The 100,192-nt window shown below is 67.1% G+C and carries 85 protein-coding genes and 2 pseudogenes; 34 read left to right on the plus strand and 53 right to left on the minus strand.

Annotated features, from left to right (window positions below; all coding sequences use genetic code 11):
- Positions 1-53 precede the first annotated feature (53 nt).
- Positions 54-596: pseudogene (locus tag G3T14_RS12150) on the minus strand (C4-dicarboxylate ABC transporter); the annotation flags it as partial.
- A gap of 918 nt (positions 597-1,514) precedes the next feature.
- Between G3T14_RS12150 and G3T14_RS12155 the strand changes: the two are divergent.
- Positions 1,515-3,146, plus strand: coding sequence for an ABC transporter substrate-binding protein (locus G3T14_RS12155; RefSeq protein ID WP_163642817.1), 1,632 nt, complete (start codon positions 1,515-1,517; stop codon positions 3,144-3,146).
- A gap of 132 nt (positions 3,147-3,278) precedes the next feature.
- Here G3T14_RS12155 and G3T14_RS12160 read toward each other — a convergent pair whose 3' ends face one another.
- Genes G3T14_RS12160 through G3T14_RS12200 form a run of 9 tightly spaced genes read right to left on the minus strand, consistent with a single transcriptional unit; the run spans position 3,279 to position 15,872 of the window.
- A complete protein-coding gene (locus tag G3T14_RS12160) occupies positions 3,279-4,610 on the minus strand; it encodes a nucleotide sugar dehydrogenase (protein WP_204262819.1) in 1,332 nt (443 codons plus the stop codon).
- A gap of 13 nt (positions 4,611-4,623) precedes the next feature.
- Positions 4,624-5,775 carry an ABC transporter permease gene (locus G3T14_RS12165; RefSeq protein WP_163642819.1) on the minus strand — a complete coding sequence of 384 codons (1,152 nt, stop codon included), beginning with the start codon at positions 5,773-5,775 and terminating at the stop codon, positions 4,624-4,626.
- Entirely contained in the window at positions 5,775-6,791 is a 1,017-nt protein-coding gene (locus tag G3T14_RS12170; protein WP_163642820.1) for an ABC transporter permease, read from the minus strand. The genes G3T14_RS12165 and G3T14_RS12170 overlap by 1 nt, the downstream gene beginning before the upstream one ends.
- A complete protein-coding gene (locus G3T14_RS12175) occupies positions 6,788-8,665 on the minus strand; it encodes an ABC transporter substrate-binding protein (RefSeq protein ID WP_163642821.1) in 1,878 nt (625 codons plus the stop codon). Before G3T14_RS12175 ends, G3T14_RS12170 begins: the two co-directional genes overlap by 4 nt.
- Positions 8,662-9,546, minus strand: a complete 885-nt coding sequence (locus tag G3T14_RS12180; RefSeq protein WP_163642822.1) for a hypothetical protein — start codon at positions 9,544-9,546, stop codon at positions 8,662-8,664. The genes G3T14_RS12175 and G3T14_RS12180 overlap by 4 nt, the downstream gene beginning before the upstream one ends.
- Entirely contained in the window at positions 9,543-11,393 is a 1,851-nt protein-coding gene (locus G3T14_RS12185) for an ABC transporter ATP-binding protein (protein ID WP_163642823.1), read from the minus strand. Before G3T14_RS12185 ends, G3T14_RS12180 begins: the two co-directional genes overlap by 4 nt.
- On the minus strand, positions 11,390-13,345 hold the full coding sequence (locus G3T14_RS12190) for a glycosyltransferase (RefSeq protein WP_163642824.1): 1,956 nt from the start codon (positions 13,343-13,345) through the stop codon (positions 11,390-11,392). Before G3T14_RS12190 ends, G3T14_RS12185 begins: the two co-directional genes overlap by 4 nt.
- The gene (locus tag G3T14_RS12195) at positions 13,333-14,613 is read right to left on the minus strand and encodes a glycosyltransferase (RefSeq protein ID WP_163642825.1); all 1,281 of its coding nucleotides are present in this window, start codon (positions 14,611-14,613) and stop codon (positions 13,333-13,335) included. Before G3T14_RS12195 ends, G3T14_RS12190 begins: the two co-directional genes overlap by 13 nt.
- Complete coding sequence (locus G3T14_RS12200; RefSeq protein WP_204262820.1) at positions 14,613-15,872, minus strand: glycosyltransferase; 1,260 nt, start codon at positions 15,870-15,872, stop codon at positions 14,613-14,615. The genes G3T14_RS12195 and G3T14_RS12200 overlap by 1 nt, the downstream gene beginning before the upstream one ends.
- A 156-nt stretch (positions 15,873-16,028) precedes the next feature.
- Between G3T14_RS12200 and G3T14_RS12205 the strand changes: the two genes are divergently transcribed.
- Together G3T14_RS12205 and G3T14_RS12210 are read left to right on the plus strand one after the other, a co-directional pair.
- Positions 16,029-18,680, plus strand: coding sequence for an ABC transporter ATP-binding protein/permease (locus tag G3T14_RS12205; protein ID WP_163642826.1), 2,652 nt, complete (start codon positions 16,029-16,031; stop codon positions 18,678-18,680).
- 148 nt (positions 18,681-18,828) lie between these two features.
- Complete coding sequence (locus G3T14_RS12210; RefSeq protein WP_163642815.1) at positions 18,829-19,071, plus strand: hypothetical protein; 243 nt, start codon at positions 18,829-18,831, stop codon at positions 19,069-19,071.
- A 70-nt stretch (positions 19,072-19,141) separates the two neighbouring features.
- Here the strand turns inward: G3T14_RS12210 and G3T14_RS12215 are convergent, their stop codons facing one another.
- Positions 19,142-21,565 carry an MASE4 domain-containing protein gene (locus G3T14_RS12215; RefSeq protein ID WP_246733274.1) on the minus strand — a complete coding sequence of 808 codons (2,424 nt, stop codon included), beginning with the start codon at positions 21,563-21,565 and terminating at the stop codon, positions 19,142-19,144.
- Positions 21,566-21,917: 352 nt separating this feature from the next.
- Here G3T14_RS12215 and G3T14_RS12220 point away from each other — a divergent pair, with 352 nt between their 5' ends.
- From G3T14_RS12220 to G3T14_RS12230, 3 genes are all read left to right on the plus strand, one after another.
- Entirely contained in the window at positions 21,918-22,136 is a 219-nt protein-coding gene (locus tag G3T14_RS12220) for a hypothetical protein (protein WP_246733276.1), read from the plus strand.
- Positions 22,137-22,281: 145 nt separating this feature from the next.
- Positions 22,282-22,482, plus strand: coding sequence for a hypothetical protein (locus G3T14_RS12225; RefSeq protein WP_163642827.1), 201 nt, complete (start codon positions 22,282-22,284; stop codon positions 22,480-22,482).
- A 132-nt stretch (positions 22,483-22,614) separates the two neighbouring features.
- Positions 22,615-23,556, plus strand: a complete 942-nt coding sequence (locus G3T14_RS12230; protein WP_163642828.1) for a glutaminase — start codon at positions 22,615-22,617, stop codon at positions 23,554-23,556.
- A gap of 104 nt (positions 23,557-23,660) precedes the next feature.
- Here the strand turns inward: G3T14_RS12230 and G3T14_RS12235 are convergent, their stop codons facing one another.
- Positions 23,661-23,852 (minus strand): DUF2735 domain-containing protein, encoded by a 192-nt coding sequence (locus G3T14_RS12235; protein ID WP_163642829.1) that lies wholly within the window; start codon positions 23,850-23,852, stop codon positions 23,661-23,663.
- A gap of 377 nt (positions 23,853-24,229) precedes the next feature.
- Between G3T14_RS12235 and G3T14_RS12240 the strand changes: the two genes are divergently transcribed.
- Positions 24,230-25,270 (plus strand): glutamine synthetase beta-grasp domain-containing protein, encoded by a 1,041-nt coding sequence (locus tag G3T14_RS12240; RefSeq protein WP_163642830.1) that lies wholly within the window; start codon positions 24,230-24,232, stop codon positions 25,268-25,270.
- 83 nt (positions 25,271-25,353) lie between these two features.
- Here G3T14_RS12240 and G3T14_RS12245 read toward each other — a convergent pair whose 3' ends face one another.
- On the minus strand, positions 25,354-26,115 hold the full coding sequence (locus tag G3T14_RS12245) for a molybdopterin-dependent oxidoreductase (RefSeq protein ID WP_163642891.1): 762 nt from the start codon (positions 26,113-26,115) through the stop codon (positions 25,354-25,356).
- Positions 26,116-26,117: 2 nt separating this feature from the next.
- Positions 26,118-26,792, minus strand: coding sequence for a cytochrome b/b6 domain-containing protein (locus G3T14_RS12250; protein WP_163642831.1), 675 nt, complete (start codon positions 26,790-26,792; stop codon positions 26,118-26,120).
- A gap of 139 nt (positions 26,793-26,931) precedes the next feature.
- On the opposite strand from G3T14_RS12250, the gene G3T14_RS12255 reads away from it, so the two are divergent.
- The 3 genes from G3T14_RS12255 (at position 26,932) to G3T14_RS12265 (ending at position 30,096) form a co-directional block, all read left to right on the plus strand.
- The gene (locus G3T14_RS12255; protein WP_163642832.1) at positions 26,932-27,624 is read left to right on the plus strand and encodes a DUF1223 domain-containing protein; all 693 of its coding nucleotides are present in this window, start codon (positions 26,932-26,934) and stop codon (positions 27,622-27,624) included.
- 76 nt (positions 27,625-27,700) lie between these two features.
- Complete coding sequence (locus tag G3T14_RS12260) at positions 27,701-29,755, plus strand: protein-disulfide reductase DsbD domain-containing protein (RefSeq protein WP_204262821.1); 2,055 nt, start codon at positions 27,701-27,703, stop codon at positions 29,753-29,755.
- 80 nt (positions 29,756-29,835) lie between these two features.
- A complete protein-coding gene (locus tag G3T14_RS12265; RefSeq protein ID WP_163642834.1) occupies positions 29,836-30,096 on the plus strand; it encodes a pentapeptide MXKDX repeat protein in 261 nt (86 codons plus the stop codon).
- A 139-nt stretch (positions 30,097-30,235) separates the two neighbouring features.
- On the opposite strand, the gene G3T14_RS12270 is transcribed toward G3T14_RS12265, so the two are convergent.
- The gene (locus G3T14_RS12270) at positions 30,236-30,478 is read right to left on the minus strand and encodes a hypothetical protein (RefSeq protein WP_163642835.1); all 243 of its coding nucleotides are present in this window, start codon (positions 30,476-30,478) and stop codon (positions 30,236-30,238) included.
- 428 nt (positions 30,479-30,906) lie between these two features.
- Between G3T14_RS12270 and G3T14_RS12275 the strand changes: the two genes are divergently transcribed.
- From G3T14_RS12275 to G3T14_RS25025, 10 genes and pseudogenes are all read left to right on the plus strand, one after another.
- Positions 30,907-32,469: an ABC transporter substrate-binding protein gene (locus tag G3T14_RS12275; RefSeq protein ID WP_246733292.1), complete on the plus strand. Its 1,563-nt coding sequence runs from the start codon at positions 30,907-30,909 to the stop codon at positions 32,467-32,469.
- Positions 32,470-33,013: 544 nt separating this feature from the next.
- Complete coding sequence (locus G3T14_RS12280; RefSeq protein WP_163642837.1) at positions 33,014-33,994, plus strand: ABC transporter permease; 981 nt, start codon at positions 33,014-33,016, stop codon at positions 33,992-33,994.
- Positions 33,991-34,935, plus strand: coding sequence for an ABC transporter permease (locus G3T14_RS12285; protein WP_163642838.1), 945 nt, complete (start codon positions 33,991-33,993; stop codon positions 34,933-34,935). The genes G3T14_RS12280 and G3T14_RS12285 overlap by 4 nt, the downstream gene beginning before the upstream one ends.
- Positions 34,932-35,915, plus strand: a complete 984-nt coding sequence (locus G3T14_RS12290; RefSeq protein WP_163642839.1) for an ABC transporter ATP-binding protein — start codon at positions 34,932-34,934, stop codon at positions 35,913-35,915. The genes G3T14_RS12285 and G3T14_RS12290 overlap by 4 nt, the downstream gene beginning before the upstream one ends.
- Entirely contained in the window at positions 35,912-36,922 is a 1,011-nt protein-coding gene (locus tag G3T14_RS12295) for an oligopeptide/dipeptide ABC transporter ATP-binding protein (RefSeq protein WP_163642840.1), read from the plus strand. Before G3T14_RS12290 ends, G3T14_RS12295 begins: the two co-directional genes overlap by 4 nt.
- Positions 36,923-36,953: 31 nt before the next feature.
- Complete coding sequence (locus G3T14_RS12300) at positions 36,954-38,399, plus strand: amidase (RefSeq protein WP_163642841.1); 1,446 nt, start codon at positions 36,954-36,956, stop codon at positions 38,397-38,399.
- A gap of 15 nt (positions 38,400-38,414) precedes the next feature.
- A complete protein-coding gene (locus tag G3T14_RS12305) occupies positions 38,415-39,311 on the plus strand; it encodes a polysaccharide deacetylase family protein (protein ID WP_163642842.1) in 897 nt (298 codons plus the stop codon).
- A gap of 132 nt (positions 39,312-39,443) precedes the next feature.
- Positions 39,444-40,190, plus strand: a complete 747-nt coding sequence (locus G3T14_RS12310) for a PIG-L deacetylase family protein (protein ID WP_163642843.1) — start codon at positions 39,444-39,446, stop codon at positions 40,188-40,190.
- A complete protein-coding gene (locus tag G3T14_RS12315; RefSeq protein ID WP_163642892.1) occupies positions 40,190-41,041 on the plus strand; it encodes a galactosyltransferase-related protein in 852 nt (283 codons plus the stop codon). Before G3T14_RS12310 ends, G3T14_RS12315 begins: the two co-directional genes overlap by 1 nt.
- 82 nt (positions 41,042-41,123) lie before the next feature.
- Positions 41,124-41,689 (plus strand): annotated as a pseudogene (locus G3T14_RS25025) (helix-turn-helix domain-containing protein); the annotation flags it as partial.
- Between the two features lie 158 nt (positions 41,690-41,847).
- Here G3T14_RS25025 and G3T14_RS12325 read toward each other — a convergent pair.
- The 3 genes from G3T14_RS12325 to recO form a co-directional block, all read right to left on the minus strand.
- On the minus strand, positions 41,848-42,639 hold the full coding sequence (locus tag G3T14_RS12325; RefSeq protein ID WP_163642845.1) for a hypothetical protein: 792 nt from the start codon (positions 42,637-42,639) through the stop codon (positions 41,848-41,850).
- Positions 42,640-43,133: 494 nt separating this feature from the next.
- Positions 43,134-45,383 (minus strand): DNA topoisomerase IV subunit A, encoded by a 2,250-nt coding sequence (gene parC / locus G3T14_RS12330; protein WP_163642846.1) that lies wholly within the window; start codon positions 45,381-45,383, stop codon positions 43,134-43,136.
- A gap of 50 nt (positions 45,384-45,433) precedes the next feature.
- On the minus strand, positions 45,434-46,174 hold the full coding sequence (gene recO / locus G3T14_RS12335; RefSeq protein ID WP_163642847.1) for a DNA repair protein RecO: 741 nt from the start codon (positions 46,172-46,174) through the stop codon (positions 45,434-45,436).
- Positions 46,175-46,475: 301 nt separating this feature from the next.
- Between recO and G3T14_RS12340 the strand changes: the two genes are divergently transcribed.
- The gene (locus G3T14_RS12340) at positions 46,476-46,832 is read left to right on the plus strand and encodes a hypothetical protein (protein WP_246733278.1); all 357 of its coding nucleotides are present in this window, start codon (positions 46,476-46,478) and stop codon (positions 46,830-46,832) included.
- A gap of 48 nt (positions 46,833-46,880) precedes the next feature.
- Positions 46,881-47,624, plus strand: coding sequence for a gamma-glutamylcyclotransferase (locus G3T14_RS12345; RefSeq protein ID WP_163642848.1), 744 nt, complete (start codon positions 46,881-46,883; stop codon positions 47,622-47,624).
- Positions 47,625-47,674: 50 nt separating this feature from the next.
- Here G3T14_RS12345 and dnaE read toward each other — a convergent pair whose 3' ends face one another.
- The 24 genes from dnaE to G3T14_RS12465 all read right to left on the minus strand — a co-directional run bounded on the left by dnaE (position 47,675) and on the right by G3T14_RS12465 (position 74,971).
- On the minus strand, positions 47,675-51,172 hold the full coding sequence (gene dnaE, locus G3T14_RS12350; RefSeq protein WP_163642849.1) for a DNA polymerase III subunit alpha: 3,498 nt from the start codon (positions 51,170-51,172) through the stop codon (positions 47,675-47,677).
- Positions 51,173-51,506: 334 nt separating this feature from the next.
- Complete coding sequence (locus G3T14_RS12355; RefSeq protein ID WP_163642850.1) at positions 51,507-51,779, minus strand: Txe/YoeB family addiction module toxin; 273 nt, start codon at positions 51,777-51,779, stop codon at positions 51,507-51,509.
- Positions 51,776-52,030 (minus strand): type II toxin-antitoxin system prevent-host-death family antitoxin, encoded by a 255-nt coding sequence (locus G3T14_RS12360; protein ID WP_163642893.1) that lies wholly within the window; start codon positions 52,028-52,030, stop codon positions 51,776-51,778. The genes G3T14_RS12355 and G3T14_RS12360 overlap by 4 nt, the downstream gene beginning before the upstream one ends.
- Before the next feature lie 78 nt (positions 52,031-52,108).
- Positions 52,109-52,822, minus strand: a complete 714-nt coding sequence (locus G3T14_RS12365; RefSeq protein ID WP_163642851.1) for an ABC transporter ATP-binding protein — start codon at positions 52,820-52,822, stop codon at positions 52,109-52,111.
- An 18-nt stretch (positions 52,823-52,840) separates the two neighbouring features.
- Positions 52,841-54,127, minus strand: coding sequence for a lipoprotein-releasing ABC transporter permease subunit (locus G3T14_RS12370; protein WP_204262832.1), 1,287 nt, complete (start codon positions 54,125-54,127; stop codon positions 52,841-52,843).
- Positions 54,128-54,146: 19 nt separating this feature from the next.
- Positions 54,147-55,472, minus strand: coding sequence for a proline--tRNA ligase (gene proS, locus G3T14_RS12375; RefSeq protein ID WP_163642853.1), 1,326 nt, complete (start codon positions 55,470-55,472; stop codon positions 54,147-54,149).
- 496 nt (positions 55,473-55,968) lie between these two features.
- The gene (locus G3T14_RS12380) at positions 55,969-56,304 is read right to left on the minus strand and encodes a DUF1467 family protein (RefSeq protein ID WP_204262823.1); all 336 of its coding nucleotides are present in this window, start codon (positions 56,302-56,304) and stop codon (positions 55,969-55,971) included.
- Between the two features lie 5 nt (positions 56,305-56,309).
- A complete protein-coding gene (mce, locus tag G3T14_RS12385) occupies positions 56,310-56,714 on the minus strand; it encodes a methylmalonyl-CoA epimerase (protein ID WP_163642854.1) in 405 nt (134 codons plus the stop codon).
- A gap of 70 nt (positions 56,715-56,784) precedes the next feature.
- The gene (locus G3T14_RS12390) at positions 56,785-58,458 is read right to left on the minus strand and encodes a ribonuclease J (RefSeq protein WP_163642855.1); all 1,674 of its coding nucleotides are present in this window, start codon (positions 58,456-58,458) and stop codon (positions 56,785-56,787) included.
- 13 nt (positions 58,459-58,471) lie between these two features.
- On the minus strand, positions 58,472-59,251 hold the full coding sequence (locus G3T14_RS12395) for a biotin--[acetyl-CoA-carboxylase] ligase (RefSeq protein ID WP_163642856.1): 780 nt from the start codon (positions 59,249-59,251) through the stop codon (positions 58,472-58,474).
- A 65-nt stretch (positions 59,252-59,316) separates the two neighbouring features.
- Positions 59,317-60,762 carry an NADH-quinone oxidoreductase subunit NuoN gene (nuoN, locus tag G3T14_RS12400; RefSeq protein ID WP_163642857.1) on the minus strand — a complete coding sequence of 482 codons (1,446 nt, stop codon included), beginning with the start codon at positions 60,760-60,762 and terminating at the stop codon, positions 59,317-59,319.
- A gap of 13 nt (positions 60,763-60,775) precedes the next feature.
- Positions 60,776-62,296, minus strand: coding sequence for an NADH-quinone oxidoreductase subunit M (locus G3T14_RS12405; RefSeq protein ID WP_163642858.1), 1,521 nt, complete (start codon positions 62,294-62,296; stop codon positions 60,776-60,778).
- 47 nt (positions 62,297-62,343) lie between these two features.
- Positions 62,344-64,425 carry an NADH-quinone oxidoreductase subunit L gene (gene nuoL, locus G3T14_RS12410; protein ID WP_163642859.1) on the minus strand — a complete coding sequence of 694 codons (2,082 nt, stop codon included), beginning with the start codon at positions 64,423-64,425 and terminating at the stop codon, positions 62,344-62,346.
- Between the two features lie 140 nt (positions 64,426-64,565).
- Positions 64,566-64,871 (minus strand): NADH-quinone oxidoreductase subunit NuoK, encoded by a 306-nt coding sequence (gene nuoK / locus G3T14_RS12415; RefSeq protein WP_163642860.1) that lies wholly within the window; start codon positions 64,869-64,871, stop codon positions 64,566-64,568.
- 40 nt (positions 64,872-64,911) lie between these two features.
- The gene (locus tag G3T14_RS12420) at positions 64,912-65,532 is read right to left on the minus strand and encodes an NADH-quinone oxidoreductase subunit J (RefSeq protein WP_163642861.1); all 621 of its coding nucleotides are present in this window, start codon (positions 65,530-65,532) and stop codon (positions 64,912-64,914) included.
- Between the two features lie 121 nt (positions 65,533-65,653).
- Positions 65,654-66,142 carry an NADH-quinone oxidoreductase subunit NuoI gene (nuoI, locus tag G3T14_RS12425; protein ID WP_163642862.1) on the minus strand — a complete coding sequence of 163 codons (489 nt, stop codon included), beginning with the start codon at positions 66,140-66,142 and terminating at the stop codon, positions 65,654-65,656.
- Between the two features lie 25 nt (positions 66,143-66,167).
- Positions 66,168-67,190: an NADH-quinone oxidoreductase subunit NuoH gene (gene nuoH / locus G3T14_RS12430; RefSeq protein WP_163642863.1), complete on the minus strand. Its 1,023-nt coding sequence runs from the start codon at positions 67,188-67,190 to the stop codon at positions 66,168-66,170.
- A gap of 12 nt (positions 67,191-67,202) precedes the next feature.
- The gene (gene nuoG, locus G3T14_RS12435; protein ID WP_163642864.1) at positions 67,203-69,284 is read right to left on the minus strand and encodes an NADH-quinone oxidoreductase subunit NuoG; all 2,082 of its coding nucleotides are present in this window, start codon (positions 69,282-69,284) and stop codon (positions 67,203-67,205) included.
- Between the two features lie 187 nt (positions 69,285-69,471).
- Entirely contained in the window at positions 69,472-70,773 is a 1,302-nt protein-coding gene (nuoF, locus tag G3T14_RS12440; protein ID WP_163642865.1) for an NADH-quinone oxidoreductase subunit NuoF, read from the minus strand.
- 1 nt (position 70,774) lies between these two features.
- The gene (gene nuoE / locus G3T14_RS12445; RefSeq protein ID WP_163642866.1) at positions 70,775-71,797 is read right to left on the minus strand and encodes an NADH-quinone oxidoreductase subunit NuoE; all 1,023 of its coding nucleotides are present in this window, start codon (positions 71,795-71,797) and stop codon (positions 70,775-70,777) included.
- Between the two features lie 298 nt (positions 71,798-72,095).
- Positions 72,096-73,286 carry an NADH-quinone oxidoreductase subunit D gene (locus G3T14_RS12450; protein ID WP_163642867.1) on the minus strand — a complete coding sequence of 397 codons (1,191 nt, stop codon included), beginning with the start codon at positions 73,284-73,286 and terminating at the stop codon, positions 72,096-72,098.
- Positions 73,287-73,302: 16 nt separating this feature from the next.
- A complete protein-coding gene (locus G3T14_RS12455) occupies positions 73,303-73,950 on the minus strand; it encodes an NADH-quinone oxidoreductase subunit C (protein WP_163642868.1) in 648 nt (215 codons plus the stop codon).
- Between the two features lie 10 nt (positions 73,951-73,960).
- Positions 73,961-74,548 carry an NADH-quinone oxidoreductase subunit B gene (locus G3T14_RS12460; RefSeq protein ID WP_056089118.1) on the minus strand — a complete coding sequence of 196 codons (588 nt, stop codon included), beginning with the start codon at positions 74,546-74,548 and terminating at the stop codon, positions 73,961-73,963.
- Between the two features lie 57 nt (positions 74,549-74,605).
- The gene (locus G3T14_RS12465; RefSeq protein ID WP_055879124.1) at positions 74,606-74,971 is read right to left on the minus strand and encodes an NADH-quinone oxidoreductase subunit A; all 366 of its coding nucleotides are present in this window, start codon (positions 74,969-74,971) and stop codon (positions 74,606-74,608) included.
- Positions 74,972-75,426: 455 nt separating this feature from the next.
- Here G3T14_RS12465 and G3T14_RS12470 point away from each other — a divergent pair, with 455 nt between their 5' ends.
- Complete coding sequence (locus G3T14_RS12470; RefSeq protein ID WP_163642869.1) at positions 75,427-76,560, plus strand: glycosyltransferase family 4 protein; 1,134 nt, start codon at positions 75,427-75,429, stop codon at positions 76,558-76,560.
- 211 nt (positions 76,561-76,771) lie between these two features.
- Positions 76,772-79,111, plus strand: coding sequence for a glycogen debranching N-terminal domain-containing protein (locus tag G3T14_RS12475; protein ID WP_204262825.1), 2,340 nt, complete (start codon positions 76,772-76,774; stop codon positions 79,109-79,111).
- Positions 79,112-79,210: 99 nt separating this feature from the next.
- Here the strand turns inward: G3T14_RS12475 and infC are convergent, their stop codons facing one another.
- Positions 79,211-79,732 carry a translation initiation factor IF-3 gene (infC, locus tag G3T14_RS12480; protein ID WP_246733280.1) on the minus strand — a complete coding sequence of 174 codons (522 nt, stop codon included), beginning with the start codon at positions 79,730-79,732 and terminating at the stop codon, positions 79,211-79,213.
- A gap of 207 nt (positions 79,733-79,939) precedes the next feature.
- The gene (locus G3T14_RS12485) at positions 79,940-81,169 is read right to left on the minus strand and encodes a glycosyltransferase family 4 protein (protein WP_163642871.1); all 1,230 of its coding nucleotides are present in this window, start codon (positions 81,167-81,169) and stop codon (positions 79,940-79,942) included.
- 200 nt (positions 81,170-81,369) lie between these two features.
- Between G3T14_RS12485 and G3T14_RS12490 the strand changes: the two genes are divergently transcribed.
- A complete protein-coding gene (locus G3T14_RS12490) occupies positions 81,370-82,176 on the plus strand; it encodes an alpha/beta hydrolase (RefSeq protein ID WP_163642872.1) in 807 nt (268 codons plus the stop codon).
- A 58-nt stretch (positions 82,177-82,234) separates the two neighbouring features.
- Here G3T14_RS12490 and G3T14_RS12495 read toward each other — a convergent pair whose 3' ends face one another.
- Positions 82,235-82,519, minus strand: a complete 285-nt coding sequence (locus tag G3T14_RS12495; protein ID WP_163642873.1) for a DUF1150 domain-containing protein — start codon at positions 82,517-82,519, stop codon at positions 82,235-82,237.
- Positions 82,520-82,564: 45 nt separating this feature from the next.
- Positions 82,565-83,002, minus strand: a complete 438-nt coding sequence (locus tag G3T14_RS12500; RefSeq protein ID WP_163642874.1) for an Hsp20 family protein — start codon at positions 83,000-83,002, stop codon at positions 82,565-82,567.
- A 696-nt stretch (positions 83,003-83,698) separates the two neighbouring features.
- On the opposite strand from G3T14_RS12500, the gene G3T14_RS12505 reads away from it, so the two are divergent.
- The 6 genes from G3T14_RS12505 to G3T14_RS12530 all read left to right on the plus strand — a co-directional run bounded on the left by G3T14_RS12505 (position 83,699) and on the right by G3T14_RS12530 (position 87,560).
- Entirely contained in the window at positions 83,699-84,109 is a 411-nt protein-coding gene (locus G3T14_RS12505; protein WP_246733296.1) for a Tat pathway signal protein, read from the plus strand.
- Positions 84,110-84,140: 31 nt separating this feature from the next.
- Entirely contained in the window at positions 84,141-84,833 is a 693-nt protein-coding gene (locus tag G3T14_RS12510) for a MotA/TolQ/ExbB proton channel family protein (protein ID WP_163642875.1), read from the plus strand.
- A 151-nt stretch (positions 84,834-84,984) separates the two neighbouring features.
- Entirely contained in the window at positions 84,985-85,479 is a 495-nt protein-coding gene (locus G3T14_RS12515) for an ExbD/TolR family protein (protein ID WP_163642876.1), read from the plus strand.
- Positions 85,480-85,483: 4 nt separating this feature from the next.
- A complete protein-coding gene (locus G3T14_RS12520; RefSeq protein ID WP_163642877.1) occupies positions 85,484-86,563 on the plus strand; it encodes an energy transducer TonB in 1,080 nt (359 codons plus the stop codon).
- A gap of 22 nt (positions 86,564-86,585) precedes the next feature.
- Complete coding sequence (locus G3T14_RS12525; protein WP_163642878.1) at positions 86,586-87,116, plus strand: metallophosphoesterase family protein; 531 nt, start codon at positions 86,586-86,588, stop codon at positions 87,114-87,116.
- 129 nt (positions 87,117-87,245) lie between these two features.
- Positions 87,246-87,560, plus strand: coding sequence for a hypothetical protein (locus G3T14_RS12530; protein WP_204262827.1), 315 nt, complete (start codon positions 87,246-87,248; stop codon positions 87,558-87,560).
- A 223-nt stretch (positions 87,561-87,783) separates the two neighbouring features.
- Here G3T14_RS12530 and G3T14_RS12535 read toward each other — a convergent pair whose 3' ends face one another.
- Positions 87,784-88,032 (minus strand): hypothetical protein, encoded by a 249-nt coding sequence (locus G3T14_RS12535; protein ID WP_163642879.1) that lies wholly within the window; start codon positions 88,030-88,032, stop codon positions 87,784-87,786.
- A gap of 184 nt (positions 88,033-88,216) precedes the next feature.
- On the opposite strand from G3T14_RS12535, the gene flaF reads away from it, so the two are divergent.
- A complete protein-coding gene (gene flaF / locus G3T14_RS12540) occupies positions 88,217-88,576 on the plus strand; it encodes a flagellar biosynthesis regulator FlaF (protein WP_163642880.1) in 360 nt (119 codons plus the stop codon).
- 19 nt (positions 88,577-88,595) lie between these two features.
- On the opposite strand, the gene G3T14_RS12545 is transcribed toward flaF, so the two are convergent.
- The 4 genes from G3T14_RS12545 to G3T14_RS12560 all read right to left on the minus strand — a co-directional run bounded on the left by G3T14_RS12545 (position 88,596) and on the right by G3T14_RS12560 (position 93,614).
- Positions 88,596-89,645: an NAD(P)-dependent oxidoreductase gene (locus G3T14_RS12545; RefSeq protein ID WP_163642881.1), complete on the minus strand. Its 1,050-nt coding sequence runs from the start codon at positions 89,643-89,645 to the stop codon at positions 88,596-88,598.
- Positions 89,646-89,650: 5 nt separating this feature from the next.
- A complete protein-coding gene (locus tag G3T14_RS12550) occupies positions 89,651-91,483 on the minus strand; it encodes a thiamine pyrophosphate-binding protein (RefSeq protein WP_163642882.1) in 1,833 nt (610 codons plus the stop codon).
- Between the two features lie 68 nt (positions 91,484-91,551).
- Complete coding sequence (locus G3T14_RS12555; RefSeq protein ID WP_163642883.1) at positions 91,552-92,643, minus strand: N-acetylneuraminate synthase family protein; 1,092 nt, start codon at positions 92,641-92,643, stop codon at positions 91,552-91,554.
- A gap of 113 nt (positions 92,644-92,756) precedes the next feature.
- Positions 92,757-93,614, minus strand: coding sequence for a class I SAM-dependent methyltransferase (locus tag G3T14_RS12560; protein WP_163642884.1), 858 nt, complete (start codon positions 93,612-93,614; stop codon positions 92,757-92,759).
- A gap of 250 nt (positions 93,615-93,864) precedes the next feature.
- On the opposite strand from G3T14_RS12560, the gene rfbH reads away from it, so the two are divergent.
- Together rfbH and G3T14_RS12570 are read left to right on the plus strand one after the other, a co-directional pair.
- Entirely contained in the window at positions 93,865-95,217 is a 1,353-nt protein-coding gene (gene rfbH, locus G3T14_RS12565; RefSeq protein WP_246733290.1) for a lipopolysaccharide biosynthesis protein RfbH, read from the plus strand.
- A 35-nt stretch (positions 95,218-95,252) separates the two neighbouring features.
- Entirely contained in the window at positions 95,253-96,380 is a 1,128-nt protein-coding gene (locus G3T14_RS12570) for an FkbM family methyltransferase (RefSeq protein WP_163642885.1), read from the plus strand.
- A 2-nt stretch (positions 96,381-96,382) separates the two neighbouring features.
- On the opposite strand, the gene G3T14_RS12575 is transcribed toward G3T14_RS12570, so the two are convergent.
- Complete coding sequence (locus tag G3T14_RS12575) at positions 96,383-98,524, minus strand: tetratricopeptide repeat protein (RefSeq protein ID WP_163642886.1); 2,142 nt, start codon at positions 98,522-98,524, stop codon at positions 96,383-96,385.
- Positions 98,525-98,678: 154 nt separating this feature from the next.
- Entirely contained in the window at positions 98,679-99,884 is a 1,206-nt protein-coding gene (locus G3T14_RS12580) for a flagellin (protein ID WP_163642887.1), read from the minus strand.
- Positions 99,885-100,192 lie beyond the last annotated feature (308 nt).

Raw genomic sequence — 100,192 nt, forward strand, 5'->3', positions numbered from 1 at the left:
ATCCCTCACGTCGGGGATAGCTTAGCCTCCTGTCCAGATTTCCAGCACCACCTCACCGTCTGCGTATGCGGCAGGCCGAGGGCGGGCGCGGCAAGCGGTACGTCGAGGAGGCCGACCACCGGAACGATCCAGGCCGGTGTGGCGTGGGCGAGCTCATGTCGGCTCCCCATCCAGCGCCCCACGATAAGGAAGGCGAACAGAACCATACCGGCGGCGCCGAGAATCCAGACTGCGTCCGCGAGGTAGGGGCTCAGTTTCTGGAGAAACAACGGCAGCAGCAACAAGCTGATGAGGATCGTGCCGAAGAGATTTCCGGCAATCGGATGCCGGTATTCGGCCACCACAACCTGCCAGCCGGTCACCGCCTTCAGGCCGTAGGCCAGGGCGAGCGCGATGAACGCGACAAGTGCCGTCCAGCCGATCCCGTCTGCGATCAGAACCGGCAGGCCATAGCGGGCACTCGCGAGCCGCCACCCGGCGCTCAGCCCCATCAGCCCCATCACGGCGCCGAACAGACTCACCGGCAGGTAATCGAACAGCGGCTTGCGTACGGGAGCGGAGGCGCGCGTCTCCTCGCCGACAATCGTCGTCGTCATCGCGAAGATTCCTCCCTAAGCGCGGGTCGCGGGCCTCATCCCGTTCGCCAATACCACGCCTGAGGGGCGGCTGAAGACCCTACGGGGCCTCACGCGCCCAATGATGCCATCCGCACAGCATGGTCCGTCGAGCCTGGCCGCTTCAGGTCAAGCCTGTTCCACCCAATACCGGGACCAAACACTCCTCAAGTTCCGGCTTATCGCGGTACAGCCCGTCGCTCGCCTGGAGTGTGCGGTGGAAGCGGGTGTTCCCTGCAACTATCGCCCGCCCATCTGGGGCGACGATCGCCCGGTACCGGTCGCGAGACTCGACTTGCGCTATCATGAGATCGGCTTCGCCCCGATCTCCTCCTCATCGCGAGGTGGCGCAGCGCAGCGGCCTCGCAGAAGGGCTCCGAAGATCGCAGAATGCATTGGTGGTCTTGGGAAGGCTGCCGGCGCGGCAGGTCAGGATGCGGCAATGGTCGCAACCAGTCCAAGCCACCCAGAAAAAGCCAGCACGGATCCTGCGAGCATCGACCCATTCGCTGTTCGCGCTGCGCTTGCGCCAAGAGGCCAAGCAAAGTGCAGGCCAGAATGAATTCATAATTCGAAAACCCGTCGCCAAACGCGCATCGAACCCGGCATATCGGAGGCCGATCCGCTCTTGTCCGCGCGTCCGGCATGTCATTCCGTCGCAGGCATCGGCTGGCGCATGCGAAGCGGTCGCAACACAGTTTCGGGTTGTCTCCAGAGTTTCATTTCGCCGAATGGCCAGGGCGTCGCGCCACTCGCTTGAGCAGGACGCCCTGGAACGACAATCAATCCGCCCGGCTTTTGCGCTTTACAAGGTAATTCCTATCATGATCCTAAGCAGATCAGCCTGCCTGTAGGATCGTTTGACCTTCTGCGCGGCTTTACAAGATCGGGACATCATCGATGACGTCAGGGGCCTTCAATCGGCGGACGCTTTTGGCCGGAGGCGCCGCCCTGGCGACGCTCGGCCCAGCGGCACGGCTCAGAGCCGACACCACCGCCACGCCGGCGCCGAGCGGGAGCCTGATCTACGGCATCTCGATGACCGACCTGCCGCTGACCACCGGCCAGCCGGATCGCGGCGCGGGCGGCTACCAGTTCACCGGCCTGACCCTGTACGATCCGCTGGTCGCCTGGGAGCTCGACATATCGGATCGGCCCGGCAAGCTCATCCCGGGCCTCGCCACCGCGTGGGAGAGCGATCCGGCCGACCGGAAAAACTGGATCTTCCGCCTCCGCGACGGGGTCACATTCCACGATGGCTCGGCCTTCGACGCCGATGCGGTGATCTGGAACTTCGACAAGGTCCTGAACCCGCAATCTCCGCAATTCGACCAGCGCCAGGCAGGGCAGGTGAAGCCGCGCCTGCCATCGGTCGCCTCCTACAAGAAGCTCGATGCGTCGACCGTGCAGGTGACGACCAAGTCCGTCGACGCGCTGTTCCCCTATCAGATGCTGTGGTTCCTGATCTCGTCGCCGGCCCAGTTCGAGAAGGTCGGCCGCGATTGGGCGAAGTTCGCCTTCGAGCCCTCGGGCACCGGCCCCTATCGCCTCAAGCAGCTGGTGCCGCGCGTGCGCCTGGAGATGGTGCCGAACCCAACCTACTGGAACCCGAAACGCGCGCCCAAGCTCGCCAAGCTCGTCCTCAGCTGCGTCTCGGAAGATCTGGCGCGGGTGAACGCGCTGCTCAGCGGCAGCGTCGACATGATCGAATTCCCGGCCCCGGATGCGGTGCCGCGGCTCAAGGCGGCGGGCATGCGGGTGGTCGGCAACGTCACGCCGCATGTCTGGAACTACCATCTGTCGATGGTGGAGGGCAGCCCATGGCGCGATCTGCGCCTGCGCAAGGCCGCCAATCTCGCCGTCGACCGCGAGGGCGTCGCCACACTGATGGGCGGGCTGGCCACCCCCGCAGAGGGTCAGGTGCAATCGTCGAGTCCGTGGTTCGGCAAGCCGACCTTCAAGGTCCGCTACGACATGGATGAGGCGCGCAAGCTGATGCGCGAGGCCGGCTATTCGCCGCAGAACCCGCTCAAGACCAAGTTCATGATCCCCACGGGCGGGACCGGACAGATGCTGTCCCTGCCGATCAACGAGTTCATCCAGCAGAGCTGGGCCGATATCGGCCTCGCGGTGGAGTTCCAGCCGGTGGAGCTGGAAGTGGCCTATACGGCCTGGCGCAAGGGGGCGAGCGATCCGAGCCTCCAGGGCGTCACCGCCGGCAACATCGCCTACGTCACCTCGGATCCGTTCTACGCGATCCTGCGCTTCTACGATTCGAAGCAGGTCTCACCCAATGGCGTGAACTGGAGCCACTACAAGAACCCCGAGGTCGATGCGCTTTGCGACAAGATCAAGAACAGCCTCGACCTCGCCGAACAGGACCGGATGCTCGCGCGCATCCACGAAATCGTCGTCGACGACGCGGTACAGGTCTGGGTGGTGCACGACACCAATTCCCACGCCCTGTCGCCGAAGGTGAAGGCCTACACGCAGGCCCAGCACTGGTTCCAGGATCTCACCACATTGGCGTGACCGCTACGTCGGGAACAGGGTCCGGAGGATCAAGAGCGCGCTGCCGACCAGGCACAGGGCGATGGCGGCGGTACTGAGGATGAGAAACCAGCGGGGCATGGCGGGCCTTCTACACCCCCCGCGGCCCCGCCCCTACAGCACGATCGTCTCACCCGCATGGCCGGCACGTCCGCAGGCGTTGCGGGTGTCGACGACGAGGGGGGCATGGGCCACGATCAGCCCGTAATCGACGGTATCGTGGTCGGTGACGATCAGCGTCGCGGCCGAACGCGCCAGAATCTCGGCGTCGAGCGGCACCGAACGGCGCCCTGCGAGATGCGGGTATTCCCGCGTCGGAGGAATCTCCGGGACCAGCGGGTCGTGGTAGGCGACATCGGCGCCGCGCTCCTCCAGCAACTCCATCAGCTTGAGGGCCGGGCTCTCGCGCACGTCGTCGACGTTGCGCTTGTAGGCCATGCCGACGAGCAGGATCGGCGTCCCGCGAAGCGCCCGTCCGAAGCGCTGGTCGAGGGCACGGGCGAGGCGCTCGACGACGTAATGCGGCATGTGCCGGTTGACCTCGCCGGCGAGCTCGATGAAGCGCGTGGGCACGTCGAATTCGCGTGCCTTCCAGGTCAGGTAGAACGGATCGATGGGGATGCAGTGGCCGCCGAGGCCCGGCCCCGGATGGAACGGCATGAAGCCGAACGGCTTGGTGGCCGCAGCCCCGATCACCTCCCAGACGTCGATGCCCATGGCGTCGTAGACGGTCTTCAGCTCGTTCACGAGGGCGATGTTGACCGCGCGAAAGATGTTCTCGGTGAGCTTCACGGCTTCGGCCGTGGCGGTGGACGAGACCGGCACCGTGCGGGCGACGATCTGCCCGTAGAGCAGGTCGGCGAGGTCGCGCGCCGCCGCGCCGTCGCCGCCCACCACCTTCGGCGTCGCCGCCAGGGTGTGGACCGCGTTGCCGGGGTCCTCGCGCTCGGGCGAATAGGCGAGGAAGAAGTCGGTGCCGCTGATCAGCCCCGTCGCCTCCAGGATCGGCTTGAGCACCTCCTGGGTTGTACCAGGCCAGGTGGTCGATTCGAGCACCACGAGCTGGCCGGGGCGCAAGGTCCGGGCGATGTCGGCCGCCGTCGCGCGGATATAGGAGAGGTCCGGTTCGCGCTGCCGCGTCAGCGGGGTCGGCACGCAGATCAGGATCGCGTCGGCCTCGGCGAGCCGCGCCGTGTCGCCGGTCGCCCGGAACCGGCCGCTCTCGAGGGCCGCCCGCATGGCGTCGGTATCGAGGAGCGCGATCACCGGCTCGCCGGCGTTGATCCGCGCGACACGGTCGGGGTTCACGTCGAAGCCGATCACGCGGAATCCGGCGCGGGCGGAGGCGAGCGCCAGCGGCAGGCCGACATAGCCGAGGCCGACGATGGCGATGGTGGCGCGTCGCTCGCGGATGGCGCGGCCCAGGGCCTCGCTCGGGTCGGTCATGGCTGCATTTGCCTCAGTGATACGGGTCGGCGGCATCGCGCAGGCCGTCGCCCATGAAGTTGAAGGCCAGCACCGTCACCAGCACCGGCAGCACCGGCAACAGCAGCCAGGGGTAGAGCTGCATGGCGGCGAGATTCTGCGCGTCGTTGAGGAGGACGCCCCAGCTCGTCACCGGCGGGCGCAGGCCGAGACCGAGGAACGACAACGCCGTCTCGCCGAGGATCATGGTGGGGATCGACAGGGTCGCCGAGGCGATGAGGTGGCTCATGAAGTTGGGGATCAGGTGGCGCCCGATCACGCGCGCCGGCGAGGCGCCCATGAGTTCGGCGGCGGCGACGAAATCCTCTTCGCGCAGCGCCAGCAGCTTGGACCGCACCGCCCGGGCCAGCCCCGGCCAGTCGAGCAGCCCGAGGATGATGGTGATGCCGAAGAACACCCAGAGCGGGCTCCAGCTCGGCGGCAGCGCCGCCGAGAGGGCCAGCCACAGGGGCAGCTCGGGCAGCGAGCGGACCACCTCGATCAGCCGCTGCACCGCTGCATCCGGCCATCCGCCGAAATACCCGGCGATGCCGCCGAATAGGAGGCCCAAGGCGAACGAGATCGCGACGCCGACGAGGCCGATCACCAGGGAGATGCGCGCGCCGTAGATCATCCGCGAGAACAGGTCGCGACCGAGCCTGTCGGTGCCGAGGAGGAACAGGGTCCCGCCGTCCGGCGGACAAATCAGGTGACGGTCGCCCGGGATCATGCCGAGATAGCGGTAGGCGTCGCCCCGGCAGAAGAAGCGGATCGGCTGCGGGTTCGCAGTGTCGACCACGTAGCCGCGTCGAAACGTGTCGCGATCGAGCTCGGCCCGATAGGGATAGACGAACGGCCCGAGATACCGGCCGTCGTGGAACAGGTGCAGCCCCTGCGGCGGCGCCAACAGCACATCGCCGTTGCGCCGGGCCTGCTCGTACGGGGCGAGAAATTCGACGAGCGGCACTGAGGCATAGAGCAGACCGAGCACGATCGCCGAGGCGACGGCGATGCGATGGCGCAGGAACTTCCTGAAGATCAGCCGCCAGGCCGAGGCCTGTTCGAGGCCGGTGCCGTGGCTCGCCCCGGCCTCCGGATCGAATGGGGCTGGATCGACGAAATGGCCCGGATCGGCGGGGGCCTGCATCAGCGCCGGCCCATGCGGATACGCGGATCGAGCCAGACCAGGACGAGGTCGGAGATCAGCATCCCGACCAGCGTCAGCGCGGCCACGAACATCAGGATGAAGCCGGCCATGAACTGGTCCTGGCTCTTCAGGGCCTCCAGCAGGAGCGGCCCCACGGTGGGCAGGCTGAGCACCAGCGAGACCAGGACGGAGCCGGAGACGAGATGCGGCAGCAGGTTGCCGATATCGGCAACGAACGGGTTCAGCGACATCCGGAACGGGTACTTCACGAGCGCGCGCAGAGGCGGCAGGCCCTTGGCGCGTGCGGTGACGACGTAAGGCTTGGCGAGTTCGTCGAGGAGGTTGGCGCGCATCCGCCGGATCATCGCCGCGGTACCGCCGAGACCGATCACCAGGGTCGGCACCACGAGGTGCGCGGCCAGCGAACGCAGCTTGTCCATGTCCCACGGGCGCCCGGTATAGGCGGCGTCGTAGAGGCCGCCGATGGAGAGGCCGAACCAGCGATTGCCGTAGAACAGCAGGATCAGCGCCAGCAGGAATCCCGGCACCGCGAGCCCGACATAGCCGAGCGCCGTCACCGCCACTTCGCCCGCCGTATGGCGATGGGTCGCCGAATAGAGCGCCGCCGGGATCGCCACCGCGTGGACGAAGACCAGGGCGGCAAGGTTGACCACCAGGGTGAGCCAGAGGGCATCGCCGACCACCTCGGCCACGGGCCGGTCATACTCGAAGGACCAGCCCCAATCGCCCTGGAGCAGGCCGGAGAAGCCCGCCGGCCCCGGCATCAGGCCGACCCACATCAGGTATTGCTCCGGCACCGAACGGTCGAGGCCGTATTGCCGCATCAGCAGCTCGGCCTTGGCCACCGAGCCGGCCTCGCCCATGCCGCGCAGCTCGGCGATGCGGTTGCTGAGGTAATCGCCCGGCGGCAGTTTGATGATCAGGAAGACCAGGGCCGAGATCACCAGCAGCGTCGCCGCCATGGTCAGGATCCGGCGGGCGACCGCGCGGATCACGACGCGGAGTTCCGGCGGTCGGCGGCGCGGTCCCAGAACACCTCGTCGAGCCGCTGGACGCCGATGAGCGCGGTCGGGTCCCAGGCATAGAGCGCCGTCTCGGGGATGTTCGCCAGATGGGCGGAGGCCACCACCGGCTGGAGCGCACCCGCCACCGTGCCGATCACCCATTGGTTCTCGGCGTGGTTGCGCAGCATCTCGCGCCAGATCCCGGCCTGCACGCCGGCATCGTCGGTGGCGCGCCATTGCGCATCGAGGGCGAGCAGGCGTTCCACCGGCGCCACATCGCAGCCCTCGCCACTGGCGCCGTGGGTCTCGGTGGCGAGACTCCAGCGCGGCCAGGAATAATGGTCGGGTTGGGCTGGGCTCAGTTCGGTGGGCGGCATGATCGCGGTGGGTACGGCGAGATCGAGGCCCTGGGCCGCCACCATCACGGTCTGCCCGGCCATGGAGCGGCGGCGCAGGTTGGTCCGCTCCTGCGGCTTGACCACGAGCTTGATGCCGACCTCGCGCCAGAACTCGGTGATCAGCAGGAGCCCGTCGAGGATCATCGACGCCTCGCCGTCGGTCTCGACGACGATTTCGAGCAGCCGCCCGTCCGGCATCAGGCGGATGTCGGAGCCGTCGCGCCGAGCCAGCCCCGCCTCATCGAGAAGGCGGTTGGCGCCGCCCGGATCATAGGCGGCATGGAGCGTGCGCAGCTCCGGCGAATAGAGCGGGCTGTCGGGAACGATCGTGTCGTTGCCCTCGGTACCGAGGCCGAACAGCAGGGTGTTGTTCAGGGTGCGGCGGTCGAGGGCGAGCGACAAGGCCCGGCGGTAGCGGACATCGCGGTTGAGGGCGCGCCAGACCGGGTCGAGGGTGGTGAGGTTCGGGTAGAGGGCGAGTTCGCTGCCGCGCGCCAGCGGCCACAGCAGGGTGCGGTAGCCGTGGGCCCGCTCGCCTTCCTTCAGGCTCGGGATGTCCGCCATGGCGAGGCCGCGGAACATCAGGTCGGCTTCGCCCGCATTGGTCTTGGCCACCAACAGGCCGGTGGAGGCGACATCCATCAGGATGGTGTCGAGGTAGGGCAGTTGGCGCCCGGCGGCGTCGACGCGATGGTAATGCGGGTTACGCGCGAAGACGAAGCGCGTCGCCGGAGACCGGGTGCGCGGGCACCAGCCCTGAAGGGTTGGGCAATCGGGGTTGTTCAGCTCGAACATGTCGTCGAGGCGGTTGTGCAGGGCAGCCCAGCCCCTGAGCTTTTGCGCCTTTGCCGACGCCTCGGCGGCCTCCAGTCCGACATAGCGTGGATGGACCGTCTTGAGGTAATGCGCCGGCCGGTAGATCAGCGGATCGCGGGGCGCTGCCAGCGCCGGCAGGAAGCGCGGGTTCGGCCGGTCCCAGCTGTAGCGGATCGTCAGGCCGTCGAGGACCTCGACCTTGGGCAATTGCCCATCGACGCGGAAGAAATCCGGCGGCCCGCCGGGATTGAGCGCCGGTTCGTTGGCGACGTCCTCCCAATAATAGCGGAAATCATCGGTGGTGAAGGGGGCGCCGTCCGACCAGCGATGGCCGGCCCGCAGGGTGAAGGTGAAGCGTCCTCCCTCGACCGCGATGCGATCGAGGATGTCGGGCTGGAGCGTCAGGCCGGCATCGTAGCCGACGAGGCGGGTGTAGCCGTAGACCGAGAGGTAGCGCACGTCGCGGGCCCGCGCGATCAAGGTGCGGACGGCGCCGCCCGGCTCGCCCAATCGCCGGCCCTGCGCCGCGAGATCGACCACGAGGGGCCTGTCCGGCGGATGCCCGGCCGGCTCGGCCCGCGCCGGCTGGAGACCCACGCCCAGCGTGGCGGAAAGGCTGGCCACAACCGTGCGGCGCGTGACCTCTGTCATGGCCCCGTCCCGAGAGCGAGGGTGACGGAGGTGAGCCGCGCCGGCGAATAGCCGGTGGCCCGGTGCAGATCGTCGAACGCGTGCACATGCGCGATGCATGCGCCGGCGTCATGCAGGAGCGGATCGTCGGCGGCCTGGACGAAGGCGCGTCCGTTACGCTGCCAGCGGATCGGGCCCAGATCCCCCCTGCCCTGCCGGGCCGCCACCATCGCGATCGTCGGATGCGCCGGCCCGCCATGGGCGTGGATGCGATGGCCGGCGGCATCGTCATCGAACAGCAGACGCGCGATGCCGCGGTCCCGCGCTTCCAGCACCCGGCGCGCCTGCGCCACGTGGTCGTCGAAGAACGCCACCGTGGCGGACGGATCGACGCTGGAGAGATCGGCGCTCGACCAATCTGCGCGGCTGTAGCTGGCATTGGGGGAGCGATACTGCAGGCGCGACAGGTCGGGGTCGTGGCAGTGGATCGCGGCCTCGGGGCAGGCTTGGGCGATGATCCAGGTGGTGAGCCCCCGGAACACGCCGGATTCGATCACCACCCGCGGCCGGAGCGCGCGCAAAGCCACATAGAGCTGGAGCGCGCCGTTGAAGCCGCTGCCGCCGCGGCGCTGGCGTACCGGCGCCGTCGGGATCAGGTCCCAGAACGTTTCGACCGCGGCCCTGATGCCGCCGGGTGGCGGCGAAATGGCGGCCGCGGCGAGATCACGCTCCAGGCTTACGGACGCCGCCGCCATCAGGGCCTCGACCTCCGGCCCGGAGGTCGGACGATGGCTCCAGTCGGGCATCGCCGGCACGAGGTCGTAGCCGAGCCGGTCGAAGAGCGGCGATAACACGCGGCGGCGCAAGCGCTCCATCACCGGATGCGGGCGCGTTGGCGTCATGCGGCCCGCAGCGCCTGCGCGTGACCGTGCCGGACGCGGTGGTCCGGCGCGATCGCCTGCATTGTGCCGGCGTCGCCCTCGCCGAGCCGGAAAGGCGCCGGCCACGCGGAGGGATCGGATTGGTCGCCGGTGATGGCGGAGAAATCGAGGGGGTGGTCGAGGCTCGGATCGGGCACGGCTGCGAGGAGAGCCCGCGTGTAGGGGTGGGCCGGATTGTCGAACAGCGCGACCTTGGGCGCTTCCTCGACGATCCGGCCCCGGCACATCACCGCAATGGTGTCGGCCATGTAGTCGACCACCGCGAGATTGTGGGAGACGATGAGGTAGGACAGCCCGAGCGCCGCCTGGAGGTCCTTCAGCAGATTGAGGATCTGCGCCTGCACCGAGACGTCCAGCGCCGAGACCGGCTCGTCGAGGACGAGCAGGCGCGGCTGCAGGGCGAGGGCCCGCGCGATGCCGATACGCTGGCGCTGGCCACCCGAAAAGGCGTGGGGATAGCGCGATAGCATCGCCGGATCGAGGCCGACCATCGCCATCAACTCGGCGGCGCGGGCCTTGCGGGCCGGCGCCGCGAGCCCGTGGATCTCCATCGGCTCGCACAGGATCTGGCGTACGGTCATGCGCGGATCGAGGGAGGCGTAGGGGTCCTGGAACACGAATTGAACCGCGCGGCGATAGGCGAAGAGACCGGCGCCCGCCAGGCCGTTCACATCGGCGGGTCCCGTGCCGTCGTCAAACAGGACACGGCCGGAATCGGGGTTCAGGGCCCGCATCACGATCTTCGATAGCGTGGTCTTGCCCGACCCGGATTCGCCGACGAGACCGAGCGTCGTCCCGGCCGCGAGGGTGAGGGAGACGTCGGCGACCGCCAGCACCGTGCGCGCCGGCCCGCCGAAGCGGCCCGAGCGCAGGGTGAAGCGCTTGGTGATGGCCTCGACCTGCAGAATCGGCCCGGCCGGCAACGCAGAGGTGTCGCGCACCGGGATCACGGCATTGGCCGGGCGGATCGGGGTGAGACGCTCGCCGGGCTGCATGCCAAAGCGCGGTACCGCCCGGATCAACGCCTGGAGGTAGCCATGGCCGGGTCGGCGCAGCACCACGTCGCGCGGGCCGGATTCAACCAGCCGGCCCCGGTAGAGCACCGCGACGTCATGGGCCATGTTGGCGACCACGCCGAGATCGTGGGTGATCAGCAGGATCGCCATGCCGTTCTCGTACTGAAGCCGGGTGAGGAGCGCCAGGATCTGGGCTTGCGTCGTCACGTCGAGGGCAGTGGTCGGCTCGTCGGCGACGAGGAGATCGGGGCGCATGATCAGCGCCATGGCGATCATCGCCCGCTGGCGCAGCCCCCCCGACAATTCGAACGGATAGGTGTGGAGCGCGCGCGCCGGATCGGGAAACCCGACGCGGGCGAAGGCCTCCCGCGTGCGGGCATCGGCCTCGGCCCGGGTGGCGCCGGTATGGATGCGCAGGACCTCGCCGACCTGATCGCCGATGGTGTGGAGCGGCGAGAGGCAGGTCATCGGCTCCTGGAAGATCATCGCGATCCGCCCACCGCGCAGGGCGCGCATCGCCTGGCCTTCGGCGGGCAAGGCAGCGATATCCGTGGGCCGGTCCGCGGCGCGGTCCCCCGCGAACAGGATCTGTCCGCCGGTGATGGACGCGGCAGCGGGCAGGATGCGCAGGATCGCCTGGGCGGTGACGGATTTGCCCGACCCGGATTCACCGACCAGCGCCAGGGTGCGGCCTCGCTCCACCGTCAGGGAGAGCCCGTGCAACGCCCGGAACGGCCCGGCCTCGGAGCGGAAATCGACCGTGAGATCGCGGATGGACAGGAGCGGGCTCACGGCATCCTCGCGCGCTGGGCGGTTGCCGGACTAGGCCATGCTCCGGCGAGTTCGTCCACAGGCGGCAGGAACAGGGCGCGCGGATCGCCGAGCGTGGTGGCGGGATGGGCCAGGAGTTCGCCCAGCAGGTCTTCGAGGAAGGCCCAGACCAGTTCGTCGTGGACAAGGTGATGGGTGAGGAGACCGAGCGGTCCCGACAGATCCGCCGCGATGGCATGGGCAAGCGTCGCCACCAGCATCGGCGGATCGGCGAGCGAGCGGGTTCCGCGCCAATCGAAGGGGTCGAGGTGGATGTCCGCCCGCATGAGCCCCGCCACCGGCAGGCCCGGTACCGACGACAGGCCGCCATAGCCGAGATCGGGCAACGCGGCAGCGAGGTCCGGTGCCAGACGGTTCCAGGGCGGCACGAACACCGGCAGCAGCGTGTCAGGGCCGAACGAGGCGCGGGCGCGGTCCAGAGCCTCGGTCGCCTCGGCGTGCAGGACGGAGAGCGGCCGATGCGGCCCGAACTCCGCCGGCTTGGCGCCGACCGGAGCATGATTGGCGTGGGAGAGACCATGCACGGCGACCCGCGCCAAGGGCGCATCGCGCAGACGCTCGGCCAAAGCGGCGTCCACCCGCGCGGGGATCGCCGCCACGAGGAGGCGGAAGGCAAAGCGCTCGGAAAGGTGGAGCAGGCGGTCGAGGGCGGGCGTCGCCGTCACCGCGTCGTCGTCGCGCCACCAGACTGGCACGGGGCGCCCGCACGCATGGGCCGCGTCGAGGGCCGCACGCAAAGGCCGCCAGTCGGGACGCGCGGCCCGGAGCGCAGGAGCGGCCCGGTCAGTGCTTTTCGCCAACTCCTCAATGATCGCCACCGCGCGCGCGGCCCCCCAAACGTCGATATCAGTGGGTGCGGGCGCCGGATCACCTCCCGCCGCGAGGACGGTCTCCAGAAGCCGCTCCGGCGTGAGGTCGGCTTCCGCCAGGATCCGGGCGCGCCCGCGCGCGGAGAGGCATTCGGCCCGCAGGCGCTGCTCGGTCTCGCGCCCGGCCTCGAAGGGGACGAGCACGGCGCGGGTTGCGGTGACCAGCAGGTCGACCGCGGTGTTGTAGCCGCACGGGCTGACCGAGACCGCCGCCCGCGCCAGCAGCCCCCGGTAATCCGGCCGCGCCCGCGCGACGACACCCTCCGGAAGCCCTTGCCCGAGGTCACGAAACTCCGCCTCCGGCACGCCGTGGCCGGCCAGGATGCACCAGCCGAGGTCGGGCCTCAGCCGCGCGGCTCCGGCAGCGGCCCTGAGGAGCACGAGCCCGGCCGCACTCGATCCGGCCGAGACCAGGATTCCGGCGCGCGATGCCTCGCCCACCGCTACGGCGCCGCCCTGGTCAACGTAGCCGGTATAGCGCAGCTTCGACGCGAGGCGCCGGTCGACGGGCCAGGAGGCGTCGAGGGCGACGAGGGCCGGGTCGCCATGAACGAGGACCGCGTCGTAGAGCGCGGCGATCCGGTCATGCGCAGTGGCGATCCGATAGAGCTTCTCCGGCGCCACCAGGATGTCGCGGATCGAGGCGAGGATGAGCGGGCGTGGGCGCACCGCGCGCGCCGCTTCGACGAGGGCCAGAAACTCAGGGGCGAGCGCGCGTCGGCCGAAGGGAAACAGCTCCGTCACCACCACGTCGGGCCTCGCCGCGACGAGGGTCTCCAGAAGTGCACACATGCGCGCCGCGAACGTGTCGCTTCCCGCCTCGTACCCGTCGGCGTCGAGCAGTTTTCCGAAGTCGGTACCGCGTACGTGAAGGGGCGGAAGCTGGACGAGCCGCACGCCCGCGAACTTCACCAGGGTGGACGGCGCGCCGCCGGACACCAGCGTCACCGCATGCCCCGCCCCCGCAAGGGCCCGCGCCAGCGACGCCGCACGGGTGAGATGCCCGGCCCCGAGCAGGTGCGTGACCGCGATCAGCACCCGCACGCATAGGCCTCCCGTGCGACCGCGGAGACTGGGATCGAGCCTTCTGGGCCGGACAAGCGCTCGGCGATGAGGGCGATGCCGGCCTCCATCGAGAAATCCTGCACGAGCCGGCGATACGCGGCCTCCGCGAGGCGCGCCCGCCGGGCCGGATCGCCCGCGAGTGCGCGGATCGCCTGCGACAGGGCAGCGGAATCCCCCGGCGGCACCAAGAGGCCATCGACGCCGTGTGTGAGGAATTCGGGCGTGCCGGCGAAGGCGGTGGCGATGATCGGCAGGCGCTGGCTCGCCGCTTCCATCAACACGTTGGGCAGGCCGTCGCGGTCGCCGCCCGGCGCGGGCTTGGTCGGGAGCACGAATAGGTCGGAGGCGCGCAAGGCGGCAATGACGGCGGGCTGGGGTAGCGCACCCAGGAAGGCGATGCGCTCCGAGAGGCCGCGCTCGGCCACACGGGCCTGGAGCACGCTGCGCAATTCGCCGCCGCCGATCAGGCGCAGGCGCCAATGCAGATCGGCCGGCAGGATGGCGAGCGCGTCGATCAGGTCGTCATGGCCCTTCTTGGCCACGAGCCGGCCGACGCAGACGATCTCGATCGGATCGGCCGCATCCGAGCCGTCGCGCGATGGTCGGCTCGTCGGCGGGTCGGGAAAGCGCGACAGGTCGAGACCGTGATAGGCGAGATCGACCCGGCCGCGCCCTCCGAGCCCGTCGAGGCGGCCGAGCCCGTCGCGGGTGCAGGTGACGCCCCAGGCGGCCTCGGCGATCTTTTCGGAGAGATCCCAGGCCGGCGTCGTCCAGATGTCCTTGGCGTGCGCCGAAAAGCTCCAGCTCCGCCCGGTCAGGATGGCGGCATAGCGGGCGACGCTCGACGGGGCGTGCAGGAAATGCGCGTGGAGATGGGTGACCGCAGCGGGCAACGTCTGCGCCAGGATCACGGCCTGCCCCAGACGCCGCAGGCGCGCGGCGCTCGGGTCGCGGCGCAGGTCGCGAGCAAAGCGCGCCAACAGCGCGCGAAACCGCGGCTGCCGCAACGCCCAGGCGAGGCCGCGCATGGTGCGCAGCGGCGCCCGATGCAGATATTCGGGAAGGTACGACACCGGCGCACGGATCGCCGCGTGCATCGGATGGCGGGCCCCGTCGGTGGGATGCCGCAGCGACCAGATCGCCAGATCCAGGCCGCGCTGCTCCAGAGCGAGCAGTTCCTGCGCGATGAAGGTCTCCGAGAGGCGCGGATAGCCTTTCAGGACGATCGCGATGCGGGGCGGCTCCATCAGGAACACACCCGCCGCCGCATATCCGGCTCCACCGCGCTGCGGGCGGGTGCGGTGAGTGCCCTGACCCGCTCGGTGATCGCTGTCAGCCCGTCGAGAAGGCCCGGATCGATCACCTGCGACGGCAGCGCCTGCCCCGGCAGCGCCCGCAGAGCGGTAGCCATGCGGGCAGGCTCGCGCCCGTCCTCCTCCAGGAGACAGCGGGCGAGGCCGAGGGCGTCGGCCGCCACCGCCCGGATGCGCTGCTCCCGGCGCGGCTGCGTGCGTGGCACCAGGATCGCGCGTTTGTCGAAGGACAGGATCTCGCAGAACGTGTTGTAGCCGCCCATGGCGACGAGGCCGGCGGCCTTCTCCATCAAGAGCTCGATCTCGGTATCGAAGGTGATCGCCGAGAGCTTTTGCGGCAGCCGGCCGATTCGGTCGAGGAAGCCGGCGCGGCTCGCCGCTGCCATAAATGGGCCGAAGGCGATCAGGGCCGGCAGCGGAATGCCGGGATCGGTCTCGTAGGCGCAGATCACCCAATCGATCAGGCCGTCGCCGTCGCCGCCGCCGCCGGGGGTGACGAGGATGAACGGCTCGCCCGTGACCCGCGGCTCGTGCCGGTCGGGCTGGGGGACCGGCGCCTCGCGCCGCAGGTAGCCGGTATAGATCAGGCGGTCGGCGATCTCGGCGGCGATGGGCAGCGCCGCCACCGGCTCGTGGATGCGGGCCGCGCCGTAGACCCAGACCTCGTCGTAGAAGCGCCGCACCGCCGCCGAGGCGCCCTTGCGCTCCCATTCCGGCACGAGGCGTTCGGCCTCGTCGAGGACGTCGCGCAGGCCGAGTACGACCTTGCAGCCCTGCCCGAGCGCTTGCTCGAGGGTCGGCAGCATCTCGCCGTGAAAGCCCGTGGGCTCCTTGTCGACGAGGATCAGATTCGGCCGGAACGTCTCGGCGGTACGGGCGATGATGGCCGCCCGCTCCGCGACCGTACGCTCGAGGGGCATCCCGGCATCGAGACTGGCATAGGTGTCGTCCGCCCGCTTCGTCACGGCCGGCAGCCGCACGGAGGTGACGCCGTCGGCAAAGGCGAAGCGGTCGACCACCGCCGAGCCCGATACGATGACGACCCGCAGGCCCGGATCGTCGCCCACCAGCGCATTGGCGATGGTGCGCGAGCGCCGGAGATGGCCGAGCCCGAACGTGTCGTGGCTGTAGATCAGGACACGCGGGTGTCTGGCCGCGTCGTCGTTCGCTCGAAGCGTTCGCGTCTCGATCAACGGGACTCTCCGGAGCCGGAGCGGCGCGATACTGTTGGCACAAGCTGGGCCGCAGTGACAAATGCTTTGGCGTCGGCGTATGTCTGCCGAGGCCCGTCATCGGCGCATGGTTGCGATCCCCTGGAACGCAGCGGGCCAAAACCCGGGAATCGAGCGATGCGCGACCTGGAGCCCCGGCTCTTCGGATACATCTGGCGGCACTCGAAGCGCGATCAGATCGCCATCTGCCTCGTCGTCGTCGCCTCCCTGCCGTTCTACTTCGCCTCTCTCGACCTACCCCGCAGAATCGTCAACGACGCGATCACTGGCAAGGCCTTCCAGCACGGCAACGATACAGCGCCGTTCCTCGGCATCACCCTGCACTGGCCGACCTGGCTCGGCGGCGACGGGATCGGTCATCCGATCTTCGAGGGCTTCGCGCTCGGTCGGTCGGATCTCCTGCTCGGCTTGTCCCTGGTGTTTCTCGGCCTCGTGCTGATCAACGGCGCGTTCAAATTCTACATCAACCTGACCAAGGGCATCCTGGGCGAGCGCATGCTGAGGCGCCTGCGCTTCCAATTGTTCGCGTTGATGCTGCGCTTCTCGCCGGAAACGATGCGCGACGTGAAATCGTCGGAGACGGCGACGATCATCCGCGACGAGGTCGAGCCCATCGGCGCCTTCATCGGCGACGCCATCGTGGTGCCGGTCTACCTCGGCACCCAGGCCACCACCGCCCTCGTCTTCATCCTGATGCAGAACCTGTGGCTCGGGATCGTAGCCGGCGCCATCGTCGCCGTGCAGATCGTGGTGATCCCGCAACTGCGCCGCGAGATCATCCGGCTCAGTCGCCGACGCCAGCTCGCCTCGCGCAACTTCGCCGGCCGGGTCGGCGAAGTGCTCGACGGGCTGGAGACCGTGACGGTGAACGATGCCGGGCGCTGGGAGCGAGCCGAGATCGGTCAGCGCCTCTATGGCCTGTTCGACCTCCGGCTCAGGATCTACAAGCGCAAGTTCCTGGTCAAATACCTCAACAACCTGCTGGCGCAGGTGACGCCGTTCCTGTTCTACGCCATCGGCGGGATGTTCGCCCTGCGCGGGCAGCTCGATATCGGCCAGCTCGTGGCGGTGCTCGCCGCCTATCGCGATCTGCCCCCACCCCTGAAGGAACTGATCGACTGGGACCAGCAGCGCCTCGACGTCGAGGTGAAATACGAGACCGTGGCGGCGCATTTCGCTCCCCGCCGCCTGCGTGCGGCGGCATCCGATGGGGCCTCGCCCGCACCAATTCTCGGCAGTCCGCTGCGCAGCGAAGGGCTCAGTCTCCAGGACCCGCATGGCGGGACGCCGCTGGAGGTGGTGGATTTTACCGTTGCGCTGCCGGCGCAGGTCGCCCTGGTTTCACCCGGTACGCGCGGGGCGCATCTGTTCGGCCGGCTGCTCGCGGGGCTGACGAGCCCGCGTGGCGGCACCGTGTCGGTGGGCGGGCACGACCTCGCCATCCTGCCACGCGCGGCGCATGTCGACCGGGTCGCCTATGCGGGCCCGGAGCCGACGCTGTTTCCCGGCACGATCCGCGACACCCTCCTGTACGGCCTGCGCGGACACCCGCCTGCCGGGATCCGGCGTGACGCCGACGGGGATGGGCGCCGGATCGCCGAGGCGCGGCTGAGCGGAAATCCGATCGAGACCGTGAACGACCGGTGGATCGACCATTCCGCACTCGGTCTCGCGGACGACGACGCGCTCGATACCCGCATGCTCCGGCTCCTCGAACGCCTCGGGATGGGCGAAGATCTCTACCGCTTCGGCCTGACGGCCCTGGCCGCGATGCAGCCCGATACACCGCTGGACCGCAAGGTCATCGCCGCCCGCATGCATCTGCGCAGCCACTTCGCCATGGACGGCCAAGCCAACCTCGTGATCCCGTTCGACCGCGACCGCTACAATCCGCAGGCGAGCGTCGCCGAGAACCTGCTGTTCGGGGTGCCGCGCGATCCCGCCCTGGTCGGTCGACCGCTCGCCGGCGAAAAGCGATTCCGCGCCGCTCTGTCCACCCTCGGCCTGCTCGACGACCTCGCGGCCATGGGCGTCGCCATCGCGCGCAATCTGGTCGAGATCTTTCGCGATGTGCCACCCGGTCATCCGCTGTTCCGGCGCTTCTCGGCCATCGCCCCCGAGGACCTGCCCGAATTCGAGCAGCGGCTGGCCGGGATCGGCCATGGCGGGACGCTCACGGCCGCCGATTCCCAGGCCTTCCTCGGCCTGGCGTTGTCCTACGTCGAGCCGCGCCAGCGTCTCGGTCTCCTCGATGCCACGCAGATGGCGCGCCTTGTGGCCGCGCGCGGACCGGTGCGGCTGGCACTCCAAGGCGCCGACGGCGACGATGTCGAGCCCTATGACCCGCACCGGATCAACACCCGCAGCTCGATCCTCGACAACCTGCTGTTCGGGCGCATCGACACGGCCCGGATGCATGGCGAGGCCTACATCCAGCAGGAGGTCCGCGTGGTGGTGAAGGAACTCGGCCTCGAAGCCGCCATCCGCCGTCGCGGACTCGACTATGCGGTGGGCATCCGGGGCCGGAACCTGACGCCGCGCCAGCAAGTGTTGACCGATCTGACACGGGCGATCGTCCGGCGGCCGGAAATTCTGGTGGTCGACGGGGCCTGCGCGCATCTCGATGGCGGCGCGGCCTCGCTTCGCACGATCGTCACCGAGGCTTTGCCCGATACGACGCTCGTCGCCATCGTCGGAAGCATCGCGGAGGCCGCCGCGTTCGGCGTGTCGGTGAACCTGATCGCACCGGACGCGGCCGCGCGCCCTTGAGGCGGCACGGGATGGAAGGGACGGCATCGCACCTCGGCCATCCCCCTCGCAATACTCATGAAAGCGCCCACCGCTTGGCTTGAGTATTGCCTTGACGACGAGGCTCGCCAGTCGATCCTAGACCTGCGTTCGCCCTAGAGGATTCCTCATGATCAAGGCCGTCGTTTTTACGGTTGCGTTGTTTGCGCTGCCGGTCTCGAGCTTCGCCCAATCCTATGCAGCGCCGGCACCAACGAACGTGCCCACCACCGGCACGCGTTACTTGAGCAAGGCCGACCGCAAGGCGGCCTGCACCGGAACCGCCGATCGCGCCGGTATGAAGGGCCTGAGCCGGCAGCAATATCGCGCCGCCTGCCGCGGTCGGCCGATCCCCAAGAGCGTCACCCAATGAGCGCGTGACCGGCCGATGGGATCGGCAGCCCGCTCCTGCCCCGGATTGCCCGGGGCAACGCCATGGGTGATCAGCGCCGCCCCATCACGAGGCGCAGCTTGTCGGCGAGATCTTCGCGCCGGTAGGGCTTGCTGAGAAGCGGCAGGTCCGCCGGAACGCCGTTCTCGCCGAGTGCCGATCCGGTGTAGCCGGACGCCAGCAGCACCCGCAAACCGGGCCGCAAGCGGCGGGCCTCCACTGAGAGCTGCACGCCGTTAATGCCGCCTGGCATCACCACGTCGGAGAACATGATGTCGATGCGCTCGGGTCCGGCCAACCGGGCGAGCGCCTCGGCGGCGTGGGTCGCGGTCAGGGTCCGGTAACCGAGTTCGCCCAGGCTCTCCACCGCCATTTCGAGCACGGCGGGCTCGTCCTCGACCACCAGAATCACCTCGCCCTCGGCCGCGCGGCGCAAGGGGATCAGGCTCGCCGCAGGCACCTCGATCGCGCGCTCGGTGGAGCGCGGCAGATAGAGCGCGATGGTGGTTCCCCGGCCGGGCTCGCTATCCAGCCGGACATGGCCGCCGCCCTGGCGCGCGAAGCCGTAGACCTGGCTCAGGCCGAGGCCGGTGCCCTTGCCGACGTCCTTGGTGGTGAAGAACGGCTCGAAGGCACGGGCCGCGGTTGCCGCATCCATGCCGGTGCCGGTATCGACGACGGTGACGAGCACGTATTGGCCGGGCTCGACATCGGGCACCGCTGGCCGTTCGGTGCCGGTGACGACGTGGTTCTCGGTGGTGATCTGCAGCGTGCCGCCCACCGGCATGGCATCGCGCGCATTGACCGCCAGATTGAGGATCGCACTCTCGAACTGGCCCGGATCGAGGCGTACCGGGTCGAGACTGGCATCGAGAGCGAGTGTCACTGCCACGGTCTCGCCGACAGCGCGCTCGAGCAGACCCAGGAAGTCCTTGAGCAGGTGGTTCGGGTTGACCGTCTCGGGGCGCAGGACCTGACGGCGCGAGAACGACAGCAGCTTCTCGGTCACTTCAGCACCGCGGCGGGCGGCGGTCATCGCCGATGTCGCGAGGCGCTCGACGCGCTGGGGATTGTCGGGCCGTCGCACGATCATATCGACATTGCCGACGATGACGGTGAGCAGGTTGTTGAAGTCGTGCGCGATACCGCCGGTGAGCTGGCCGATGGCCTCCATCTTCTGCGCCTGGATCATCCGGTCCTCTGCCGCGCGCCGCTCGGTGGTGTCCATGACGATGCCGACGAGACCGACGGGCCTGCCGGTCGCGTCCGCATAGGTCTTGCTGCGAACGCCGATCCAGCGTTCCGCCCGATCACCCGCCCGGATGATCCGACACTCGATTTCGAGATGGCCTTTTGCGATCGCCTGCGCGAACGCGGCCTCCACCATCGGCCGGTCGTCGGGAACGACGTGGGCGAGAAACTCCGTCGGCCCCCAGGGGTCCTGCAGAGTCTCGTAGCCGAAGATGCGGTCATGCCTGAGGGTGCGCCGGGACGTACCGGTGGTGAGATCGAGGTCCCAATCGCCCATGGCGGCGGCGTCGAGAGCGACCGCGAGGCTGTCGCGGGCGAGCTGGAGTTCGGCCCGCTGGCCCTCCCGCTCCTCGGCCGAGCGCTCGGCTCGCCCATGCAGGAAGTCGACCTCGTAGAGGTAGACGCCGAGCAGGATGATCCCGGCAACGAGCGCCTCGATCCGGCCGGCGAACCAGCCGACCGTGCCGCGTCCCGCTCCGGTAAGCGTGACGAGGCTGTCGAGCAGGAGCAGGACGAGCGCGATGGCGAACCAGAGCTGCAGCACGGTCCGCAGCCGCGTGGTCCAGCACAGGGTCGCCAGCGACACCACGGTGAATGCGACGAGTGCGGGTCCGACACCCGACGTCGTCAGCGGCCAATAGCTGTCGCCTTCGACGCTTTTCGGCAGAAACTCCACGAGGGAGACGACCAGTCCCGTCAGCAACGCGACGCCCGCCACCACCGATAGGGCGGTGAGCCAGCCTGCCAGCGCCACGCGCTCGGGAGCCACGGTCCGGGCGCGGCCGTCCCCCTCCATGATGGCGTAGGGCAGTGCGAAGAGCGGCGGCCCGAGGTGCCACAGGGTCCACAGCCATGTGGTGACCGCCGGTCCCGACCCGAGGATGCGCCCGGTCCCGAACAGGTTCGGGAAGGTCAGCATCTGTACGGCGACGACGAGCGTGACGTAGAGGCTTCCCGCCCCCAGCACGAGGAGCGGCACCGATCGGGTGCGCCGATACTGGACGAAAATCAGGCAGGTGGTCACCGCATAGACCACCACCAGCGCGGCCTGATAGCTCGGGATGAATCCCGGCATCGGCTCCATCGGCAGCGCGACGATCGGCAGGAGCGCGACCGAGAGCACCGTGAAGACCAGAGCGACGGCAATCGCGAAACGTCGCTGGCCGACGCTCGGCGGTGCCGTCGCGAAGGATTGTGTCTCGAAGGCCGGATCGGTGTGAGGCAAGGCGCAGTCTCGGCCGAGCCGGTCTCAGGCCGACGAGCCTGTCCGCAAGGCAGAGTGATTCTATCAGTTCGGCCGCCGGCTGCCCATCGCCATGTTCGGTCCGGGATCGTGGACCAGGCAGCGTCGCGATTTCGCGCCCCACCGCCCGATCGGATCACGGGCAGGCAGGGCGCGGCGTACGCTTGACACGCGAGCCGATACGCAACGTGGCTCACGGGCACCATGGTCGAAGTCGGTTAGCCGAACCTCACCGCCGAGCGCGGCGCCGGTCTCGAAACGGGAACTGCATCGGCACCCCGGGGGTCTTACCCAGACCCGAGGCCGCTCCCGCTCGGCCGGGCAGGATGACACCATGACGATGCCCCGCTGGCTTCCCCTCGCCACAGCCGGCCTGCTGGCGATCCTCGCCGTGATCGGCGTCGGAATGTGGAAATTCGACACGCTCCGGGAGGCCCGCGTCGAGAATGGCGGACGTCCGGAGATCCCGGCCTGCGATCCGGCGAAGGGAACCGGCAACGCACTCTCCCCGGATTGCCCGGGCACCGCGTTTCCGCCCGCACGAACCCCATGATCCTTCCCTGAAAGCTCGTTGTCGCGAGAGCGGTTCTGCGCGCGAACCCAGTCGCGGTCGCGCCGAAATCCCGCTATCGCCGGGCGAGAGGCCGTGTGTCGCCAGAGGCGCGCCAGCCGATTTCGGATCGGGAAGGACATCCACCATGGCAAGCCCGCGCGACCTCAAGGTCCAGATGGCGGCCGAGACCCGGGCCCGCGAGCGGGCGCAGGCTCTCGCCACCAGTCAGACCGCCCGTGTCACCCGCGCCGAGGCGGCCCTGAAGGACGCCCTCCTCGACCGGGACCAGTGGCAGGCCCGCGCCCTGGCCGCGGAGGCCGCGCTCGCGGAGCTCAAGGCGCGCTGACATCGGCCTTCGGTCCCACAGGCCGCCGTCGAGAATGGAAGTTGCAAGGCCCCCGACCCGCCGGGAGCCCACCTGTGCCACGAGGCGTCCTGCTGGCGCGTTCCCTCCCGAAAACGGCCGAAACCCAAGACGATGAGCAGCACCACCCCCGATCTCGCGCGCATCGTGAGCGACATCGCCGACGAGATGCGGGAGAGACCCGACCGGGGCGAGGTCGCGACCTACATCCCCGAACTCGCGCGGGTCGGTGCCGACGCGTTCGGGATCACGGTGATCGACGCCGACGGCACCGTCGTGGCCGCCGGCGACAGCGAGACCCCGTTCTCGATCCAGAGCATCTCGAAGGTGTTCACCCTGACCCTGGCGCTCGGCATGGTCGGCGACAGGCTGTGGCGCCGCGTCGGGCGCGAACCCTCCGGCAGCCCGTTCAACTCCATCGTCCAGTTGGAGCGTGAACGCGGAATCCCGCGCAACCCGTTCATCAATGCCGGCGCCATCGCGGTCACCGACGTGATCCTGTCGGGCCACCAGCCCCGCGAAGCGCTCGGCGAAATCCTCCGGTTCATGCAGTTCCTGGCGCAGGACCCGACCATCACCATCGACGAGGCGGTGGCCGCCTCCGAACTCCGTACCGGCTTTCGCAACACGGCGCTCGCCAACTACATGAAATCCTTCGGTGTTCTCGACAACCCGGTGGATTTCACCCTGGGGGTCTACTTCCACCATTGCGCGATCAGCATGTCGTGCCGCCAGCTCGCCATGGCCGGGAGGTTCCTCGCCCATTCCGGGCGCAATCCGTCGACGGGCCACTCCGTGGTGTCGCCCGAGCGTGCCCGGCGCATCAACGCGGTGATGCTGACATGCGGCCATTATGACGGGTCGGGAGAATTCGCCTACCGGGTCGGTCTGCCGGGCAAGAGCGGCGTCGGTGGCGGCATTCTGGCGGTCGCCCCGGGCAAGGCGTCCATCGCCGTGTGGTCGCCGGGTCTCGACGCGTCCGGTAATTCGCATCTCGGGCGGATCGCCCTGGAGGCCCTCGCCAAGCGGTTGGGCTGGTCGATCTTCGGAGCGTGATGCGGCAGACGTCTCGGGTCGACTTTCGTCTCAGAGAGGGTTCGGCACGGGATGCCCGATCGGAGGGCGGCTCCCGCGCCGCTGAAGGTCGTCGCGACCGAGGATCAAGGCTTGCGCGTCCGATCGGCTTCCTGAACGGCGGCCTGATGGTACCAGCTTCCGCAATCGATGGTGGGGCCGCGCTGCAGCCGCAGGTCCTCGGGTGCCTTCTCCGCGTCGCGTCGTCCGTCGATCATCCGACCCCTCTGGGGGAAGGCGTAGATCTTGGCGGTCTCGTGTCGAACACTTGTCGTCATTGCTGGAAAATCTCCTTTCGATACCGACTTGTCGGCACACGCGAAGATATGTCATTGCCAATGGCATTGCACGCCGTTTGCGCCAAATGCTGTATTTAAGCGCGTTCTATGCCGTAAATATCGGCATGTGCCTCATTGCCATTCTTAGCGCCGCTCGATTTCGCGCCAGATCGCCGGTCGTACGGGCAGATTGCAATCCGTCACCCGACGTCGAAGTGGCTCTGTCCGCCGACCCGGAATGCCGCCACCGGACATCACGAATGGGCTCGGCGTCGCTATTGGCATACGAAATGCTTTGGCGAGCGCAGCCAGGACTGGCGCGAGACAATTCAGGGTTTCATCGAAACTTCGCAGCAAGAACTGACGAAAGAATCGCAATGACGAAGTATAAGCTCGAATACATATGGCTGGACGGGTACACACCCGTTCCGAATCTTCGTGGCAAGACTCAGATCAAAGAGTTCGACAGCTTCCCGACACTGGAAGATCTCCCGCTCTGGGGCTTCGACGGCAGTTCCACCAAGCAGGCCGAGGGCGGCAGCTCGGATTGCATGCTGAAGCCGGTGCGCCACTTCCCCGACAGCACCCGCAAGAACGGCGTGCTGGTGATGTGCGAAGTCATGATGCCGGACGGCAAGACCCCGCACGCGTCGAACAAGCGCGCCACCATCCTGGATGACGACGGCGCCTGGTTCGGCTTCGAGCAGGAGTACTTCTTCTACAAGGACGGTCGTCCGCTCGGCTTCCCCACGGCCGGCTACCCGGCTCCGCAGGGCCCGTATTATTGCGGCGTCGGCTACTCGGAGGTCGGCAGCATCGCCCGCAAGATCGTCGAGGAGCATCTCGACCTCTGCCTCGACGCCGGCATCAACCACGAAGGCATCAATGCCGAAGTGGCCAAGGGCCAGTGGGAATTCCAGATCTTCGGCAAGGGCTCCAAGAAAGCCGCCGATGAGATGTGGGTCGCCCGCTACATCCTCCAGCGCCTGTGCGAGACCTACGAGATCGCCGTCGAGTATCACTGCAAGCCGCTCGGCGACACCGACTGGAACGGCTCGGGCATGCACGCCAACTTCTCCACCGAGCATCTGCGCACGGTGGGCGGCAAGGCGTATTTCGAATCGCTGATGGCGGCGTTCAAGGACAACCTCGAAGACCACATCGCGGTCTACGGTCCGGACAACCACATGCGTCTCACCGGCAAGCACGAGACCGCGGCGATCAACGAGTTCAGCTACGGCGTCGCCGATCGTGGCGCCTCGATCCGCGTGCCCCACAGCTTCGTCAACAACGAATACAAGGGCTACCTGGAAGACCGCCGGCCCAACAGCCAGGGGGACCCCTACCAGATCGCTTCCCAGATCCTGAAGACCGTCGCCTCGGTTTCGACCGGCGCGCAGGAGACGGCAGCGGCCTGAACCGCACCCCTCCGAAAACTTTTCGGCGGCGTGGACCTCGCGGTCCACGCCGTTTTTCGTTCAGGAGGGTGAACCGGGCCCGCTCACGACCCGCTGAACCAGTTGTAGCCCTGGTCCTCCCAGTAACCGCCCGGATAATCGTTGGTCACCGTCATCGCCAAAATCTGCTTCGGGTTCTTGAATCCGAGCTTCGTCGGAATTCGCAGCTTGATCGGGTAGCCGTAGCGGTCGGGCAGCGGCGCGCCCGCATAATCGAGGGCGATGATCGTCTGCGGATGAAGCGCCGTCGCCATGTCGATGCTGGTGCGATAGTCGTCGGCACAGGTGAAGCCGATATAGGCCGCCTTCGTGTCGGCCCCGATCCGCTCCAGGAAGGTGCGGAACGGAACGCCCGACCATTGGCCGATGGCGCTCCAGCCTTCCACGCAGATATGGCGCGTGATCTGGCTCTCCTGCGGCAGAGTGCGCAGATCCGCCAACGTCCACGGCTTCTTGTCCGCGATGCGCCCGGCCAGTTCCAGCTTCCAATGCTCGCCATCGACAGGCCGGAGCTTGCTCTCGGCATAGTAGGCGTTGAACGGAAAGTTCGGCGTGATGTCCGCCGCCGTGTAGGTCGGAGCCAGAGTGGTGCGGCTGAACAGGGCGGCCTGCGCCCGGTCGTTGAGCCGCGAGATCGCGGTCAGAACCGAATCGACCTGCTCGTTATCGGTGAGATCGCACCCCGAGAGCAGCGACAGGGCTCCGATGGATAGACCGCCACGCAGGAACAGGCGCCGCTCGGCCAGCTGCACATTGGGTTTGTGGTCGCGCAGCGACGGGCGGGGCCCGGAGAAGAGAGTGCGCATGCTCACGGCTTCACCTCGCGGGCCCGTCCGAGGTGAAGCTCGCGGCCGATGATCATGGTGGGCAGGGTCTTGGGGACGAGAGCCACCAGGGCGAGGTGGACGACGACGAAGCCGACGATCCCCGCCATCGCGGCGAAATGCACGAGGCGGCCGCCCTCGTAGCCGCCGAACACGGCGGTGAGCAGCTGGAGTTGCACCGGCTTCCAGATCGCGAGTCCCGACAGGACCACGAGCACCCCGAGGCCGAGGACGCCGACATAGAGCAGGCGCTGGACGGCGTTGTAACGGCCGGCGACATGGGGCAGCCGGAACTTCAGGGCGGCGATCATATCGTGCAGAATTTCGCGCGGCCTGAGCGGGAGGAAGTCCCGCCGAAAATGCCCGGAGGCGAAGCCGTGGGCGACATAGGCGAGGCCGTTGCCGACGAGCAGCCACATCCCGGCGAAATGCCATTGCAGGGCGCCGCCGAGCCAGCCGCCGAGCGTGATCCCCTTGGGGAAAAACACGGCCTCGAACAGCGGCGAGGCGTCGTAGATCCGCCAGCCGCTGGTGACCATGATCAGGATGGCGAGGGCGTTGATCCAGTGCGTCGCGCGAACGAAGCCCGAATGCAGGGGCCGCGGCTTTCCTGGCGGCGTGCCGCCCAGGACCGGTGATGCTGTGATGGGTCGGTCCATGCGGCGTTCCTCGCGCTGTCGATGATCCATTCGCATCGGACGTGGCGACGGTTACGCCCGGCGTGTGAGGAGATCTCGGTGCGTAACCGGAGCACCCGCCGCGGCGAATCCCTGGCACCCCCACAATCGGATGATCGCCATGACGTTCCGTCTGTCCGCCCTCGCCGCTCTCGCGCTCCTGCCTGCCTCGGTCACGGCGCTAAGCGCCGCCGAACGCCCGGTTGTGGTCGAGCTCTTCACCTCGCAGGGCTGCTCGTCCTGCCCGCCGGCCGAGGCGTTGCTCGGCGAATATGCCGGGCGCGCCGATGTGCTGCCGTTGGGCTTCCACGTCACCTATTGGGACGACCTCGGCTGGAAGGACACGTTCTCGTTCGAGGGCGCCACCGAGCGCCAATCCACCTATGCGAGCCGGCTCGGCGCCGGCAACTTCACGCCCCAGATGGTGATCGACGGACAGACCAGCGTGGTCGGGTCGCGACGCGGCGAGGCTGCGTCCGCCATCGCGCGGGCCGCGGCCCACGGAGCGGGATCGACCGATGTCGCCATCACGCGCAGGGGCGGACAGGTAAACGTCAAGGTCGGCAGCGGCAGCGGCAGCGCCCGGGTCCTGCTGGTCGGTTTCGACCGCCGGCACCAGACCGCGATCCCGCGCGGCGAGAACAGTGGCCGCACCGTCGCCCAGGCGAACGTCGTGCGCTCGATCCGGAGCCTCGGCACCTGGAACGGCAGCGCCCTGCAGCTCAGCGAGGCGGCACCCGCCGGCGAGGACGCCGCCGTGATCCTGCAGCAGGCGGACGGCCGGATCGTCGGCGCCGCACGCCTCGGCTCCTGACCTCGCTACCACCAAAAAGGCACGCCTCATGACAAGTGCCCGTGGCCGACGCCGCCCCTTCCCCGTGGCGAAACGGATGACGGGCTGGGTCTGCCTGCTCGCCCTGCTGGCAAGCTCCCCGGCCATGGCCGCCGCGACCGAGTGGGTCGGGGATGCCGACACGGCGGTGCGTCTCGTGACGGCTTCGGACACGGCCGGCACGGATGGCCCCGTCGAGGCCGGACTCGAGTTCCGCTACGGCGCGGGCCGACACGGCTCGTGGCGTAATCCGGGCGATGCCGGGCTGGCGCCGAAGGTCGACTGGTTGGGGTCGGACGGTGTTGGGGCGGGGCAGCTCGCTTTTCCGGCACCGTCCCGTCTCAGCGTCGGCGATCTGCAGACCTACGTCTATGCCGACCACATCGTCCTCCCGGTGACGCTGGCGCGGACCGGTTCCGGCCCCCTGCACCTGCATGCAACGGTGCGCCATGCGGTCTGCGGCGAGGTCTGCGTGCCCTACCGGGCGAGCCTCGACCTGACCTTGCCGGCGGGCCCCGCCGCCAGCGCAGAGGAGGCGGACCTGATCGCGGCCGGCCGCGCCGCGGTGCCGACATCCCCGGCGGCGTCCGGGATCGTGGTGACGCAGACGACTCGGACCGGGCCGGGCCGGACCCTCACCATCGGCTTGCGCAGCGAGACGCTGCCGTTCGACAGGCCCGATCTCTTCATCGAGGGATTGGCGCATGGCGCGACACCGCCGCCGGTCGTGACGCTGGCCGATGCCGGCCATGCGGCGACCCTGACGGTGGCGTTGCCCCCGGAGAATGAAGCCGTCGCGACACCGCTCACCCTCACCATCGTCGATGGCGCCCGCGCGGCCAGCTTCGCGTTCGATCGCTCCGCGGCTCCGGACGGTCCCGGCCTGCTGGCGATCCTGGGCGTGGCGCTCCTCGGCGGGCTGATCCTCAACCTGATGCCCTGCGTGCTGCCGGTGCTGTCCCTCAAGGTGTTCGCGATCACCCGCCATGCGCGCGAGGGAACGCGGGCGATCCGTGCGAGCCTCGCCGCCACCGCAGCGGGCATCATCGCGTCGTTTCTCGCGATCGCCGCCGCGCTCTGCCTTCTCAAGGCATCCGGCGCCGGCATCGGCTGGGGTATCCAGTTCCAGCAGCCGTGGTTCCTCGCCGGGATGGCGGCGCTCACGGTGGTGTTCGCCGCCAGCCTATTCGAATGGACGACGATCGGCCTGCCGGGGCGCCTGGCGCAGATCGGCACCACGCGCGGACGCGGACCGCTGTCGGAAGCCTTCCTCACCGGCGCCTTCGCCACCCTGCTGGCGACCCCCTGCTCGGCGCCCTTCGTCGGGACGGCGGTGGGGTTCGCGCTGACGCAGGGCGCGCCGACGATCCTGGCGACGTTCGCCGCCCTCGGTCTCGGCATGGCCCTGCCCTACCTCGCCATCGCGATGCGCCCCGGACTGGTTCAGGCCCTGCCACGCCCCGGCCCCTGGATGAATCGGCTGCGCCTCGGGCTCGGGCTCCTGCTTCTCGGAACGGCGGCGTGGCTGGTCTTCGTGCTGGCTCAGGTGATCGGCACCGGTCAGGCGGCCCTCGTGGTCCTGACGCTCGGCGCCCTGCTCGGATGGCTCGGGTTGAACCGGCACGGTGCGCCGCGGCGGCGGACCCAATGGATCACAGGCGCGATCGCCTTCGCCGCCGTCGCCGGCGCTTCGCTCCCCGCACGAGCGCCCGAGCCCGTGTCCGGACAGGTGTTCGATCCGGGGCGGATTCCAAGCCTCGTGGCCGAAGGCCGGGTCGTCCTGGTCGACGTCACCGCTGCATGGTGCCTCACCTGCAAGATCAATGACGCCGTCGCGTTCGGCCGGGCTCCGGTACGGGAGCGCTTGGCCGAGCCGGACGTCGTCCGGATGCAGGCCGACTGGACGACCCCGGATCCGACGATCCTCACCTATCTCCAGAGCTTCGGACGCTCCGGCATCCCCCTGGTGGTGGTCTATGGGCGCGGACGGCCCGATGGCGAGGCGCTGCCGGAGCTGTTGAGCCCGCACCTCGTCCTCGCCGGGATCGCGCGGGCGGCGGCACCGGAGGGCGAGCGTCCCGTCGCGGATGGAAAATCTCCCGCAGCCCCGTAACCGGGGCGACATCGTTGTCGAATACCTGTCGGCACCGCGGCGCAGCCCGGTGTTCCTCAGCTCCTCAAGGATCACCCATCATGCGCAACCTGTTCCCCGCGGTCGCCTCCGCCCTCCTCCTGTCCGTCACCGTCGCCAGCGCCCCCGCCTTCGCCACGGAGCCCATGGCCAAGGACTCGATGTCCAAGGATTCCATGGCCAAGGATTCCATGGCCAAGGACGGCATGAAGAAGGACTCCATGTCCAAGGATTCCATGGCCAAGGACTCGATGGCCAAGGACGGCATGAAGAAGGACTCCATGTCCAAGGATTCGATGGCCAAGGACGGCATGAAGAAGTAACCGGCGCCTCGCGGCACCAGCCGACAACGAGACCGCGGCGGAGACGCTCCGTCGCGGAGCATCCGACCCCGCTGGCTCCTCTCCAGAGCGGGCGGCATTACCTTGCTGAAGACGCCGGATCAGGCCCGGCAGCGGCCGGTCAGGCGCCCTCGACCCGTTCGATATCGAGGGTGAGGTGAGCGCGGAAGACGACCCGGCGGGTCTCGTCGCGCACGACGGCCAGATAATCCTGGCGCTCCGGGACAGGCTCGAACCCCTGGGCGATCTTCGACATGATCCGAACCAGCTTTTCGCGGACCGCGTCCTCGTCCGTGAGCTCGAAGCCCTCGGTGTCCTTGACGAAATTTGCCCCGTCGTGGAGGTCGATGAAAAATCGGGACATGGCGCAATCAGTCGTCGGGTCTAATCCCACACCCCATACTCCGTACGAAGCGTGGCCGATAGTATCTCCTGAGCGCAACCGTACTCTGCCACCCGTCCGCCGCAAGCCGCATCGGCACCATCCGTGGGCGCAATTTTCCTGACGTTCCGGGCGCAAGGTCCGCTCGTCCTCCAGTTTGCACACCGAATGGCATGACCGTTCCGGGGCGACTGATCGATCTTTGAGCAATGCAGGGTCCAGCGGTCCTCGCACCCATCTGCGCTGCCGCGATCCCGATGTGGCCCGATCCATGCCATGCTCGATCACCGGCCATAGGATGTCGCCGCAGATTATGCGTGCATCCGGCGATGGGGTGGGCAGATGTGCCGATGAGGAAGCGTGCCGTGTTGAAGTCCAGGGTCAAAGCGTTCGCGTCCATGGCTAGCCTGATGGCCGGTCTAGGTCTCGCGACAACGTCATCGGTGCAGGCCGCCAATGTCTTCCGCTTCGCTTTCCAGGGCGACATCAAGTCGCTCGATCCGTACTCGCTCAAGGAGAGCTTCACGATCGGGATGCACGGCGCGGTCTACGATTCGCTGATCACCCGGGACAAGGACCTGAAGCTGGTCCCGATGCTGGCCGAATCCTGGGAAATTCCCGAGCCGACGCGATGGCGCTTCCACCTGCGCAAGGGCGTGAAATTCCATGACGGCTCGGACTTCACCGCCGACGACGTGATTTTTTCGGCCAACCGCGTGCGCGCGCCGGGCTCGAACTTCACCACCAACGTGCCGTCCGATTCCGAATGGGTGAAGATCGACGACCACACCGTCGACATGGTGCTCAAGGCCCCCAACCCGATCGCCGCCTACCAGTTCTCGACCTGGTACATCATGTCGAAATCCTGGGCGGAGAAGAACGGCGCCGTGAGCCCGACGCCGCCCACCGCCGTCTCCACCAGCTACGCAGCGCTCCACGAGAACGGCACCGGCCCCTTCATCATCACCGAGCACCAGCCCGGCGTCCGGACCGTGTTCAAGAAGAACCCGAATTATTGGGCACCGGTCGAATCCAACCTCGACGAGGCGGTCTTCACCACCATCCAGAACGACGCCACCCGCGTCGCCGCCCTGATCACCGGCGAGGTCGACTGGATCGACCCGGTGCCGTTGCAGGACGCCCAGCGGGTGAATGCGAGCGGCACCGCCATCGTGATGGCCGGTCCGGAACTGCGCACGATCTTCCTCGGCATGGACCAGTCCCGCGACGTGCTGAAGGACTCGGACGTCAAGGGCAAGAACCCGTTCAAGGACATTCGCGTGCGCGAGGCGTTCTACCGGGCCATCGACGAGGAGACGATCGCCAAGCGGGTCATGCGCGGACAGGCGGTGCCCTCGGCCCTGCTGATCGCCCCGGTGCTCTACCCCCTGGCCGGTGAGTTCAAGCGCCCGGCCTACGACCCCAAGCGCGCCAAGGCCCTGCTGGCCGAGGCTGGCTACCCGGACGGGTTCTCGCTCGGCATGGATTGCCCCAACGACCGCTACGTCAACGACGAGGCGATCTGCCAGGCGGTGGTCTCGATGCTGGCCCGTGTCGGCGTGAAGGTGAACCTCAACGCCCAGCCCAAGGCCAAGTACTTCGCCAAGGTGCTGGCGCCCGCCTACGACACCTCGTTCTATCTCGTCGGCTGGACCCCATCGAGCCAGGACTCGCACAACATCCTGTTCGAGATCGCCGGCTGCCGCAACGGCTCGAAGAGCGGTCGCGGAAACTGGAACCTCGGCAATTACTGCAACGCGAAGGTCGATGCCCTGGCCGATCAGGTCGAGCGCGAGACCGACGAGACCAAGCGCAACGCCGAGATCAAGGAAGGCTTCGAGCAGATCCAGGCCGATTGGGGCTTCATCCCGCTCCACCAGCAGGCGCTGGCCTGGGGCGTGTCGAAGAAGGTCACGTTGACCCAGCGGCCCGACAACATGCTGATGCTGTACTGGGTCTCGAAGCAGCCGTGAGGGTCTTGGCAACGCGGTTTCAGAACGCAGCGGTTTCTCACCTCGGATCGGGAAATGAAAGGTGCGCCGCGACGGCCCCCTTCACCGGTGTCGAGGAGTGTCGTGACCTCTCCGGCCAGGTCACATACCTTACGCCAGGCGTCTCAATCCCCGCTGGCCGATCCCAGAGGATACTTCAGACGCTCTCCGGTCGATCGGACCGGCACGATCGCCCGCACCGTGCCCCCTCTCCCGTTTGGGAGAGGGTTGGGGTGAGGGTCGTGAACGCTCCGAAAAGGTCACACACCTCACCCCAACCCTCTCCTCCCAGGAGAGGGGGCCTGTCGCGATACTCCGAGCCGAGCCGAGTCGCTGGAAGCCCGGTCTTGGCTCCGTCGCCGCAGTCCCTTTGCGATCACTCTACCTTCGAAGAGAGCGAGCATGTCCTGGGTGTCCGGCAGGAAACGATCGGCCGCATAAGACGAGCTGAGACGCGTGGAGTTGCCCTGCCTTCGAGGAGAAAACATGCGCTCAGTTTCATAAGGTCGGGCGGGGGCCCACGCGCATGATCGCCTTCATCCTCCAGCGCCTGCTGCAATCGGTGGCGGTGCTGTTCGCGGTCGGCCTCATCGCGTTCTCGATGTTTCGCTTTGCCGGCGACCCGGTGAACCAGATCGTGGGGGTCGACACACCCTACGCCGAGCGCGTCGCGATCCGTCAGAGCCTCGGCCTCGACGATTCCGTCATCGTCCAGTTCGGGCGCTACGCCGGCAACGTGGTGCGGGGCGAGTTCGGCACCTCGTACCAGTTCCGCCAGCCGGTGGCCGCCTTGCTCGCCGAGCGCATGCCGGCCACTCTCGAACTGGCTCTGTGCGCCACGCTTTTCGCCCTCACGGTGGGGATCTTCATGGGCGTCTATTGCGCGCTCAAGCGCGACACGGTTCTGGCGAAGGTGTTCCTGGCGATCTCGCTGATCGGCATCAGCCTGCCGACCTTTCTCATCGGCATCCTGCTGATCTTCCTGTTTTCGGTGACCCTCGGATGGCTGCCCTCGTTCGGGCGTGGCGACACCGTGCGGCTCGGCTGGTGGACCACCGGCTTCCTCACCGCGTCGGGCCTGCGCGCGCTGATCCTGCCCTCCGTCACCCTCGGTCTGTTCCAGATGACCCTGATCATGCGACTGGTCCGCGCCGAGATGCTGGAGGTGCTGCGCACCGATTACATCCGCTTCGCGCGCGCGCGCGGCCTCACCACCCGGACGATCCATTTCGGGCACGCCCTGAAGAACACCCTGGTCCCGGTGATCACCATCGCGGGGCTGCAGCTCGGCTCGGTCATCGCGTTCTCGATCATCACCGAGACGGTGTTCCAATGGCCGGGCATGGGCCTCTTGTTCGTCCAGGCGGTGCAGAACGTCGATATCCCGATCATGGCCGCCTACCTGCTGCTGGTCGCCGCGATCTTCGTGACCATCAACCTCGTGGTGGATGTGCTCTACACCATCGTCGATCCGCGCCTGCGGCTCTCCACCGGAGGCCGGGCATGAGCGTGTTGGTGCACGGCCCGGTGCCGACCCGCTCCGCCCTGGCGCGCTTTCGCGATTCCGACCTGTTCGCCAGCTTCAAGCGCTCGAAGCTCGCCATGGCTGCCTTCGCGGTGACGCTGCTGCTGTTCACGCTCGCGCTCCTGGCGCCGCTGATCTCGCCGCAGAACCCCTACGACCCGGCGCAGCTCGAGCTGATCAACTCCAACCTGCCCCCGCTCTGGAACGCCGACGGACAGTCTCCCTTCGTGCTCGGCACCGACGACCAGGGTCGCGACGTGCTCTCGGCGGTGTTCTACGGCCTGCGGCTCTCCCTCTTGGTCGGCATCCTCGGGGTCGTGGTGTCGGGCCTCATCGGCATCGGGCTCGGCCTGATCGCCGGGTATTTCGGCGGGTTCGTCGATACGCTGATCATGCGGGTGGCCGATGTGCAGCTCACTTTCCCGGCGATCCTCATCGCCCTAGTGGTCGACGGCGTCGCCAAGGCGGCCCTGGGTGGCCAGATGGACACCACCGCCTCGATCTGGCTGATCGTGGCCTCCATCGGCCTGTCGTTCTGGGTTCAGTACGCCCGCACCGTGCGGTCCTCGGTGATGGTCGAGAAGAACAAGGACTACGTCCAGGCCGGTCGGCTCATCGGCCTGTCCTCGCCGGTGATCCTGGTGCGCCACGTGCTGCCCAACGTGCTCGGCCCGGTCTTCGTCATCGCCACCATCAATCTGGCGCTGGCGATCATCACCGAGGCGACCCTGTCGTTCCTCGGCACCGGCCTGCCCGATTCGATGCCCTCGCTCGGCACCCTGATCCGCACCGGCAACCGCTTCCTGTTCTCGGGCGAGTGGTGGATCGTCGCCTTTCCGGGTCTCGCGCTGGCGGGACTGGTGCTGGCGATCAACCTGCTCGGCGACTGGCTGCGCGACGCCCTGAACCCGAAGCTGCAATGACAGAGCCCGTCCTCTCGGTCCGCAACCTGCGCGTCGCCTTCGCCAACCGGCGCGGCACGCTCACGGCCATCGACGACGTCTCGTTCGACATCGCCCGCGGCGAAATTCTCGGGGTCGTCGGTGAGTCCGGGGCCGGTAAATCCGTCACCGGCTCCGCCGTGATCGGCCTCATCGATCCGCCCGGCGGCATCGTCGGGGGCGAGGTCCGTCTGCAGGGCGAACGGATCGACACCCTGTCTCCGGAGGCGATGCGGCGCATCCGGGGCCGGCGCATCGGCATGATCTTCCAGGACCCGCTCACCAGCCTCAATCCGCTCTACCGCGTCGGGCGCCAGCTCATCGAGACGATCCGCACCCATACCGATCTTTCGGAAAAGGCGGCACGCGGGCGCGCCATCGATCTCCTGGCGGAGGTCGGCATCCCGGCCCCCGAACGCAGGATCGACGGCTATCCGCACGAATTCTCCGGCGGCATGCGCCAGCGCGTGGTCATCGCCCTGGCACTGGCCGCCGAACCCGAACTCATCATCGCCGACGAGCCGACCACGGCGCTCGACGTCTCGGTCCAGGCCCAGATCATCGCGCTCCTCAAGCGACTGGGCACCGAGCGCGGCACCGCCGTGATGCTGGTGACCCACGATATGGGGGTGATCGCCGAGGCCGCCGACCGCGTGGCGGTGATGTACTCGGGTCGCATCGCCGAGATCGGCCCGGTGCGCGACGTGGTGACGAACCCGCTCCACCCCTACGCCAAGGGGCTGATGGGCGCGATCCCGACGCTGGCGCAGGAGACCGACCGGCTGGCGCAGATTCCGGGCTCGATGCCGCGGCTCTCGGCGATCCCGAAGGGATGCGCCTTTCATCCGCGCTGCCCGAGCGCGTTTACCCGCTGCGTCGTCGAGCGTCCGAACCCAATCGCGGTGGGCGCCCACCAGGTCGCCTGCCATCTCTATGACCGCTCGGAGGCGTCGGCCGCATGAACGCTCCCGTGCGGACCCGAGACGCTGCCTATGTCGAGATCGAGGGCCTTCGCCGCACCTTCGACGTGTCGCGCCCCTGGCTCAACCGGATGATCGAGCGCCAGCCCCGGCAGATCCTGCGCGCCGTCGACGGGGTGGCGTTCACCATCCGGCGGGGCGAGACCTTCGCGCTGGTGGGTGAATCCGGCTCCGGCAAATCCACCGTCGCACGCATGGTGGTGGGGCTGCTGCCCCCCACCGGCGGCGACGTGCGGATCACCGGCATCTCGATGACCGATCCGCGCCAGGCGGTGGAGCGCCGTCGCCTGCGCCGACGCATCCAGATGATCTTCCAGGACCCCTACGCCTCGATGAACCCGCGCTGGCGGGTACGCCGGATCGTCGCCGAGCCGATCCGCGCCTTCAACCTGATCCAGGGCGAAGCGGCCATCACCGGCCGGGTCGGCGAACTCCTGACCCTCGTCGGGTTGCACCCGGACGACGGCGCCAAGTATCCGCACGAATTCTCGGGCGGCCAGCGCCAGCGCGTGGCCATCGCTCGGGCCCTCGCCTCCGAGGCCGAATTCCTGGTGGGCGACGAGCCAACCTCGGCCCTCGACGTCTCGGTCCAGGCGCAGATCCTCAACCTGATGCGCGACCTGCAGGACCGGCTCGGGCTGACCTACCTGTTCATCAGCCACAACCTCGCCGTGGTGCGCCACATGGCGAGCCGCATCGGCGTGATGTATCTCGGCCGCGTGGTCGAGATCGCCGACGGGCGGGCGCTGTTCACCGCTCCGAAACACCCCTACACGCGGATGCTCCTCGACGCCGTGCCGGATATCGGCATGACCGGGCGCCAGCGCATTCCGGTCTCGGGCGAGATTCCGAACCCCATCGATCCGCCGTCCGGCTGCGCCTTCAACCCGCGCTGCCCCTTCGCGAAGGAGCGCTGCAGGACCGAGGTCCCCGAGCTGATCGAGGGCGTCGCCTGCCACGCGTTCCAGGAACGCCGGCTGCCGCTCTGACCCGGATGGCCAACCGCAAGGGGGCGACACCATGAGCACGGATGCCACCGACATCGTCGCCCTGAGCGCCGTCGCGCTCTCGGCGGCCATCCGCTCCCGCACCGTCTCCTGCGTCGCCGTGATGGATGCCTATCTCGACCGGATCGCGGCGATCAATCCCGCCGTCAACGCCATCGTCTCGCTGCAGGACCGCGTAGGCCTCCTCCGCGCCGCGCGCGAGCGCGACGCCGAGGTCGCACGAGGCACGATCCTGGGTCCGCTCCACGGCTTCCCGCTGGCGGTGAAGGACGGCGATGCGGTCGCGGGCCTGCCGTTCACCCAGGGCTCGCCGATCTTTCGGAACCGGATCGCCGAGTCCGACTCCCTCATGGTGGCGCGCCTGCGCGCGAGCGGGGCGCTCTTCATCGGCAAGACCAACACCCCCGAATTCGGCCTCGGCTCGCAGACCTTCAACCCGGTCTTCGGGGCCACCCGCAACGCCTACGACCGGACCAAGACGGCAGGCGGATCGAGCGGCGGCGCGGCGGTGGCGGTGAGCCTGCGCCTGCAACCCGTCGCCGACGGCAGCGACCATGCCGGCTCGCTGCGCAATCCGGCGGCCTTCAACAACGTGTTCGGCCTTCGCCCCAGCTTCGGCCGCATCCCCACCGAAGCCCGGGACGCGTTCACGCCGGGGCTCGCAGTGTCCGGCGCCATCGGGCGTTCGCCGGCGGATATCGGCCTGATGCTGTCGGTACAGGCCGGCTACGATGCCGCCAGCCCCTATTCCAACCGGCAGGATCCGGCGGTCTTCGCCGGCGACCTGACCCGCGACTTCTCCGGCACGCGCATCGCCTGGCTCGGCGACTTCGACGGGCATGTGCCGTTCGAACCCGGCTTGCTCGACCTCGACCGGAGCGCCCTGTCCGCGTTCGAGACCATCGGCTGCCGGGTCGAGGCCGCGTGCCCGGCCTTCGACATGGAGGCGCTCTGGCACCACTGGCTCACCCTGCGGGCCTGGATGACCGCCTCGAATCTCCGCCCGCTCTACGACGATCCGGCACACCGGGCCCTCATGAAGCCCGAGGCGATCTGGGAAGTGGAGCGCGGCCTGGCGCTGAGCGCCGATCAGGTGACGACGGCGCAGGAAGGACGCACCGTCTGGTACGCGACGCTGCGGCGCTTCATGACGCGCTACGACTTCCTCGTTCTGCCCAGCACCCAGGTGTTCCCGTTCGACGTGACGCAGCGCTGGCCGAAATTCGTCGGCGGCCGGGCGATGAGCACCTATCACCGCTGGATGGAGGTGGTGGTCCCCATCACCATGTCGGGCTTGCCGGCCCTCAACGTGCCGGCGGGGTTCGATGCCGATGGGCGCCCGGCGGGCATCCAGATCGTCGGGCCGAACCACGGCGAATTCGCCTGCCTGCAGCTCGGTGCCGCCTACGACGCGGCCACCGGGTGGGTTACACGAAGGCCGCCGCCCCTCAACCGTTGAAACAGCGAGACCGCCATGGATGCCGACGCGACCGGACCCGACCACGGCCGCTACGCCTACAGCGCCCTGCCCGACCGCCCGGTCTACGCTTGGCCCGGAGACCGGCGCCTCGCGGTCTATCTCGCGCTCAACCTCGAAGGCTTCGATTTCGGCCGCGGCCTCGGTGCCGAACTCGCGCCGGGCGGCCCGCAGCCGGACGTGCTGAATTACGCGTGGCGCGACTGGGGCAACCGCGTCGGCGCCTGGCGGCTGAAGGAGACCCTCGACCGCCTGAAGCTACCGGCGAGCGTACTCGTCAACAGCCGGCTCTACCGCGACTGTCCCGGCCTGATCGAGGCGTTCCGCGCGCGCGGCGACGAGATCGTCGGCCATGGCCGCACCAATTCCGAGCGCCAGGGCATTCTCGGCGAGGCGGAGGAACGCGCCCTGATCGCCGAGGCGACGGCGGAGCTCACCCACCACGAGGGCCGCGCCCCCGCCGGCTGGCTCGGCCCCTGGATCTCGCAGAGCCGGGTGACGCCCGACCTGCTGGAAGAGGCCGGCTACCGCTATCTCCTCGACTGGTGCCACGACGACCAGCCGACCTGGCTCGCCACCCGCAGCGGCGGCCGCATCCTGGCCTTGCCCTATCCGCAGGAGATCAACGACATCCCGGCCATCGTCGCGCGCAAGGATTCGGGCCGGGACTTCGCCGACATGATCGTCGATGCCTTCGACGAGATGCTGGAGCAATCGGCCTCCGCGCCCCTGGTGATGGGCATCGCGCTCCACCCCTACATCGTCGGCCAGCCGCATCGGCTCCGCCCATTGCGCCGGGCACTCGAACACATCGCGGCGCATCGCGACGCGATCTGGCTCACCACCGCAGGGGCGATCGCCGAGCGTGCCATCCAGTCCGAGACCGCGATCTGATACCGGCGGCCTTCGCGGCTGCGGTCTCGATCGGCTCCGCTCTGATCGACTCCGTCGTTCACCTCGGGATCATCCGTTCGCGGGCATGAAGGCCGCCTCGCTGCGTAGCCTCCCACCGGATCCGCGACTTCCATGCATGCCGACGCTTTCCTGAAAGCCGCCGAAGCCCTGCCGGTCGGCGACCTCGACGCCCTCCTGAACGGCGGCGGCCTCGTGGTGGTGGCCCCGCACCCCGACGACGAGAGCCTCGGCTGCGGTGGCCTGATCGCGGCGGCGCGCGCCCGTGGCCGCGACGTCCGGGTGGTGATCGTCAGCGACGGCTGCGGCTCGCACACCCATTCGGCGCTGTATCCCCCGCTCAAGTTGCGGGCTTTGCGCGAAGCCGAGACGCTGGAGGCCGTGGGCGCCCTCGGCGTCCCGCCCGAGTCCGTGACCTTCCTGCGTCTGCCCGATGCCGGCGTGCCGAGCACCGGCCCGGTGGCGCAGCAGGCCGCCGACGCCATCGTCGCCGCGGTGCGGGACAGCGGCGCCGGCGCGGTCTGCGTGACCTGGGGCCACGATCCCCATTGCGACCACCAGGCGGCCGCCGCCATCGTCCGGCTGGCCCAGCCGACACTCGGCGGCGCGAAGGCCTTCGCCTATCCGGTCTGGGGCTGGACCCTGCCGATGGGCACCGAGGTCGGCCCCGGCCCCACCGGCCTGCGGCTCGACATCTCCGCGCATCTCCCCGCCAAGGCACGCGCGATCGCCGCCCATCGCTCGCAGACCACCGACCTGATCGCCGACGACCCCACCGGCTTTCGCCTGGAGCCGGCGATGCTGACGCGCTTCGCGCAAGACCACGAGATTTTCGTGGCGATGGAGCCGGACGCCCCATGATCGCCGACACCACCGTCATCACCCTGAACAAGGGCCGCGACGCCCATTTGGCCCGGCTACTGGAAGGATTGGGGCGCGGCCCGCATCCGGCCGAATGCATCGTGGTGGAGATGGGCCGCGCGCCCGCGCCACTGCCCGCTTGCGGCTTCCCGATCCGGCGCATCGTCCTCGACAGCGACGGCCTGCCGTTGGCGCGCGCGCGCAATGCCGGACGCCGGGCCGCCGCAACCGCGCGGCTGGTGTTCCTCGACGTGGACTGCATCCCCTCCGCCGACCTCGTGGACTCCCTGAGCCGCGACCTCGCCGAGGCCGATGGCCTCGTCTGCTGCGAAATCCGCTACCTGCCGGCCGGCGCCGTCGCGGATGGCTGGACCGAAGGCGCTCTGCGCGCCGCCGGGCACCCGCATCCGGTCCGGCACTTTCCCGAGGCGGGTCTCGCCCGCACCGACAATCCCGGCCTGTTCTGGTCGCTGGCCTTCGGGGTGCGGGCCGCCACCTTCGACCGCATCGGTGGTTTCGACGAGGCGTTCGACGGCTACGGCGCCGAGGATACCGACCTCGCCTTCCGCGCCGATGCGCTCGGCGTGCCGGTGCTCCTCAGCGCCGGAGGCCAGGCCTTCCATCAGCACCATCTCGCCTGCGACCCGCCGCTCCAGCATTTTTCGGACATCGTCCGCAACGGCCGCCGCTTCCACGCCCGCCACGGCATCTGGCCGATGGATGGCTGGCTCGACGCCTTCGCCCGGCTCGGATTGATCGGCGAGGGCTGGCGCGACGGGCTGGTCGTCATCCGTCCGCCCCGCGCGGAGGAAATCGCGGCTGCGCGCGTACCGGCCGACCGGCCGTTCTGATTCGGTTTCCGGTTGATACGATCGGTGGGTAAGGGCGCAACAGGCTCCCTTCCCCGTTTAGGAGTGGGTTGGGGTGAGGGACGTGGTCCATCCGGACAGATCAAGCACCTCACCCTGTCCCTCTCCTTTATTCAAGGCGAAAGTGGCGCTGGCCGCCATCAAGGGTGAGAAGACCCTAGCGGAGCTGGCCCAACAGTTTGACGTGCACCCCGATCAGATCACGCAATGGCTCAGCCAGCTTCTGGAGGGCGCCGCCGATGTCTTTGGCAGCGAGGGCCGCGCTGAGCCGCCCATCCCGACGGTGGATGTGAAGATCCTACACGCCAAGATTGGCCAGCTAACACTGGAACACGATGTTTTGGAAGGAGCGCTCAGCAAAGCCGGCCTGCTGAGCGCAAAGCGATGATTGATCGGAACCATGAACTATCGGTGACCCGGCAGGCTCCGATACTCGATATCAGCCGGAGCAGCATCGATTACCTGCCATGTCCGGCATCGCCCGGCGATCTGGCGCCGATGCGGCGGATCGATGAACTACATCTGGATTAGCCGTTTGCTGGCGCCCGCATGTTGCGCGATCTGCTGGGTCGAGAAGGGTTTGCTGTTGGCCGGCTGCACGTGAGCACGATCATGAAGCGGATGGGCATTGGTGGGCTCGTTTTCTGGCAGAAAAATATCGACGACCGCCGCCTATGGACCGGTGAGGCAGCGAGTCCGCGGGCACAGCGGTCAAAACCCACACTTCGGCGAAGCGACGCTGCGCCATCGCAACCTGCTGTTTCAGATCACATTCAGAGAATTAATAGTCAGTAACTGACAGACTTAGGCCAAGCGAGGACAGTTCTGTTGCTGGAAACCTGATAGTTGATGTTTGGGTCTTTGAAAATCTCGGCATCTCGATTGTAGGAATGCATGTCGTTGACCTGTGCACCGCCTTCTCCACCTGAGAAGTTAATTGTATTGGCAAAATTCAGGCCCGGAATGTCCTTGGCGTTCAGGATTTTAACGGTCTTGCTCTGAATGGCGCTGCCAATGCCGCTCACATCGCCATCTGGATGCTGGTATGCCAGCTCAACCAGCGATTTGCCCGTATTGTCGTACCAGTCATTGATTTCGGCAGACGACGTTGGCACCTCGAACACGTTGCTCTCGGTGACTGAGAAGCTCCTCACGCTTCCATCGGCCTGACGACTGGCGTCACGCAGCTGTTCGATACGCTCACTGCGATAATTCAGCCCCTGTGGAGAACCTGCAGCGGCCTTCGAGGACGACCCTCCCCCAAGAATATCGTCCAGCGTGGGGCTTTTGGATTGTCCCTGTTCTGACCTGCCAGCGACGCCTGGTCTGCCATCGGACTTAGCCGACGTAATTTGCTCGGCGAGCCGATCCGCGACCACTTGGTCTGCTTCATTGCGCTTCAACATGGCCTTTGCCCGATCGGAGAGATCGACCACCGTGGCGGGCGCGCTCGAAACTCCGGCAGTGGCCTCTTTTGTCGGAGATGGAATGCCCGGAGCATCGGGCTGTCCCCCCCTAGTCTGAAAAAACGCCTTCAGGTTATCGCGTGCTGATAAATTCGTGGGATTGATATTACTCATGGTCGGCCTCAACCTTTATCAGCATGCGCCTGAGCACGCCAAATGTGATGGTCGCAGAATGACACTCTACGACCGTCAAGTTAACGCCCTTTAAAATTCCCAGCTTGTATTCACCGGAAGTGTCGTGCGTTCGCTAGTCAATCTCGTGAATTTATGGTTTCATACCAAATGAGCCGAACCAGCTATTTGGCGATACAAAGTTGTTTTTGAGTAAAGTACAAGTAAACCGCAAAGCCGACCCCTTATACGCATGGGTACTGGCAAACCCAGAACTGCTCCCCTGAACCTGGAACTGGCACCCGAAGGCATTCCCGCTGCCGCCTTGGTACCGGGCGTCGCAAAGAACGGTGCGGCCAGCCAGGAGAGGGGACCCGAGCTCACAAGAGACCGAGGCGATCAAATGGAAACGGTATGACAGCCGGCGCTTCGTCCCCTCACCCGGCGTCCAGGACGAGGCGCCGTGGCGTCCGCCCAGGTGCCTTCGAGCCGTGCGCCTACTTTCCGAACCGCTCGAATTTCGGGAAGCTCCGGGTCATGAGCGCGCCGGCATCGGCGCGGTGGCCCATCCACTTCTCCAGCACGGCCGCGTTGGCGAGCCGCGCCTGACCGCCGGCCTCCATCCAGGGAAGTCCTTCGGCCAAGTTGAAGACGTGTGCGTCGAGGAGCGTGGTCTGGCGGCAGCGCTGCAGGCGCACGCCCTTGCCGCGGGACAATTCGGCCAGTTCGGAGACCGGAAACACCAGGAGCAGCCGGTCGGCGCTGCACACGGCGACATGATCGCCGGCGCCCGCGGTGAGCAGGACGGCGGTGGCCGGATCGTCGAGCCCGATGATCCCCTTGCCCTTGCGGGTGTTGGCGACGAGGGCATCGGCCGGGGCCAGGAAGCCGCGCCCATCCGAGGCCGCCACCAGCAGCTTGCCCCCCGGCTGGTAGGGTAATGCGGCCACGATCTCGGTGCCGTCGTCGAAGTCGACCATGAGCCGGATCGGATCGCCGAAGCCGCGACCGCCCGGCAGCTTGGCCGCTTCCAGGGTGAAGACCTTGCCGTTGGAGGCGAGCACCAGGATCTTCGCCGTGGTCTCGCTCGGAAACGCGATCTTGAGGCCGTCATCGCCCTTGAAGGTGACGCCCGACAGGTCGGCGACGTGGCCCTTGAGCGCGCGAATCCAGCCCTTGGTCGAGACGATGACGGTGATCGGCTCGCGCTCCACCATGGCGGAGGCGAAATCGATCCCGGCGGTGTCGGGCGGGTTCTCCAGGGTGGTGCGGCGGGCGCCGATCTTGGTCTCGGGGCCGAAGGTCTTCTTCACCGCGCGAATCTGCTTGGTGATGTCGCTCCATTGCATCTTGTCCGAACCCAGAAGCTCTTCGAGCCCGAGCTTCTCCTTGGTCAGCGTTTCGAGTTCGCGCTTGAGTTCCATCTCCTCGAGCTTGCGCAGGCTGCGCAGGCGGGTGTCGAGGATCGCGTTGGCCTGGATCTCGGTGAGCTCGAAGCGCTTCATCAAGGCGAGCTTCGGCTCGTCCTCCTCACGGATGATGCGGATCACCTCGTCGAGGTCGAGATAGACGATGAGCATGCCGCCGAGGATTTCGAGGCGGCGCTCGATCTGGGACAGGCGGTGGCGGGAGCGGCGCTGGAGCACGACGCGGCGATGGTCGAGCCATTCGCGCAGGGCTTCGCTGAGCCCGATGACGCGGGGCACGAGCCCGCCCACCAGCACGTTCATGTTGAGCGAGATGCGGGCTTCGAGTTCGGTGAGCCGGAACAGCGATTCCATCAGGATGACGGGATCGACGTTGCGGGCACGCGGCTCCAGCACGATGCGCACGTCCTCGGCCGATTCGTCGCGCACGTCCGCGAGCAGCGGGAGCTTCTTCTCCTGCAGCAGCTCGGCGAGCTTTTCGATCAACCGCGCCTTCTGGACGCCGTACGGAATCTCGGTGACGACGATGGTCCAGGTGCCGCGTCCGAGATCCTCCTTGGCCCAGCGGGCGCGCACCCGGAAGGCGCCGCGCCCGGTGCGGTAGGATTCGGTGATCGATTCGGCACTGTCGATGAGGATGCCGCCGGTGGGAAAGTCCGGCCCCTTCACGAAGGTGAGGAGCTGGGCCGAGGTCGCCTCCGGATGGGAGATGAGATAGAGCGCCGCGTCGCAGAGCTCGGCCGCGTTGTGCGGCGGGATCGAGGTCGCCATGCCGACGGCGATGCCCTGGGAGCCGTTGGCGAGCAGGTTCGGGAACGCCGCCGGCAGCACCACCGGCTCCTCTTCCTGCCCATCGTAGTTCGGGCGGAAGTCGACGGAATCGTCGTCGAGCCCCTCCATCAGGAGGCGGGCGACCTCCGTCATCCGCGCTTCGGTGTAACGCTGGGCGGCGGCGTTATCGCCGTCGATGTTGCCGAAATTGCCCTGACCGTCGACCAGCGGATAACGCTGCGCGAAGTCCTGCGCCATGCGCACCAGCGCATCGTAGGCCGCGGTGTCGCCGTGCGGATGATATTTGCCGATGACGTCGCCGACGATGCGGGCGCATTTCTTGAAGGCCGAGGTCGGATCGAGCTTCAGGAGCCGCATGGCGAACAGGATGCGCCGGTGCACGGGCTTGAGCCCGTCGCGCGCGTCCGGCAGCGCCCGGTGCATGATCGTCGAGAGCGCATAGGCGAGGTAGCGGTCCTCCAATGCGGATTTCAACTCGACGCTCTCGATGCCGTCGGAGCCCGATGGCGGCTCGAAGGGCTGACCCATGACGAACTCCCGGATCACCCTGATCCAAACCAGAACATAGCACGAACGACCTACGGGGTCTGCGTGCCGAGTGCAACGAAGCGCGTCCGCTCCTCGGGGGCCGGTATGTCCCGCGGCCCCCAGATGTGCAGATCGAGGAAATACCCCGTCAAGGTAAACCCCGCGGTAACGTCCCGGACATCCGGCGTCATCGGCACGGGGGCGCCTGACAGGCGCTCGCGCAGGAAGGCCGGCAGGGCGAAAAGCTTGTCGCGAAACGGTTCGCCGGCGGAGGCGCTCACCGCCCGGCCGCTGCGGGGCGAGACGTAGATCAGCGCATCGTTGCCCCCCGTCGCCGCACAGGCCGAGAGATCGAGGCCGAACCCGAGCTCGGAGAGGAGCGCCAATTCGAATCGCACCATCAGGGGCGGCGCGATATCGGGGTCGTGCAGGTGGGCGACCAGGATGCGGGCGGCTTCATAGAGTTCGACGTGCGGGTCGCGCTCGGGCAGCAGCCGCAGCAGCGCTGCGAGATGCGCGACTCCGTAGAGGGCGAGCCCGGAGCCCATCAGGCGCGAGGCCGCCGATTCGATCGGCTCCACCGTGAAGGCGCCCAGGTTCTCGTCGAGCCGCGCCCGCCACGTCGCCTGTACCCGGTTGCCGGGTTGGAGCACCGGCTGCATCCGCCGCGAGCGCCCGCCATGGACGAGGCCGAGATGGCGGCCATGGGCGGCCGTCATCAATTCGAGGACGACGCTCGTCTCACCCTGTTTGCGTAACCCCAGCACGATGCCGTCGTCGGTCCATTGCATGGCGTCGTCATAGGGCGGGGAACGGCGCTTGGAAACGCGGTGGAAGGCCTCCGACTGCAGTGCCCGGCGAATTCGCGCGATGCGGGAAACCGTCTAGCTTGGAAAGACGCTCCGAATCACAAGCGGCTCTTCCATGACGATACCCAGCCGATCCGTTTTCGACGCGCGCCGCTCATGCCGGGCTGCCGGACACGACGGCGTCGGGTATTCCCGCTTTCGAGCCACTCGGCGGGCGTCTCGGCCACGCAGAGGGTGTCGGGTCTCGCATTGGACAGCCGGTCCCGCTCTCGTTCTCGCCGCGATGCTGGCCGCCTGCACTCCGCGCGTCCCGGCGCCCCCGCTGGCAACCCACTCCACAACCATCCGCGAGCGCGTCGCGGCACTCGCCCTACGCCAGTCCGATTTCGGATCGATCTCGATCCTCCCGGTGCGGTTCGCGCACAGCCGGATCAGCGGGCCGTTCGAGGATGGCGGCCGCACGCTCTATTGCGTCTCCACCCAAATGAAGGGCCGCACCTTCGGCAAGGGCGAGCGCGCCAAGGTGGTGATCCGCGACGAGGGCGGCGTCCTGAAGATCGTCGAGGATGACGAGGAGGTCTGCACCGGCCACCGCACCGAGCCGTTTCCAGAGCTGGAGACGCTCGGCAACAAGGCGTGATCCGATGAGAGACTTGCCCGCGTCGCGCGGCGATGGAACGATGGCGGGATGCAGCATCGGCCGCTTTCGCTCTCCCTCGACCTCATCGCCCGCGCCCATCCCGACCCCGTCCGCGACGATCCGGGCGCCCTCACCCTCCTGACCGACGCGGAACTCGGCCGCGGCCTCGACCGGGCTCTCGCCCGTAGGCCCGTATCGGCGGACGGTCTCTGGGTGTTCGGCTACGGCTCCCTGATCTGGCAGCCGGAATTCGCCGTCTCGGAGCGCCGGACCGGGACGGTGCGGGGCTATCACCGCCGGTTCTGCCTGTTGCAGCGGCGGTTTCGCGGCAGCACCGACCGGCCCGGCCTGGTGCTGGCGCTCGATCATGGCGGACTCTGCCGGGGCGTCGCCTTCAGGCTCACGGACGACGATCCGCATCTCACGCTGCTGCCGGTGTGGCGACGCGAGATGCGCGGCAACGGCTACGAGAGCCGCTGGGTCACGGTGGAGACCGGGCAGGGCCCGGTGACGGCCCTCACCTTCGTCGTCAACCGCGCCAGCGACCGCTACACCGGGCGCCTCACCGAAGCGGAGATCGCCGACCGGATCGCCACGGGTGCCGGCCATCTCGGGCCCAGTGCGGAATACCTGTTCCGCACCGCGGAGGCCTGCGCCCGCGAGGGTATTTTGGATGCGCACCTGTGGCGGCTGCAGGCGTTGGTGGCCGAGCGATTGGAGGCGCGGGCACGCTCAGTCATGCAAGAGCGCGAGGATGTGCCACCCGGACGCCGGGGATTAGCGGCCTCCTGAATTGGTGGGCGAGGCCGCCCCTCCCCCTCTACGAAGGAAGGGGCAGCCGCTCAATTCACCTCGACCTGCACCACCCCCGGCACCGCCCTGAGCGCGCCGGCGATCTGCGGGGTCGCCTGGTACTTACCCGGCAGCTTGACCTCGACCTCGCGGTCACCGCCGTCGAGCATGAGGATCAGCGAGACCTCGCCCTCGCCGCGGACCTGCAGGCGTTGCTGCACCGAGGCGATCGGGCGGTCGTCGCACAGGTAGACGCGCATCCCCTTCTGGTGGCGGGCCACCGCCGCATCGAGGGGTTCGGCGGTGATGATGCGGGCGCGCACGTCCTCGCCCTCGAGATTGGCCTGGAGCTGGAGCACCAGCGGTCGGCCCGGCTCCAGGATGTCACGGTACTGGCCGAGCCCTTCGGAGAAGATGATCGCCTCGAAATGCCCGGTCTGGTCCGACAGGATGACGATGCCGAGCTTGTTGCCGGTCTTGGTGCGCCGCTCCGATCGATCGAGGACGGAGGCCGCCACCCGGCCCACGCTGGTGGTACCGCCCCGCACCGCCCGGCAGAACTCGGCCCAGGTCTGGACCCGCAGCTTGCCCAGAAGATCGCCGTACTCGTCGAGCGGGTGGCCCGAGAGAAAGAAGCCGATGGCGTCGTATTCCTTCTTGAGCTTGTCGGCCATCGGCCACGGCTCGTGGGGCGGGATGCGCAGACCGACATCGGCCGAGGCGATGCCGCCGAACATGTCGGTCATGCCCTCCACCGAAGGGACGCCTTCCTGCGCCATCTTCATCATCGGCTCGATGGCGGCGGAGGCGCGCGAGCGGTCGGGCTCGATCGCATCCAAAGCGCCGGCCGCCACCAGGCTTTCCAGCGTCCGCTTGTTGATGAGGCGCGGGTTGATGCGCCGGGCGAGGCAGGCCAGATCCTTGAATGGCTCGGTCCCGCGCGCCTGCACGATGGCCTCGACGGCGCCGCGCCCGACGCCCTTGAGCGCCGACAGGGCGTAGCCGATGCGGCCTTCGTGTACCTCGAAGTTGACGCCGGAGGTGTTGATCGAGGGCGGCTCGACGACGATCTTGAGCCGCTGGGCGTCCTGGCGGAACTCGGCGAGCTTGTCGGTGACGTCGATGTCGAGCTGCATGGCGGCCGCCAGGAACTCCACCGGGTGGTTCGCCTTGAGATAGGCGGTCTGGTAGGTCAGCAGGGCGTAGGCGGCGGCGTGCGATTTGTTGAAGCCGTAATCGGCGAACTTGGCGAGCAGATCGAAGATCTCGTCCGCCTTGGACTTGGTGAGTTCGCGCTCGATGCAGCCCTTCACGAAACGGTCGCGCTGGGCGTCCATCTCCGCCTTGATCTTCTTGCCCATGGCGCGGCGGAGCATGTCGGCCTCGCCCAGCGAGTAGCCGGCCAGGACCTTGGCCACCTCCATTACCTGCTCTTGGTAGACGATGATGCCGAAGGTCTCGCGCAGGATCGGCTCGAGCTTCTCGTGCGGGTACCAGCTCGCCTCGTTGCCGGCGTCGCGTCCGAGCTTGCGCTCGCAATAGACCGGGATGTTGGCCATGGGGCCGGGGCGATAGAGCGCCACCAGGGCGATGATGTCCTCGAACCGGTCGGCCTGCATCTCCACCAGCGCCTTGCGCATGCCAGCGGATTCCACCTGGAACACGCCCACCGTCTCGCCGCGCTTCATCGGCAGGTAGGTGGCTTCGTTGTCCAGTGGCAATGATGCCAGATCGACGATGATCCCGCGCTTGGCCAGCAGGTCGGTGCAGTAGCGCAGCAAGGTCAGGGTCTTCAGACCCAGGAAGTCGAACTTCACCAGGCCGGCGGCCTCGACCCATTTCATGTTGAACTGGGTCACCCGCATGCCGGTCTTCGGATCGCGGTAGAGCGGCACGAGCTGTTCGAGCGGCCGGTCGCCGATGACCACGCCAGCGGCGTGGGTCGAGGCGTGGCGGTGCAGGCCCTCGAGCTTCTTGGCGATCTGCATCAGCCGGGCGACGATGGGCTCTTCCTCCATCGCCTGCTGCAGCTTGGGCTCGCCCTCGATCGCCTGGGCGAGCGTCACCGGGTTGGCCGGGTTCTGCGGCACCAGCTTGGTCAGCTTGTCGACCTGCCCGTAGGGCATCTCCAGAACGCGGCCGACGTCGCGCAACACGCCGCGCGCCTGGAGCGTACCGAAGGTGATGATCTGTGCCACCTGTTCGTGGCCGTAGCGCTCCTGCACGTACTGGATCACGCGCTCGCGGCCATCGACGCAGAAGTCGATGTCGAAGTCGGGCATCGAGACGCGCTCGGGGTTGAGGAAGCGCTCGAACAGCAGGCCGAACCGGAGCGGGTCGAGATCGGTGATGAGAAGCGACCACGCCACCAGCGATCCGGCACCCGAACCACGGCCGGGGCCGACGGGGATGTCGTGGTCCTTCGCCCACTTGATGAAGTCCGACACGATGAGGAAGTAGCCAGGGAACTTCATGCCGACGATGACGTCGAGCTCGAAGGCGAGGCGATCGCGATAGACCTGCTCGTCCATCCCCGGCGCCGTGCCGTGCTGAGCGAGGCGGAAGTCGAGGCCGGCTTCGGCCTGACGGCGCAACTCGGCCGGCTCGTCCAGAGGCGGCGCGGCTTCCACATCGGGGGCGGCGGCATCGAGGGCCGCGATCACGCCGAAGTTCGGCAGGATGGGTTTGCGGGTGCGCACGCGATACGCGCAGCGCATGGCGATTTCGACGGTGGCGTTCAACGCGTCGGGCAGATCGCGAAACAGTTCGGCCATCTGGGCGCGGGTGGTGAAGCCGTGGCGCGGGGTCAGCTTGCGGCGCCGATCGTCAGAGACGAGACGACCGTCGGCGATGGCGAGCAATGCGTCGTGCGCGTCGTAATCGTCGGGTTTGGCGAAGAACGGCTCGTTGGTGGCGACGATGGACAGCCCATTCACCTCGGCCAGGCGCAGCAATTCGGCTTCGATCCGGCGCTCGTCGTCGAGGCCGTGGCGAAGGATTTCGACGTAGAGATTGTCCTCGCCGAAGACCGATCTGAGCTGGGCGAGGCGCGTGGCGGCGATCTCGGCCCGGCCCATGCGCAGGGCGGAATCGAGGGGGCCGGTGGTGCCGCCGGTAAGCGCGATCAAGCCTGAGGCGGAGTCCACCAGCGCGTCGATGCTCACCCGCGGGGTATCGCCGAGCGGTCCATCGAAATACGCGCGGCTCGCCAGACGCAGGAGGTTGCCATAGCCGGTCTCGTCCTGCGCCAGCACGACGATGTTGGCGCTGCCGCTCTGCTGCTGGGTGGCCCGTGCCATCGGGTCCACCGCCTCGAAGGCCACGGTCACTTGCAGGCCGGCGATGGGCTGGATGCCGGCACCGGACGCCTTTTCTGAAAATTCCAGGGCACCGAACAGGTTGTTGGTGTCGGTGAGCGCCAAAGCCGGCTGCTTATCGGCCGCGGCCGCCTTGACGATGTCGCCGACCTTCAGCGCCCCCTCGAGCAGCGAGAACGAGGAATGGACGTGGAGGTGGACGAAGCCAGGGTCTTTGAGGATGCGCGCCATGCTCCCATCAGCCCGAGTCGTGGTGAACGATCCATCAAGAACATGCGTCTGGTTCGGTTTGCCTGTGGAAGGCCGCCGTTTGTGCTGCGCCCGCAACGCTATCGCAATGGCGCCAATGCGACTGCCCAGGCCGCCACCGACACCGCCAGCAAGCCGAACGCCATGAATTCCACAGCACCGGTCAGGATCATCCGCTTGAACATGGGAAGCGCCTCTCGTTGAAGGCCTCCATTTTGTTCTTGTTTTGTTCTATGTAAAGCGGGAATTCGGGAGCTCGTTCCACAAGGTTAAAAGGCGATGAACGGATCGCGGCGAGCGACCCGCCGAGCGGCCTCTAACCATCGTAATGCCAGCGGCATTGGAGGATTTCGAGGGCCTGCCCCTCCCCGGTCCCGGAGACGCGATAGACCAAGCGATGCTCTCCGCTGATCCGTCTCGACCACCAACCCTTGAGGTTGCCCTTGACTGGCTCGGGCTTGCCGATTCCGACGAACGGGGTCCGCCGCGCCTGTCGAATCAGCTCATTGATGCGGACGAGCGTGTCGCGATCCGTGCTCTGCCAATGCAGGTAGTCATCCCAGGCATGGTCCGACCAGACAAGCTTCACGGCTCGATCAGGTCATGCGCGCGACCGTGACCGGCGTCGAGCTGTGCCAACGCCTCTGTCAGACGACGCGCATTCGCGGGTGTCCCGAGCAGATGCAGGGTTTCCCGCAAGCTTTCGAATTCCGCGAGCGGCAGGATCACCAGATCCTCATGGTTCTGCCGGGTGACGACGAGTTCTGTCCGGTCGGCCTCGACGCGGTCGAAGTGCGTCGCGAGATTCTTGCGCAATTCCGTGAAGCCGACATGCGTCATCGCGAACACCCCATCCGTACACAATCACGTACGTATTATCGGGGATGACGATTCGCAACACAGCGGCCGAGGGGCGCGTCAGTCCAACTGCTCGATCAACCCATCGCGGATCGTCACACGCCGATCCATGCGCGCGGCGAGGTCCATGTTGTGGGTGGCCACCAACGCGGCGAGGCCGGAGGCCCGCACCAGCGAGACGAGGATGCCGAAGACGTGGGCCGCCGTATGCGGGTCGAGGTTGCCGGTGGGCTCGTCGGCCAGCAACAGCCGCGGGCCGTTGGCGACGGCGCGGGCGATGGCGACGCGCTGCTGTTCGCCGCCCGAGAGTTCGGCCGGCCGATGGATCAGCCGTTCCTTCAGCCCAAGGAAGCTCAGCAATTCGGTCGCCCGCGCCTTGGCCTCCGTGTTGGAGAGGCCACGGATGAGCTGGGGCATCACCACGTTCTCCAAAGCGGAGAACTCCGGCAGGAGGTGGTGGAACTGATAGACGAAGCCCATCTCCTCGCGCCGGATGCGCGTGCGCTCACGATCCGGCATGGCAGCGGTGGGCTGCCCGCCGATATAGACCTCGCCGCCATCCGGCCGTTCCAGCAAGCCGGCCAGATGCAGCAGGGTCGACTTGCCGGCGCCCGAGGGTGCCACCAGCGCCACCAGTTCGCCGGGCCAGATCGCGAGGTCGGCACCTCGCAGAATGTCGAGCGCGCCGGTGCCTTGGGTGTAGCGCCGTTCCACCTTGGCGAAGAACAAGGCCGGGACCGGCTGCGCGCCGGGCGCCTCGGCTTTCGTTTCCATGGATGTCCTCGGGTCCACTCAGCCGTAGCGAAGCGCCTGCACCGGATCGAGCCGGGCGGCGCGCCACGAGGGATACAGCGTCGCGAGCAGCGACAGGGCGATGGAGGTGACCACCACGACGATGATCTCGCTCGAATTCATCTCGGCCGGAATCTCGGCCAGGAACCGCACGGTCGGGTCCCAGGCGGAGGGAAACAGCACCCGCTGGATCGGCTTGATGTTGAGGGTGACGACCACGCCGAGGGCCAGCCCGCTCAGGGTACCGACGATGCCGATGAGCGCGCCGTTGATCAGAAACACGCGCAGGATCGTCCCGGGGGTCGCCCCCATGGTGCGCAGGATCGCGATGTCGCTCGACTTGTCGCGCACCAGCAGGATCAACCCGGAGACGATGTTGAGGGTCGCCACCACCACGATCAGGCTGAGGATCAGGAACATCACGTTGCGCTCGACCTCGAGGGCACCGAAGAAGGTTCGGTTGCGCTGGCGCCAGTCGGTGAGCGCCACCGGGCGCTCCGCCGCCATCTGGAGATCGGGCAGGATCGCCGCGACCCCGTCGGCATTGTCGAGGTAGATCTCGATCAGGCTGACGTCGGAATCGCGGTTGAAGAAGGCCTGGGATTCGGTGAGCGGCATGAACACGAAGGTGGCGTCGAACTCGGTCATGCCGATTTCGAACACTGCCTTGACGGTGTAGGCCTTGGTCCGCGGGGCGGTGCCGAACGGCGTCGTCGCGCCCTTGGGTGTCGACAGGGTTATCTGGTCGCCGGCCTGGAGCCCGAGCGAGTCGGCCAGCCGCCGGCCGATGGCGACGCCGGTTCCATCGTCGAAGCCATCGAGGGTGCCGCCGCGGATGTTGCTGGCGATGGCGCCGATCTTGTCGAGGTCGCTCGCACGGATGCCGCGGACCAGCACGCCGCTGCCGCCATAGGGCGACGAGGCGAAGGCCTGTCCCTCCACCAGAGGGATCGCGGAGCGCACGCCCGCCACCTTGGAGAGGCGGTCGGACAGATCCTCGTAATCGGTGAACAGCTTGTCGATGGGATTGACGAAGACGTGGCCGTTGATGCCGACGATCTTCGACAGAAGTTCGGTGCGAAAACCGTTCATCACCGAGAGCACGATGATGAGGGTGGCGACCCCGAGCGCGATCCCGAGCACGGAAAAGAATGCCACAACGGACACGCCGCCGCCGCGACGGCGCGCACGCAGGTAGCGCCCCGCGAGAATCCACTCGAAGCCGGCGAAGGGCGGCGTGCTGCCGCGCCGGAACAGCGCGCCGACCCCCTTGAGCCGGTCCATCATCGCCGCCGCCATGGCGGCCTCAGACCCGCTTCAAGCGAGCGAGGAGGTCGATCGGCGCGATCGATTCACGGTCGCCGCCGGCCCGACGCTTGAGCTCGATCTTGCCTTCGGCGAGGCCGCGCGGACCGACGATGACCTGCCAGGGCAGGCCGATCAGGTCGGCGGTGGCGAATTTGGCGCCCGGCCGCTCGTCGCGGTCATCGTACAAGACGGTGAGGCCGGAGGCCTCCAGGTTCGCCTGGATTTCGGCGCAGGCCGCGTCGGTGGCGGTATCGCCGGTCTTCAGGTTGATCAGGGCCACGTCGAAGGGGGCAACGGAATCCGGCCAGATGATGCCGGCCTCGTCGTGGCTCGCCTCAATGATCGCCGCCACCAGCCGGCTCGGGCCGATGCCGTAGGAGCCCATATGGACCGGGCGGTCGACCCCGTCGGGACCGGTGACCTTGGCACCCATCGGCTCGGAATACTTCGTGCCGAAATAGAAGATGTGCCCGACCTCGATGCCGCGCGCGGCCATCTGGTTGTCCTGAGGGACTTCGGCGAAGGCCGCCGGCTCGTGCATCTCGGAGGTGGCGGCGTAATGCGAGGTCCAGCGGTCGACGGTGCCCTGGAGGCCGGCGACGTCGTCGAAATCGGTGGTGATCGGCGGGGTCTCGAAATCGAGATACTGGCTGTCGCAGTAGACTTCGCTCTCGCCGGTGCTCGCCAGGATGATGAACTCGTGGCTGAGGTCGCCGCCGATGGGGCCGGTATCGGCGCGCATCGGGATCGCCTTGAGGCCAAGCCCGGCAAAGGTGCGCAGATAGGCGACGAACATCCGGTTGTAGGCGTGGCGGGCGGAAGCCTGATCGAGGTCGAACGAATAGGCGTCCTTCATCAGAAACTCGCGCGAGCGCATGGTGCCGAAGCGCGGCCTTACCTCGTCGCGGAACTTCCAGGAGATCTGGTAGAGGTTCTTCGGCAGGTCCTTGTAGGACCGCACGCTGCCGCGAAAGATCTCGGTGACGACCTCTTCCGCCGTGGGGCCGAACAGCATCTCGCGCTGATGGCGATCGGCGATGCGGAGCATCTCCTTGCCATAGGCTTCGTAGCGGCCCGATTCCTTCCACAGATCGGCCGACTGGATCGTCGGCATCAGCAGCTCGATGGCGCCGGCCCGGTCCTGCTCCTCGCGGATCACCGCGCAGACCCGGTTCAGCACACGCAGACCGAGCGGCAGCCACGCATAGATGCCGGCCGCTTCCTGGCGCACGAGTCCGGCCCGCAGCATCAGACGGTGGGAGACGATCTCGGCCTCCTTGGGCGTCTCGCGCAAGGTCGGCAGGAAATAGCGGGAGAGACGCATGGAAGGCCCTGGAAACCGCGTGCCACCGGTGGGCGACACGCTGCGGGCACACAACACATTGCATCGGGAAAAGACAAGCGCGGCCGGGTGACACCTCGGAATCGCTTGAAGCCGGAGGATCAAATTTTGCGGACCGAACCCGGTCTTTGCGCCATTTCAGCCAAATCCATGCGCTCTTGGCAGAAAAACGCCGAAAATGATCGTCCGACAGGTGACAATGGGAATTGTTGTTCCTATAAACCGCTTCGTGCTGGTCGTTTTGCCCGTAAGAGGCATCGCACGGTCCGAGTCTTGGGAGGAATAGTCAGCCGCGGCGCCGATAAAGATGCGTCAGACAATTTTAGGCTGATCAAATAGCGTCTTCATTAAAAGCAAGGCTCACGCCTTGCTTTTTTTATGCTCGCAATCCTGATGCGAGCTGGGACGGCAATTGACGGAGCCGCGAGAATCTGACGGCGATCGCGCGGAACTGGAATCCGTGGTTTGGCGCGGTGTTCTAGAGACCGCTCAGCTCGAAGAGCGGGATCGCCAGCAGGAACACAGCGCTCGACAACAGGGTCGTCCAGATCGCCTTCTCCCGCAGGCGCGGGGCCGCCGGGGCTCCGGGGTCCTGCCCCGGCACCACCCGAGCGGGGTCGGTCTCGGTCTGGTTGCGGATCGGCAGCATCACGAACAGCAATGTCCACCAGACCACGAAATACAGCGCGATCGACCCGAAGACCGTGAGCTTGAACTGGGTCACTGCGACCACGACCACGCAGGCGATCACCGCCAGCATGGCGAGAAGCGTCCGCATGGTGGAGGCCGCAATGGTCTGGAGGACGGCGCCCATGCGGCTCAGACCTGCTCCAGCTCGACCAGGGTGCCGAGGAAGTCTTTCGGATGCAGGAACAGCACCGGCTTGCCGTGGGCACCGATCCTGGGCTCACCGCTGCCCAGTACCCGAGCGCCCTGGGCCTTCAGCTTGTCGCGGGCGGCCAGGATGTCGTCGACCTCGTAGCAGACATGGTGGACGCCGCCATTGGGGTTGCGCTCGACGAAGCTCTCGATCGGCGAGCCCTCGCCCAGAGGCGCCATCAGCTCGACCTTGCTGTTGGGCAGGTTCACGAACACGACCGTGACGCCGTGCTCCGGCTGCGGCAGCGGCTCGGTGAGCGTGGCACCCAGGGTATCGCGGTAGATCGCACAGGCGGCATCGAGATCGCGCACCGCGATGGCGACGTGGTTGAGGCGTCCGATCATGTGTGCTCCCTCCGTGATGAACCGCTGCGCAAAAAGCCCTCTCCCGTGTGCGGGAGAGGGTTGGAAAGGCTCAGACCTCGACCACCTGGACGTGGCAGGCGGGCTTCTTGCCCCAGACCTCGTTGACGGCCGAGCGCATGGCGCGGTCGACGGCCTTCTCGACGGCTTCGGCATCGCGGCGCTTGGCCTTGGACAGGCCGCTCAGGGTACGGGTGACCGCCTCCACAACCGTGTCGAGCATCGGCACGCCGGTCCGGCCGCGATTGGGCAGGCCGATGATGTCGATGGCGGGCTCGCCCAGAACCTCACCCTGCTCGTCGATGGCGATGGCCACCGAGATCAGGCCGGCCTGCGCCAGCTTGCGGCGCTCGGGAATGGCCCGATCCTTGGCATCGATGAGCACGTTGCCGTCCTTGAACAGGCGGCCGGCCTTGACGTGATCGACGATCTCCGGCGTGCCGGGGGCGAGGCGCACGACGCTGCCGTTGCGGGCCTTGACCACGTTGGGCACGCCCTGGGCAAGGGCGAAGCGCGCGTGCTCGTCGAGGTGCAGGGCCTCGCCATGGACGGGAATCGCCGTCTGCGGCCGGGTCCAGGCGTACATCTCGGCCATCTCGTCGCGCCGGGGATGGCCCGAGACGTGGACGAGCTTCGTCCGATCGGTGACCACCTCGATGCCGGCATTGATGAGGTCGTTGATGATCGACCCCACCGCCCGCTCGTTGCCCGGAATGGCACGCGAGGAGAAGATCACCCGGTCGCCGGCAGCGAGGGTCACGTCGGGATGGTCGTCCCGCGAGACCCGGGCGAGCGCGGCGCGCTCCTCGCCCTGCGAGCCGGTGAGCAGGGCCACCACCTTGTCGCGCGGCAGGTATCCGTAGGCGTCGGCCGAGCGGAACTCGGGCAGGCCGTCGAGGAAGCCGCATTCGCGGGCGACCCCGATGACCCGGTCCATGGCGCGACCGACGGCGACGACCTCACGGCCACAGGCCTGGGCGGCCTCGGCCACGGCCCGCATGCGGGCGACATTGGAGGCGAAGGTGGTGACGGCGACCCGGTGCGGCGCATTCGAGATCAGTTCGCGCAGGGTGGCGGCGACCTCGGCCTCGCTCGGGGACCGGCCCTCGCGCACGACATTGGTCGAATCGCTGATCATGGCGAGGATGCCCTCGTCGCCCAGCGCCCGGAAGGCGGACTCGGAGGTCACGTCGCCGAGGATCGGGGTCGGATCGAGCTTCCAGTCGCCGGTATGGAGCAGCAGGCCGTGCGGCGTGCGGATCGCGACGGCGTTCGACTCGGGGATCGAGTGCGACACCGGAATGTACTCGATCTCGAACGGACCGACGGTGACGCGGCGTCCGGCCTGGATCTCGCGCAAGGTCACCTTCGGGGCGCCCGGCTCGCTCAGGCGACGGGCCTCCAGCAGGTTCTTGGCGAAGCGCGTGGCGTAGACCGGCGCCTTCAGCTTGGGCCACAGCTCACCGATGGCGCCGATATGGTCCTCGTGCGCGTGGGTGATGAAGATCGCCAGCAGATCGTCCTTGCGCTCCTCGATGAAGCTCAGATCGGGGAACATCAGGTCGATGCCCGGGAAGCCTTCTTCCCCGGCGAAGCCCATGCCGCAATCGACCATGATCCACTTGCGGCGCTTGGCCGGCCCGAAGCCGTAAAGCGCTGCGTTCATGCCGATCTCGCCCACGCCGCCGAGCGGCACGAAGACGAGTTCGTCTTGCCCTGTCGTCATTGTCACTTAAACCTCAAGCCGCCGTCGCGGCCGTTCCCAGATGCACCTCGCCCGCCGTCACGGTCCGTCGCGTCCCATCATCCGATCGGACGACGAGCCGCCCCGCCTCGTCGATCGTCTCGAAAATTCCGTGCACCCTCGCGTCGCCGATGCGCACCGTCACGGGTGCGCCGATCCCGGCGGCTTGATCGAGCCAGCGCGCGCGGACATCGGGGAAGCCCCTGCCGCGGCGCCAGAGTCGCGCGGCGTCGACGATCCCGTCCGTCAGATGGACGAGCAGATCCTCGGCGCGCGTGTCGTGCTGCATCTGCCTGAGGCACGTCGCAGCATAAGGCAAGCCCTTCGGCGCCGCAGCGACGTTGACGCCGAAGCCCATCACCACCGAGCGGCGTCCGCCGGGACTCGTCTCCGCCTCCAGCAGAAGACCCGCGAGCTTGGCCCCCGAGGCCAGCACATCGTTCGGCCATTTGAGCGCGACGCCGTCGATTCCTGCCGCCCGGAACGCAGACATCAGGGCGATTCCCGCAACGAAGCCAAGGGTCGGAACGTCGCCCGGATCGACGTCGTCTACCGGCCAGAGCAGGCTCGCGGTGAGGTTTCCGGGCAGTGACGCCCACGCATTGCCGCGCCGGCCGCGACCCGCTTCCTGGCGATGGGCGACGATCCAGAGCGGCCCGGCTTCGCCGGCGCGCGACCGTTCCAGCGCCTCGGTGTTGGTGGAGCCGAGAGTGTCGTGGACGTGGAGGCGGTGGCCGTTCTCGCGGGCCAGGCAGCCGAGTCGGTAGCCGTCCAAGGGCTTAACGCCGTTTCCGTCGCGGTGTCTTCACGTTGGCCGGTCCCATCAGATGCGGCAACGCTCTAGAACAGCGACTTGGCCGCAGCGTCGGCAGCACCCCGCAGCGGCGCGGGCAACAGCACGAACAGCACGACGACGACGGTCGACAGGCCGAGCACGATACGCAGGCCCGGGGGCATCGGATCGTAGGGCGCCAACGGCTCGTCGAAATACATCACCTTGACGAGGCGCAGATAGTAGAACGCGCCGACCACGCTGGTGACCACGCCGATGATCGCGAGCGCCACGAGGTTGGCCTCGATGGCGGCGCGGAAGACGAAGTACTTGCCGAAGAACCCGGCCAGCGGCGGGATGCCGGCGAGCGAGAACATCATCGCGGCGAGGCAGAAAGCCAGCACGGGATGGGTGCGCGACAGGCCGGAGAGGTCGTCCAGCGTCTCGAACATTTGGCCGCCGCGGCGCAGGGACAGGATCACCGCGAAGGCACCGAGGGTCATCGCCAGGTAGATGATCATGTAGATCACCACACCGCTGATGCCGGCCTGCGAGCCCGCCGCCAGACCGACCAGGGCGTAGCCGATATTGCCGATGGAGGAATACGCCATCAGGCGCTTGATCGAGCGCTGGCCGATGGCGGCGAACGAGCCCAAGGCCATCGAAGCGATGGCGATGAACACGATGATCTGCTGCCAGATCGCGGTCACGTCGGGGAAGGCGCCGATGAAGATCCGCACGGTCATGGCCACCGCGGCCATCTTCGGCGCCGAGGCGAAGAAGGCGGTGACGGGGGTGGGCGAGCCCTCGTAGACGTCCGGAGTCCACATGTGGAACGGCACGGCCGACATCTTGAAGGCGACGCCCGCGGCGACGAACACGATGCCGAGCACGATACCGAAGCCCGCATTGCCGTCGCTCAGCGCCGCGACGATGCCGGGGAACGAGACGGTGCCGGTGAAGCCGTAGACCAGCGACGACCCGTAGAGCAGCATGCCGGAGGACAGCGCGCCGAGGACGAAATACTTCAGGCCGGCCTCGGTGGAGCGCAGGTTGTCGCGATGGAACGCGGCGATGACGTAGGCGGCCAGGGACTGCAATTCGAGGCCGAGATACATCGCGATGAGGTCGTTGGCCGAGGCCATCACCAGCATGCCGATGGTGCAGAGCAGGATCAGGAGCGGAAATTCGAACCGATCGATGCGCTCGCGCTGGAAATAGTCGCGCGACAGCAGGATCGCGGCGGCCGATCCGAGCAGGATCAGCACCTTCATCACCTTCGAGAAGCCGTCGACGATGAACGAGCCGTTGAGCGTGGTGATCTTGGCGCCCGACTGGGACATCACCACGAACAACGCGAGCACGAGCAGGACCAGCGCGCCGACATTGACGGCCTCCGCCGAGCGCTCGCCCCGGAATGAGCCGTAGAGGATCAGCACGAGCACGCCGACGGCGAGGATCAGCTCCGGCAGGGCGGGCCCGAGCGAGGGCATGACGATCTGAGCGGCGTTCATCGCGGGCAAGCCTTCAGCGCGCGACCGCAGGCACGACGGCCGCGGTCTGCGTGTTCGAGAGCGCGGTCTTCATGCTCTGCATCAGCGCCTCGGTCGAGGGGGCGAAGGTGTCGAGGATGGGGGCCGGATGGACGCCGTAATAGATCGTCAGGGCGACGAGCGGCGCGATGATGATCTTTTCACGGAAATCGAGATCGAGGATGCCCTGCAGGTTGGGCTTCTCGAGCTTGCCGTAGATCACCCGTGCGTAGAGCCACAGGGCGTAGCCGGCCGAGAGGATGATGCCGAACACCGAGAAGAACGCCACGGTGGGGTTGGCGCGGAAAGCGCCCATCATCGCCAGGAACTCGCCGACGAAGCCGGAGGTGCCGGGCAGGCCGACATTGGCCATGGTGAAGACCATCATCGCCGCCGCGTAGAGCGGCATGCGCTTCACGAGACCGCCATAGGCGGAAATCTCGCGGGTGTGCATCCGGTCGTAGACCACGCCGACGCAGAGGAAGAGTGCGCCGGAGACGATGCCGTGCGAGATCATCAGGAACAGGGCGCCCTGGATGCCCTGCGCGTTGAGGGTGAACAGCCCGAGCGTGACGAAGCCCATATGCGCCACCGACGAGTAGGCGATGAGCTTCTTGATGTCGGTCTGCATCAGCGCGATCAGCGAGGTGAAGATGATCGCGACCACCGACAGGGCGAAGACGAACGGCGCGAAGGACTGCGATGCGTCCGGGAACATCGGCAGCGAGACGCGGATGAACCCATAGCCGCCCATCTTGAGCAGGATGCCGGCCAGGATCACCGAGCCGGCGGTGGGCGCCTCCACGTGCGCGTCGGGCAGCCAAGTATGGACGGGCCACATCGGCATCTTCACCGCGAAGGAGGCGAAGAAGGCGAGCCACAGCCAGGTCTGCATCTCCACCGGGAAGCGGGTGTGCAGCAGGGTCGGGATGTCGGTGGTGCCGGCGTGCCAGTACATCGCCATGATGGCGAGCAGCATCAGCACCGAGCCGAGCAGGGTGTAGAGGAAGAACTTGAAGCTGGCGTAGATGCGCCGCTTGCCACCCCAGATCCCGATGATGAGGAACATCGGGATCAGGCCGGCCTCGAAGAACAGGTAGAACAGCACCAGGTCGAGGGACTGGAACACGCCGATCATCGTCGTCTCGAGGACGAGGAAGGCGACGAAATACTCCTTCACCCGCTTGTCGATCGAGAGCCACGACGCACCGATGCAGAACGGCATCAGGAAGGTGGTGAGCAGGATCAGCGGCATCGAGAAACCGTCGACGCCGAGCTTGAACCGGGTGGTCTCGCTCAGCCAGGCATGGGTCTCGATGAGCTGGAAGCTCGCCGTGGTGGCGTCGAACCGCCCCCATGCCACCAGCGACAGCAGGAAGGTGAGGATCGTGGTGGCGAGCGCGGCCCAGCGGGCATTGCGCTTGGTCGCTTCCGTCTCCTCGCCGAGGGTGAGGATGAAGGCCGCACCGCACAGCGGCACGATCAACAGGCCGGAGAGAATTCCGAGGCCGAACATCTAGCGGGGGCTCCCGTTCTTGCGGTCGGGCGTCTGGTCGACGGTCATCAATGCGCGACCTTGGGCAGGCCGGTGAGCATGTACCAGCTGATGAAGGCGGCCACGCCGACGAGCATGACGAAGGCGTAGTGGTAGACGTACCCGGTCTGGAACCGGACGACGCCGCGGGTGACGTCGAGTACGCGGGTGGCGATCCCGTCGGGGCCGAGGCCGTCGATCACCCGGCCGTCACCCTCCTTCCAAAGGAACTTGCCGAAATCCTTTGCCGGCCGGACGAAGATCCGATCGTAGATCTCGTCGAAGTACCACTTGTTGAGCAGAAATTGGTACAGCACCGGCTGCTGCGTCGCGAGCTTACCCGGTAGCTCGGGCCGGCGGATATACATCCAGAACGCGAGGACGAAGCCGAGCACCAGCATGATGAACGGCGAGTAGGACACCCAGGCCGGCACCGAATGGATGTCGTGCATGATGTGGTTGTCGGGGCCGTGCCCGAGGGCGTGACCCCAGAACGCCTCCATGCCCTCGCCGATGAAGCGGTTCTTGAAGATCAGGCCGGCAAACAGCGCGCCGAAGGCGAGGAGCGCCAGCGGGATCGTCATCACGAGGGGGCTCTCGTGCGGTGTGTGCGCATGGTCGTGGTGCTCGATGGCGCTGTGCGATGGCGCCTCGGCATCGTGGCCGTGATCGTCGTGGGCCACACCCTCGTGGTGGCCGTGAGCGCCGTCGGCCTGATGCGCGGAGGCGTGGGCGTCATCGTGGTGGGCCGCTGCGTGCCCGGCCCAGCGCGCCGGTCCCTCGAAGGTGAGGAAGAACAGGCGCCAGGAATAGAACGAGGTCATCAGCGCGGCGATGACGGTGGCGAGGAAGGCGAGGGTATGACCCGGCCGGGTCGAGGCATAGGCCGCCTCGATGATCGCGTCCTTCGAGTAGTATCCCGAGGTGAACGGGAAGCCGATCAGCGCCAGGGTCCCGATCGTCATCATCGCCGTGGTGAAGGGGATGTAGCGCCGCAGGGCGCCCATGTTCCGCATGTCCTGCTCGTGATGCATCGCGTGGATGACTGAGCCGGCGCCGAGGAACAGCAACGCCTTAAAGAACGCGTGGGTGAACAGGTGGAACACCGCGGCCGAATAGGCACCGACGCCGAGCGCCACGAACATGTAGCCGAGCTGCGAGCAGGTCGAGTAGGCGATGACCCGCTTGATGTCGTTCTGGACGAGCCCAATGGTGGCGGCGAAGAACGCCGTGATCCCGCCGATGACCGTGACCACGATAAGGGCGTTGGGCGCCAGCTCGAACAGCGGCGACAGGCGCGCCACCATGAACACGCCGGCCGTCACCATGGTGGCGGCGTGGATGAGGGCGGAGACCGGGGTCGGCCCCTCCATCGCGTCCGGCAGCCAGGTGTGCAGCAGGAACTGCGCCGACTTGCCCATGGCACCCATGAACAGGAGCAGGCAGGCCAGGGTCAGGGCGTTCCAGTCGTATCCGAGGAAGTGGAAGGTCGCGTCCTTGATCTCGGGCGCCCGGGCGAAGATGCCGTCGAAGGCCACGGTCCCGGACAGGACGAAGACCAGGAAGATGCCGAGCGAGAAGCCGAAATCGCCGACTCGGTTGACGATGAACGCCTTCATCGCGGCGGCATTGGCCGAGGGCTTCTCGTACCAGAAACCGATGAGCAGGTACGAGGCGAGGCCGACGCCTTCCCAGCCGAAGAACATCTGCACGAGGTTGTCCGCGGTCACCAGCATCAGCATGGCGAAGGTGAACAGCGACAGGTAGGCGAAGAAGCGCGGCCGGTGCGGATCCTCTTCCATGTAGCCGATGGAGTAGAGGTGCACGAGGGTGGAGACCGAGGTCACCACCACCAACATCACCGCGGTCAGGGCGTCGATGCGGAAGGCCCAGTCGACCACGAGATCGCCGGCGGTGAACCAGGTCGCGACCTGCACGCGGGTGGCGTGCTCCGACCCCGGCACTTCGAGAAAGACGCCCCAGGACAGCAACGCCGAGAAGGCGAGGAATCCGGTGGTGATGTACTCGCACAGCTTGGGCCCGAGCTTGCGGCCGAAGAGGCCGGCCAGCAGGGCGCCGATGAGCGGGAAGAAGACGATCGCGTGATACATCGCTGGCTTGTCCGGCCTCCTGGGCCGCACCGGGTCCGCGCTGCGCGCGAGCCTCGGAACCTGCCCTGTCTTCGTGTCACCGCTCGGGACCGACGCGAGGCGTCGATGCCCGTCCGAATGGTTCTAGGGGCGCTCGCGCCTCAGCCCTTCATCATGTTCACGTCCTCCACCGCGATGGAGCCGCGGTTTCGGAAGAACACGACGAGGATAGCGAGGCCGATGGCTGCCTCGGCCGCCGCCACCGTCAGCACGAACAGGGCGAAGATCTGTCCGGTGATGTCGTTGAGGTAGGTCGAGAAAGCGACGAGGTTGATGTTCACCGCGAGCAGGATCAGCTCCACCGACATCAGGATGACGATGACGTTCTTGCGGTTGATGAAGATGCCGAGCACGCCGAGCGTGAACAGGATCGCGGCGACCGTCAGGTAATGGCTCAGGCCGATCATCGAGATTTCCTCAGGCGCGGCAGTGTCGAACGTCCGCGCATCAGACTTCCACGCCCTGGCGCGAGGGCACCTTGCGGGTCTCCACCGCCATGCCCTGGGTCCGCGCGTTCTGCGTGGCGATGTTCTGGCGCTTGACGCCGGGCCGGTCGCGCAGGGTGAGTACGATGGCGCCGATCATCGCCACCAGAAGCACCAGTCCGGCGAGCTGAAAGTAGAAGACGTAATCCGTGTACAGGACCCGGCCGAGCGCCTGGGTGTTGGTCACCGATTCGGCACTGGCCAGGGGGCCGAGCGGCGCCTGGACCAGACCCGGATCGATGGTCCAGGACCCGACGACGAGCAGGATCTCAATGAGCAGGATCGCGCCGATCAGCGCGCCGATGGGCAGGTATTGCTGGAAGCCCTGGCGCAGCTGCGCGAAATCCACATCGAGCATCATCACGACGAACAGGAACAGCACCGCGACGGCGCCGACATAGACCACCACGAGGATCATCGCGAGGAACTCGGCGCCGAGCAGCACGAACAGGCCGGCCGCGTTCACGAAGGCGAGGATCAGAAACAGCACCGAGGCGACGGGATTCCGCGAGGAGATCACCATGAAGCCAGAGGCGACGGTCATCCCCGCGAACAGATAGAAGAAGGCAGCGGCTGCACTCATGCGATTGTGGAGATCAGTCGCCCCGAGGACGACCCCTTCTGCCGAAATTCTGGCCAGCCCGTGCAGGCCGCCCGTCTATAGAACCCACCTCTGCGGTGCACAACCGCCGAGGCACCCCGCCTTAGCGGTAAGGTGCGTCCAGCGCGAGATTGCGCGCGATCTCGCGCTCCCAGCGGTCGCCGTTCAGGAGCAGCTTGTCCTTGTCGTAGAGAAGCTCCTCGCGGGTCTCCACGGAGAATTCCAGGTTCGGCCCCTCGACGATGGCATCCACCGGGCAGGCCTCCTGGCACATGCCGCAATAGATGCACTTCACCATGTCGATGTCGTAGCGCGTGGTGCGCCGGGTGCCGTCGTTGCGACGCGGCCCCGCCTCGATGGTAATGGCCTGGGCCGGGCAGATCGCCTCGCACAGCTTGCAGGCGATGCAGCGTTCCTCGCCGTTGGGATAGCGGCGCAAAGCGTGCTCGCCCCGGAAGCGCGGGCCCCGGTGCCCCATCTCGAAGGGGTAGTTGATGGTGGCCTTCGGCTTGAAGAAATACCGCATGGCGAGGGCGAACCCCGTCACGAACTCCTTCAGCAGCAGACCCTTGGCGACCTGATCGAGCTTCATGCCGCGATCTCCACTGTGCGTTGCATCATGCCCCCGGCGCGAGACCGGTGAGCTTGAGGACGAAGGCGACGACGACGACCGAGACGAGCGAGAGGGGCAGAAACACCTTCCAGCCCAGCCGCATCAACTGGTCGTAGCGGTAGCGCGGCACCATGGCTTTCACCATGGCGATCATGAAGAACAGGAAGCTCGCCTTCAGCGCGAACCAGATCAGGCCCGGCACCCAGGTGAACGGCGCGAACGGGATTGGCGAGAGCCAGCCGCCGAGGAACAGCACCGTGCCGAGCGCACACATGGTCATGATCGCCACGTACTCGCCGAGCATGAACAGCAGGTAGGGCGTCGAGGAATACTCGACCATGTAACCGGCGACCAACTCCGACTCGGCTTCCGGCAGATCGAAGGGAGGGCGGTTGGTCTCGGCGAGCGCCGAGATGAAGAACACGATGAACATCGGGAACAGCCACAGCCAGTACCAGCCGAGGATGCCGAGCGAGGTGTCCTGCGCCATGACGATGCGCGAGAGATTGAGCGAGCCGGCACAGAGCAGCACGCAGATGATCACGAACCCCAGCGAGACCTCGTACGAGATCATCTGGGCGGCCGAGCGCAGCGCGCCGAGGAAGGCGTATTTCGAGTTCGAGGCCCAGCCGCCCATGATGACGCCGTAGACGCCCAGACTCGAGATCGCGAAAATGTAGGTGATGCCGACATTGAGGTCGGCGATGGCCCAACCCTCGGCGAGGGGGATCACCGCCCAGGCGGCCAGGGCCAGGGTGGCGAAGACCAGGGGGGCGAGCAGGAAGATCGCCTTGTTGGCGCCGGCCGGAATCACCGGCTCCTTCAGCACGAATTTCAGCAGATCGGCGAAGGACTGGAACAGGCCCCAGGGCCCGACCACGTTGGGGCCGCGCCGCAGCTGCACCGCCGCCCAGATCTTGCGATCGGCCAGCAGCGCGTAGGCGATGAAGACCAGCAGCAGCGCCAGGAGCACGAAGCTCTTGAACGCCAGCAGCAGGACGGTGCCGAGGACTTCCCAGAAGGTCATCGCAGGAAATCCCTATTCGGCGGCTTCGAGGCCGCGCACGCGGGCGAGGCTCGAGCATTCGGCGAGCACCTTGGAGGCGCGGGCGATCGCGTTAGTGAGATAGAAATCGGGCACCGTCGGCGCGAAGGCGGTCCGGACCGGCTCGCCGCCGAGACCCGCCAGGGTATCGACGGTGGCCACCAGATCCGCCGGCGCCACCGCGTCGAGGGCGGCGAAATGCGGATGCTCGGCATAAAGCGCGCGGCGAAGAGCCCCGAGCGAATCGAACGGCAGCCGCTTGCCGAGCACGTCCGAAAGCGCGCGCAGGATCGCCCAATCCTCGCGGGCATCCCCCGGTGGGAAGCCGGCGCGATTGGTCATCTGCACGCGGCCTTCGGTGTTGACGAAGGTCGCGCTCTTCTCGGTGTAGGCCGCGCCCGGCAGCACGACGTCGGCGCGGGTGGCGCCGCGATCACCGTGGGTGCCCTGGTAGACCACGAAGGCGCCGGCACCGATCTCGATTTCGTCCGCGCCGAGATTGAACACCACGTCCAACGCGCCCGGCTCAGCCATGGCGCCGACGTCGAGGCCACCCTCCCCCGGCACGAAGCCGAGATCGAGGGCACCGACCCGGGCCGCCGCCGTCTGGAGCACGGCAAAACCGTTCCAGTCCGGCGTCACCGCGCCGACGGCCTTGGCGAGGTTGGCCGCCGCCGACAGGATCGCGGCGCCGTCGTCCCGCGCCAGGGCGCCGATCCCGACGACGACGAGGGGGTGGCTCGCGGCCTTCAGCACGTCGGCAAAGCTGTGCTTGCCGGCGACGAGTTCGGCCAGAGTGTCGGGGCCGGCGCCGAGATAGGTATGCGGGTAGGTCAGATCGACCGCCTCGCCGATCACGCCGACGGCGAGCGGCCCCATGCGCCAACGCTTGCGGATGCGGACGTTGAGCAACGAGGCTTCGAGGCGCGGATTGGTACCGATCAGCAGGATCGCATCCGCCTGCTCGATGCCCGGTATGGTCGGACCGAAGGTGTAGGCCGCCCGACCCCAGGCGGGATCGAGCTTTTCGCCGGCCTGCCGGCAATCCAGATTGGTCACGCCGAGCGACGCCATCAGCGCCTTCAGCGCATAGGTCTCCTCGACGCCGGCGAGATCGCCGACCAGCGCACCGATGCGCTTCGGGTCGCTCGCTTTCACCTTGCCGGCGATGGCGGCGAACGCCTCACCCCAGGAGGCCGGACGCAGGCGGCCGTTCTCGCGGACGTACGGCCGGTCGAGACGCTGGGCCCGCAGGCCGTCGACAGCGTGGCGGGTCTTGTCGGAGATCCACTCCTCGTTGATCGCCTCGTTGACGCGCGGCTCGATCTGCATGACCTCGCGGCCCTTCGAATCGACGCGGATCGCGCAGCCCACCGAATCCATCACATCGATGGATTCGGTCTTCGACAGTTCCCAGGGCCGCACCTCGTAGCTCTGCGGCTTGTGGACGAGCGCACCCACCGGGCACAGGTCGGCGACGTTGCCCTGAAGCTCGGAGCCCATGGCGGATTCGAGGTAGCTCGTGATCTCCATGTCCTCACCGCGCCCGATAGCGCCGAGGTCCGGCACGCCGGCGACTTCGGCGAGGAAGCGGACGCAGCGGGTGCAATGGATGCAGCGGTTCATCGCCGTGCGCACCAGCGGACCGATGTATTTCTCTTCGACGGCGCGCTTGTTCTCGCCGTAGCGCGTCGAGTCGACGCCATAGGCCATCGCTTGGTCCTGCAGGTCGCAATGGCCGCCCTGGTCGCAGATCGGGCAATCGAGCGGGTGGTTGATGAGGAGGAATTCCATCACCCCCTCGCGGGCCTTCTTCGTCGTGCCTGAGCGCGTCAGTACCTCCGGCGGCTCGCCGTTGGGGCCGGGCCGGCAATCCTTCACCGCATAGGCGCAGGAGGCCACGGGCTTCGGCGCACCCTTGAGCTCGACCAAACACATCCGGCAATTGCCGGCGATGGACAGCCGCTCGTGGAAGCAGAAGCGCGGGATTTCCGCGCCTGCGATCTCGCAGGCCTGAAGCAGCGTGTAATCCGCCGGCACGTCCACTTCGATGCCGTCAACGATGAGCTTGGTCATGCGGTCATCTCAGAGTTCGGCACTGAATTTTCGATCGTCATCCCACGCAAAACCTCATCCTGAGGCACGAGGCAATGCCGAGCCTCGAAGGAGCACTCCAGACATCTCCGAGCGTTCTGGAGCCCTCCTTCGAGGCCGCTTCGCGGCACCTCAGGATGAGGTTGAGAATAGGCAAAGGTCATCGACGCTACTCCGCCGCCATCCGCACAGGATCGGAATGCGGGTTGGCGCTGTAGCGGTCGATCCGCTTTTCGATTTCCGGCCGGAAGTGCCGGATCAAGCCCTGGATCGGCCAGGCCGCGGCATCGCCCAGGGCGCAGATGGTGTGACCCTCGATCTGCTTGGTGACGTCGAGCAGCATGTCGATCTCGCGGCGCTGGGCCCGGCCCTCGGCCATGCGCAGCATCACCCGCCACATCCAGCCGGTGCCCTCGCGGCACGGCGTGCACTGACCGCAGGATTCGTGCTTGTAGAAGTATGCGATGCGGGCGATCGCCGAGACGATGTCGGTGGACTTGTCGAGGACGATGACCGCCGCGGTGCCGAGGCCGGAGCCGAGGTTCTTCAGCGTATCGAAGTCCATCTTGGCGTCGATGATCTGCTCGGCCGGCACCAGCGGCACCGACGATCCGCCGGGGATCGAGCACAGCAGATTGTCCCAGCCGCCGCGCATGCCGCCGCAATGCTTGTCGATGAGCTCGCGGAAGGTGATGCCGAGTTCTTCCTCGACGTTGCACGGCGTGTTGACGTGGCCCGAGACGCAGAACAGCTTGGTGCCGGTGTTGTTCTTGCCGCCGAGCCCCGCGAACCAGGCGCCGCCGCGGCGCAGGATCGTGCCCGCAACCGCGATGGATTCGACGTTGTTCACCGTCGTCGGGCAGCCATACAGGCCCATATTGGCCGGGAATGGCGGCTTGAGGCGCGGCATCCCCTTCTTGCCCTCGAGGCTTTCCAGCAGCGCCGTCTCCTCGCCGCAGATATAGGCGCCGGCGCCGTGATGGACGTAGATGTCGAACGGGTAGCCGTGGACGTTGTTCTGGCCGACGAGGTTGGCCGCATAGGCCTCGTCGACGGCCTTCTGCAGAGCGTGCTTCTCCGCGACGTATTCGCCGCGGATGTAGATGTAGCAGGCATGCGCCGCCATCGAGAACGAGGCCAGCAGACAGCCCTCGATCAGAAGGTGCGGATCGTGCCGCATGATCTCCCGGTCCTTGCAGGTGCCGGGCTCCGACTCGTCGGCATTGACCACGAGGTAATGCGGCCGCCCATCGGATTTCTTGGGCATGAATGACCATTTGAGGCCGGTCGGGAAGCCGGCGCCACCGCGCCCGCGCAGGCCCGACGCCTTCATCTCGTCGATGATCCAGTCGCGGCCCATTTCCAGCAGAAACTTGGTGCCGTCCCAGGCGCCACGTTGCTTGGCCGCGTCCAGTCCCGGCGAGTGCAGGCCGTAGAGGTTCGTGAAGATGCGATCCTGATCGGAGAGCATGTCAGTTCCTCTTGTCGGACGGCACGGGCTCGCCCTCGGTCGCCCCGGAGGCGATGGGCTGGGGCGGCGGCTCGCTGCGCGGCAGGGACGATTGCGTGCCGGCTTCGGCACCGGCCGCCTCGGCTTCGGCGACGACCGTCGCGGCGGATTCGGATTTCGACGTGGACTTGGCCGACGAATCCGTTCGATCGGCGGCATCCGCCGTGTCGCTCGGCTTCACCGGCGTCTCACCGGCCGCGTTGCGCTGGGCCGGCGCATCCGTCTTCGGTGTGTGCTCAGCCCGTCCGGCATCGGGCTTAGCCGGCTTCGGGTCGGACGCCGCGCGCTGCTCGCTCGAGGCGGCCTCGTCCTGGCCCTTCGCTTCGTCGGCCTTGTCCTCGAACCGCTTGCGCCATGCGCCGACGCGGGACCCGTCGAACAGGGTCGCGTCGGTGAGCGTGTCGGCGCCGCCCTTCGGCTCCGACGAGGTGCGGCCGACCTGCGAGCCGATCTTCACCGGGCGCCCGGCCGCCAAATCGTCCATCAGGGCGTTCAGCGAGTGGGGCGTCAGGTCCTCGTAGTAATCCTGGTTGATCTGGACCATCGGCGCGTTGCAGCACGCTCCCAGGCACTCGACTTCGAGCCAGGAGAAGTTGCCGTCGGCACTGACATGGCCGGGCGCTCCGAGGCGTCCCTGGAGCATGTCCTTCAACTCGCGCGCGCCGCAGGAATCACACGGCACGGTTCCGCAAAGCTGGATCCAGAACCGGCCCACCGGTTCGAGGGCGAACATCGTGTAGAACGTCGCGACTTCGAGCACGCGGATATGCGGCATGCCGAGTTCGTCGGCCACCGCCTCGATCGCCTTCTGCGGCAGCCAGCCGCCATTCTGCTCCTGCGCCTTCCACAGGAGCGGGATCACCGCGGAGGCCTGCCGGCCCTCAGGATACTTTTCGATCTGGCCCTTGGCCCATTCGGCGTTCTCCGACGAGAACGCGAAGTGTTGGGGCTGCTCGGAGGCGGGGGCGAGTCTGCGGTTCGCCATATCTAGTTCTGGTCCTGATCGGAATTGGGCTGATCGTCAGGACCGGCAACGCGACAGGCCCAGTTTGCATCGATTGGTATCGCTTTGTTCCGTTTGCGCTCCCACTCAGGCGTGTTCTCGCAGACACAGGTTCCATCCGACAAGATGAATAGCTCGAATCCTGGGATTTCAGCATTGGTTATCATTCGAAACCGATCAGGCAACCGATTGAGCCGAGTGTAATCGTCACAATTCAACGCAGCCGCTTCGGAACTCGAAGTGTTGAAAGATAAAATTGCGGCTAACGCTATCGTTGACCTCACCGGTCCACCTCACCGAACACGATGTCCAGAGTGCCGAGCACGCAGGAGACATCGGCCAGCATGTGGCCGCGGCACATCCAGTCCATGGCCTGGAGATGGGCGAAACCCGGAGCGCGGATCTTGCAGCGATACGGCTTGTTGGTGCCATCGGCGACGAGATAGACGCCGAACTCGCCCTTGGGTGCCTCGACCGCGGCATAGACCTCGCCGGCGGGGACGTGGAAACCCTCGGTGTAAAGCTTGAAGTGGTGAATCAGCGCTTCCATCGAGCGCTTCATCTCGCGGCGCGGGGGCGGTGCGAACTTGCCGTCCAGGGTGGCGATCGGCCCCTGACCGGCCGGCTCGCGCAGCTTGACGCAGCACTGCCTCATGATCTTGGCGGATTCCCGCATCTCTTCCATGCGGATGACCTGGCGATCGTAGGTGTCGCCGTTCTTCCCCACGGGGATGTCGAATTCCATCTCCTCGTAGCACTCGTAGGGCTGCGATTTACGCAGATCCCATGGAATGCCGGAGCCGCGCACCATCACGCCGGAGAAGCCCCAGGCCATGGCCTCGTCCACCGTGACGATGCCGATATCGACGTTGCGCTGTTTGAAGATGCGGTTTCCCATCACGAGGTTATCGAGATCGTCGACCACCTGCAGGAAGGGGTCGATGAACGCCTCGATATCGTCGATGAGCGCAGGCGGCAGATCCTGGTGGACGCCGCCGGGCCGGAAGTAATTGGCGTGCAGACGCGCACCGCTGGCGCGCTCGTAGAAGATCATCAGCTTCTCACGCTCTTCGAAGCCCCACAGGGGCGGCGTCAGCGCGCCGACATCCATCGCCTGCGTGGTGACGTTGAGGAGGTGGGAGAGGATCCGGCCGATCTCGCAGAACAGGACCCGGATGAGCTGAGCCCGGCGCGGCACGGTGAGTCCGAGCAGCTTCTCGATGCCGAGGCAGAACGCGTGCTCCTGGTTCATCGGCGAGACGTAGTCGAGCCGGTCGAAATACGGCGTCGCCTGCAGGTAGGTCTTGTGCTCGATCAGCTTTTCGGTGCCGCGATGAAGCAGACCGATATGCGGGTCGACCCGCTCGACGATTTCGCCGTCGAGCTCGAGCACGAGGCGCAACACGCCGTGCGCGGCCGGGTGCTGAGGCCCGAAGTTGATCGCGAAGTTGCGGATATTGTGCTCGGTCATGGCCTCGCTCCGCTGCTCAAGCCGACTTCTTCTCATCGCCCGGAAGCACGTAGTCGGTGCCCTCCCACGGCGACAGGAAGTCGAAGTTCCGGAATTCCTGCGTCAGCTTCACCGGCTCGTAGACGACCCGGGCTTCGTCCTGATCGTACCGGACCTCGACGAAGCCGGTGAGCGGGAAATCCTTACGAAGCGGATGCCCTTCGAACCCGTAGTCGGTGAGCAGGCGCCGCAGGTCCGGATGTCCCGAGAACAAGATTCCGTAGAGATCGTAGGTCTCGCGCTCGAACCAATTGGCCGCCGGGAACACGTCGATCACCGAAGGGACAGCGGTCTGGTCGTCGGTCTGCACCTTGATCCGGATACGGCTGTTATGGCGCAGCGAAAGCAGGTGGTAGACCACGTCGAAGCGCTTTGCGCGGGCCGGATAATCGGCGCCGCACAGGTCGATGAAGCAGCGGAAGGCACAGGCCGGATCGTCGCGCAGATAGGTCAGCGCGTAGACGATGTCGCTCGCCTGGACCACCAGCGTCAGTTCGCCGAAGGCGATGCTGCGCTCGACCACGGCGGGCCCGAGAGCGCCGCCGACATGGTCGCTCAGCGCCAACAGGGCGTCCGCGCCCGAAGGCGCGGCGGTGTGGGGGAGGATCGTGATGCCGTTGCTCATGGCTTAGGCCTCAGCGCTCGATCGTGCCGGTGCGGCGGATCTTCTTCTGGAGCAGCAGCACACCATACAGCAGCGCCTCCGCGGTGGGCGGGCAGCCCGGAACGTAGATGTCGACCGGCACAACCCGGTCGCAGCCCCGCACCACCGAATAGGAATAGTGGTAGTAGCCGCCGCCATTGGCGCAGGATCCCATGGAGATGACGTAGCGCGGCTCCGGCATCTGGTCGTAGACCTTGCGCAGGGCCGGGGCCATCTTGTTGGTGAGCGTACCGGCGACGATCATCACGTCGGATTGCCGCGGCGAACCGCGCGGCGCGAAGCCGAACCGCTCGCAATCGTAGCGCGGCATCGACATCTGCATCATCTCGACGGCACAGCACGCCAATCCGAAGGTCATCCACATCAGCGAACCGGTACGGGCCCAGTTGATGAGATCGTCGGTGGAGGTGATCAGGAAGCCGCGGTCGGCCAGTTCGCTGTTGATCGACAGGAAGGTCGGATCGTCGGCACCGATCGGCCGGCCGGTATTGGGATCGATGATCCCCTTGGGGGCCGGCGCGATGGCCGGGGCGCGGGAGAGGTCGGGGCTGAAGGCCATCGGTTTCTCGGGATCAGGCTTCGGACAATGCGGCGGATCGACAACGATTCGGGATCGCTAGTCCCATTCGAGGGCGCCCTTGCGCCACTCGTAGACGAAGCCGACGGTCAGAACGCCGAGGAAGGCCATCATCGACCACATGCCGAACCAGCCGAGCTCTCCGAAGGTGATCGCCCACGGGAACAGGAAAGCGACCTCGAGGTCGAAGATGATGAACAGAATCGCCACGAGATAGAAGCGCACGTCGAACTTCATGCGGGCGTCGTCGAAGGCATTGAAGCCGCACTCGTACGCCGAGAGCTTCTCCGGATCGGGGCTGTTATAGGCCACCAGAAATGGCGCCACGAGGAGCGCCGCCGCGATGAACAGCGACACGCCGATGAAGACGATGAGCGGCAGGTAATCCGCCAGAAGACCGGTCATGGACGACCTCTCGTGCTCGCAGGCAAGCGCCGCGCCCTGTGCACTTCCGGCGAGATGGAATTGCTCCAATGCCAGACTGCGCTGGCCGGAGGCTTAGACGAGCCCCCGAGGGAGAACAAGGGCATCGTGCGTCGCACAAATTCGGGCATGCAACCGACATAGGCCGCGCCCCCCACACGGCAACACGACCGATCCGCACAAGCGACGCCGCGCCACGTGCGCGGCCGCTTTCTTGCACAGCAGCGGGGGACTTTCATGCGGGTCCAGCCGCGAAACGGTCAGCGTTCGAACGGCCAGGGCCCAGGATTGCGGGGACATCTTGGGCCAAATCCGAAACGCTGGTGGCGCGGGATGGACTCAAGGAACCATAACCTTGGCCGTTGGTTTCATTCATGTCCCACTCAGGCCGGATCGCGTTAGGTCGGCGCAACATTCGACCTCATAGGAGACACTTCGTGCGCATCGCTCAGATTGCCCCGCTGTCGGAAGCCGTCCCCCCGAAGTTCTATGGCGGCACCGAGCGCGTCGTCTCCTGGATCACGGAAGAACTGGTCCGCCAGGGCCACGATGTCACCCTCTTCGCCAGCGGCGATTCCGAGACGTCGGCCAAGCTTGCGGCCTGCACGCCCGAAGGTTTGCGCCTGCTCGGCTACCGCGATCACACCGCGAGTCACCTCGCCATGCTGCATCAGGTGCACAAGCGGGCGCACGAATTCGATGTGCTGCACTTCCACGTCGACCTGCTTCAGTATCCGATGTTCGAGGACCTGAACCACAAGTGCCTCACGACCATGCACGGTCGTCTCGACGTGCCCGATTTCATGCCGGTCTACCGCACGTTCACGGGCATGCCCCTGGTGTCGATCTCCGACAATCAGCGCGATCCGATGCCCAAGACCGTCAATTGGCTGTCCACCATCCATCACGGCCTGCCGGCGCAGAACTGTCCGTTCTACCCTGAGGCCAAGGGCGGCTACCTCGCCTTCCTCGGCCGCATCTCCCCCGAGAAGCGTCCTGACCGCGCCATCGAGATGGCGATCCGGTCCGGGGTGAAGATCAAGATCGCCGCCAAGGTCGACAAGGCCGATCAGGATTACTGGGACGAGGTCATCGAGCCGATGATCCACCACCCGCTGGTGGAATACATCGGCGAGATCAACGAGGAACAGAAGAAGGACTTCCTCGGCAACGCCCTGGCGCTCGCCTTCCCGATCGATTGGCCGGAGCCTTTCGGCCTGGTGATGATCGAGGCGATGTCGGCCGGTACCCCGGTGATCGCGTTCCGCAAAGGCTCGGTTCCGGAAGTCATCGCCGATGGCGTGTCGGGCGTGCTCTGCGACTCGATGGATGATGCCGTCGCGGCCGTCCACACGGTCAAGACCATGAGCCGCGCTGGGGTTCGCCGCCATTTCGAGACCCAGTTCACCGCCGAGTGCATGGTCCGCAAATACGTCGCGGCCTATGAAAGCCTGATCGCGAAACATGCCGAGGTGATCAAGCTCCCGCATGCCGGGGCGTTCTCATCGCATTACGGTGAGTTGAATGGCTCTTCGCTGCCGTCGATCTCGGTCGCGGCGATGCCGGCCTGAAGACGGCCGACGACACGATCGGCACCGGGCTTGCAAAGACGCAGCCGGGCAGGTTGGCGTCGTACGATTGCCGTACTAACTCTGCCTTCTGAAGGCCGCTGCGTCGCTCTTGCGACCGGCGGCCTTTCGATTCGCGATAGTGACGGCGCGCGACATCACCGACGCGCGATTCGGCACACATTCAAGCACACGCATCTGGAGACGCTCGGGCATGGCGGCAGACAGCACCACGGCGACCCCTCAGGGATCCGACGCCACTCCGGACACCCGGTTGACCCAAGGTTTCCAGGACGCCGACGATGTTCTGCCGCAATACCATATCGAGGCTCAGACCTCCCTCGTCGAACGTCCCCTGCGGTCGCTGAAGTACGGCGAGGCTTTCGCCGTCCTCGACAGCTACGGCGATATCGGCGTGCTGCCCGGGCCCGAAGGGTTGTATTTCCAGGACACGCGCTTCCTCTCGCGCCTGCACGTCACCATCGAGGACCAGCGCCCGCTGCTGCTCTCGTCCGTGATGCAGGACGACAACGGCGCGCTCAGCGTCGACATGACGACCCCGGACATCCGCATCGATGCGCATGACGAGACCACGATCCCGCGTGAACTGATCGCCATCGAGCGCACAAAGTTCCTGTTCCGCGGCGCGTGCTACGACCGGATCGGTCTGCGCAACTACGATTCACGCCCCTGGCGGCTCCGGGTCGGGGTGACCTTCGACGCGGATTTTAGAGACCTGTTCGAGGTCCGTGGCATGGATCGGACGGCGCGCGGCAAGCGCAGCGTTCAGGTCGCGAACGAGTCCGAGGTCCAGTTCCGCTACGTCGGACTCGACGAGATGGTGCGCACCACGAGCCTGCATTTCGGGCCGAAGCCGAAGCACATCGAGCCGGGCCGGGTGGAATTCGAAGTCTCGCTCCCGCCGGGCGGGCGGGCCTCATTGTTCATCCGCACGGTCTTCGAATCGCACCGGGCCTATACCAGCGCTCCGGCCGCCGAGAAGGTCGGCGAGGATGCCGCGGCCGGTCTCTCGCACGCCGCCGGCAGCAGCGCCACGGCCCGTCACCCCAAGGGCCTCGCCGAGGGCGTGATCTTCGCTCGCGCCTATCGGGATTCGCGCCGCGACCTGCGGGCCCTCACCGCCGGCATCACCACGATCATCGCGTCGAACGACCAGTTCAACGAAGCCGCATGCCGCGCCACCGCCGATCTCTACATGCTGGCAAGCCGCACGCCGGAAGGGATCTACCCCTTCGCCGGCATCCCCTGGTATTCCACGGTGTTCGGCCGCGACGGCATCATCACGGCGATGATGGCCCTCTGGGTCGACCCGAATTTCGGCAAGGGCGTGTTGCGCTATCTCGCCTCGACCCAGGCCAAAGCCATCGACCCCGCGGCGGACGCGCAGCCCGGTAAGGTCCTGCACGAGACCCGGCGCGGCGAGATGGCGATGCTCGGCGAGGTGCCGTTCCGCCACTATTACGGGACCATCGACGGAACGCCGCTCTTCGTCATGCTGGCGTCCGAATATTACGCCGTCACCGGCGACATCGAGACCATCCGCACGATCTGGCCGGCCCTCGAGCTCGCCCTCGAATGGATGAACAAGTACGGCGACCGTGACGGCGATGGCTTCGTCGAATACGCCCGCGACACCGACAAGGGCCTGGAAAACCAGGGCTGGAAGGACAGCCACGACTCGATCTTCCACACCGACGGGACCCTCGCCAAGGGACCGATCGCGCTGTGCGAGGTGCAGGGCTACGTCTACGCCGCCAAGAACGGGATGGCGAAGCTCGCCACCCTACTCGGGCACGATGCGATGGCCGAACGCCTGACGCAGGAGGCCCGCGCGCTGCGCGAGACTTTCGACAAGGCGTTCTGGTGCGAGGCGATCGGGACCTACGCCCTGGCGCTCGACGGCGAGAAGCGCCAGTGCGCCGTCCGCTCGTCCAATGCCGGCCACGCCCTGTTCACCGGCATCGCCCTGCCGGAGCGCGCCGCCAGTGTGGCCGCCAACCTCCTGTCGAAAGATGGCTTCAACGGGTGGGGCGTGCGCACGATCGCCCGCGGTGAGGCACGCTACAACCCGATGTCCTACCACAACGGCTCGATCTGGCCGCACGACAACGCCCTGATCGCCATGGGGCTCGCCCGCTACGACCTGAAGGCGGAGGCCTCGCGCATCTTCGAGGGCATGTTCGACACCGCCCTGTATCAGGACCAGAAGCGGCTGCCGGAATTGTTCTGCGGCTTCATGCGCAGACACCAGCGCGGGCCGGTCTCCTACCCGGTGGCGTGTTCGCCTCAGGCTTGGGCCGCTGCCGCCCCCTTCGCGTTCCTGTCCGCTTGCCTCGGTCTCGAATTGCAGCACGATCGCAACCGCATCCGCCTGCGCAACCCGACCTTGCCGGCTTTCCTCGACGGGGTTTCGATCTTCAACCTGAAGCTCGGCGAGTCGCGGATCGATCTGCGGTTCCAGCGCTACGGCGGCGACGTCACCGTCAACGTCCTGCGCCGCACCGGCGACGCCCAGGTGAGCGTGGTCAAATAGTCCACGAGAGGGCAGCCCAAAGGCTGCCCTCTCCCGACACGAAAACGCCGCCCTGAAACCAGAGCGGCGCGATCGGACCGTCGAGCGATCGCGCCGCGCTCAGCGCGGGGCGAGGATCATGATCATCTGGCGGCCTTCGAGCATCGGCTCGCTTTCGACCTTGGCGATCTCCTGGGTCTCGTTCTTGACGCGCTCCAAGAGGCGCAGACCGATATCCTGGTGCGCCATCTCGCGACCACGGAAGCGCAGGGTGACCTTGACCTTGTCGCCCTCCTCGAAGAACCGCACCACGGCCTTCATCTTCGTATCGTAATCGTGCTTGTCGATGCCGGGTCGGAGCTTGATCTCCTTGACCTCGACCGTCTTCTGCTTCTTGCGGGCCTCGTTCTGCTTCTTCTGCTCGTTGAAGCGGAAGCGGCCGTAATCGAGAAGCTTACAGACGGGAGGGACGGAATTCGGTGCGATCTCGACGAGGTCGAGGCCGGCCTCCTCGGCCAACGCGATCGCGTCGAAGAAGGCGACCACACCGCGGTTCTGGCCGGTGTCGTCGATGAGCTGCACTTCGCGAACGCCGCGGATGTCACGGTTGGCGCGCGGCCCGTCCTTCTGCGGGGCCGGCATGGCTCTCATAGGTCTACGAATGGCTTCAATCTCCTGATGAAACGACCAAACGGCAGCCCAGGAACCCAAACCCCTCGGGGTCGATCCTGGCCACCAATCGCTCCGGCAATCCGGTTCCGATACCATGGCCGAACGGGCGTCCAAGTCAACCGTTCAGAGGTCGACCCGGGCGATTTGATTTGGCCGACGCCGCGCGGATGCGCGTTCCTAACCGGCCGGAAGCCGGCTCCTGAGCAGATCGGCATAGACGCCGAGGGTGTCGCTCACCATGCCTTCCAGGGAGAAGTGGGCCTCCACATGTACCCGGCCACGACGGGTCATCGCATCGCGGGCGCTCGCGCCGAGGGACAGGGCTTCGGTGAGCGCGTCGGCCAGCGCGCCGGCATCGCCGGGAGCCACCCGCCAGCCGGTACGCTGGCTGGGCAACACCTCGGGGGGCGCCAGGACGGTCTCGGGCACCGCACCGAGATCGGAGACCACGACGGGGGTACCGAGCGCCTGGGCCTCCACCGCCGACCGGCCGAAGGCCTCCGGCTCCACCGAGGGCACCGCCACCACGGAGGCGGCCCGGAAAGCGGCCGGCATGTCGGTGCAATGGCCGACGCGCCGGACGATGTTCTGGAGGCCGCGAGCGGCCACCAGTGCGTCGAGTTCGCGCTCGTAGGCAGTGCGGCCCTGGGGGTCGCCGGCCAGAACGATGGCGATATCGGCCACCCCGCGATCGCGCATCAAGGCGGCGGCCTCGATCAGCACCCGTTGGCCCTTCCAGCCGGTGAGCCGGGCGGCGAGCAGCACCACGCGCTCGTGCGGTGACACGCCCCAGGCCCGGCGCAATGTCTCGACCCGCGCCGGGGCCACGGCGCCGGGGGTGAAGGCGGACAGATCGGTGCCGCGATGGATCACCCGGACCCGGTCTCCGGCCTGCTCGGCGTGGAGGGTCCGGATCAGGTCGGCGGTGTAATGCGAATTGGCGATGACCACGTCGCCGCGCGCCATCACCGAATTGTACAGCACCTTCGGTCCGGTGCGGCCGGAATAGCTGCCGTGATAGGTGGTGACGAAGGGCAGTTTCAGCCGGCGTGCCGCGCCGAGCGCCACCCAGGCCGGGGCCCGCGAACGCGCATGGATGATCTGTACGCCCTCACGGCGGCACAGGCGGGCGAGCCGTCCGACATTCAGCGCCATGGCCAGAGGGTTCTTCGAGGCCGCCGGGAACGGCAACCAGATTCCGCCCTTGGCCTGCAATTCACCGACGAGGCGACCGCCCTCAGTGGCGACGAGGGCGCGTGCACCAAGGGCGGCGAGCGCTTCGGCCACGTCGACGGTGGTGCGTTCGGCCCCACCCGCGTCGAGGGAGGGGATAATCTGGAGAATCGTCGTGCCGGCCAGCGGCGCGCGCTCGCTCGGGAATCCGCCGCCGCGGGACTCGCCACTCATCACGCGCCCTCCTGCCTGTGCACCGTCTTGGGGGCGAAGCCAGAAGGGATCGGAGTTTCGGCGTCGGGGCTGCGGAATGCGTCTCGCGTCTCGATCATGGGCTTCAGAATGAATGCTGCGCTTTACGGCCCGGTAAACGAAATGCGAATGCGACGCGTTCAGTTCGATGTTTCTTGGACGACCAAGCAAATGAGTGGCGGATGGATACGGTGACGGACAGTCCGGAATTCCTGACGGTCGGCACGGGATCGGAGACCCGGCAGATCGCCGTGCGGCGGCGCGCGGGTGCGCATCCGCCGCTGGTCTGGCTCGGCGGCTTCCGCTCCGACATGGGCGCGAGCAAGGCGCTCGCCCTCGATGCCTGGGCGCAGGCGAATGGGCGCGCCCTGATCCGGTTCGACTATACCGGTCACGGCGAATCCGGCGGCCGTTTCGCCGATGCGACGATCTCGACCTGGCTCGCCGACGCCATGGCGGTGATCGCGACCTACGCGCCGGACCGGCCGATCCTCGTCGGATCGTCGATGGGCGGCTGGATCGCCTGCCTCGCGGCGCGACACCGGAGCGTGGCCCCCTCGGGCCTCGTCCTGATCGCACCCGCCCTCGACTTCACCCAAAGCCTAATGTGGGAGCGCTTCACCCCCGACATCCGCGCGACGATCGAACGCGAGGGCGTCTGGATGCGCCCGAGCGCCTACGACCCGGAGCCGGTTCCGATCACCCGTGCGCTTATCGCCGATGGGCAGACCCATACACTCCTCGACGCGCCCCTCGATCCCGGCTGCCCGGTCCATATCCTACAGGGCATGGAAGACCCCGATGTGCCGTATGCCCACGCCTTGCGGATTGTGGAGCGCCTGCCGAAGGCCGGCACGGTGTTGACCCTGATCGCCGATGGCGATCATCGGTTGTCACGCCCGCAGGATATCGCGCGATTGCTCGCCACGGTCGAGGCGATGACGCAAACGACGAGAGCCGATCCCGCGAGTACGGAATCGGCTCCCTGATTCTTGGCAAGGTCGCGCTGTCTCCACCGTTCGCGGGGCCGAAGCCGCGCGCGAACGCTCAGTGCAGGCTGACCGTGTGGAGGTCGTTGGCCATGGCATTGGCCACCACCGCATCGCGCGAATCGGCAAGCAGGATCGGGCTGCCGCTGGCGGACAGAAGGGCGAACAGGTCGAGCCCGGGCGTGAGGTCCGAGGCCTGCGGAAACAGCCGCCGGATCTCGTCGGAGCTCATGGGGCGCACATAGGCGATCTGGCCTTCGCCAAGTGCGGCGAGATCTGCGGCGTTGAAGTCGGCCGGGTCGAGATCGGCGCGGGTGATGGGGTTCTGGCTGAATTCGGTCATGGGCTGCCCTCCTTCATTGGCAGAGCGATGCTTTAGGTGCGTGCGTCAAACGTCGTCGCGGGACGCGATGGCGATCTTGCGGATGACCCGTTCCGGCTCGGGCCGGGTCAGATCGATGGAAAGAAGACCGTTCGCGAGATCCGCCCCCATCACCTCCATGCCGTCCGCCAGCAGAAAGGCCCGCTGGAACTGACGTGCGGCAATGCCGCGGTGGAGAAACTGGCGTGTCTTGTCGTCGACCTGACGACCACGCACCACGAGTTGGCTCTCCTCGAGCATCACATCGAGCTGATCACGGGTAAAACCCGCAACGGCCAAGGTAATGCGCAACCGCTCGGGCGCCTGATCGGTGCGCGCCACCCGCTCGATATTGTAGGGCGGGTACCCGTCATTGGCAGCCTTCGACACCCGGTCGAGGGCCTGTTCGATCTCGTCGAAGCCAAGAAGGAAGGGATGTCCGAACGGAGAGGGCCGTGTCGTCACGAACGCGTATCCTCGAAAATCGAAGCCCGGGGACCTGAGGTCCAAGAGGCACTTCGGAAGGCGGGGCCCGCGTGATGCAGCACCCCTTCCGGCGATCGCCTGCCGGTCATCGCGATATGGAGTCGGGCGTGAACGTCATCAAGGGCTTGGGCCCGCCCTCCCCCGGGATACGGACCCGTTTCAGCGCGCGACCGCCTTCGGGTATTCGAGTTCCGGCAACCGATTCCGTGAACAGCCGCCGCCACCGCCAAAGCGTCAAAACCGGGCGCTTTCGGCAATTTATTCCGGGCACTTCAGGCATCGCGCAAGCGTGGCCGCATTTAGACTCGTTGGTAACAGTTTGGAATTGCTCTGATATTCAGAGCTGATCTTGATCTGCGACGGTCAACTCGGATATCTCCACCGCGCATGCGACGGTGGATCGTTCTCGGTTCCGGGCCGCGTCCGCTGCTGGGTCTTGACCCTGCCGCGGCATTTCGCACTCTGCTGAATCGCATCGGATTCCGCTCGTGGGAGCCTGCCTACGCAGTGATTCGCAAGGTGGCCCATCCGGGTATCGCCATCGTTGAGGAAAACGGGACCGTCATGGTTGGAGCACGCGGCGTGAGCGAAATCGGCACCGGCGAGATCGGCATCAGAACGCCCCGGCCGCGCGGCTTGCGCAGTGCCGGCTTCGCGGTCGCCCTACTGGCCGGCATGGTCCCGGCCTACGCGCAAGACGCCAAGACGGCGGACACCAAGGCAGCGGACGCGAAGGCTCCCGTGCTGAAGCTCGAACTCAACCGGCTCGAGCCCGCCGGCGAGGCATGCCGCACCTACCTCCTCGTCGACAACAGTCGCGGTCCGGCACTGAAGTCACTCAAGGTCGACCTGTTCGCCTTCGATACCGACGGCGTTGCCCAGAAGCGTCTGGCGGTGGAACTCGGGCCGGTGCAGGAGCGCAAGACCATGGTGCGGCTCTTCGACTTCCCGGCCCTGGCCTGCCCCAAAATCGGCCGCGTTCTCCTCAATGACGTCCTCGCCTGCGAAGGCGGCGATGCCGGCCGCGAAGCGTGCCTCGAACGGATCGAGACCGAGAGCAAGGCCTCCGCACCCTTCGTCCGCTAACCCAACGTTCCTCGAACCCGAGAGCCCCATCATGGACCCGACTTCCGCACCGGCAGACGTCGCCCACGACTTCTCGTTCCTCGGCCTGTTCCTGCAGGCCGACCCCATCGTGAAGGGCGTGATGATCCTCCTCGCGGTCGCTTCGATCGCGTGCTGGACCGTGGTGTTCGAGAAGGTCGTGAAACTCGCCGCCGCCCGGCGCCAGGCCAAGGCGTTCGACGCCCTGGTCCGGTCCGGGGGCAACCTCGAATCGTCCGGCTCCGGCATCGACGCCCATATCGCCCAGGCCGGCATCGAGGCCTGGCGCGACCAGGACGCGAGCGAGACCCGCGCCGAGCGCCGCGAGCGTATCGAGCGCTCCATGCGCGCGGCCCTCACCAGCCGGATCAAGCGCCTGCAGATCGGCCTGCCGCTGCTTGCCACCGCAGGCTCCACGGCGCCGTTCATCGGCCTGTTCGGCACGGTCTGGGGCATCATGAATTCGTTCTCGTCCATCGCGAAGAGCCAGGACACCTCGCTCGCCGTGGTGGCACCGGGCATCGCCGAGGCGCTATTCGCCACCGCCATCGGCCTCATCGTCGCGATCCCGGCGGTGATGGCCTACAACAAGCTCACCACCGATCTCGGCCGCATCCAGTCCGGCTTCGTCTCGTCCATCGGCATGCTGGGCAACCGGTTGGCGCGCGACCGCATCTCCCACAGCCGCGCCGCAGCCGCCGAATAGCGGCCGCAATCGCGCGGCTGGACGCGCCCGGCACCAGCGCTGGGGATCGGTTCCGCAGCGAAGCCGGTGCCGGGACGACCAGTGAAGCAACACAGTAAGACGGGGCCCGGGCGTATCGCCGGCCGCGTGAGCCCCGGAGGGCGTCTCGACGATGGCAATGGGTTCGATCAGTTCCGGCAATGGCGACGACGATGACGGCCTCGACGCAGGCCCGATGTCCGAGATCAACGTGACGCCGATGGTCGACGTCATGCTGGTGCTGCTGATCATCTTCATGGTGGCCGCCCCCCTGATGACGACCGGCGTCCCGGTGCACCTGCCCAAGACGGCGGCGCAGAAGGTCGCGCAGGCCAAGAAGCCGCTCGAAATCTCGGTCGACAAGTTCGGAACGCCCTTCCTCGCCAAGGAGGAGTTGTTGCCCGACACCATCATGGCGCGGCTGCAGGCTCTCGCCGCCGAGAACCCGGCGGCCGTCATGCTGGTGCGCGGAGACCGCGAGGTTCCCTACGGCAAGATCATGGAAGTGATGGGCCTCGTCGGCCAGGCGGGCTTCACCAAGGTCTCGCTGATCGCCCAATCGCCGGGCGCCCCCCTCTCCTCCGCACCGGCATCGGCCGCGACGCCGGCCGGCGGGACAGCGCGATAATCCCATGAGCGCCCTCGCATCGACCGTCGAGCCGCAGCGGCGCGGCCCGTCCGGGCTCGCCGCAGCCTTCCTCGTGGCCCTCGGCCTCCATATCGCCGCCCTGGTGGGCCTCGCCCTGTTCGGTGCCGCGCCCACGGCGCCGCCCGGCGAGAACGTCGTCACCATCGACCTCGCACCGCAGATGACCGAGGCCGACACCCAGTCTCCCTCCGAGCAGGCGGCCTCCGCCCCTGCTCCGCCCGAGACGAAGCCGGTGGACCTGCCGGAGACGGTACCCGAGACGAAGCCGCTGGAGACCGCCGAAGTCACGCCGCCGGAAGCCACTGCGCCGCCGCCGCCGGACGCCGCGCCGGTGGCGGCGGAGGCGACGACCATGGCCGAGCCGCCGGAGGCGCCGACCACCCCGCCGGTGGAGACGGTGAGCGAGCCGCCGCCGGAGGATCAGGTCATCACCTCCACGGCCGAGTCCGCCCCTCCGCTGGCGCCCCCGCCCCCGGTGGTCGCGCAGGTTCCGGAGCCGCCCAAGCCCGTCGAGGCCGCCAAGCCCAAGCCCGACCAGACCAAGATCATCGAGGCGCGCCGCGAGGCCAAGCGCAAGGCCGACCGTGAGGCACGGTTGAAGGCCGAGCAGGAGGAGCGTCGCGAAGCGGCCCAGGACGCACGGCGCGAGGCGAAGGCGAAGGCCGCCAAGGAAGCCGCGCGCCGCGCGCCGGCCGCCGCGAGCGAAGGCCGTGCCGCACAGAACTCGGCCTCCGCCTCGCGCCAGAGCAGTGCGGGTGCGGCCGCCGGAGGCAACGATCCGAACGCCCTGCGCGCCTGGCAAGGCGCCCTCAGCTCGGCGATCCGTGGCCGGATGAACGCCAACGCAGCAGCCGGCACCAGTGGCGGCGTCGCGGTGGTGCGCTTCACCGTATCGCGCTCCGGCCAGGTGATGAGCTCAGGGCTCGCGAGCAGCAGCGGCGTCGGCGCCATCGACAGCGCCGCGATGGCCACCGTCCGCGGTTCGCTGCCCGCGGCGCCGGCCGGCGTCAGCCTCAGCAGCCTCGCCGTGACGGTGCCGCTGCGCTTCAGCCCGGGCCGGTGATCCCGGAGACAGCGGACCAACCATGACGGTGTGGTTCACCAGCGATACGCATTTCGGCGATCCGCGGATTCTGCGGATCGACCGGCGTCCCTATCCCGACCTCGCGGCGCATGATGCCGCGCTGATCGCCAACTGGAACGCGGTGGTGGCCGCGGACGACGTCGTCTGGCATCTCGGCGACTTCGCCCTCGGACCGTCCGACGAACGGGTGGCCGAGATCCTGGACTCGCTTGCCGGCACCAAGCATCTGATCCTCGGCAACAACGACGGTCCGGGCACCCTTGCGGCGCCCGGCTGGGCCTCCATCGGCCATTATGCGGAAATCGAGGTCGAGGGACGTCGCCTCGTCCTGTGCCACTACGCGTTCCGGACTTGGAACGGGATGGGACGTGGCGCGCTCGACCTGCACGGCCATTCGCACGGGCAACTCAAGCCGATCCCCAAGCAATACGATGTCGGCGTCGATGCGCAGGATTTCGTGCCGGTCGATCTGCCTGCGGTCTTGGTGTCCCGACGCAGGAATACGGCACGCGACAAAAGATCGGAACCTTAGCGCTGGCCGCGCCGTTTCCGGGACCTGAACGCAGGATGACAAATGGTCGCCGAGGCAATCTTGGACGCACCGCAGCTCATCTTGCCAAATCGTTCGGATCCACGGCGATCCCACGCTCAGGTGCTTCACATGCGTCACACCGTCGGTTCCTCCCTGATCGCGCTTGGTCTCACCCTTAGCGTCGCGGCGCCGGCACTGGCGGCGCCGGCCTGCAGCGCTGGTCAGCGCAAGGTCGATGAGGCCAACGCCCTGCGCTTCCAGTTTCAGCAGGAAGCCCGCCTCGGGAACCATGACCGCGCCTGCGATACCCTGGACGAGATCGGCGACCGCTACGCCGACGCCCGTGACGCATTCGAGGATTGCGGGGCCGGAATCGTTGCGATCGACCTGCGCAGCGAGTCGCGCAATCTCCGCATCGCCAAAAAGGCGAACCGCTGCGACTGAGCGGGTGCGGCCACGCACACCCATCCGGGCGATTGCCGTCCAACGTCACCAGCAGATACGGCGTTCGATTCGCCGCCCCGAAGGTCCGTCCCCATGAACGCCACCGTCTCGAACGCCATCGTCACCGGCCCGTCCTTCGCGGCAGCCCTGTGCGGTTTCCTGTGCACCACGGTCGCCACCACCATGGTGATGTTCCTGCTCAGCAGCGTCTGACGGCACCGGCCTACGGAGCGACGGACCAGAAGCGCCGGCGCGAGAACAGCAGATCGGTTTGTCCGATCTCGACGCCCGGCCGGCAGGGGAGATCGAGCTTCGGCGCGTCGTCCTTGAGCTTGGCCGCCGGCATCATCATCGCGGTCGAAATCGGAAACAGACCGAGCCGAGCCTGGATGTCGGGCTGCCGCACGGCGGCAATGGTGGCGATGATCGCCATCACCCCACCCGCGATGAAACCGAGAATAAAATTGGTCATGGTCGGCGAAGGTCCCGCGCGCTTCGGCGGGGACGCCCCGGCCCGCATGCGTGCCCGACTTCACTCGTCGCGTTTTCCGGCATGATTACGGCAAAGCTCGTCATTACGATCTCTTAACGCGAGACTGCATAACCTCCGGGCTTGCGCGACTCGTCAGGGCGCGTGTTCCGAGGAGACGCGATCGATGTCGTATGGGGCCAGTGCTTACGCCAGGGTAGCGCAGACGGCGTTGTCGCCGCGCGAGGCGGAAGCCGCCGTGTTGATCAAGGCGGCTTCCCGCCTCCAGGTCATCCAGGCGGATTGGGTCAACCAATCGGGCACCCTCAACGAGGCCCTGAACTTCAACCAGAAGGTCTGGACGCTCATCGCAGGCGCCGCCACCGCTCCCGAGAGCCCCCTGCCGATAGAGATCAAGACCAACATCGCGCAGCTCGCCGCCTTCGTGTTCAAGCGGATCATCGACACGATGATCGAGCCGTCGTCCGAGAAGCTCTCCGCCCTGATCAACGTGAACCATCAGATCGCCGCCGGCCTGCGGACCTGAGACCGCCGACCATACGACGTCATGCGGGTTTGCGAGTCCTGGTCGTGAATGCCGCCGTCTTGACGATGGCGGCGTCGAGCGGCGTCCACACGTCGAGGCCGAGTTGCCCTCTCGCCTTGGCGATAGACGGAACGTAGCGCTCCCGAGCCGGATCGCCCACGGCCTGCCCGCGGATCTCGACACCATTCGCCGCCGGAATCAGAGCGCCGACGCGACGCGCCAGCGCCGCAATGTCGACCGCATGGTCGGACCCGACATTGTAGGCCTCCCCTGCATTCCCCCGAACCAGCAGCGTCACCAGCCACGCCGCCAGATCGCCTGCGTACAGGTAGGATCGCAGCGGGCGTCCGTCGCCCGCCACGACGATCGTGCCGCCGCCGAGCGCGTCGCGGATGAAGTTGCCGATGGCGAAATGCGCATCGAGCGGCAGGCCCGGCCCGACGAAGGCGAAGGCGCGGGCGACCACCGCCTCGGTGTCCCCGCGCGCGTTGGCGATGGCGCAGAGCTGCTCAGCCAGGCGCTTGGCCTGGCCATAGGCCGAGCGTGGATCGAGCGGATCGCAGGCGCCCGCATAGGTCTCCGGGATGGTCGGCAGATCGGGAGGCTGGCGCCCGTAGATCGCCCCCGAGGAGACGTAGAGCAGGCGGCGCACGCCGGCTCGCGCCGCGAAAGCGAGGACGCGCCGGGTGCCGTCGATGATCGAACCGACCTGATCGAGCACCGCATCGTCGGGACTCACGGTATCGGTCGCCGCATGGATCAGGTGCGTGAAACGCCCCTCCGGGGACGGGAAGTCGCGGACATCGCCGGCGACGAGCCGCACCTCACTAGCGAGGCCAGGATAGCGCACCGCGAACGCGGCCGGGTCACGGGAGAGCACGGCGATGGAGAGGTCGAGGTCCAGGCGCTGGCGCGCACGCGCCATTAGCGCCACGAGCCAGCGGCCGAAGAACCCGGTCCCGCCGGTGACGAAGAGCGTGGCGCCGTCGAGTCCGCGCAGAGCTGCCTCGACCCGGCCGATGGCATCGTCGAGATCGCTGAGGGCGATGCCGTCGAGGGTCGCGTCCATGGGAGCTACTCGGCGACCGGGATGAGCATGTTCTCGGCCAGTTCCTCGCGCGACAGGAACGGCGCCATATCCTCCAGGGCCGAGGACACCATCCGCCCGTCTGCGAGACGCCGGGACGACAGCTTGGGCGCGAAGGTCTGCGCCGGATCGAGCATCACCTCGCAGATCGACGGGCCGGCCTCATCGAGGGTCGCGCGGATCATCTCGGCCGCCTGATCGAGATGGCTGAGCCGGCGCACCGGTATTCCGAAGGCGGCGGCGATCTTCTGGAAATCCGGAAAGGCGACGCCGCTCTGCGGCCCGCATCCGGACACGTTGTCGGGGAACCACGCGGTCTGCGACTGGAGGATCGACGAGTAGCCGGCATTGTTGAGAATGAAGATCTTGATCGGCAGGCGGTTGCCGACGATCGTCTGCAACTCCTGCAGGTTCATCATGATGCTGCCGTCGCCCGCCATGCAGACGGTGCGGCCGCTCCCATCCGAGGCGAGGTGAGCGCCAATGGCGGCGGGCAGGTCGTAGCCCATCGAGGCCGAGCCCGAATTCGAGAACAGGCGCTGGCGCGGCTTCAACCGCGCGGTCTGGAAGGTGACGATGCAGGCGGTGGCGTTGGCGGTCACCACCGCATCGCCCTCCCCCAATTCATCCCAGAGAACCCCCGCGAAGGCGTAGGGATGGATCGGGTCCTTGCAGGCTGCGTAGTCCGGCAGGTTGGCCGGATAGCGCGCGGTCCTCGCCTTGCACCACGCGAGATAGGCGGCGTGGGCGGCGGGCGGCGCGTGGTCCTCGGCTTGCGCCAGGAGCGCTTCGAGGAATTCGCAGAGATCGGCCTGGATCGGCACGTCGATAGACAGCGTGTGCTTGGCGAGCTCCGCGCTGTCGATGTCGACCATGACCTGCGTGGCCGCGCGCGCGAACGCCGTCCAGTTGTAGCTGATCTGGCGGATGTTGAGGCGGCAGCCCAGAACCAGAACCAGATCGGCGTTCTGGACTGCAAAATTCCCGGCCCGGTCGCCCACCGTGCCGGCCTTGCCGACATAGGCCGGGTGATCGTCGGTGAGCAGATCGTGCGCGTTGAAGGCCGTGGCCACCGGAATCCGCAAGGTCGCCACCAGCCGCTCGAACAGCGCCACGGCCTTGGCCGCACGGATGCCGGTGCCCGGCAGGATGACCGGACGCTCCGCCGTGCCGATCAGGTCGAGGACCCTGCGGGCCGCCGCCGCGAGATCCGGCCCGACCAGTTGGCCGACCTCGTTGGGGTGGCTCGCGATGCCTTCCTTCGCAGCCGAGAAGTGCCGCAGGCGATCCGGATCGACCTGCGCCCCCTGGATGTCGATGGGAACGTCGATCCAGACCGGCCCGGGTCGTCCGGACCGCGCGATCCAGATCGCCTTCTCGATGAGATAGGCGGTGTCCGCCGGGTCGCGCAGGGACGCGCCGAATTTCGTCACCGGGGCTGCCATCGCCAGGATGTCGACTTCCTGGTCGCCGAGTTGGCGCAACGGCAATGGCTGGAAGGCCGCCACCGTCTCTGTCTTCACCTGGCCCGAGATCAACAGCATCGGCACCGAATCGGTGTAGGCGCCGAACACCCCGTTGAGGGCGTTGATGCCGCCCGGCCCGGTGGTGACGTTCACCAGCGCCATTGCGCCGCCGAGGCGGGCATAGCCCTCGGCCGCCATGGCGCAGGCCTGCTCGTGGTGCATGAACAGCACGTCCAGCCCCGGCGCCCGGCAGAACGCATCGTTGAGGTGCATCGCCCCGCCGCCGGTGACCATGAAGGCTCGGGAAATGCCGCTGTCGATGACGATCCGGGCGATGAGATCCGCGACGCGCATGGGGCTCCTAGCGGGCGACCGCCATCGGCCGCCGGACTGTACGACGAGCCCTCGGGGTAGACCGATTTTCAGGCGACGGGAATCCCACGGTCGCGGATCGTCCGGCTCAGCTCGGATTCGGCGCCGTACGGGCTGTCGATGGCGGCGAACAGGACCGGCGCGTCGGCCGGGATATCGGTGACGATCACCTCCGCGTCGATCAGTTCCCGGCACGAGATCTGACCCTGCTGCAGCGGGATCGCGAAGTAGACGTTCTCGACGCTGAGGGCCTCGCCGGCCTTCAGATCACGCTTGGCATAGGCGCCGCGCACGAGCGCATCGAGATAGCGGACCTCGCGATCGGGCGGGATGCGCTTGGCGGTACCCGGCGCGCCGCACATCTCCTGGGCCTTCTTGAAAGCCTTGAACCAGGTGTCGATCTGCTCGGGCCGCGAGCAATAGGGCGAGACCGGTATCCCGTCGGCCTCGATGTCGACATGGCGCTCGAAGGTCCGCGCGCCCTTGGCATAGGCCATCATCACGGAGCTGTGCCAATCGTGATACTCGTGCGTCGAGTAGCCGATGACATTGTCCGGATACCGGTCGACCAGAAAGTCGATCTGGTTGAGTTCGAGTTCGCTGTCCTCGGAGGGATAGAGCGAGACGCAGTGGTTGATCGCGAGCGGAATCCCGCGCTTGTTGAAAAATCCGACGATGTCGTCGACATCCTTGAGCGACGAACCGCCGGTGGACATGATCGCGGGCTTGCCCGTCTTGGCGATCTTCTCGATCAGCACCCAATCCTTGATGTCGGAGCTGGCGATCTTGATGATCTGCACGCCGAGCTCGACGCATTTGTCCACCGAGGCCTCGTCGAACGGCGTCGCCATCGTGATCATGCTGAAGCGCCGGACCGCCTCGACCATGCGGGCGTAGCTGGCCCACGGCATCTGCGTGTCGAGGGTCTTCTTGACGTAGCGGATGTCGTCGCGGGCGCGAAAATCCTGATGGACGAAGGTATCGACATCGCGGAACTGCAGTTTCAGGGCGGCCCGGACGCCGTTGAAGCGCGCCACCTGCCCGCATTCCCGAATGATCTTCAGGCCGCGGTCGAGATCGCCCCAATGATTGCTCGCGAGTTCCAGGACGAACAAGTCCTGGAAGATGTCGGCACCCTTCATAGCGAACTTCCTATGCTCCTTTTGAGCATTCTTGCTGAGCGTTCGTGCGTTCGGGGACCCCGGCTAACGCGACAACACCACGACCACTCAAAAACACCGCATCGACGCCCGGATCACCCGTGCAGCTTGGCGATCACCGAGAACACCTGAGACGTCGCGCCGCCCGCCGAGACCGGGTGCGAAACCCGTTCCAGCACGGCGAGCCCGGCGCGCGCCGTCATCGCATCGATCGCCGCTTCGCTGAAGAAGTTGATGTGTTCGTGCCAATGCCGCTTGGCGCTCGCACGGTCATCACGGTCGGCCCTCCGCATCAGCTCTTCGTGCGGGAACTCGAGATACAGGATCGTCTCCCGCGTCATCGCACTGGTCATCTCCCGCAGGAGACCGGTCGGGTCGGATACGTGTTCGAGAACATGCGCCGACACCACGAGATCGTAGCGGCCCGCACGCGCCTGTTCCAGCCCGACCCGTTCGGCGCCCGCGATCACCGGCTTGTCGGAGATGTCGTAGATGTGGTGGGCGGCGCAGCGTCCCCTGAACGGCGTGTTGAGGCCGGTATCGCCGCCCCAATCCAGCACCCGGGGTCGCGGCCCGAGATGGGGCGCAAGAAGCGTTTCGATCTGCGGAAGGGAGGGGCTGCCCTCCGCCAAAGCGGCGTTGCGGCGTGCATAGCCGGGCTCGAAGCGCTCGCGCATCGCGCAGTAATCCGGCCCGCGATAGGCGTGGTAGAGCGCGCCCATCTCCTCGTCGTCGAAGCGCATGTCGAGGAAGATCGCCCCGCACGCGGCGCAATCGAGCGTCTTGCAGAGGCTGTAGACCCGGCCCGGGGCGAGATCGCGCAGGTTCCAGGCGGCTGTGACCTCGGTGGAGTCCCATCCGAAGATCCGATGGGCCAGAAACGGCATCAGGATCGCAGGACTTGCGACCAGACGCTCACCGCCACAGCAGACGCAACGCTTGGCGATCTTCATGCGAGATCTTCCTTCATGCGAGGTGTTCCTTCATTCAAGGTCTCCTTCGCCCGGCTCAGTCCTTCGATGCGCCGGAACCTTTTCGCGATGCAAGGCTGCTTTGCGAGGCGGGGCTGCGCGGAGGTGGAATCCACAGCACGCGATCTCATCCGAAGCGTTAACCTAGCCCCCGGACAATCGGGCGCGCATACACGACCGGAGCGAGGCTAAGACAGCCACGGCTCAGGACAGGCAAAAGGCTGGGAGGCGTATGGCGAAGGTTGCCACGGCAGGTGCCGGCATGTCCGAGACGCCGCGCAAGGCGGACGAGATCCGCGACGAGATCCTGCGTCTCGTGGCGCTCTATGCCGAGACCGCACATGCGCCTGCGCCGTTCGAGGCGGGCCGCTCGCCCGTGCCGGTCTCGGGCCGGGTCTATGGCGCGCGCGAGATGCAGCTCCTGGTCGATTCCGCCCTGGATTTCTGGCTGACCACCGGGCGCTTCAACGCGGAGTTCGAGCAGCGTCTGGCCCGGATCATCGGCGTCCGTTACCTCCTCACCTGCAATTCGGGTTCCTCGGCCAACCTGCTCGCGGTCACCGCGCTCACCTCGCATCTGGCCGGCGAGCGGCGGCTGATGCCCGGCGACGAGGTGATCACCTGCGCCACCGGCTTTCCCACCACCGTCAACCCGATCCTCCAGAACGGCTTGGTGCCGGTCTTCGTCGATGTCGACATCCCGACCTACAACATCGACGTGCGCCAGCTCGAGGCGGCGCTGTCGCCGCGCACCCGCGCCATCGTGCTGGCCCATACCCTCGGCAACCCGTTCGACGTCGCCGCCGTCACGGCGTTCGCCGCCAAGCACGGGCTCTTCCTGGTGGAGGATTGCTGCGATGCCCTCGGCGCCACCTATGACGACCGCCCCGTCGGCACCTTCGGCGATGTCGGGACCCTGAGCTTCTACCCCGCCCACCACATCACCATGGGGGAAGGCGGCGCGGTGTTCACGGGGTCGAGCCGTTTGAAACGGGCGATCGAATCTTTGCGCGACTGGGGGCGCGACTGCTATTGCGCGCCGGGCGAGGACAATACCTGCAAGAAACGCTTCGACTGGACCCTCGGCGAGCTGCCGCACGGATACGACCACAAGTATACGTACTCGCATCTCGGTTATAATCTGAAGATCACCGACATGCAGGCCGCCATCGGCGTCGGCCAGCTCGACCGTCTCGACGACTTCATCGCCGCGCGGAAGCGCAATTTCGCGCTCCTGTCGGAAGGGCTCGGCCGTTTCGCCGACCGGCTGATCCTGCCCGAGGCGACCCCGCGCAGCGATCCGTCCTGGTTCGGCTTCGCCATCACCCTGCGCGAGACCGGCCGGCGCAACGCCCTCGTGCAGTTCCTCAACCGGCGCCGGATCGGCACCCGCCTGCTGTTCGGCGGCAACATGATCCGCCAACCCTACATGCTGGAGCGGACCTTCCGTACGGTCGGGAACCTCGCCGCCAGCGACCGGGTGATGAACGATACGTTCTGGATCGGGGTCTATCCGGGGATCGGCCCCGACGCCGTCGATTTCGTCGTCGCGGCGATGGGCGACTTCTTCGCCGGTCACACGTGACTGCGGCAGATTCCGTCACGCGGGACGATCCAGCTGTGAGCGATATCGACTTTTCGGCATGCCGCCGCACCATTGCGGCGCTCGCGCAGGGCGGGGTCCCGGAAGCCGAGTGCTACGTCTACGGCGCGGGCGGCTTCGGTCGGCGGATCGCGCGGGAATTGCGACGACTGGACCGCACCGTGCTCGGTTTCATCGATCGGACCGGCCGGGACAGGCCATCGGTGGACGGCCTGCCCTGCCTCCACCCCGACGATCTCGGCGACGTGAGCGCGACCGCTTACGTCCATGGGCTGATGAATCACGCGACGTCGCCGGCCTCCGTCGTCGCCTGGGCCGAGACACGCGGCTTCGCGCACCTGTGCTTTCCGGCGGATCTCTACGCGATTCCGGGCTTCGCGATCGAGAGTTACTGGCTCACGCCGGCGCAGGAGACCCGCACGCATCTCGACGCCATCGAGGCGTTTCACCAGGCGCTGGAGGACGAGGAGAGCCGGGCGATCCTACGCCAACTCCTGATCTATCGCGTGTCGACGGACCCGCGCGACCATCCAGCGGTTACGGCAGCGGAGGCCTATGTGCCGGCCTTCCTGCCGATCTACACGAGGCCGCTGACCTTCATCGACGGCGGCGCCTTTACGGGCGACACGCTGGAGACCCTGCTGGCCCATTGCGTCGCGGTGGCCGACTGGATCGCCTTCGAGCCGGATAGCGGCAACATGGAAGCGCTGAGGGCGACGGCCCGAACGCATCGCACTCTGGTCGGCAGCCACACGCTGATCCAGGCCGGCCTGTCCGATACCAACGGCCTCGTCCGGTTCGAGGAGGGGCACGGCGCGGCCTCGCGGATCGCGCCGCCGACGGGGATCGCCTGGGCGGGCGGGTCCACGACCGAACTCGCCGTGGTGCGCCTCGACGACACCATTCGGCGGGCAGGCGACATCTACGTGAAGCTCGATATCGAGGGCGCGGAGATCGATGCGCTTCAGGGCATGTCGCGCCTTCTCGCCCAGCGCCCGACTCTCGCGGTCAGCCTGTATCACCGGCCGGCCGATCTCTGGGAAATCCCGCGTCTCATCACGGCGCTCTATGACCGCCCGCGATTCCGCCTGCGCCAGCACGGCCATCACGGCTTCGACACGGTCCTGTACGTGATGCCGGGCTGATCTCAGGGGCGACCGGTCTCCGTAGTCTCCACCCAGCGGCGCCACATGGCGCGAAAGGCCGCGCCGATGTCGTCGGCAAGTCCGGCGTGATCCATGAGCGGGCTCGCAATCATGCGCTCGCGCAGCCCATGGCGGAGTGTGTTGAGCCGTTCCCAATCGTTGGCGAGATCGCTGGCCCGGTCGATGTAGTCCTCGACCGTCGCGGCGCTGAGTTCCGGAAGGCCGACATTCGTCAGCATCGAATGGCCCATGCGGGCGACGTAATGGGTCCCCGCCAGGGCGATGAACGGCACGCCCATGTAGAGCGTGTCGAGGCTCGTGGTCCCGCCATTGTAAGGAAAGGGATCGAGGGCGATGTCGATGCGGTTGTAGAGGACGTAGCGATTGGCCGGCGCGCGCGGCTCGAGAAGGGTGCGGTCGAGGGGGATGCCGACCCGTTCGAGGCGGGCCGCCACGTCGGCGTGAACCTCCGGATCCTCGACGTTGGCGATCTCGAGGAGAAGCCTCGCGTCGGAAACCCGATGGAGGATCCGGCCCCAGGCCGCGAGCGTCGCATCGCTCATCTTGGTGAAGCGGTTGAAGCAGCCGAAGGTGACATAGCCGTTCGTCTCCGCCGGAGGGTGGTCGGAGAGGGGCAGGTGCTTCGCCGGCGCCTGGTAGCACGCGGAGACACGCGAAAGCCGCCAGAGGGCCTCGACACTGAAATCGTCGCCGAGGCCCAAGGGCTCGGCATGCGGGTCGGTGAACCGGTAATCCATCGCGGCCATGCCGGTGGTCCCTGGAAATCCGATCCAGGCCACCTGGATCGGGGCCGGTTTGCGGGCGAACACCAGAAGGCGGTTCTGCGCGGTGTGGCCCGACAGGTCGACCAGGATGTCGATGGCATCGGCCTCGATGAGGTCGGCGGCGGCATCGTCGTCGAGGCCGCACAGGCACCGCCACTGCGCGAAGACCGATTTCAGCCGCTCGGTGACCGCATCCTCCCGAACGGTGTTCGAGTATGCGAACGTCTCGATCTGCGCACGCTCGAAGTGTCGGAGCGCCGGCTCGAAGAAGTAATTGACCGCGTGCTCGCAGAAGTCGCCGGAGACGAAACCGATCCGGAGCCTGCGATCGGGATCGCGGTCGTTGGCGAACGGGCGTTGGCGCAGGAGCGGATCGGCGAACCGCGCGCCGAAGGACTTGGCATCGGCGAGCTGAGCGAGGGCGGACGAATCCGTGGCGTACATCCGCGCGAAGATGCGGTTGCTGTGAACCAGCGGGGTCGTCGGATCGAGGCTGAGCGCCGTGTCGTAGCAGGCGACGGCCTCGTCGAGACGGCCGAGATCCTTCAGCACCACCCCGAGATTGTTGTGGGCCTTGGCGTAGTCCGGCGCGAGCCGGAGGGCTTCGCCGAGATGGCCGACGGCCTGCTGCAGCAGGCCTTGCTTCTGCAGAACCACGCCGAGATTGCTATGGGCGACGAAACTCAAAGGGTCGCGTTCGAGCGCGCGCTCATAGCAGACGGCCGATTCGTCATAGCGCTTCTGATGCGACAGCACGTTGCCGAGATTGGCGTGGAAACCGGCCGAGCTGTCGTCGAGCGAGACCGCGATGCTGAGAAGGTCGAAGGCGAGATCGAGGCGGTTGGTCATCGAAGCGATGTTGCCCGCCAGGTGGATCGCCTCGGCATGCCCCGCGTCGAGCAGCACGATCACGTCGATCAGCGCCTCGGCCTCGGTCAGCTTGCCGCCCTGGAAATGCTGGTGCGCCTCGGTGAAGAGATTGGCGACGAGGGCGGTGAGCGTGGCTTTGGTGGCCGCATCGGAGAAGCGCTTCTCGGCAAAGCGCTGCAGGATCGAGCGGGCGTCGGGCAGGCGGCCGGCGCCGAGCAAGGCCGTCGCCAGGGCCAGCCAGTAGCGCGGCTCGCCGGGATCGGCCTTGAGGGCAGCGGCGAAATGGGGAACCGCGAGGTGATCCCGCCCGGTCTGGCTGACGAGGATCCCGAGCTTGTAATGGCCCTGCGCGTGCTGGGGTTCGGCCTCGACCAGGCGGCGGTAGCGGCGCTCGGCATCCGCGAACCGCCCGCCCTGCTCGTCCGCGGCGGCCTGCTGCAGAATTTTTGCGGTCGACGGCGCCCTGCGCTGATCCATCCTTCGGGCCATAGGGCGTCTCCATCCTGCGGGTGAACGATCGGGCGCGCAGAGTTAACCGATCGTAAACGGCCGATCCGACCCGGAAGCCGGGTGGCGTGACGCCGGACGCGAAAAAGGCCGGAGCGATGACCCCGGCCTCGATCGGCGTTTTGCGAAGCGGCGCTTAGCGGAGAAGCTGCAGCACGCCCTGCTGCGCCTGGTTGGCGAGCGAGAGAGCCGAGATACCGAGGGACTGACGGGTGGTCAGCGCCTGCGAGTTCGCGGCTTCCTCGTTGAGATCGGCATCGGTGAGCTTGGAAGAACCGGTGTCGAGCACGTTGATGATCTTCTTGGTGAAGTCCTGCCGGTTCTGCACCACCGAAAGGTTCGAGCCGAAGGTCGATGCCTGCGAGCGCAGGGTCGAGGAGGCGTTGGTCAGCGTGGTCAACGTGCCTTTCACATCCGCATCGAGCAGGAAGCTGCCCTGCCCGTTCACGCTGGAACCGGAATCGCCGCTGATGGCGGTCAGGCTGAGGCCGATGGACGTGGCGTCGACACCCTGGATGTCGAGGTTCGAGGTGTCCTTCTCGTTGAAGGAGATGTGCAGCTTGTTGGTGCTGGCATTGCTGGAGAGCAGGTTGACGCCATTGAAGCTCGCATCCCGTGCGAGCTGGTCGATCTGGGTCAACAGGCTGTTGTACTGCGCCGCCAGGCCCGCCCGCTCCTTGACGCCGATGACGGTCAAGTCGCCGCTCTGGCCGGCGGCCGACGTGGTTCCGTACTTCGCCGCCGGCGCCGTGCCGGCCTGGAAACCAAGGGTGGTCTGGTCGGCGGTGGTGGCGAACTCGATATCGGCACTTCCGCTCACGACGATCTTCGTGCCGGTGGTGTCCTTGGTGAAAGCAGTTCCCGCGCCCTGAGCGCTGACCGCAGCGTTGAGGTTGGCGATCACGGTATCGATGGAAGCCGTCGACGCGGCCGCCGCGGTGACGGCGGTTCCGTTGACGTACAGGCTGATCGTCCCCGAGGAGGCGGTCACCGCACTCGCGAAGTTGTTCTTCGCGGTGCCGCTGGTGGTGATCTGCGTCGCGAGCGCCTGGTTCGCGGTGGATTTGGCCGAATCGACGAGCTTCTGGATCGAGGTGAGGCCCTGGTTGGCCGCCTGGATCGTCTGGACGCCGTTGGAAATTCCATCGAGCAGGCTGCCGAGGTCCGACGAGCGGTTGGACAGGCTCTGCGAGGTGAAGAAGTTGATCGGGTTGTCGAGGGCCGAGGCGACCTTCTTGCCCGTGGACAGGCGGTTCTGGGTCGTCGAGGTCAGCGCCGCCGTGTCCTGCAGCGAAAGCAGGTTCTGGCGCGTTGCGGCCGACAGCGTAACATCGGTGGACATGAGCTAAATCCGTCTGGCTTTGAACCACGTTAAGGTTAATAGGCCAGAACATACTTGATTTTCGGTTAACGGGCTCAAATCGCGAGAGTTTTCGAGGCTCGGGTTTTCTTTTCCGGTTCTTCGCCCTCTCGGGGATCGCCTCCCGACAACGAAAAACGGCCGGAGCATTGCTCCGGCCGCCGTGGTTTTGCTTGGTCGGATCAGGCCGGCTTAGCGGAGGAGCTGGAGCACGCCCTGCTGCGCCTGGTTGGCGAGCGAGAGGGCCGAGATGCCGAGCGACTGACGGGTGGTCAGCGCCTGCGAGTTCG

It is taken from the genome of Methylobacterium sp. BTF04 (assembly GCF_010692745.1).
In the GTDB taxonomy this organism is placed as follows: domain Bacteria; phylum Pseudomonadota; class Alphaproteobacteria; order Rhizobiales; family Beijerinckiaceae; genus Methylobacterium.

What these genes read in the sequence shown, in the direction of transcription:
- G3T14_RS12365 (WP_163642851.1), bottom strand. Translation starts at nt 52,822, where the DNA reads ATGGAAACGAAAGCCGAGGCGCCCGGCGCGCAGCCGGTCCCGGCCTTG.
- parC (WP_163642846.1), bottom strand. Translation starts at nt 45,383, where the DNA reads ATGGGTCAGCCCTTCGAGCCGCCATCGGGCTCCGACGGCATCGAGAGC.
- G3T14_RS12205 (WP_163642826.1), top strand. Translation starts at nt 16,029, where the DNA reads ATGCGCGACCTGGAGCCCCGGCTCTTCGGATACATCTGGCGGCACTCG.
- G3T14_RS12290 (WP_163642839.1), top strand. Translation starts at nt 34,932, where the DNA reads ATGACAGAGCCCGTCCTCTCGGTCCGCAACCTGCGCGTCGCCTTCGCC.
- G3T14_RS12390 (WP_163642855.1), bottom strand. Translation starts at nt 58,458, where the DNA reads ATGACGACAGGGCAAGACGAACTCGTCTTCGTGCCGCTCGGCGGCGTG.
- G3T14_RS12255 (WP_163642832.1), top strand. Translation starts at nt 26,932, where the DNA reads ATGACGTTCCGTCTGTCCGCCCTCGCCGCTCTCGCGCTCCTGCCTGCC.
- rfbH (WP_246733290.1), top strand. Translation starts at nt 93,865, where the DNA reads ATGGCGAAGGTTGCCACGGCAGGTGCCGGCATGTCCGAGACGCCGCGC.
- G3T14_RS12345 (WP_163642848.1), top strand. Translation starts at nt 46,881, where the DNA reads ATGCAGCATCGGCCGCTTTCGCTCTCCCTCGACCTCATCGCCCGCGCC.
- dnaE (WP_163642849.1), bottom strand. Translation starts at nt 51,172, where the DNA reads ATGGCGCGCATCCTCAAAGACCCTGGCTTCGTCCACCTCCACGTCCAT.
- G3T14_RS12380 (WP_204262823.1), bottom strand. Translation starts at nt 56,304, where the DNA reads ATGGGCGCCGTCCTCCAGACCATTGCGGCCTCCACCATGCGGACGCTT.
- G3T14_RS12225 (WP_163642827.1), top strand. Translation starts at nt 22,282, where the DNA reads ATGGCAAGCCCGCGCGACCTCAAGGTCCAGATGGCGGCCGAGACCCGG.
- G3T14_RS12560 (WP_163642884.1), bottom strand. Translation starts at nt 93,614, where the DNA reads ATGAAGATCGCCAAGCGTTGCGTCTGCTGTGGCGGTGAGCGTCTGGTC.
- G3T14_RS12420 (WP_163642861.1), bottom strand. Translation starts at nt 65,532, where the DNA reads ATGAGTGCAGCCGCTGCCTTCTTCTATCTGTTCGCGGGGATGACCGTC.
- G3T14_RS12485 (WP_163642871.1), bottom strand. Translation starts at nt 81,169, where the DNA reads ATGAGTGGCGAGTCCCGCGGCGGCGGATTCCCGAGCGAGCGCGCGCCG.
- G3T14_RS12310 (WP_163642843.1), top strand. Translation starts at nt 39,444, where the DNA reads ATGCATGCCGACGCTTTCCTGAAAGCCGCCGAAGCCCTGCCGGTCGGC.
- G3T14_RS12515 (WP_163642876.1), top strand. Translation starts at nt 84,985, where the DNA reads ATGGCAATGGGTTCGATCAGTTCCGGCAATGGCGACGACGATGACGGC.
- G3T14_RS12505 (WP_246733296.1), top strand. Translation starts at nt 83,699, where the DNA reads ATGGTCCCGGCCTACGCGCAAGACGCCAAGACGGCGGACACCAAGGCA.
- nuoG (WP_163642864.1), bottom strand. Translation starts at nt 69,284, where the DNA reads ATGACCAAGCTCATCGTTGACGGCATCGAAGTGGACGTGCCGGCGGAT.
- G3T14_RS12275 (WP_246733292.1), top strand. Translation starts at nt 30,907, where the DNA reads ATGGCCGGTCTAGGTCTCGCGACAACGTCATCGGTGCAGGCCGCCAAT.
- G3T14_RS12325 (WP_163642845.1), bottom strand. Translation starts at nt 42,639, where the DNA reads ATGAGTAATATCAATCCCACGAATTTATCAGCACGCGATAACCTGAAG.
- G3T14_RS12280 (WP_163642837.1), top strand. Translation starts at nt 33,014, where the DNA reads ATGATCGCCTTCATCCTCCAGCGCCTGCTGCAATCGGTGGCGGTGCTG.
- G3T14_RS12490 (WP_163642872.1), top strand. Translation starts at nt 81,370, where the DNA reads ATGGATACGGTGACGGACAGTCCGGAATTCCTGACGGTCGGCACGGGA.
- G3T14_RS12210 (WP_163642815.1), top strand. Translation starts at nt 18,829, where the DNA reads ATGATCAAGGCCGTCGTTTTTACGGTTGCGTTGTTTGCGCTGCCGGTC.
- G3T14_RS12235 (WP_163642829.1), bottom strand. Translation starts at nt 23,852, where the DNA reads ATGACGACAAGTGTTCGACACGAGACCGCCAAGATCTACGCCTTCCCC.
- G3T14_RS12220 (WP_246733276.1), top strand. Translation starts at nt 21,918, where the DNA reads ATGACGATGCCCCGCTGGCTTCCCCTCGCCACAGCCGGCCTGCTGGCG.
- G3T14_RS12160 (WP_204262819.1), bottom strand. Translation starts at nt 4,610, where the DNA reads ATGACCGACCCGAGCGAGGCCCTGGGCCGCGCCATCCGCGAGCGACGC.
- G3T14_RS12270 (WP_163642835.1), bottom strand. Translation starts at nt 30,478, where the DNA reads ATGTCCCGATTTTTCATCGACCTCCACGACGGGGCAAATTTCGTCAAG.
- flaF (WP_163642880.1), top strand. Translation starts at nt 88,217, where the DNA reads ATGTCGTATGGGGCCAGTGCTTACGCCAGGGTAGCGCAGACGGCGTTG.
- G3T14_RS12305 (WP_163642842.1), top strand. Translation starts at nt 38,415, where the DNA reads ATGGATGCCGACGCGACCGGACCCGACCACGGCCGCTACGCCTACAGC.
- G3T14_RS12195 (WP_163642825.1), bottom strand. Translation starts at nt 14,613, where the DNA reads ATGGAGCCGCCCCGCATCGCGATCGTCCTGAAAGGCTATCCGCGCCTC.
- G3T14_RS12405 (WP_163642858.1), bottom strand. Translation starts at nt 62,296, where the DNA reads ATGTTCGGCCTCGGAATTCTCTCCGGCCTGTTGATCGTGCCGCTGTGC.
- G3T14_RS12300 (WP_163642841.1), top strand. Translation starts at nt 36,954, where the DNA reads ATGAGCACGGATGCCACCGACATCGTCGCCCTGAGCGCCGTCGCGCTC.
- infC (WP_246733280.1), bottom strand. Translation starts at nt 79,732, where the DNA reads ATGCCGGCCCCGCAGAAGGACGGGCCGCGCGCCAACCGTGACATCCGC.
- G3T14_RS12175 (WP_163642821.1), bottom strand. Translation starts at nt 8,665, where the DNA reads ATGACAGAGGTCACGCGCCGCACGGTTGTGGCCAGCCTTTCCGCCACG.
- G3T14_RS12495 (WP_163642873.1), bottom strand. Translation starts at nt 82,519, where the DNA reads ATGACCGAATTCAGCCAGAACCCCATCACCCGCGCCGATCTCGACCCG.
- G3T14_RS12260 (WP_204262821.1), top strand. Translation starts at nt 27,701, where the DNA reads ATGACGGGCTGGGTCTGCCTGCTCGCCCTGCTGGCAAGCTCCCCGGCC.
- nuoN (WP_163642857.1), bottom strand. Translation starts at nt 60,762, where the DNA reads ATGAACGCCGCTCAGATCGTCATGCCCTCGCTCGGGCCCGCCCTGCCG.
- G3T14_RS12155 (WP_163642817.1), top strand. Translation starts at nt 1,515, where the DNA reads ATGACGTCAGGGGCCTTCAATCGGCGGACGCTTTTGGCCGGAGGCGCC.
- G3T14_RS12370 (WP_204262832.1), bottom strand. Translation starts at nt 54,127, where the DNA reads ATGATGGACCGGCTCAAGGGGGTCGGCGCGCTGTTCCGGCGCGGCAGC.
- G3T14_RS12285 (WP_163642838.1), top strand. Translation starts at nt 33,991, where the DNA reads ATGAGCGTGTTGGTGCACGGCCCGGTGCCGACCCGCTCCGCCCTGGCG.
- G3T14_RS12555 (WP_163642883.1), bottom strand. Translation starts at nt 92,643, where the DNA reads ATGAAGGGTGCCGACATCTTCCAGGACTTGTTCGTCCTGGAACTCGCG.
- G3T14_RS12265 (WP_163642834.1), top strand. Translation starts at nt 29,836, where the DNA reads ATGCGCAACCTGTTCCCCGCGGTCGCCTCCGCCCTCCTCCTGTCCGTC.
- nuoF (WP_163642865.1), bottom strand. Translation starts at nt 70,773, where the DNA reads ATGCTCTCCGATCAGGATCGCATCTTCACGAACCTCTACGGCCTGCAC.
- G3T14_RS12450 (WP_163642867.1), bottom strand. Translation starts at nt 73,286, where the DNA reads ATGACCGAGCACAATATCCGCAACTTCGCGATCAACTTCGGGCCTCAG.
- recO (WP_163642847.1), bottom strand. Translation starts at nt 46,174, where the DNA reads ATGCAATGGACCGACGACGGCATCGTGCTGGGGTTACGCAAACAGGGT.
- G3T14_RS12525 (WP_163642878.1), top strand. Translation starts at nt 86,586, where the DNA reads ATGACGGTGTGGTTCACCAGCGATACGCATTTCGGCGATCCGCGGATT.
- G3T14_RS12550 (WP_163642882.1), bottom strand. Translation starts at nt 91,483, where the DNA reads ATGCGCGTCGCGGATCTCATCGCCCGGATCGTCATCGACAGCGGCATT.
- G3T14_RS12245 (WP_163642891.1), bottom strand. Translation starts at nt 26,115, where the DNA reads ATGCGCACTCTCTTCTCCGGGCCCCGCCCGTCGCTGCGCGACCACAAA.
- G3T14_RS12180 (WP_163642822.1), bottom strand. Translation starts at nt 9,546, where the DNA reads ATGACGCCAACGCGCCCGCATCCGGTGATGGAGCGCTTGCGCCGCCGC.
- nuoH (WP_163642863.1), bottom strand. Translation starts at nt 67,190, where the DNA reads ATGACCTTCTGGGAAGTCCTCGGCACCGTCCTGCTGCTGGCGTTCAAG.
- G3T14_RS12230 (WP_163642828.1), top strand. Translation starts at nt 22,615, where the DNA reads ATGAGCAGCACCACCCCCGATCTCGCGCGCATCGTGAGCGACATCGCC.
- G3T14_RS12455 (WP_163642868.1), bottom strand. Translation starts at nt 73,950, where the DNA reads ATGAGCAACGGCATCACGATCCTCCCCCACACCGCCGCGCCTTCGGGC.
- G3T14_RS12460 (WP_056089118.1), bottom strand. Translation starts at nt 74,548, where the DNA reads ATGGCCTTCAGCCCCGACCTCTCCCGCGCCCCGGCCATCGCGCCGGCC.
- nuoL (WP_163642859.1), bottom strand. Translation starts at nt 64,425, where the DNA reads ATGTATCACGCGATCGTCTTCTTCCCGCTCATCGGCGCCCTGCTGGCC.
- mce (WP_163642854.1), bottom strand. Translation starts at nt 56,714, where the DNA reads ATGATCGGACGCCTCAACCACGTCGCCATCGCGGTGCGCGATCTCGAT.
- proS (WP_163642853.1), bottom strand. Translation starts at nt 55,472, where the DNA reads ATGCGTCTCTCCCGCTATTTCCTGCCGACCTTGCGCGAGACGCCCAAG.
- G3T14_RS12475 (WP_204262825.1), top strand. Translation starts at nt 76,772, where the DNA reads ATGGCGGCAGACAGCACCACGGCGACCCCTCAGGGATCCGACGCCACT.
- G3T14_RS12165 (WP_163642819.1), bottom strand. Translation starts at nt 5,775, where the DNA reads ATGCAGGCCCCCGCCGATCCGGGCCATTTCGTCGATCCAGCCCCATTC.
- G3T14_RS12575 (WP_163642886.1), bottom strand. Translation starts at nt 98,524, where the DNA reads ATGGCCCGAAGGATGGATCAGCGCAGGGCGCCGTCGACCGCAAAAATT.
- nuoI (WP_163642862.1), bottom strand. Translation starts at nt 66,142, where the DNA reads ATGAAGCTCGATCAGGTCGCCAAGGGTCTGCTGCTGAAGGAGTTCGTG.
- G3T14_RS12545 (WP_163642881.1), bottom strand. Translation starts at nt 89,645, where the DNA reads ATGGACGCGACCCTCGACGGCATCGCCCTCAGCGATCTCGACGATGCC.
- G3T14_RS12580 (WP_163642887.1), bottom strand. Translation starts at nt 99,884, where the DNA reads ATGTCCACCGATGTTACGCTGTCGGCCGCAACGCGCCAGAACCTGCTT.
- G3T14_RS12520 (WP_163642877.1), top strand. Translation starts at nt 85,484, where the DNA reads ATGAGCGCCCTCGCATCGACCGTCGAGCCGCAGCGGCGCGGCCCGTCC.
- G3T14_RS12530 (WP_204262827.1), top strand. Translation starts at nt 87,246, where the DNA reads ATGCGTCACACCGTCGGTTCCTCCCTGATCGCGCTTGGTCTCACCCTT.
- G3T14_RS12240 (WP_163642830.1), top strand. Translation starts at nt 24,230, where the DNA reads ATGACGAAGTATAAGCTCGAATACATATGGCTGGACGGGTACACACCC.
- G3T14_RS12510 (WP_163642875.1), top strand. Translation starts at nt 84,141, where the DNA reads ATGGACCCGACTTCCGCACCGGCAGACGTCGCCCACGACTTCTCGTTC.
- G3T14_RS12295 (WP_163642840.1), top strand. Translation starts at nt 35,912, where the DNA reads ATGAACGCTCCCGTGCGGACCCGAGACGCTGCCTATGTCGAGATCGAG.
- G3T14_RS12465 (WP_055879124.1), bottom strand. Translation starts at nt 74,971, where the DNA reads ATGACCGGTCTTCTGGCGGATTACCTGCCGCTCATCGTCTTCATCGGC.
- G3T14_RS12360 (WP_163642893.1), bottom strand. Translation starts at nt 52,030, where the DNA reads ATGACGCATGTCGGCTTCACGGAATTGCGCAAGAATCTCGCGACGCAC.
- nuoK (WP_163642860.1), bottom strand. Translation starts at nt 64,871, where the DNA reads ATGATCGGCCTGAGCCATTACCTGACGGTCGCCGCGATCCTGTTCACG.
- nuoE (WP_163642866.1), bottom strand. Translation starts at nt 71,797, where the DNA reads ATGGCGAACCGCAGACTCGCCCCCGCCTCCGAGCAGCCCCAACACTTC.
- G3T14_RS12535 (WP_163642879.1), bottom strand. Translation starts at nt 88,032, where the DNA reads ATGACCAATTTTATTCTCGGTTTCATCGCGGGTGGGGTGATGGCGATC.
- G3T14_RS12250 (WP_163642831.1), bottom strand. Translation starts at nt 26,792, where the DNA reads ATGGACCGACCCATCACAGCATCACCGGTCCTGGGCGGCACGCCGCCA.
- G3T14_RS12340 (WP_246733278.1), top strand. Translation starts at nt 46,476, where the DNA reads ATGCTGGCCGCCTGCACTCCGCGCGTCCCGGCGCCCCCGCTGGCAACC.